The sequence below is a fragment of the Loigolactobacillus binensis genome, assembly GCF_005405165.1.
GTDB lineage: Bacteria > Bacillota > Bacilli > Lactobacillales > Lactobacillaceae > Loigolactobacillus > Loigolactobacillus binensis.
The window spans coordinates 57,672-173,014 of the sequence record NZ_BJDN01000001.1 but is presented as its reverse complement, the minus strand read 5'-3'; the positions used below and the strand labels follow the sequence as shown (position 1 = coordinate 173,014).

The 115,343-nt window shown below is 44.9% G+C and carries 109 protein-coding genes, 1 tRNA gene and 2 other annotated features (2 of these 112 cut by a window edge); of the genes, 42 read left to right on the top strand and 68 right to left on the bottom strand.

The genetic code is table 11. The annotated features are described in order from the left end of the window. Together ilvB and FFM78_RS00830 are read right to left on the bottom strand one after the other, a co-directional pair. Positions 1-1,289 carry the 5' portion of a biosynthetic-type acetolactate synthase large subunit gene (gene ilvB / locus FFM78_RS00835; protein WP_137636542.1) on the bottom strand. Its footprint begins 412 nt before the window's first position, so only the first 1,289 of its 1,701 coding nucleotides appear in the window; the start codon lies at positions 1,287-1,289; the stop codon falls past the left edge of the window. A gap of 233 nt (positions 1,290-1,522) precedes the next feature. After that, positions 1,523-1,767 (bottom strand) — a binding site (T-box leader). A gap of 69 nt (positions 1,768-1,836) precedes the next feature. Beyond that, positions 1,837-2,049 (bottom strand): hypothetical protein, encoded by a 213-nt coding sequence (locus tag FFM78_RS00830; protein WP_137636541.1) that lies wholly within the window; start codon positions 2,047-2,049, stop codon positions 1,837-1,839. 831 nt (positions 2,050-2,880) lie between these two features. Between FFM78_RS00830 and ilvD the strand changes: the two genes are divergently transcribed. The 5 genes from ilvD to FFM78_RS00805 all read left to right on the top strand — a co-directional run bounded on the left by ilvD (position 2,881) and on the right by FFM78_RS00805 (position 8,573). Next, positions 2,881-4,626 (top strand): dihydroxy-acid dehydratase, encoded by a 1,746-nt coding sequence (ilvD, locus tag FFM78_RS00825; protein WP_137636540.1) that lies wholly within the window; start codon positions 2,881-2,883, stop codon positions 4,624-4,626. Between the two features lie 95 nt (positions 4,627-4,721). Continuing rightward, a complete protein-coding gene (locus FFM78_RS00820) occupies positions 4,722-5,039 on the top strand; it encodes a metal-sulfur cluster assembly factor (RefSeq protein ID WP_137636539.1) in 318 nt (105 codons plus the stop codon). Positions 5,040-5,125: 86 nt separating this feature from the next. Continuing rightward, positions 5,126-6,100 (top strand): bile acid:sodium symporter family protein, encoded by a 975-nt coding sequence (locus FFM78_RS00815; RefSeq protein WP_137636538.1) that lies wholly within the window; start codon positions 5,126-5,128, stop codon positions 6,098-6,100. A 147-nt stretch (positions 6,101-6,247) separates the two neighbouring features. Then, positions 6,248-7,462, top strand: a complete 1,215-nt coding sequence (locus FFM78_RS00810; RefSeq protein ID WP_137636537.1) for an MFS transporter — start codon at positions 6,248-6,250, stop codon at positions 7,460-7,462. 175 nt (positions 7,463-7,637) lie between these two features. Then, complete coding sequence (locus FFM78_RS00805; RefSeq protein ID WP_137636536.1) at positions 7,638-8,573, top strand: L-lactate dehydrogenase; 936 nt, start codon at positions 7,638-7,640, stop codon at positions 8,571-8,573. On the opposite strand, the gene sfsA is transcribed toward FFM78_RS00805, so the two are convergent. From sfsA to FFM78_RS00790, 3 genes are all read right to left on the bottom strand, one after another. Further along, a complete protein-coding gene (sfsA, locus tag FFM78_RS00800; protein WP_137636535.1) occupies positions 8,557-9,279 on the bottom strand; it encodes a DNA/RNA nuclease SfsA in 723 nt (240 codons plus the stop codon). The genes FFM78_RS00805 and sfsA overlap by 17 nt on opposite strands. Before the next feature lie 68 nt (positions 9,280-9,347). Then, on the bottom strand, positions 9,348-9,842 hold the full coding sequence (locus tag FFM78_RS00795; protein WP_137636534.1) for a universal stress protein: 495 nt from the start codon (positions 9,840-9,842) through the stop codon (positions 9,348-9,350). A 98-nt stretch (positions 9,843-9,940) separates the two neighbouring features. Further along, positions 9,941-10,363, bottom strand: a complete 423-nt coding sequence (locus tag FFM78_RS00790; RefSeq protein WP_137636533.1) for a MerR family transcriptional regulator — start codon at positions 10,361-10,363, stop codon at positions 9,941-9,943. Positions 10,364-10,492: 129 nt separating this feature from the next. On the opposite strand from FFM78_RS00790, the gene FFM78_RS00785 reads away from it, so the two are divergent. Further along, a complete protein-coding gene (locus tag FFM78_RS00785) occupies positions 10,493-11,251 on the top strand; it encodes an SDR family NAD(P)-dependent oxidoreductase (RefSeq protein WP_137636532.1) in 759 nt (252 codons plus the stop codon). Positions 11,252-11,461: 210 nt separating this feature from the next. Here FFM78_RS00785 and FFM78_RS00780 read toward each other — a convergent pair whose 3' ends face one another. From FFM78_RS00780 to FFM78_RS00750, 7 genes are all read right to left on the bottom strand, one after another. Next, the gene (locus FFM78_RS00780; RefSeq protein WP_137636531.1) at positions 11,462-11,680 is read right to left on the bottom strand and encodes a hypothetical protein; all 219 of its coding nucleotides are present in this window, start codon (positions 11,678-11,680) and stop codon (positions 11,462-11,464) included. Between the two features lie 119 nt (positions 11,681-11,799). Further along, positions 11,800-12,243 carry a threonine/serine exporter family protein gene (locus FFM78_RS00775; RefSeq protein WP_137636530.1) on the bottom strand — a complete coding sequence of 148 codons (444 nt, stop codon included), beginning with the start codon at positions 12,241-12,243 and terminating at the stop codon, positions 11,800-11,802. Positions 12,244-12,270: 27 nt separating this feature from the next. After that, complete coding sequence (locus FFM78_RS00770; protein ID WP_223876972.1) at positions 12,271-13,038, bottom strand: threonine/serine exporter family protein; 768 nt, start codon at positions 13,036-13,038, stop codon at positions 12,271-12,273. A gap of 320 nt (positions 13,039-13,358) precedes the next feature. After that, positions 13,359-14,006 carry a C39 family peptidase gene (locus FFM78_RS00765; RefSeq protein WP_137636528.1) on the bottom strand — a complete coding sequence of 216 codons (648 nt, stop codon included), beginning with the start codon at positions 14,004-14,006 and terminating at the stop codon, positions 13,359-13,361. 182 nt (positions 14,007-14,188) lie between these two features. Continuing rightward, positions 14,189-15,337: a MalY/PatB family protein gene (locus FFM78_RS00760; protein ID WP_137636527.1), complete on the bottom strand. Its 1,149-nt coding sequence runs from the start codon at positions 15,335-15,337 to the stop codon at positions 14,189-14,191. 17 nt (positions 15,338-15,354) lie between these two features. Next, complete coding sequence (locus tag FFM78_RS00755; protein WP_137636526.1) at positions 15,355-16,293, bottom strand: alpha/beta hydrolase; 939 nt, start codon at positions 16,291-16,293, stop codon at positions 15,355-15,357. 80 nt (positions 16,294-16,373) lie between these two features. After that, a complete protein-coding gene (locus FFM78_RS00750; RefSeq protein ID WP_137636525.1) occupies positions 16,374-17,288 on the bottom strand; it encodes an oxidoreductase in 915 nt (304 codons plus the stop codon). 386 nt (positions 17,289-17,674) lie between these two features. On the opposite strand from FFM78_RS00750, the gene FFM78_RS00745 reads away from it, so the two are divergent. Both FFM78_RS00745 and FFM78_RS00740 read left to right on the top strand, forming a co-directional pair. Beyond that, entirely contained in the window at positions 17,675-17,920 is a 246-nt protein-coding gene (locus FFM78_RS00745; protein ID WP_137636524.1) for a hypothetical protein, read from the top strand. Between the two features lie 392 nt (positions 17,921-18,312). Beyond that, positions 18,313-20,295 (top strand): ABC transporter ATP-binding protein/permease, encoded by a 1,983-nt coding sequence (locus FFM78_RS00740; protein WP_137636523.1) that lies wholly within the window; start codon positions 18,313-18,315, stop codon positions 20,293-20,295. Positions 20,296-20,407: 112 nt separating this feature from the next. Here the strand turns inward: FFM78_RS00740 and FFM78_RS00735 are convergent, their stop codons facing one another. Both FFM78_RS00735 and FFM78_RS00730 read right to left on the bottom strand, forming a co-directional pair. Beyond that, on the bottom strand, positions 20,408-21,331 hold the full coding sequence (locus FFM78_RS00735) for a Gfo/Idh/MocA family protein (RefSeq protein ID WP_137636522.1): 924 nt from the start codon (positions 21,329-21,331) through the stop codon (positions 20,408-20,410). A 53-nt stretch (positions 21,332-21,384) separates the two neighbouring features. Then, complete coding sequence (locus tag FFM78_RS00730; RefSeq protein WP_137636521.1) at positions 21,385-22,107, bottom strand: TatD family hydrolase; 723 nt, start codon at positions 22,105-22,107, stop codon at positions 21,385-21,387. A 105-nt stretch (positions 22,108-22,212) separates the two neighbouring features. Here FFM78_RS00730 and FFM78_RS00725 point away from each other — a divergent pair, with 105 nt between their 5' ends. From FFM78_RS00725 to FFM78_RS00715, 3 genes are read left to right on the top strand one after another with little or no spacing between them, the layout of a single operon-like run. Further along, positions 22,213-22,584, top strand: a complete 372-nt coding sequence (locus tag FFM78_RS00725) for a DUF4430 domain-containing protein (protein WP_137636520.1) — start codon at positions 22,213-22,215, stop codon at positions 22,582-22,584. Further along, positions 22,571-23,107: a hypothetical protein gene (locus FFM78_RS00720; protein ID WP_137636519.1), complete on the top strand. Its 537-nt coding sequence runs from the start codon at positions 22,571-22,573 to the stop codon at positions 23,105-23,107. The genes FFM78_RS00725 and FFM78_RS00720 overlap by 14 nt, the downstream gene beginning before the upstream one ends. 28 nt (positions 23,108-23,135) lie before the next feature. Continuing rightward, positions 23,136-23,477, top strand: a complete 342-nt coding sequence (locus FFM78_RS00715; RefSeq protein WP_137636518.1) for an iron chaperone — start codon at positions 23,136-23,138, stop codon at positions 23,475-23,477. Positions 23,478-23,607: 130 nt separating this feature from the next. Here FFM78_RS00715 and FFM78_RS00710 read toward each other — a convergent pair whose 3' ends face one another. The 9 genes from FFM78_RS00710 to FFM78_RS00665 form a co-directional block, all read right to left on the bottom strand. After that, a complete protein-coding gene (locus FFM78_RS00710; RefSeq protein ID WP_137636517.1) occupies positions 23,608-24,234 on the bottom strand; it encodes a stage II sporulation protein M in 627 nt (208 codons plus the stop codon). A 7-nt stretch (positions 24,235-24,241) separates the two neighbouring features. After that, the gene (locus tag FFM78_RS00705; RefSeq protein ID WP_137636516.1) at positions 24,242-24,721 is read right to left on the bottom strand and encodes a universal stress protein; all 480 of its coding nucleotides are present in this window, start codon (positions 24,719-24,721) and stop codon (positions 24,242-24,244) included. 227 nt (positions 24,722-24,948) lie between these two features. Beyond that, entirely contained in the window at positions 24,949-26,334 is a 1,386-nt protein-coding gene (locus FFM78_RS00700) for an Nramp family divalent metal transporter (RefSeq protein ID WP_137636515.1), read from the bottom strand. Positions 26,335-27,098: 764 nt separating this feature from the next. Then, on the bottom strand, positions 27,099-28,439 hold the full coding sequence (locus tag FFM78_RS00690; RefSeq protein WP_137636513.1) for a helix-turn-helix domain-containing protein: 1,341 nt from the start codon (positions 28,437-28,439) through the stop codon (positions 27,099-27,101). A 329-nt stretch (positions 28,440-28,768) separates the two neighbouring features. Then, complete coding sequence (locus FFM78_RS00685) at positions 28,769-29,503, bottom strand: TerC family protein (RefSeq protein WP_137636512.1); 735 nt, start codon at positions 29,501-29,503, stop codon at positions 28,769-28,771. Between the two features lie 76 nt (positions 29,504-29,579). After that, a complete protein-coding gene (locus tag FFM78_RS00680) occupies positions 29,580-30,413 on the bottom strand; it encodes a YbhB/YbcL family Raf kinase inhibitor-like protein (protein WP_137636511.1) in 834 nt (277 codons plus the stop codon). A gap of 245 nt (positions 30,414-30,658) precedes the next feature. After that, complete coding sequence (locus FFM78_RS00675) at positions 30,659-32,125, bottom strand: glycoside hydrolase family 1 protein (RefSeq protein WP_137636510.1); 1,467 nt, start codon at positions 32,123-32,125, stop codon at positions 30,659-30,661. Between the two features lie 25 nt (positions 32,126-32,150). Then, the gene (locus FFM78_RS00670) at positions 32,151-34,106 is read right to left on the bottom strand and encodes a beta-glucoside-specific PTS transporter subunit IIABC (RefSeq protein WP_137636509.1); all 1,956 of its coding nucleotides are present in this window, start codon (positions 34,104-34,106) and stop codon (positions 32,151-32,153) included. Between the two features lie 143 nt (positions 34,107-34,249). Then, on the bottom strand, positions 34,250-34,480 hold the full coding sequence (locus FFM78_RS00665) for a CAT RNA binding domain-containing protein (protein WP_137636508.1): 231 nt from the start codon (positions 34,478-34,480) through the stop codon (positions 34,250-34,252). A 174-nt stretch (positions 34,481-34,654) separates the two neighbouring features. Between FFM78_RS00665 and FFM78_RS00660 the strand changes: the two genes are divergently transcribed. Beyond that, on the top strand, positions 34,655-34,906 hold the full coding sequence (locus FFM78_RS00660) for a hypothetical protein (protein ID WP_137636507.1): 252 nt from the start codon (positions 34,655-34,657) through the stop codon (positions 34,904-34,906). On the opposite strand, the gene FFM78_RS00655 is transcribed toward FFM78_RS00660, so the two are convergent. Continuing rightward, positions 34,903-35,925: a YeiH family protein gene (locus FFM78_RS00655; RefSeq protein WP_137636506.1), complete on the bottom strand. Its 1,023-nt coding sequence runs from the start codon at positions 35,923-35,925 to the stop codon at positions 34,903-34,905. The genes FFM78_RS00660 and FFM78_RS00655 overlap by 4 nt on opposite strands. Before the next feature lie 132 nt (positions 35,926-36,057). On the opposite strand from FFM78_RS00655, the gene FFM78_RS00650 reads away from it, so the two are divergent. Continuing rightward, positions 36,058-36,924 carry a LysR family transcriptional regulator gene (locus FFM78_RS00650; protein ID WP_137636505.1) on the top strand — a complete coding sequence of 289 codons (867 nt, stop codon included), beginning with the start codon at positions 36,058-36,060 and terminating at the stop codon, positions 36,922-36,924. Positions 36,925-37,031: 107 nt separating this feature from the next. On the opposite strand, the gene add is transcribed toward FFM78_RS00650, so the two are convergent. Further along, positions 37,032-38,048: an adenosine deaminase gene (gene add / locus FFM78_RS00645; RefSeq protein ID WP_137636504.1), complete on the bottom strand. Its 1,017-nt coding sequence runs from the start codon at positions 38,046-38,048 to the stop codon at positions 37,032-37,034. 166 nt (positions 38,049-38,214) lie between these two features. Between add and FFM78_RS00640 the strand changes: the two genes are divergently transcribed. Both FFM78_RS00640 and FFM78_RS00635 read left to right on the top strand, forming a co-directional pair. Beyond that, positions 38,215-39,558, top strand: a complete 1,344-nt coding sequence (locus tag FFM78_RS00640; RefSeq protein WP_137636503.1) for an NCS2 family permease — start codon at positions 38,215-38,217, stop codon at positions 39,556-39,558. A 66-nt stretch (positions 39,559-39,624) separates the two neighbouring features. Beyond that, positions 39,625-41,403 (top strand): adenine deaminase C-terminal domain-containing protein, encoded by a 1,779-nt coding sequence (locus FFM78_RS00635; RefSeq protein WP_137636502.1) that lies wholly within the window; start codon positions 39,625-39,627, stop codon positions 41,401-41,403. A gap of 106 nt (positions 41,404-41,509) precedes the next feature. Here the strand turns inward: FFM78_RS00635 and FFM78_RS00630 are convergent, their stop codons facing one another. The 14 genes from FFM78_RS00630 to asnB all read right to left on the bottom strand — a co-directional run bounded on the left by FFM78_RS00630 (position 41,510) and on the right by asnB (position 58,319). Beyond that, complete coding sequence (locus FFM78_RS00630) at positions 41,510-44,563, bottom strand: hypothetical protein (RefSeq protein ID WP_137636501.1); 3,054 nt, start codon at positions 44,561-44,563, stop codon at positions 41,510-41,512. After that, positions 44,550-45,608, bottom strand: coding sequence for a WxLIP family cell surface protein (locus tag FFM78_RS00625; protein ID WP_171001800.1), 1,059 nt, complete (start codon positions 45,606-45,608; stop codon positions 44,550-44,552). Before FFM78_RS00625 ends, FFM78_RS00630 begins: the two co-directional genes overlap by 14 nt. An 86-nt stretch (positions 45,609-45,694) precedes the next feature. Beyond that, complete coding sequence (locus FFM78_RS00620) at positions 45,695-46,645, bottom strand: WxL protein peptidoglycan domain-containing protein (RefSeq protein WP_171001799.1); 951 nt, start codon at positions 46,643-46,645, stop codon at positions 45,695-45,697. Continuing rightward, entirely contained in the window at positions 46,632-47,675 is a 1,044-nt protein-coding gene (locus FFM78_RS00615) for a WxLIP family cell surface protein (RefSeq protein ID WP_137636498.1), read from the bottom strand. Before FFM78_RS00615 ends, FFM78_RS00620 begins: the two co-directional genes overlap by 14 nt. 210 nt (positions 47,676-47,885) lie before the next feature. After that, positions 47,886-48,638, bottom strand: coding sequence for a WxL domain-containing protein (locus FFM78_RS00610; protein ID WP_137636497.1), 753 nt, complete (start codon positions 48,636-48,638; stop codon positions 47,886-47,888). A 73-nt stretch (positions 48,639-48,711) separates the two neighbouring features. Then, on the bottom strand, positions 48,712-49,104 hold the full coding sequence (locus tag FFM78_RS00605) for an LPXTG cell wall anchor domain-containing protein (RefSeq protein WP_171001798.1): 393 nt from the start codon (positions 49,102-49,104) through the stop codon (positions 48,712-48,714). A 706-nt stretch (positions 49,105-49,810) separates the two neighbouring features. Further along, a complete protein-coding gene (locus FFM78_RS00600) occupies positions 49,811-50,464 on the bottom strand; it encodes a TetR/AcrR family transcriptional regulator (RefSeq protein ID WP_137636495.1) in 654 nt (217 codons plus the stop codon). A gap of 51 nt (positions 50,465-50,515) precedes the next feature. Then, on the bottom strand, positions 50,516-52,138 hold the full coding sequence (locus FFM78_RS00595) for an ABC transporter permease (RefSeq protein ID WP_137636494.1): 1,623 nt from the start codon (positions 52,136-52,138) through the stop codon (positions 50,516-50,518). Next, positions 52,125-53,036, bottom strand: a complete 912-nt coding sequence (locus FFM78_RS00590) for an ABC transporter ATP-binding protein (RefSeq protein ID WP_137636493.1) — start codon at positions 53,034-53,036, stop codon at positions 52,125-52,127. The genes FFM78_RS00595 and FFM78_RS00590 overlap by 14 nt, the downstream gene beginning before the upstream one ends. A gap of 176 nt (positions 53,037-53,212) precedes the next feature. Next, entirely contained in the window at positions 53,213-53,815 is a 603-nt protein-coding gene (locus FFM78_RS00585) for a homing endonuclease associated repeat-containing protein (protein ID WP_137636492.1), read from the bottom strand. Positions 53,816-54,066: 251 nt separating this feature from the next. Then, positions 54,067-54,366 (bottom strand): cupin domain-containing protein, encoded by a 300-nt coding sequence (locus FFM78_RS00580; RefSeq protein ID WP_137636491.1) that lies wholly within the window; start codon positions 54,364-54,366, stop codon positions 54,067-54,069. 98 nt (positions 54,367-54,464) lie between these two features. Next, positions 54,465-55,814 (bottom strand): FAD-dependent oxidoreductase, encoded by a 1,350-nt coding sequence (locus FFM78_RS00575; protein ID WP_137636490.1) that lies wholly within the window; start codon positions 55,812-55,814, stop codon positions 54,465-54,467. Positions 55,815-56,020: 206 nt separating this feature from the next. After that, positions 56,021-56,263: a metal-sensing transcriptional repressor gene (locus FFM78_RS00570; RefSeq protein WP_137636489.1), complete on the bottom strand. Its 243-nt coding sequence runs from the start codon at positions 56,261-56,263 to the stop codon at positions 56,021-56,023. 160 nt (positions 56,264-56,423) lie between these two features. Continuing rightward, positions 56,424-58,319: an asparagine synthase (glutamine-hydrolyzing) gene (gene asnB / locus FFM78_RS00565; protein ID WP_137636488.1), complete on the bottom strand. Its 1,896-nt coding sequence runs from the start codon at positions 58,317-58,319 to the stop codon at positions 56,424-56,426. Positions 58,320-58,782: 463 nt separating this feature from the next. Here asnB and FFM78_RS00560 point away from each other — a divergent pair, with 463 nt between their 5' ends. Together FFM78_RS00560 and FFM78_RS00555 are read left to right on the top strand one after the other, a co-directional pair. Beyond that, complete coding sequence (locus FFM78_RS00560) at positions 58,783-61,296, top strand: LysM peptidoglycan-binding domain-containing protein (RefSeq protein ID WP_137636487.1); 2,514 nt, start codon at positions 58,783-58,785, stop codon at positions 61,294-61,296. A 131-nt stretch (positions 61,297-61,427) separates the two neighbouring features. Beyond that, positions 61,428-61,500 (top strand) — tRNA-Ala (locus FFM78_RS00555). A 693-nt stretch (positions 61,501-62,193) separates the two neighbouring features. Here FFM78_RS00555 and tyrS read toward each other — a convergent pair. From tyrS to FFM78_RS00540, 3 genes are all read right to left on the bottom strand, one after another. Beyond that, positions 62,194-63,447, bottom strand: coding sequence for a tyrosine--tRNA ligase (tyrS, locus tag FFM78_RS00550; RefSeq protein WP_137636486.1), 1,254 nt, complete (start codon positions 63,445-63,447; stop codon positions 62,194-62,196). Positions 63,448-63,721: 274 nt separating this feature from the next. Then, a complete protein-coding gene (locus tag FFM78_RS00545; RefSeq protein WP_137636485.1) occupies positions 63,722-64,360 on the bottom strand; it encodes a histidine phosphatase family protein in 639 nt (212 codons plus the stop codon). Positions 64,361-64,614: 254 nt separating this feature from the next. Continuing rightward, positions 64,615-64,947, bottom strand: a complete 333-nt coding sequence (locus FFM78_RS00540) for a thioredoxin family protein (protein ID WP_137636572.1) — start codon at positions 64,945-64,947, stop codon at positions 64,615-64,617. Positions 64,948-65,317: 370 nt separating this feature from the next. On the opposite strand from FFM78_RS00540, the gene FFM78_RS00535 reads away from it, so the two are divergent. Further along, positions 65,318-66,514, top strand: a complete 1,197-nt coding sequence (locus tag FFM78_RS00535) for an acetate/propionate family kinase (protein WP_137636484.1) — start codon at positions 65,318-65,320, stop codon at positions 66,512-66,514. A 177-nt stretch (positions 66,515-66,691) separates the two neighbouring features. On the opposite strand, the gene FFM78_RS00530 is transcribed toward FFM78_RS00535, so the two are convergent. Continuing rightward, positions 66,692-67,393, bottom strand: a complete 702-nt coding sequence (locus FFM78_RS00530) for a zinc ribbon domain-containing protein (RefSeq protein WP_137636483.1) — start codon at positions 67,391-67,393, stop codon at positions 66,692-66,694. Positions 67,394-67,557: 164 nt separating this feature from the next. Continuing rightward, positions 67,558-67,789: a binding site (T-box leader), on the top strand. A gap of 63 nt (positions 67,790-67,852) precedes the next feature. On the opposite strand from FFM78_RS00530, the gene msrA reads away from it, so the two are divergent. The 5 genes from msrA (at position 67,853) to serS (ending at position 72,734) form a co-directional block, all read left to right on the top strand. Further along, a complete protein-coding gene (gene msrA, locus FFM78_RS00525; RefSeq protein WP_137636482.1) occupies positions 67,853-68,392 on the top strand; it encodes a peptide-methionine (S)-S-oxide reductase MsrA in 540 nt (179 codons plus the stop codon). 184 nt (positions 68,393-68,576) lie between these two features. Continuing rightward, the gene (locus FFM78_RS00520) at positions 68,577-68,906 is read left to right on the top strand and encodes a hypothetical protein (RefSeq protein WP_223876971.1); all 330 of its coding nucleotides are present in this window, start codon (positions 68,577-68,579) and stop codon (positions 68,904-68,906) included. A gap of 26 nt (positions 68,907-68,932) precedes the next feature. Further along, complete coding sequence (locus FFM78_RS00515) at positions 68,933-69,763, top strand: DNA/RNA non-specific endonuclease (protein WP_137636481.1); 831 nt, start codon at positions 68,933-68,935, stop codon at positions 69,761-69,763. 163 nt (positions 69,764-69,926) lie between these two features. Then, positions 69,927-71,066 carry a LysM peptidoglycan-binding domain-containing protein gene (locus FFM78_RS00510; protein WP_137636480.1) on the top strand — a complete coding sequence of 380 codons (1,140 nt, stop codon included), beginning with the start codon at positions 69,927-69,929 and terminating at the stop codon, positions 71,064-71,066. A gap of 390 nt (positions 71,067-71,456) precedes the next feature. Beyond that, positions 71,457-72,734 carry a serine--tRNA ligase gene (serS, locus tag FFM78_RS00505; protein WP_137636479.1) on the top strand — a complete coding sequence of 426 codons (1,278 nt, stop codon included), beginning with the start codon at positions 71,457-71,459 and terminating at the stop codon, positions 72,732-72,734. A gap of 213 nt (positions 72,735-72,947) precedes the next feature. Here the strand turns inward: serS and FFM78_RS00500 are convergent, their stop codons facing one another. The 3 genes from FFM78_RS00500 to FFM78_RS00490 form a co-directional block, all read right to left on the bottom strand. Further along, a complete protein-coding gene (locus tag FFM78_RS00500) occupies positions 72,948-74,339 on the bottom strand; it encodes an MFS transporter (RefSeq protein WP_137636478.1) in 1,392 nt (463 codons plus the stop codon). Positions 74,340-74,418: 79 nt separating this feature from the next. Next, the gene (locus FFM78_RS00495) at positions 74,419-75,120 is read right to left on the bottom strand and encodes a VIT1/CCC1 transporter family protein (protein WP_171001804.1); all 702 of its coding nucleotides are present in this window, start codon (positions 75,118-75,120) and stop codon (positions 74,419-74,421) included. A 37-nt stretch (positions 75,121-75,157) separates the two neighbouring features. Beyond that, positions 75,158-75,847 (bottom strand): VIT1/CCC1 transporter family protein, encoded by a 690-nt coding sequence (locus FFM78_RS00490; protein WP_137636476.1) that lies wholly within the window; start codon positions 75,845-75,847, stop codon positions 75,158-75,160. A 278-nt stretch (positions 75,848-76,125) separates the two neighbouring features. Here FFM78_RS00490 and FFM78_RS00485 point away from each other — a divergent pair, with 278 nt between their 5' ends. Beyond that, positions 76,126-76,593 (top strand): Fur family transcriptional regulator, encoded by a 468-nt coding sequence (locus FFM78_RS00485; protein ID WP_137636475.1) that lies wholly within the window; start codon positions 76,126-76,128, stop codon positions 76,591-76,593. 786 nt (positions 76,594-77,379) lie between these two features. Here the strand turns inward: FFM78_RS00485 and FFM78_RS00480 are convergent. After that, a complete protein-coding gene (locus FFM78_RS00480) occupies positions 77,380-77,760 on the bottom strand; it encodes a PaaI family thioesterase (RefSeq protein ID WP_137636474.1) in 381 nt (126 codons plus the stop codon). A gap of 32 nt (positions 77,761-77,792) precedes the next feature. Here FFM78_RS00480 and menB point away from each other — a divergent pair, with 32 nt between their 5' ends. Further along, entirely contained in the window at positions 77,793-78,614 is an 822-nt protein-coding gene (gene menB, locus FFM78_RS00475) for a 1,4-dihydroxy-2-naphthoyl-CoA synthase (protein WP_137636473.1), read from the top strand. 3 nt (positions 78,615-78,617) lie between these two features. Continuing rightward, positions 78,618-80,033 carry an o-succinylbenzoate--CoA ligase gene (locus FFM78_RS00470; RefSeq protein WP_137636472.1) on the top strand — a complete coding sequence of 472 codons (1,416 nt, stop codon included), beginning with the start codon at positions 78,618-78,620 and terminating at the stop codon, positions 80,031-80,033. A gap of 94 nt (positions 80,034-80,127) precedes the next feature. Here FFM78_RS00470 and FFM78_RS00465 read toward each other — a convergent pair whose 3' ends face one another. The 4 genes from FFM78_RS00465 to trhA form a co-directional block, all read right to left on the bottom strand. Beyond that, a complete protein-coding gene (locus tag FFM78_RS00465) occupies positions 80,128-80,475 on the bottom strand; it encodes a hypothetical protein (RefSeq protein WP_137636471.1) in 348 nt (115 codons plus the stop codon). 51 nt (positions 80,476-80,526) lie between these two features. Further along, on the bottom strand, positions 80,527-81,141 hold the full coding sequence (locus FFM78_RS00460; protein WP_137636470.1) for a histidine phosphatase family protein: 615 nt from the start codon (positions 81,139-81,141) through the stop codon (positions 80,527-80,529). A 372-nt stretch (positions 81,142-81,513) separates the two neighbouring features. Further along, positions 81,514-82,962, bottom strand: a complete 1,449-nt coding sequence (locus FFM78_RS00455; protein WP_137636469.1) for a glucosaminidase domain-containing protein — start codon at positions 82,960-82,962, stop codon at positions 81,514-81,516. 163 nt (positions 82,963-83,125) lie between these two features. Continuing rightward, positions 83,126-83,761 (bottom strand): PAQR family membrane homeostasis protein TrhA, encoded by a 636-nt coding sequence (gene trhA / locus FFM78_RS00450; RefSeq protein ID WP_137636468.1) that lies wholly within the window; start codon positions 83,759-83,761, stop codon positions 83,126-83,128. 169 nt (positions 83,762-83,930) lie between these two features. On the opposite strand from trhA, the gene FFM78_RS00445 reads away from it, so the two are divergent. Continuing rightward, a complete protein-coding gene (locus tag FFM78_RS00445) occupies positions 83,931-84,452 on the top strand; it encodes a DUF1836 domain-containing protein (protein WP_137636467.1) in 522 nt (173 codons plus the stop codon). Positions 84,453-84,561: 109 nt separating this feature from the next. After that, complete coding sequence (locus tag FFM78_RS00440; protein ID WP_137636466.1) at positions 84,562-85,134, top strand: DUF2179 domain-containing protein; 573 nt, start codon at positions 84,562-84,564, stop codon at positions 85,132-85,134. A gap of 145 nt (positions 85,135-85,279) precedes the next feature. Here FFM78_RS00440 and FFM78_RS00435 read toward each other — a convergent pair whose 3' ends face one another. Next, positions 85,280-86,449: a GGDEF domain-containing protein gene (locus FFM78_RS00435; protein WP_137636465.1), complete on the bottom strand. Its 1,170-nt coding sequence runs from the start codon at positions 86,447-86,449 to the stop codon at positions 85,280-85,282. A gap of 32 nt (positions 86,450-86,481) precedes the next feature. Further along, a complete protein-coding gene (locus FFM78_RS00430) occupies positions 86,482-87,855 on the bottom strand; it encodes an FAD-dependent oxidoreductase (RefSeq protein WP_137636464.1) in 1,374 nt (457 codons plus the stop codon). Between the two features lie 247 nt (positions 87,856-88,102). Between FFM78_RS00430 and FFM78_RS00425 the strand changes: the two genes are divergently transcribed. Further along, a complete protein-coding gene (locus tag FFM78_RS00425; RefSeq protein ID WP_137636463.1) occupies positions 88,103-88,783 on the top strand; it encodes an EAL domain-containing protein in 681 nt (226 codons plus the stop codon). Positions 88,784-88,928: 145 nt separating this feature from the next. On the opposite strand, the gene FFM78_RS00420 is transcribed toward FFM78_RS00425, so the two are convergent. Beyond that, complete coding sequence (locus FFM78_RS00420; protein ID WP_137636462.1) at positions 88,929-89,612, bottom strand: GntR family transcriptional regulator; 684 nt, start codon at positions 89,610-89,612, stop codon at positions 88,929-88,931. Positions 89,613-90,434: 822 nt separating this feature from the next. On the opposite strand from FFM78_RS00420, the gene FFM78_RS00415 reads away from it, so the two are divergent. The 4 genes from FFM78_RS00415 to FFM78_RS00400 are packed head-to-tail and all read left to right on the top strand — an operon-like array spanning position 90,435 to position 93,395. Continuing rightward, a complete protein-coding gene (locus FFM78_RS00415) occupies positions 90,435-91,094 on the top strand; it encodes an amino acid ABC transporter permease (protein ID WP_137636461.1) in 660 nt (219 codons plus the stop codon). Further along, positions 91,075-91,758 (top strand): amino acid ABC transporter permease, encoded by a 684-nt coding sequence (locus FFM78_RS00410; RefSeq protein ID WP_137636460.1) that lies wholly within the window; start codon positions 91,075-91,077, stop codon positions 91,756-91,758. Before FFM78_RS00415 ends, FFM78_RS00410 begins: the two co-directional genes overlap by 20 nt. Before the next feature lie 20 nt (positions 91,759-91,778). After that, positions 91,779-92,516, top strand: a complete 738-nt coding sequence (locus tag FFM78_RS00405; RefSeq protein ID WP_137636459.1) for an amino acid ABC transporter ATP-binding protein — start codon at positions 91,779-91,781, stop codon at positions 92,514-92,516. Between the two features lie 45 nt (positions 92,517-92,561). Continuing rightward, positions 92,562-93,395: a transporter substrate-binding domain-containing protein gene (locus FFM78_RS00400; RefSeq protein ID WP_137636458.1), complete on the top strand. Its 834-nt coding sequence runs from the start codon at positions 92,562-92,564 to the stop codon at positions 93,393-93,395. A gap of 172 nt (positions 93,396-93,567) precedes the next feature. Here FFM78_RS00400 and FFM78_RS00395 read toward each other — a convergent pair whose 3' ends face one another. After that, complete coding sequence (locus FFM78_RS00395) at positions 93,568-93,948, bottom strand: VOC family protein (protein ID WP_137636457.1); 381 nt, start codon at positions 93,946-93,948, stop codon at positions 93,568-93,570. Between the two features lie 292 nt (positions 93,949-94,240). On the opposite strand from FFM78_RS00395, the gene FFM78_RS00390 reads away from it, so the two are divergent. The 3 genes from FFM78_RS00390 (at position 94,241) to FFM78_RS00380 (ending at position 97,932) form a co-directional block, all read left to right on the top strand. Then, positions 94,241-95,611, top strand: a complete 1,371-nt coding sequence (locus tag FFM78_RS00390) for an NAD-dependent succinate-semialdehyde dehydrogenase (protein ID WP_137636456.1) — start codon at positions 94,241-94,243, stop codon at positions 95,609-95,611. A 342-nt stretch (positions 95,612-95,953) separates the two neighbouring features. After that, positions 95,954-97,327, top strand: coding sequence for an NAD-dependent succinate-semialdehyde dehydrogenase (locus FFM78_RS00385; RefSeq protein ID WP_137636455.1), 1,374 nt, complete (start codon positions 95,954-95,956; stop codon positions 97,325-97,327). A gap of 74 nt (positions 97,328-97,401) precedes the next feature. Further along, positions 97,402-97,932: a dihydrofolate reductase family protein gene (locus tag FFM78_RS00380; RefSeq protein WP_137636454.1), complete on the top strand. Its 531-nt coding sequence runs from the start codon at positions 97,402-97,404 to the stop codon at positions 97,930-97,932. Here the strand turns inward: FFM78_RS00380 and FFM78_RS00375 are convergent. Further along, positions 97,929-99,431, bottom strand: coding sequence for a PucR family transcriptional regulator (locus FFM78_RS00375; RefSeq protein ID WP_137636453.1), 1,503 nt, complete (start codon positions 99,429-99,431; stop codon positions 97,929-97,931). The genes FFM78_RS00380 and FFM78_RS00375 overlap by 4 nt on opposite strands. A gap of 172 nt (positions 99,432-99,603) precedes the next feature. Between FFM78_RS00375 and FFM78_RS00370 the strand changes: the two genes are divergently transcribed. The 4 genes from FFM78_RS00370 (at position 99,604) to FFM78_RS00355 (ending at position 103,840) form a co-directional block, all read left to right on the top strand. Next, the gene (locus tag FFM78_RS00370) at positions 99,604-101,553 is read left to right on the top strand and encodes an NAD(P)/FAD-dependent oxidoreductase (RefSeq protein WP_137636452.1); all 1,950 of its coding nucleotides are present in this window, start codon (positions 99,604-99,606) and stop codon (positions 101,551-101,553) included. A gap of 51 nt (positions 101,554-101,604) precedes the next feature. After that, entirely contained in the window at positions 101,605-102,465 is an 861-nt protein-coding gene (locus FFM78_RS00365; protein ID WP_137636451.1) for an SDR family NAD(P)-dependent oxidoreductase, read from the top strand. Positions 102,466-102,490: 25 nt separating this feature from the next. Continuing rightward, positions 102,491-103,336 (top strand): acetoacetate decarboxylase family protein, encoded by an 846-nt coding sequence (locus FFM78_RS00360; protein WP_137636450.1) that lies wholly within the window; start codon positions 102,491-102,493, stop codon positions 103,334-103,336. Positions 103,337-103,459: 123 nt separating this feature from the next. Then, positions 103,460-103,840, top strand: coding sequence for an iron-sulfur cluster biosynthesis family protein (locus FFM78_RS00355; RefSeq protein ID WP_137636449.1), 381 nt, complete (start codon positions 103,460-103,462; stop codon positions 103,838-103,840). 55 nt (positions 103,841-103,895) lie between these two features. Here FFM78_RS00355 and FFM78_RS00350 read toward each other — a convergent pair whose 3' ends face one another. From FFM78_RS00350 to FFM78_RS00340, 3 genes are all read right to left on the bottom strand, one after another. Continuing rightward, entirely contained in the window at positions 103,896-104,573 is a 678-nt protein-coding gene (locus tag FFM78_RS00350; RefSeq protein ID WP_137636448.1) for a Crp/Fnr family transcriptional regulator, read from the bottom strand. Positions 104,574-104,660: 87 nt separating this feature from the next. Beyond that, complete coding sequence (locus FFM78_RS00345) at positions 104,661-105,488, bottom strand: CPBP family intramembrane glutamic endopeptidase (protein WP_137636447.1); 828 nt, start codon at positions 105,486-105,488, stop codon at positions 104,661-104,663. Between the two features lie 146 nt (positions 105,489-105,634). Next, positions 105,635-106,708 carry an LCP family glycopolymer transferase gene (locus FFM78_RS00340; RefSeq protein ID WP_137636446.1) on the bottom strand — a complete coding sequence of 358 codons (1,074 nt, stop codon included), beginning with the start codon at positions 106,706-106,708 and terminating at the stop codon, positions 105,635-105,637. 179 nt (positions 106,709-106,887) lie between these two features. Between FFM78_RS00340 and FFM78_RS00335 the strand changes: the two genes are divergently transcribed. Together FFM78_RS00335 and FFM78_RS00330 are read left to right on the top strand one after the other, a co-directional pair. Continuing rightward, the gene (locus tag FFM78_RS00335) at positions 106,888-107,427 is read left to right on the top strand and encodes a biotin transporter BioY (protein ID WP_137636445.1); all 540 of its coding nucleotides are present in this window, start codon (positions 106,888-106,890) and stop codon (positions 107,425-107,427) included. Further along, positions 107,424-107,741 (top strand): CHY zinc finger protein, encoded by a 318-nt coding sequence (locus tag FFM78_RS00330; RefSeq protein WP_137636444.1) that lies wholly within the window; start codon positions 107,424-107,426, stop codon positions 107,739-107,741. The genes FFM78_RS00335 and FFM78_RS00330 overlap by 4 nt, the downstream gene beginning before the upstream one ends. On the opposite strand, the gene FFM78_RS00325 is transcribed toward FFM78_RS00330, so the two are convergent. The 9 genes from FFM78_RS00325 to FFM78_RS00285 form a co-directional block, all read right to left on the bottom strand. Then, the gene (locus FFM78_RS00325) at positions 107,725-108,675 is read right to left on the bottom strand and encodes a zinc-binding dehydrogenase (RefSeq protein ID WP_137636443.1); all 951 of its coding nucleotides are present in this window, start codon (positions 108,673-108,675) and stop codon (positions 107,725-107,727) included. The genes FFM78_RS00330 and FFM78_RS00325 overlap by 17 nt on opposite strands. A gap of 995 nt (positions 108,676-109,670) precedes the next feature. Then, entirely contained in the window at positions 109,671-110,156 is a 486-nt protein-coding gene (locus tag FFM78_RS00320) for a pyridoxamine 5'-phosphate oxidase family protein (RefSeq protein WP_137636442.1), read from the bottom strand. A 78-nt stretch (positions 110,157-110,234) separates the two neighbouring features. Next, positions 110,235-110,423: a hypothetical protein gene (locus FFM78_RS00315; protein ID WP_137636441.1), complete on the bottom strand. Its 189-nt coding sequence runs from the start codon at positions 110,421-110,423 to the stop codon at positions 110,235-110,237. After that, positions 110,420-110,788, bottom strand: a complete 369-nt coding sequence (locus FFM78_RS00310; protein WP_137636440.1) for a DUF6483 family protein — start codon at positions 110,786-110,788, stop codon at positions 110,420-110,422. Before FFM78_RS00310 ends, FFM78_RS00315 begins: the two co-directional genes overlap by 4 nt. A 45-nt stretch (positions 110,789-110,833) precedes the next feature. Then, positions 110,834-111,367, bottom strand: coding sequence for a hypothetical protein (locus FFM78_RS00305; RefSeq protein ID WP_137636439.1), 534 nt, complete (start codon positions 111,365-111,367; stop codon positions 110,834-110,836). Positions 111,368-111,402: 35 nt separating this feature from the next. Continuing rightward, positions 111,403-112,617 (bottom strand): ABC transporter permease, encoded by a 1,215-nt coding sequence (locus tag FFM78_RS00300; RefSeq protein WP_137636438.1) that lies wholly within the window; start codon positions 112,615-112,617, stop codon positions 111,403-111,405. Then, positions 112,604-113,308 (bottom strand): ABC transporter ATP-binding protein, encoded by a 705-nt coding sequence (locus FFM78_RS00295; protein ID WP_137636437.1) that lies wholly within the window; start codon positions 113,306-113,308, stop codon positions 112,604-112,606. The genes FFM78_RS00300 and FFM78_RS00295 overlap by 14 nt, the downstream gene beginning before the upstream one ends. Continuing rightward, the gene (locus FFM78_RS00290) at positions 113,298-114,431 is read right to left on the bottom strand and encodes an efflux RND transporter periplasmic adaptor subunit (protein ID WP_137636436.1); all 1,134 of its coding nucleotides are present in this window, start codon (positions 114,429-114,431) and stop codon (positions 113,298-113,300) included. Before FFM78_RS00290 ends, FFM78_RS00295 begins: the two co-directional genes overlap by 11 nt. A 219-nt stretch (positions 114,432-114,650) precedes the next feature. Beyond that, positions 114,651-115,343: the 3' portion of an alpha/beta hydrolase gene (locus tag FFM78_RS00285; RefSeq protein ID WP_137636435.1), read on the bottom strand. Its footprint extends 33 nt past the window's final position; 693 of the gene's 726 nt are visible here — the last part of the coding sequence; its start codon lies beyond the right edge, outside the window; its stop codon occupies positions 114,651-114,653.

Genomic DNA, 115,343 nt, shown 5'->3' with positions numbered 1-115,343 from the left:
ATTGCTGCCGGAATACCAAAGCCCATCGTGCCTAAACCACCACTGGTGATCAATTGGTGCTGATGTTTAAACGGATAATACTGTGCCGCCCACATTTGATGTTGCCCGACATCGGTGACCACGTAGGCATCGCCGTGAGTTAGCTCTCCCACTAATTCAACAACTTGCTGGGGTTTGATCTCCGCTGTGCCTTTTTCGTAACTTAACGGATGTGCCGCTTGCCATTGTTGTAACTGTTGCTGCCAAGCACTGACTTCCGGTTTAGTTGCTGAACTACGTAACATCAATTGTAAAACGGCTTTGGCATCACCTTCGATTGGGTAGGTGGCTGGGATGATCTTCCCAAGTTCAGCCGCATCAATATCAATGTGCGCGATCGTCGCGTAAGGTGCAAATTTTTGTGGAGCGGTTGCTAAACGATCATCAAACCGCGAACCTACATTAATTAACAGATCACATTCGGATAACGCTATGTTAGCCGTATAAACACCGTGCATACCACCCATACCGAGAAATAACGGTGACGCATTGGGCATGACCCCAAGTCCTAATAATGTCGAAACAACTGGGACTTGGTAACGCTGCGCAAATCGTTGCACTTCGGTTTGCGCTGCGGCGGCGTGAACGCCATTGCCGACTAAGAGTAGCGGTTTATGAGCCTGACTCAAGGCAGCCATCAACGCCGCTACCTGCCGCTTATCAATTTCTGGTGTTGGCCGATATTGTGGTAAGTTGACCGCAGCCGGTAAGGGTGCATTAGTTGTGGCGTTAACAATATCCTTAGGCAGGTCGATCAAGACGGGCCCCTTACGACCAGTAGTCGCAACATAAAAGGCCTCGTTGATGATCCGTGGTAAATCGCGAACATCATGCACTTGATAATTATTTTTCGTGATCGAAGCGGTCATGCTGAGCACATCAGCTTCTTGAAAGGCATCACTGCCGATCGCGCCAGTCCCAACTTGGCCAGTAAAAACGACGATCGGGGCGGAATCCATCATAGCATCGGCAATCCCGGTGATCGCGTTAGTGGCACCAGGTCCACTAGTAACGAAGACAACCCCCGGTTTACCAGTTGCCTTGGCATAACCTTCAGCAGCATGTGCAGCCCCTTGCTCATGACGAACAAGTATGTGGCGGAATTGTTGCCGATAAACGGCATCATAGAGCGGGAGGACTGCGCCACCCGGATAGCCGAAAATCATTTCGACATTTTGTGCAGTTAATGTATCAAGCAATAATTCAGCGCCATTACGTTCTGGCATGGCCTGTTCTTCTGGTGCTTGCATCTGCTCACCTCCGTTTGATTAAAATACGATTAGAATTGATGTAACTTAATTTACTCTTATTTTTGAAATTGTCAACTGCTTTTTGAAACTTTTTTTAAAATTGTTTTAACAGCGGCTCTAAAAGGCGGTGACATGCACTTTTCTGGAAACTAATGATCAAACTAATTTGAGAACAATGCTTCAGTAAATCGTTATTGCCAATAAAAAAACGCCCCTCGAGATAAAATTATATCTTGAAGGACGTTATATTAACGTGGTACCACCTTTATTCGTAGCTACATTGCCGTAGCCACCTCTTCACGTGCAGGCATAAAATGCCGATACGCTAGCCAGATAATGGTGGCAGCCAGTGAATTCTACTAAGTTTCGATTCATTGCTCAGAGCCGATTTTCTTTAACCTAATTGGTACCGCCTCTCACCAAACGCGGTTCGCTTAATCAAATCAGGAAAAATACTTTTGCTCATCAACACAGTATTAATTTAAATGTAATTGAATTTCTATATTGCTCATAATACGCTTGGTATTATCTCATTGTCAACACTTTTTTAGAAATAACGATCAAAATCTTTTTCAAACCCACAAACGCTACAATACTTTGCATTCGGTGTTTGGGCGCCGCAATTGACGCAGAAGCTGGTACTAAATACGTTATGCCCTTGTTCTTCAAAGAGGTGTTGTCCGCAGCAAGTACAGAAGTTGCCGCTAGGTACGGTATGGTTGCAGTTCGCGCAGACGATCATTTCATAAGTTGTTTCCATAATGGTATTCCCCTTTCAAAATCAACAATAACGGTGAGTCACTAGCCAAGGACACTAGTCATCTTTACTCAGATACAGTTGGATCCAGATGCCGCCTTCAAGATGTAGTTGTCAAAGAACAATCTAGTCTAAAGGCTGTGGAATCGCGCTTGTTGGCGCGAACGTGCTTCAAAAGGCAACTTCTTCCGTATAACTACGCTTAGCGAACGAGCCACTGCGTGTCTCTTTATCACTAAGCTAGGTTATACTCCAGAAGCTGAGCGCCTTTTGTCGCACTCCACAAAAAAAAGCGCCCAAAGTGATCTATGATTAGATCACTAAGGACGCTGTTCGCGTGTTACCACCTTTAATTTACATCTACGTCACCGTAAATGCCTCTGCCGCGCACAAACTTCTAAAAAACAGAATGCTACGTCTGCTTGGAGCCTGTAGATAAAACACAAACGTAGAAACGAGCTAGCTCATCCCTTTTAGAGTTGATGCGTTGGTGCGATAATGGGCACTCCCAATCCCGCCTACTTTATTCAGCCGGACAGCTCAAAGGTTACTTTCATCAATAACAGTACTGCCTCTCTCAGCTTACAAGGCTCTCTGTTCAGGTACTGCTACCGACTACTCTTCCTCGTCGAAGCCATTAGATTAGATAAAAATTAAATTTTATTTCGATTGAGGCTAATTTTACACGGCCATATATGCTATGTCAACAGGCTTTTAGAAAAAAGTTTATTATTTTTTGCAGTTGACGATTAAAAATAATGGTGCTAACATTTGCACCATTACATGTTTTCCTAATCGAATTCACATTTTTTAATCATAAAAGGAGCTGATCAAATGAGTGACACCTTGAATTTTTCGATCTCAGGTAAAGATATGCAGAAGCGTAGTGACGAAATTAAGGTCGGCACGGATCGCGCACCGGGACGTAGTCTGTTATACGCCACTGGTAAAGTTAAAAATACCGACGATATGAAGAAACCGTTTATCGCAATTTGTAATTCCTATATTGAAATCGTCCCTGGCCACGTTCATTTACGTGAGCTTGCCGACATCGCTAAGCAAGCGATCCGTGAAGCTGGCGGTATTCCGTTTGAGTTTAACACGATCGGTGTTGATGATGGGATCGCCATGGGCCACATTGGGATGCGCTATTCCTTACCAAGTCGAGAAATTATCGCCGATGCTGCTGAAACCGTGGTCAACGCGCACTGGTTTGATGGTGTCCTCTACATGCCTAATTGTGATAAGATCTCACCTGGTATGATGATGGCCGCTGCTCGGACCAATGTCCCTTCCGTATTTGTTTCCGGTGGTCCCATGAAGGCCGGCCTGGATCCAAACGGTAAAGCAGTAACGCTATCCAACATGTTCGAGGCCGTCGGCGCCTTTAAGTCCGGCAAGCTAAGTAAAGAAGATTTCCTTGAATTGGAACAAAACGCTTGTCCAAGTTGCGGTTCATGTGCGGGTATGTTTACCGCCAACTCAATGAATTGCTTGATGGAAATGAGTGGTTTAGCGTTACCTTATAACGGCACGGCCTTAGCAGTTTCTGAAGAGCGCCGTGATCTTGTACGCCAAGCCGCTAAACAATTAATGAACGTCGTCAAAAATAATATTCGGCCCCGTGATCTTTTGACTAAAGAAACCTTTGACGACTGTATTGCACTTGACATGGCTATGGGAGGTTCAACTAATACAGTTTTGCACGTGTTAGCGATCGCTCACGAAGCCGGCGTTGATTACAGCGAACGCGATATCAATGCCATTGCCGCCAAAACGCCATTTTTGGCTAAAATCGCTCCATCATCTTCCTGGACGATGCAGGACGTGCATGAAGCAGGTGGCATGCCTGCGATTATTAATGAATTGATCGAAAAAGGAGGCATCATCCATCCCGACCGGCCAACGGTCACTGGTAAAACTTTGCGGGAAAATGTTGCGGGCGCAAAGAGTTTGAACCATGAAGTTATTCGGCCATTGGCTGATCCTTATTCTAACGAAGGTGGCCTATCTGTACTTTATGGTAATATCGCCCCTGATGGTTCCGTTCTTAAAGTTGGCGGGGTTGATCCTGACATTCGGGTCTTCACGGGTAAAGCAGTTTGCTTCGATTCCCATGATGAAGCCGTTGCCGGAATCGATGATGGTACGGTTAAAAAAGGTGACGTGGTTGTTATCCGTTATGAAGGCCCTAAAGGTGGCCCCGGCATGCCCGAAATGTTGAACCCGACTTCTGACCTAGTTGGACGTGGCCTAGGGCGCGATGTTGGTTTGATCACTGATGGGCGCTTCTCCGGTGCGACGCACGGGATCGCCGTTGGCCACATTTCTCCAGAAGCAGCCGCTGGCGGCCCCATCGCCTTGATCAAAGACGGCGATGAGATCACCATCGACATGATCAAACGGACCTTAAATGTTAAAGTTTCCGAAGCAGAATTTGCAGAACGGCGTAAGGAATTGAAACCGTTCCAGCCTAAAGTTCGGCAAGGCTACTTAGCACGCTATACCTATTTAGTAACTTCGGCCAATACTGGCGGCATCATGAAAGGTGCCGATGAATTATTTGGTCCAGAAAAATAATCATTTATCGGGTAGGGATAAAAGACGCCAGCAAGAGTATTGGAACGCCTTTTGTCCCTACTTTATACACAAAAACGGTGGAAGGAGTCGGTAACATGGTAGAAAAGACTGCCCTTGATTTACAAGACCGTATGTTAACAGCGCTTAGTACGGTAATCGATCCGGAACTTGGTTGTGATGTGGTCAATCTCGGCTTAATTTACGGCTTAAGCCTGACTGATCACGTGGTTACCGTCACCATGACTTTAACCACGATGGGCTGTCCCATTTCTGATGTGTTAGAGCAAATGATCGACAATGCGTTAACCGATTTACCAGAAGTGACCGCAGTTAAAATCAATTTGGTTTGGGAGCCGGCCTGGGATATTAACAAAATGAGCCGGTATGCGCGCATCGCATTAGGCGTTCACTAAAGTTTTCATTATTATTTTATTATTTTTAAATTCGTGACTGGTGGCACTGACCACTGAGTCCGTTCACATACATTGGAGGTTTTTATATGCAAAAAGTTGAAGCCGTTGGTAATTGGGTCAGCAAATGGTTTACCCTATTAGTCGTTGTTGTTGCTGCATTTAGTTTCTTCGCTCCTAGTTTTGGTACCGCCATTGCACCCCATACATCACTATTACTAGGCGTCGTTTTGTTCGGTATGGGGTTGACGCTAAGTCGCAAAGACTTCGCCCGGATCTTGCGGCGGCCATGGCCGGTGATTGCCGGTACAGTTGCTCATTACGTGATCATGCCCGGGATCGCCTACTTACTTTGTCTAATTTTTCATTTATCAGGGCCCACTGCCGTTGGGGTTATTTTAGTTGGCTCGTGTCCAAGTGGCACTTCCTCCAATGTTATGGCCTACTTAGCTGGTGGTGATGTTGCTTTAGACGTTTCCATTGGGATGTTATCGACCTTACTAGCACCGATCATGTTGCCTTCATTACTGTTATTATACGCCGGCCAGTGGGTGACCATCCCGGCGGCCTCATTATTCTTAGGGGCGATCCGGATCGTCTTACTACCCGTTTTTCTAGGTGTTTTAGTACATACCATTTTTGGCGATCGGATCGCAGCCGTTAATCATGTTTTACCTTTAGTATCCCAAACCGCGATCCTCTTGATCGTTTGTGCTGTTTTTGCTGCTAATCACGCACATTTATTCACAGGCCAAACAGCTTTAGTGATCCCAGTAGTCATGCTCCATAACTTATCCGGATATGGTCTAGGTTTCCTATTCGCCCACATTATTCGGCTAAATTATCCGCAACGCAAGGCGATCACCTTTGAAGTTGGTATGCAGGATTCAGCCTTAGGGGCAACGCTGGCCATGCAATATTTCCATCCGGCAGCGGCGATTCCATCAACAATCTTCAGTATTTGGCACAACATTTCCGGCTCCGTCTTATCTTCCTATTGGCGCAATAAGGCTAACAAAGACGAACAGCTCGTAGCGGCCAAAACAACGTTACAACACAGCTAAACCGCATAAACACCGTTTAAGTAGTTAATAAAAATAGAGCCGCGCCGGAAAATTAACGGCGGCTCTATTTTTATTCAACAAATTTAAGTTATAATAAATCTAATCAGCGTTTACGGCTATTTTATTTTCTAGAAATCAGGCGAGTTTATGCAAAAAATGACCACTTGGCGGCAAAACCTCGCCGTACTTTGGGCCGGTAACTTTATGACCGGCATGGGCTTCTCCATGACCATGCCGTTTTTGCCACTGTTTATTAAAACTTTAGGTGACTTTAGTAAATCAGAACTGACGCTGCTCAGCGGCACGGCCTTTGCGATCACTTTTTTAGTTAAGGCGATCGTCTCACCATTTTGGGGACGTTTGGCCGATGCACACGGCCGCAAGATCATGTGCCTGCGTGCTGCTTTAGGGATGACTTTTACGATCACTGCTTGTGGTATGGTCCAAGGAATCGTTAGTTTAATTATTTTACGCGCATTACAAGGCGGTTTTTCTGGCTATATCAACAACGCCAATGCCATCGTTGCCGCCGCAGCACCACGTGAACACAGCGGTCAAGCCATGGGAACTTTAGCCACCGGCAACGTGGTCGGCACGCTTTTAGGCCCGTTATTAGGCGGTGTGATCGCTGGTACTTTTGGTTACCGTAGTACCTTTTTTGTCACTGGGGCTTTAATGGCCATTGTGTTTGTGGCAACTCTATTGTTAGTTCACGAACAATTCACACCGATTGCACCGGCTGATCTACTGCCTACGAAACAAATTTTCCAACGGCTACATTACCCTCAATTGATCATCGGTATGTTTATCACCACCTTGATCATTCAGGCGGCCAATATGTCGGTCACGCCGATCATCAGTTTATTCGTTGGGGAATTATTGCATCAGCACGGTCCGATCGCCATGGTTAGTGGCGTGATCGCTGCTTTACCGGGTGTCGTCACCTTGATCAGTGCCCCTAGTCTAGGCGCTTTAAGTGACCGCGTTGGCCCAGAAAAAGTACTGTTAGTTGGCCTATTATTCGCCACCTTAGTTTTTATTCCAATGAGTTTTGTCCAAAACATTTGGCAGCTTGGCTTTTTGCGTTTACTAGTCGGTGTATCTGACGCAGCTTTGTTACCTGCTGTGCAAACGATCATGACCCAACATGTGCCGCAAAGCGTATTTGGTCGTATTTTTAGTTACAATCAATCCTTCCAAGCCATCGGTAGTGTTATCGGTCCGATGTTAGGTGCCGTTATCTCAGGCCAATTTGATTATCGGGGCGTTTTCGTGATGACCGCCATTTTATTATTGATTAATTTGATCGTGATCCACTTTGCCAGTCGGCCACTATTACACCCCACCGAAAATGAAGCCTGAATTTCCCAAAAAATTTTCGCATTAGTTAGTGATTACGTGTATACTAAAAACGTAAAGTAAACGCTTTCACAAGAGTTGTGTCAAAAGCGGTTTGCTCATGAACAAAGTCGGCTGCACCTACTTCTGCAGCAAATCACTTTGTCACACTCCCGCTAATTTTTGAGGAGGTTTTTTTGTGCGTAAAATTGGAATTATTGGTCTTGGTCACGTTGGCGCTACCGTTGCTTATACGCTTGTAACTAAGGGAATTGCCGATGAACTCGTATTGATCGATCAAAACGAAGAGGTGGCACAAGCCGAAAAACTGGACCTGGAAGACACCCAAGCCGGTTTGATCACGCACACACAGATCATGATTCAAGATTTTAGCCAGCTGCGCGATGCCGCAATCGTGATCTTGGCTGCTGGCGACAGCTCAATTTTTAGTAGTGGTGACGTCAATAATCGCCAGGCCGAGCTAGTTGTTACCAGTCGGGTGGTTGAGATGGTTGCGCCTAAAATCATGGCTAGTGGTTTTCATGGTATTTTACTGAACATTGCCAATCCTTGTGATGTTGTCACCACCTATTTGCAACGATTGACAGGCTTGCCTTACCAACAGGTTTTTGGCACCGGTACTTTGTTAGACACTATGCGGATGCGGCGGACTTTAGCAGCGATCCTCCACGTTTTTCTTCAAGATATTCAAGGCTACAATTTAGGGGAACATGGCGAATCACAATTCACTGCTTGGTCAACGATCACAGTGGGCACCCGACCGATCAAAGACTTACTGGCGCAACACGACACAGATATTCCTGGATTAGAAAAAGCCATCCGCAGTCGCGCATGGCAGATCATTAACGGCAAAGGCTTCACTAATTATGGGATCGCGGCGGCGGCCGTTACCGTGATCCAAGCTATTTTTAGCGACGCGCACACCACTTTACCGGTTTCCAGCTGGGACGCCGAACACCAATTGTATATCGGTCAACCGACCTTGATCGGCCGTACCGGCGTTTTGCGCGTCGTCGATGTTGGTTTAACTAAAGTTGAACAACAAGAATTCAATCATTCAGCTGTTTATATTCAAAAACATCTCAATTCATTAGCAGCTAGCTCACTTCGGTGAACACCTGCGTTAAGTCGAGAACTAGCGGATAAGTAACTTGTAGTGTTGCCGGTGTCACCGTACAGCCATAGGCTAGTAGGTGAACACCGGCTTTTTGCGCCTGCAAAATCGCGGCATACAGAGTGGGGTCACGTTGGGCGTAGATCGTCATTTTACTGATGGCACTCATCTGGACAATAAAACATAAATAGGCTTGGTAGCCTGCTTGCTGTGCACGAATCAAGGTCGCCACGTGCTTAGCTGCCCGACTAGTTGGGGCATCAGGAAAAGCCGCCAATGGACCATTGGCTAAGGTCACCCCTTTTAATTCCACAAAAAATGGCTGGGTCGCAGTACTGCCAAAAATATCAAAGCGGGCATCTTCAAAAGTCACCTCACGCTTTAAGGTTAAAATATCGGCAGTCGCAATTCCCGGTAACTGGATCGTACCAGCTTGAATGCTGTCAAACGCCACTTGATTAGGGGCTTGACTATCAATATTGATCCAACGCGAGCCAACCTGCGCCGCCACCAGATCATATTGCGTTTTGCGCTGCGGATTAGCGCTTTTAACCAACGCCACTGGCACCTCTGGCTTCAGAATTTCTTTATTGCGGCCTGTATTCTTAACGTGAACTTTGATCAGCTCATCATTTAAGCGACAAGTGGCCACAAACCGATTAGGTCGCGCCACAAATTGGGCCAAATAACTGTTGGGATATTCCAAACAAATCGCTCCTTAGATTAAAATAAGACGCACAGCGTTAACGCCGGGCGCCTTATTATTTTTTGTCATTAATAGCCGTCATTTGCCCGGACTACGATCACCGAGCACGGGGCATTTTGAGCCATATAACTGGCCTGTGAGCCAATAAATAGCCGTCCTTTTTCCTTGGTCTCTGAACCGACGATCAATAGATCCGGCTGCCATTCTGGGATCACCCGTTCAACGATAACTTTACCTGGTTTGCCTTCACCGATCAGTGATGAAACTTCGATCACCCCGAAGTCCTTGGCCTTGGCAGCATAGTGATTGACCTTAGCCAAAACTTCCTCCCGGCGATTAGCCAAAACATCCGGTGATAAGGAATCATAGATATTTAAGTCACTAGTTTCTAAAATGGTCACCACAGCTAAGGGAATGTGGTATGACTTAGCCAATGTTACCGCATAGTTAAAAGCGCGAATTGACGAGGTCGAATCATCCTCATCCACGGCCACTAAAAGCCGCCGAAATGCCATCGTTTGCACTTCAAAGTCTAATGGATCCTGCGTATTTTTTGCGCTCATCTTCTATCTATACCTCACTTTTCTGGTCTAGCATGAACCTATCCTAATTCCATTATAGCCGGTTCGATTTACCAATAGCAAGTGTCATGTTGTAGAAGTCACTTACCTATCGCTTTCCCATCTACTGCTACCGGTTTTAGATCCTGCATCAGGGCCTGCTTATGTTCCGCCTGGATCCGGGCCGTTTTTTCGGCCAAAAAAGCTTTTTGCGTTTTAAGTTCAGCGCTGCGGCGATCCAGTTCCTGATCTAAATGCGCTAAAATAGCCAAGCCGGCGTCATAAGTTGCAGTTGTGATCTGTTTCGTCTGAAATAATGCCAGTATTTGCCGCGTCTCTGCAACCGAAGCACCTAAATGACGTAAATGAACTAATTTATTCAGCACTGCCAAATCATCATCTGAATATTCGCGGCGACCTTGTCGATCGCGGTGAATCGTTGGCAATAACCCAATTTTTTCATAATAACGTAAGGCATCATAAGTTAAATTAAATTGTGTCGCTACCTCGCGAATTGCGTGCATTAGCTAGGCTCCTTTTTTAAAATTTTATTTGCGCTAGTGTAACACCAGCGTGTTAAATTAGCAATTAAGGATAAAAGATAGCTGATCAACGGCTACCTATTTTTTGCAACAACGAAAGGATGGACAATTATGAATTCAACTAAAACATTAACGCTGGTTACTGGTGCCAATCGCGGTATGGGCCTAGAAATCGTCAAAGAGCTCAGTCAAAAGGGCCAACAAGTCATTTTAGGTGCACGTAACCTTGCCAATGGTCAGGCAGCGATTGCCAAGCTCGCCCAGAACGGTCTTCAGGCTGACTTAGTTCAACTAGATGTCACTGATCCGGAATCAATTGACCAAGCTGCACAAAAAATTACCGCTAAATACGGTTACCTGACCATTCTGATCAACAACGCCGGGGCAGTTTTTGATCACAGGCAAATGCCGTCCAATATTAGCCAAACCAATCTACAGGCCGACTTCGCCTTAAATTTTTTCGGCCTGATCGCAGTCACACAAAAAATGTTGCCACTTCTACAAAAAAGTCCGCAGGCCAAGATTATCAATATTTCTAGTATGATGGGCTCTAAAACTGAGGCGTTGAATCCAACTTCAACGGTTTACAACGCCAGCGCTGTTGGCTATCAGTCGGCCAAAGCAGCGGCTAACATGTATACGGTCCAGTTAGCAAAGGAATTACACAAAAAACAATTGCCGATCACCGTTAACGCAATTGATCCCGGAATGGTTGCCACAGAATTCGGCGGTGTTACCCCAGAATTGGCCAAACAAATGGGGGCTAAACCCTTGACCACCGGCGTTGCCCGCACCGTTGAATTGGCAACCGATCCCACTGATTTGACTACGGCCACCTTTACCAATACCGCCGGCACTGTCGCCTGGTGAAATGATGCTTGCGCGGCAAGTATCACTGTTGCGTCAGCTTAACCGGCGTTGCGCCTAAACAAATTGTTAACCTGAGCCATTAATTAAAATGACCTAACACGCACCGAATTAAAAAAGGGGCTGTGACAATGTCATTTATGTCACAACCCTTTGTTTATACTTCCCAACTAGTCAAAACGTGTTCCATAAGGCACGCTTTGTTAACTTGAATTAATTAATTTTAGCCGCTGTCGGTTTGGTCACGTTGATGGCCACAATATCTGCATAAGAACCGTCATATTGACTTAATTTGTTAGTCAAATAATTCAGCATCTGTTGCTTGGCCTCCCGTTTTGTGGCGTTATGCATGATGCAGTGTTCGGTTTTGCGCATATTCGCCACAGTGTAAATACCAGTTACCCAATAATCCATCGGTTTGTTAAAAAACATGATCACTGCCTACTTTCCCAAAAAGATTTTAAGCCAAAATTCAACTTACGACTGTTATATCATCATTTTCACGAAAATACTATTACAATTAAGTAAAATTTTGATGGCAACGGTAACAGTCAGTCTTTGCGCTTCAATAATTGGCTTGGTGAGCCAACCAATTGGGCCAGCATAAATCCCACCGCAATCGCACCTGCGATCATTAAGACCTGCACGGCAAAACCGATCCCCTGCGTATAATCACCTAATACAAAGGAGCGCACTGCCCGGTAAGCGATCCCACCTGGTACCAGCGGCACCAAACCAGGAATATTAAAAATGATCACCGGAATTTTATTCCGCCGGGCAAAGAATAAACTGACCATAGCGATCACGAAAGCACCCACTAAATTAGGTAACATGTGACCTAATTTAAATTGCACCAGTCCCCAATAAACCAACCAACCGGCAACCCCCGTTAAGCCACAAGCATTTAATGCCCGGTGTGGCACGTTGGTACAAATCCCAAAGGCCACCGTCGCTAAATAGCTAAACACTGCCTGTAACATAATTTGGCCCCACATTTTGCCACCTCCAGTTTACAAGCCTGCTTAAGAGAAGAACCGAAAAATCAGCGCAATACCGATACCAATAGCGCTGACACTGAATAAAGCTTCCATGCCACGGGCAATACCGGATAAAATATGTCCCGCCAGCATATCACGCACAGCATTAGTGATCGCCACCCCCGGCACCAACGGCATAACGGCACCAATAATGATCATATCCAAACTTTGGCCTAAATGCCAATGCACTAATAGCCAGGCTAATAACCCAATCGTGAACGCCGCCATAAATTCACTGAGAAAACTTACCGTTAACCGCTCACGAATAAAGTAAAAAACCGCGTAGCCCACGGCACCGACTAAAGCACTGGGAATAAAATCCGCCCAAACACCCCCATAGATGATCATTAATGTGCAGCTAACTACAGCCGCCGCAATGATCTGTAACCATAACGGAAAAAACGGTACATCTCGATCCAACGATCGTAACCGTGAATGCAACTGAGTTAAGGTCACCTTGTGATCAGCGAATTGCCGCGATAACGCGTTGACCCGGTCCACTTTTTCCAGATTAATCGTCCGTGTAGTCACTGGTTGGATCTGCACAACATCTTGGTCCGGTAACGCCATAAATAAGCCTGTCGGTGTTGAAAAAATGCTGCTGGCGCTGGCACCAGCATTATGAGCGATTCGCTGCATCGTATCTTCCACACGATACATTTCTGAACCACTTTCGATCATGATCCGTCCCGCCATCAAACAAGTATCTAAGATTTCATTCTGCTCAGCCACCTGCGCCACCCCCAGTTGCATCTAGTATATCGGCAAAAGTAACCTCTGACAACGCCAAATTTTTACTTTATTAAATGCAAACGGCATTCAATTTGCTTGCCTCGCTGCAAACTCGCCATGATTCAGTTCATGCGCTTAATAAAGCAGAAAGTATCGCGCAAAAGTCAGTTTTCTGCCTAACGCAAACTAGTCCAATAACCAGAATACGGTTATTGGACTAGTTATAGTTAACGACTTTTAGCATCATGCGCGCAACTAAAGGCAGGTCAGTTTTATCCCCATCCGCTAGCTTAGCCGCGTTATTAAAAACAGCCGGAAAACAACTGGTGATCAGCAGTTTATTAATAAGTCATTGCCCGATAATGTTGCGAGGCCATTCTTTGCCACAATTGCTGGCCACTGATACGGCGATCGCTTTTACCAGTCCAAGGATCATTATAAACAAAGTTATCCTGCGCATAGCCGGTCAATAAAATCGCGTGGGCCGGGAAGCCGTGCATTTTGACCCAAGCTACGATCGGTTTACCCTGCGCTAATTCAGTCCGAAAAGTACTGACTGGCTTTTTAGAAAGGTCAGTAAAACTGCCTAAATGTTTTTCAAAATAACTACGCCACGCTGGTGGATACATCGTATAACCGGTATCCGTAAACGGATTGCCCCAAAACCCAGTTTCCGGATCATCAGTATACGGAATTTCGTTAGCAATCTTAGTTAACGACTGCGGTTTGCCCCGAAAAGCCAGCAGCATGGCCACATCGGTGATCTCACAGCCAGTTGGCAGCACCGGCCGCTGCGCTTTAGCAGCAACCTGTAACTGAAAGGCCACCGGCTGTTGTTTGGTCAGCTTATCCCACCCATTTTCCAAAGCCACAGGCGCCGAAGTGCCACTGGGAACCGTATGCCAGCCCACAAATAATAAACTAGCGATCACCACCGCCAACAACGGCACTAATACCAGCAACCCGCGCCCTATCTTCTTTACTTTCAAAATACGCTACCTCATTTATCAAATATTGCTTGTAAAAGTCGCAATCAGTCCCGCTAAACTTCCACAAAAGTAATCATTTGTATTATAACAAATATTTTTCATCAGGCGGTTACCGTTTTTTTTAACCACCACTAAACCCAACATCAAATCAATTGCTTGCAAGCAATGCTGCCGTACTTTGTTCACCCAAAGGTTGCAATGATCCGTTGAACTGCGGCCACCAACTGCGATTTAGGCGTGGCAAAATTCAAGCGGAACCAGTGGACACCATTGGCACCATATTGCGACCCGCGATTGAGCTGAACTTGAGCGTCATTGATCAGTCGCTGTTCAATCACATCGTCGCTTAAACCAGTTTGGCTGAAATCAAGCCACATCAAATAAGTAGCTTGGGGCAACATTGCCTTGATTGAACTGTCCGCAAATAAACGGTACGCGGTATCCCGATTTTCTTGTAAATAAGCCAACAGTTCTGCCTGCCACCGTTCGCCTTTGGTCAGCGCTGCGGTTGTCGCGTTGATCCCAAATATGTTAATTTCCGCACCAAATTCAGCGGTGATCAATGCATTGATCTGATGAGCTAAGTAGCCATCCTTAACCAACAAATAAGCATTTTTAACCCCAGGCATGTTGAAGGTTTTAGTGGCCGCAGTGATCACTAAACCTACACTAGCAGTTCCCGGGATTTCAAATAGCGATGTGAAGTCAGCTGGTTGATAAACTAAGTCTTGATGAATTTCATCGGCGATAATAAAAGTATTGTATTGCTTGGCTAAAGCCACCAATTTAGTCAGATCGGCTTTGGACCATAAATGGCCACTAGGATTCTGCGGATTGCATAAAATCATGACTGGTACGCGTTGTGTGGCCAATAGATGCTCAACTTGGGCAAAGTCAATACAATATTGATTTTGCTCGTCGATCGTTAATTCATAATTCAGGACTTGGCGGCCAGCGTTACGGATCGCGCTTGCAAATGGGGCGTAAACTGGATCAAAAATCAAAACATGGTCATTTGGCTGGGTCAGTGTGCGTAACGCAAAAGAAACTCCTGGTAAAACGCCAGTCAGGGGAATGATTTGTTCCGGGGTCAACGTTACCTGATGATGTTGCGCCTGCCAGTTAATGATCGCCGTAAAATAACTGGCTGGAGTCGCTGTATAGCCCAGAATTGGTGAGCGGGGCATTAAATTATCGCGAATAAAACTAGGGGTCGCAAAATCCATATCCGCCACAGTCATCGCCGTGACCGCTTTATGGGCCGGCTGATCCGCTAATAACCATTTATAACTGCCAGTGTTAGTCCGATCGATTATTGTATCAAAATCCATTTCATAACTCCCTTACATTACAGTAAATTCAACCGGGTCAAAAATTGCCGAAGTACCGCCTCATAGCGGGCACGATTGACTTGATAGGCCTCAATATGGTCCGCTTGCGGCACAAAATAAGCCATTTTTCGCATCGGTGCGGTTTTGTAAAGTACATGAAAAGCCCGTGGCGGCACATAGCCATCTTCACCACCATGAATAAATAAGGTCGGTGTGTGACTGCGGGCTAACTGCTTCAAAATATTACCCTGATAATACGAATAACCAGCTTGCCCCTTAGCAAATAACGCCATTAGCGGAAAAAATGGGTACTGGGGTATTTTATAATGGGTGCGCAAACGATAACTGACTTCTTTAGCCACCGAACTAAAGCCACTATCTTCGATCACAGCTTTAACGGTTACTGGTAGATCAGCCTCCCCACTGGCGGCCATGACTGTCGCGGCACCCATGCTGATACCAAATAATAGTAGCGTTGCCTGACTACCAAATTCCCGCGTCATCAATTGAGCCCACTGAACATAGTCGCGCCGATCTAGCCACCCAAAACCAATGGTATGCCCCTCACTATCGCCATGGCCCCGTGCATCTGGCACTAAAACATTATAACCAAGATCGAAAAATAACTTAGCGTAAGGCGCCATTTGTTCCAACGAATGGTGGTAACCATGCGCTAAAATCGCAACCTTTGTTGTGGCCTGCGCTTGCCGCAATAAAACTGCCTGTAGCGTTAAACCGTCCGCCGTAATAATTTGGCGGGCTTCACGTTTTTGGGCCTGATACCATTGTTTTTCTAATACCCAGGGATCGCGATCATCAAAGTCAATATCGCGCTGTTTACGGCTGGCCTTATGATAATTCATCGTTGAACCTTGAAAAGTGATATAACCGCCAAGCAAAAAGCCGGCGCTGCCTACTAAAGTAGCGGTTAATAACCGCTGCGTTGATTTTTTCATGTGATCGCCTCCTAATTGAGGATCAACAACTGGTTTAAAGCTAGGCGTCTTAGACTGACGTCCTTCCTCTGCGCTAAAGGTTAGCGATACTTCACTTTGACTTTATCCCCAGAGATCTTTATTTTTTTAATCGTATGCTTTTTTTGCTGATGCCGATAGATTTGGTAACTTAACCCTAAGGTGGCCGTCATGACCTTATCAAATTGCCGATCGGACAACAACTGCCGCCCAATAACTGAGGCACGCCCGCCAAAACCGCCAACGTAGCGCGTTCGTGGCCGTGACGCAGTTGCGGCCTGTTCCATTAAAGCCGCGATCACCGTTGCTTTGGAGCCCATTTTAGCAAATAAGCTAAGTTGTGCTGCCATATCGCGTACCGCCTTGGCATAAGCACCATGCCCGGAGATCTTAGTTAACTTATCCTTAGCAATACCGGCCCACTCACTTTGCGTAGCACCAGGCTCGATCAGAACCACCGCAATCCCAAAAGGCTGGACCTCCATTCGTAGCGAATCGCTCATTCCTTCCAGCGCGTGCTTAGTGCCCATATACCAGGCCGACAACGGTTGATAAATTTTCCCGCCGATGGAACTGGTATTGATGATCCGACCAAAATGTTGCCGCCGCATGATCGGTAACACCAACTGGATCAAACGCATCGCCCCAAACACATTGACCTCAAATTGTTGCCGCCCAGCCGTTAAGGGAACATCTTCCACTGCGCCGTATTCGCCAAAACCAGCATTATTGATCAAAATATCGAGCCGTTGCTCTTGCGCCATAATTTGAGCGACTGCATTTTGCATTGAAGCCTCATCCGTCACATCTAAGGCCAAAGGATGGATCCCTAACCCCGCCAAGTGCTGCATGCGCTCGACGCGCCGGGCAGCAGCATAAACAATAAAACCGCGCTGCCGTAACCGAATCGCCGTTGCTTCGCCAATCCCAGATGAAGCACCTGTCAATAAAACCACTTGCTGTGTAAAAGATCGCATATCCTCACCGATTCCCTTCAATGTCAAAATATTAGCGCTATTATTGGTTAGTCCTTTAGTATTTTAGATCGGCAGCCACACGCCGATCTAAAAGCGTTCTCACTACTTCGAATATAGCGGATTTATCAATGAAGTCAAGCAGTAACTACCATGACCTTAGTTAACTGCCGCAGTGGTCTTGGCCTTTAGCAACGAGCAGTTAGCGTTTTTAGATCACGATGGTTATTTATTTAGTTAATCACACTGCCAGTTTAAATTTATACTTCCTTTCGCTTGCACAAATACAGCCATCTGGTCGGTTAAGCTTACACTACGCCTAGCAAACCTAAAAAGTGTTATAATTGATTTAATGAGAAATAGTGTCAATTAATGAAAGAAGGATTAACGTGGCACAACCTAATAGTACCGTTCCAGTAGAGAACGAACAAAGTAAACGCTTTGTCACCGGCGATCAAGTTAATGTGACTAAGGAACAAGGCATTCCTGATTGCACTGGCGTTATTGCTAAGAAATATGTTAATAGTGCGTTAGTCAAATTGGAAGTTGGTGGCAAGATCACGCAAAAGATCATGGAAGAAATTAATGGTCGCTACGTTGTCAGTTACCGGCATTTAAAAAAAGATAAAGAATAAGTAAAAATGGCGGGCACCGAAATTTGGTGCCCACCATTTTTATTTTACGGGCAGTCCATCCTTTCATTCGTATTAATCACGATAATGCAATCCGCCTAAAGTCGGGTTATTGTCCCCACCTTAGCCGGATACAATTCATTGACAAACAGTTTATATTTTACAAGGATCGAAAATTTGAGCATTGAGTTAGTGAGCTGGCTTGTGACTTGATCCTACATAACGCTACCGCACCGTTTGGATTTTCGTTTGTCTAGCAGCAGTTTTAGATCGGTTGGATAAAAAAGGCAGCGTTTAGCACCAAACGTTACTTCAGTAAAAAGTGCACACGTGATTGACACCATGGTGGCGCTTCTGTATAGTATCCCGGTACATAAAAAAGAGGAGGTGCCAACATGGCATTCTTAGAACTACACAACATCCATAAATCCTATTTTTTAGGCAAAGAAGAGTTTCCCGTTTTAAACGGAATTGATCTGGACTTTGAGCTTGGCGAATTTGTTTCGATCCTAGGCGAATCCGGTGGTGGTAAATCAACGTTAATGAACATTATCGGGGGGCTCGATCGTAACTTTGAAGGTGAGGTTCGCGCTGACGGCCAATTGTTGGACCATAAAAAAGAAAAACAATTAGATGATTATCGTCGTGGTACGATCGGTTACATTTATCAGTCCTACAACCTGATCAGCCATTTAAATATTGTTGACAATGTGTTGGTTTCATTAAATATGACCAATCTAAACAATCGGGAGAAAAAAGACCGCGCAATTGAATTATTGAAACAAGTCGGCTTAGGCGACCAATTGAAAAAACACCCTAACCAGCTTTCTGGTGGGCAGAAACAACGGGTCGCGATCGCCCGTGCTTTAGCCAGTAATCCGCGGGTGATCATTGCCGATGAACCAACCGGTGCGTTGGATTCAAAAAACACCGCCGAAGTTTTAGAAATCTTAGAAAAAATCGCGGCCGAAGGCAAACTAGTCATCACCGTGACCCACTCCCAAGATGTGGCTAACTACGGTACTCGGATCGTGCGTTTAGCGGACGGCAAAATTGAAGACGATACACGTTTGAAACCAGCTTATAAAACCACCGTTGAACAACCTAACGTTAAACCAAAAGTTTTATCGGCTGGGGCCAGCTACAAAAATGCCTTCCAACACTTATCCTATAACTTCTGGCGCAATTCATTGATCATGTTAGGCACAGCGATCGGCCTATTTGCGGTTCTGCTTTTCAGTGGCATCGGTAACGGGGTCAACGCCTTCATCCAGGACCAGATCAACTCGATGATCAACCCAAATTCGATCACCGTCATGAAGAATCCGGCGGGTAAAAAAATGAGTACCGCCAAATTTGAACAATCAATGAGCCAATTTGCCAATGACCCAAGTAAATTATTACTCACCGACAAAGAAGTTAACCATTTACAAAATTTAAAACATGTGGATAAGGTGGAACCTGGTTACCAGTTGAGCACCTACACATTATCTTATAACAGTAAGAATGCCAATGGTTCTGGTTTCCAGACTTGGACCAAGGCCTACGCCAGTGATACGGTAAAAACCGGCCATGCCCCAAAGGCGAACCAAATCGTACTGGATAAAGCCCAGGCAGCCACACTGACCAGCACTAAAAAATATAAACAGCTATTAGGTAAAAAAGTTAAGCTGACCCTTCCTTGGATCGACAAAAACAATCATCCGGTACAAGTTACCGCTGAGTTAACGGTTGTTGGCTTCACTAATGGTGGGCAAACTGGGGCAATCACTGGCACTAATTACAGTACCATGCGGCACTTACTCAGCAACGCCAAAGCCGACACTCAAGCTAACTTTGTCTCCGTCAACGTTAATAATTCGAAAAACGTGAAATCAGTAGCTAAAAAGATCACTAGTATTAAGGATAACGGCAAATACACCTTTGGCGCCATTACTGTAGGCGATATGCTGGACACCGTCAATCAATACGTCAGCATTGCGTCGATCGTACTTGCAGCCATTGCCGGTATTTCACTAGTCGTTTCTGCTCTGATGATCATTGTGACCATGTACATGTCAGTGTCTGAACGAACGAAAGAAATCGGGATTCTGCGGGCCTTAGGCGAACGGAAAAAAGATATTCGGCGGTTATTCACTGCTGAATCGGTTTTGATCGGTTTATTCTCGGCCGCATTAGCCTTAGTTCTAGCTTACGCCGCCAGCCTCGGTCTGAATCACGTGCTGTATAGCATTGTGAAATTCAATATGGTACAGATCACGCCAGGTAATATTATCTTTACTGTTGTCGCGGCGATCGCAATTTCCTTCATTGCCGCTTTACTACCAGCCCGCAAAGCATCCCGGCTGAACCCAATCGATGCGTTGTCTGCTGATTAGTTTCTGATATAAATTTTGATCTTAATAAACAAATAAAAAATCGAGTTTGGATTCATTGGCGTTATGGCCATGAACTCAAACTCGATTTTTTTTAAAGCTTACTGGCAATCCCCTAATCAGTCAGCCCATTTTGCTGCGCATAGGCCAGTAAATTTTGGCAAACTTCGTGGGTCAAAATACTAGATGCTGGACTAACCGGATTGGCCTGCGTGCCATTAACGGCAGCGATAAAATCACGAATGACCGGCGCAAAACCACGCCGCTCAAGATTAGGTGTCCAATCAGGAAACTGTTCTTGGGTGGTGACCCCATTAGCTTGAACGCTGTAAGTCGCTAGATCAGTGACGCGGACGATACCCTGCGGATTTTGCACCTCAGCCGTTTCACTATTCGCGCCAGCCTGCATGTTCAACAAAGCATACGCTGTAGCGGTCGGTGTTGCCATAACCACACTAGCTTGCTGTAAGTTTCCCTGCTGCGCCAAAAGCCGATAATGGTACTGAGTTGGCGTTTGGCCTAGTAAGAAAAGGGCGGTATCGATCACGTGGGGCATTAGGTCAAAAATAACAAAGGGAACCGGCTGTGCCGTGGCGACCCGATTTTTCTGTACTAAAACTAGTTGTGCTGGCTGATGTTGGCGCAGCTTCGCATTAAACGGTGCAAAACGCCGATTAAAACCAGCAGTCAATAATAATCCTTTTTGGGCAGCCAATTGATAAAGTCGCTTGACTTCGGTTGCGTTGGCACTGACCGGTTTGTCGATGTACACATGCACGCCGGCGCGCAAACATTTTTCAATGTAAGCGGCATGGGTCGGTGTGGGTGTGTGAATAAAGATCGCGGCTGGTTTTTGCGCTAACAACGTCTCCAGATCCGCTGCGGTATGCTGAAAACCAAACTGCTGTTGTAAATGCTTTAATTTTGCCACATTACGGGTACATAGCACCCAGTCAACCTGATCTTGCATGCGTGCCATTACTGGTAGGTAGGCTTTTTGGGCAATATTACCTAAGCCAAGAACCCCAATTTTTAACATCTGCTCACCTCATTTAGATTTATTTTAGCGTTTAACTTGGAACACCACAACGATTATGCGCCGGCCCAAAAATGTTGTAGATTCGCGACCAACTGGGTGGCCACGGCCGCCGGTGCAATATGGTGCACTTGTGATAAAGCCTGCACACCGGAGTTCAAGATTTGCGGATAAGCGCTTAGCGGCAGCTCTTGATTCAGCGCCCAAGCAATACTAGCCATGCCATCCGATTCCAGCAATACCTTATCCAACGGCACGGCGCTCAGCAGATAATGAACACTGGCCTCACTGGCAAATGACGGTCCAATGCTGAAATAACAGCCTAGATCCAAATAGTCCTCGATATATTCAGTGCTAGAATACCAGTGCAGCAGATACGTATTAAAATACGTTTTCAAAATTCGCAGTGTTTCTCGCTCCATCCCCTTGGTGTGGATGATCACCGGCTTGTGGACTTGTTCAGCATAGGCCAGCTGCTTAGTGAAAATCTGTTGTTGTAACTGCAGATCATTTTTGGTCCACACATTATCTAACCCTATTTCCCCAATGATCGGCACTTGGGTCAAAATTGGTGCCATGGCGGCCCAAGTCACTTGATCAACTTGCCAGGGATGAATGCCGGCACTAAGGCGCAGGCGCTGACTACGACCGACCCAAGCCTGATTACGGGTAAATTCAGTTGGTGTTGCACAATTGATCGTCGCATAAATCTTTTCGCGTTTCAATAAACGAACGTAACTTTGTTCTTCTGCGTGGGTATGCGCATCAATTAATTGCATAACTCTCCCTCATTTCTTCAATCTAATTCTGTTATGGTGCGTCGCAATTTTTTGACCACCAGCAGTCAATTTCACGGTATACTATTATTATTGGAGGGATCAACTTTGCAAAAATTAGTTAAAATAACCACAATTTTTACGTTAGGCCTAGGTGTACTCGGTGCTGGCGTGCAGCCAGCAGCCGCAAAAACAAAGACTGTCAAGGCGCGGATCACCTTAACCGTCGATCACAAAAAAATCAGTCAAAAAAAGGTGACGACGACCAGCAAGACCACGTTGATGAAGGTACTACAAAAACACTATACGATCAAACAAAATAAAGGTTTCATCACTGCAATCAACGGTCACAAACAAAACGCTAAAACACAAAAATATTGGCTGTATAAAATCAACGGTAAGGATGCAACTAAAGGCGCCAGCAAAACTTACCTAAAAAATAACGACCACGTTAATTTTACCTTAAATGCCGAGAAATAAACCGCGCTACACGACACGCTATATTGCGTTAGTGGCGCTGATCACTGCTTTATGCGTTGTCGGGCGCTATTTATTTCAATTTATTCCTAATGTACAACCGGTCACTGATATTATTATTTTCATGACCTTAACTTACGGTTTCGTGACTGGCAGTTACATTGCCATTTTGTCAATTTTAATTTCCAATGTATTACTTGGTTTTGGGATCTGGACTTTACCGCAGCTTTTTGCCTACTTAATGGTGGTGGGTTGTGCTTGGTTGGTGAGCCATTGGTCCTATTTACGCCACCGACTTTGGTTACAGGCGCTATTTAGTTTATTTGCCGGTTACTTATATGGCTTTTGCGTCAGCATCGGCCAATACCCATTATTTGGTGGCTGGCCCCAATTTGTCGCTTATTATCTTGCCGGTTTATCTTTTGATACCTTACATGCCGGCGGTAACTTAATGCTCTACTTTATTTTGATTCCACCGCTAAATAAGCTTTTACTGCAATTACACTTAGATAAAGGCCTATCCTGAAATAGACCGATCAGAAATGAGGTCGCTCATGCAAACAATTGATGCGTACATCGCCACGTTAGCCCCAATGCAGCAGGAAGTAGCCCAGATCATGCGTGAATTATTACACACCGCGGCGCCACAAGCAACCGAGACCATCGCCTACAATATGCCGGCCTTTAAACAAAACGGGCAAGTGCTGGTTTATTTTGCCCCGGCTAAAAAGCACTTAGGTTTCTACCCAACACCGGCACCGATCACCGCTTTTGCGGCACAGCTCACTGACTATCCCACCAGTAAAGGTGCGATCCAGTTGCCCTACGATCAACCGTTACCGGTGAAACTGATCAAACAGATCGTGGCGTACCGCATTCAACAAGTTACTGGCTGATTTATTAGCGCTGTATTAAGCGTTCCACGGCGTGGCGCGTTATTCGTTTTCCCGCACAATAACAACAACGCGTCAGCTCACCTGCGCTTTTGTATGACGCTAAAAAAGATGGACGTTGATCCATCTTTTTTTAACGCACTAAAGTTAGCAACCACGGCGTTACAAAACCTTCGATCACCGCTGCCAAGATTAAGCCCGGTATGATGATGAGCAAATATTGACGCACCAACGGACCGACAAATGATCGCCACGACAATTGGCCGATCCAATCATAGCGGCGCGCCCGCCAATTTTTGGTACGGCTACGCATATAATAATTAAGCTGACTGGCTAGTGCCAGCGCCAGTGCAAAACAAGAAATTTCAAAGATCCCGTGGGGCAATAATCCGGTGAGAATCAACAACCCAGTATTGGTCTGATGACCGCTAATATACAGCACTAAACCGATACTGGCCGCTGTACCAACAAGGTTCAACCAGTAAAGTAATGGCACCGGAATCAGCGCTAGCAAGAAAACGACCCCAACCGCCCGCTCATTGTGCCAAGCAATCTGCAGAAAGGTTTGCCAAGTGGAATTACTTTTGATGCCACTTAAGGAAGCACGTAACGCCTGTTTTAAGGGTGTGATATCTGGTTTAAACCAAACTAACAGCCCATAAACTAAGGCCGCTACAAGGATTAGGACCACCCAGGCAGCCACGAAGTTGTCCCGTATTTGTCGCCGGCGCCATTGCTTCAGCGCGGTTGTGTTATCCATGGGTCACCTACTTATCAGTTTTAGGGAGTTGATTATTGCGATCAGTTTTGACCACCAACACATCAGTCACGGCACTGCGATTAACGTAAGCAGCTACTGAACCGATCAGCATCCGTTCCACCGCATTTAAACCTGTCGCCCCGATCATGATCAGGTCATTCTTGTGCTCTTGGGGAAAATCACGGGCGATCACGGTTTTCGGATTACCAAAGCGAATATGGATATCCAGATTGTTAAAGCCCGTTTCCTTTGCGATTTGGGCCACTAATTTATTCAGATAAACCTTAACATCTTCCGACATTTTATAGATGACGTCGCCATCAACAAAGCTAGAATAGCTGACTTCAAATTGTTGCGTTGCTAATACGTCTAATACATCCAAATGCGCATCATTACGTTTAGCGACCTCAACGGCTTTAGCCAAGGCCAATTCAGCTTCTGTGGAACCATCCACTGGCACCAAAATATTCCGATATTCTTGTAGCATAACGATCATCCTCCTCAGTTTCTATACTGATGTTTCCACTTCTATTATAGTCCAAAATAATGTTTTATGCCGCTTAACAAATGTAAATCAAGCGCCGCGTGATTTGCCAAGCCACTTCCGCCTTTGATCCTAACTTTAATGGGCCAGCAGAATTGATTTTTAGAACGTTCTGCGGCCAGCATTTACGACCAACCAAAAAAGCATCCCCAATTGGGAATGCTTTTTTACTAGGCCATAACGCCTACGGTTTGTAAGATTAGATAAATGTTCAAAATGATCAAGATGATCGCAATGACCCACGCAATATATTTGACCCAAGTATGGTTCGCATTATCACCCATTAAATCTTTATTACTAGTGAAAATCACCAGCGGAATAATGGCAAAAGGTAAGGCAATACTCAAAAATACCTGCGAGAAAGTCAGTAGGTTTTCAATTCGTGCTTCATTCCCATGATAGTAAATTGCAAATGCCAGCACCGGCAATACGGACAATAACCGTGTCAGCAAACGCTGTGCCCATAACGGCATCTTCAAATGAATAAAGCCTTCCATAATGATCTGTCCGGATAAGGTTCCAGTGATCGTTGAGCTTTGTCCAGAAGATAGCAGTGCGATTGCAAATAAGCTACTTAGTAATGGACTCGCGATCGCGCCAACAATCTTTTTATCATTTAAAGCATTGAACAGGTCGACGAACCGACCCAATTCACTGTTAGTCCCAAAGAATAAAGCGGCGCCTAAGATCAACAGTAAGCTATTGACCACAAAAGCTAATGTTAATTGAATATTAGAATCAGCGACGGTAAAACGAATCGCTTGAGCTAAACTTTTCTTATCATGGCGATCGTACTTCCGTGTTTGTGAAATTGAAGAACCAAGGTATAAATTATGGGGCATCACTGTAGCGCCGACGATCCCTAATGACAAATACAGCATACCTTTATTAGTCATGATCGCACTAGTCGGTACATAACCAGCAAAGATCTGGGGAATATCCGGCCGCGCTAAAATAACTTCATAGGTGAAAACGATCAAAATAATTGCCACTAAACCGGCCACGATAGCCTCGATTTTGCGGAAACCCAACTTCATCAATAATAATAGTAGTAAAACGTCAAAAGCAGTAATAATGATCCCGACGATCAAAGGAAACCCAAACAGTAACTTCAACGCGATCCCAGAACCAATGATCTCGGCCATATCGGTGGCCATGATCGCCAATTCAGTGATGATCCACAAAAAGATTCCCATCCCTTTGCTAGTCCGTTCTCGGGTCAGCTGTGCTAGATCCTTACCGGTAACGATCCCTAACCGGGCAGCCATTGCCTGTAACAGCATGGCGATCAAACTAGAGATCAAAACGACCGTCAGTAACGTGTACTTATACTGCGCACCACCGGCAATTGATGTGATCCAGTTACCAGGATCCATATACCCTACCGCCACCAGTGTCCCTGGTCCAGTAAATGCGAGCAAGGTTCGCCAGTAACCGGCATTTTCCGGTACTTCGACACTACCGTTGACTTCATCCAAACTCTTGTTATCACTATCAGTGGTATACAAGAAATGTTTCTTCTCCCGCGGCGATTTCTTCGTTGGTTGTTGACTCATTTCAAGCCCTCTCTTCCAGTTTAATTTTCAATTGTATACAGTAGTGACGCTTGTGATAAAAGGCGCTGATCTTGTTTAGCGACTAACGTTCTATCACAAACACGCTACTGGATAGCTGAGTTAATTCCGAGTTACAGTGTACCGCTTTACCGGTGGATGTCAAACGGAGATTAAATTTTGATGCCTGATCAGTGGCTCTTTCATGAAAAATAAATGTATTTTTCAGAATTGCTTTTCCTGATCAGCCTGAATGGTTTAGTTACTTAGCCACCTCCAAATTTAGCACATAATTAATTGAATAGATAGTTTTGGCCCTTGACCCACTCTGTATTCTACACTAAAATCAGATAAAGTAAATAAAAAGTTTAGGTATGGTTAACTTTTTAAATATCAACTATAAAAGCAATTAAATAGCTTTCTTTTTCATGGTCTTTCCAGTACGCTAAAGAGTGGCCCCAAGGGTTTTTAATCTTAAACCGCCACTTGTAGCGGTTCATTTATAATAAAGGAGCTTGCCTATGCATAATCTAGCAATTTTTGCCGTTATCCTTGGTTTACTTGGCTTCATTGGCTTCATCTGGCAGGCGTTACGTTTACCTCGTCAGGATCGGTCATTAAGAAACGTTTTTAATATCTATGGATCTTGGCTAGTCAACCCGGTGAGCTGGCTTTTCATTATCTCTTTACTCCTGATCTTCTATATTTATTGGAATCGCTAGTAAAAAAAGAGCTTCAATCCGTTGACGTCAGGATTGAGGCTCTTTTTAACCACCATTAACTTGGACGATACCATAAAATAATTCCAGAAGATCACGCAGGTTCTTGGTGATCGATTTACCGTTTTCCCACTGATAGTTAGGGGTATCATGTAAATCAGTAACTAGTAGCGGTTGACTGGTGATGATCAGATCGGCCGGATAAGTGATACCGTCGATGATCTTCAGCGTATACGGGCTAAATGCCTTTAGACAATTGATCAAACGATTATGGATCGACGGATCAACCGATAACCATAGGCAAATCGTCAGTTCTTGGACCTCAACAAATGGGGCTAAGATCAAAGCCAGATTAGCCGTTAACAATTGCACCTGCCGTTCTGGTAACAACGGTAAACTCAAGCGAATAGCCTGCTTGATTTCCACCGTTTGTTGACTAGTTGGCGGATTCATTAAGGACCAAATCACTACTGGCAGATCAGTTGTAATGACATAGCTAATGCACGCATTTAAATAATTCACGAGCCCATTAAAATAATGAGTCGATGAAGTAAGGTTCAGATCCGCAATCAAACGTTCACTAAGTCCTTCAATTGTATGCCAATTAGCGATCTGCGCCGGCGGCCAAAAATAAGGCGAATGATATAAAATCTCATTAAGCCAAGTCAATTCCCGGCGTAACTCAAGCGTTGATAGTTGCATCGCCACCGCTAACTTATTTAATTCAGCAGAATCACTGATCTCCATTAGTTGAACATAGCCTAATTTACTTACTGTAATTCCCGACAAAATTCGCCCTAATGTTACCTGAATATACCCTAACTGCATCGCCTGCCGCGGCGTTTGTGCCGTCGTCGGCAAGTTGAAATAATGGGTCGCCGCTGGCATCCATTCAGCGATCTTAGGCGCCAAATCGACCATATCTTCGGCAACGTCAGAAAATAGATACCAATAAAAGACGCGGATCTGCCGTTCATCACCACGCAAACGCATATGACTTAAATCTAAACGAATAGCGCGCTGACTTAAAAACGCTTTGAGATTTTTTAGCCGCCGTTGCAGTGTTGACTGACTGATCTTCAACTTCGTCAAGACTTGCGCCAAGGAAGTGATCTCAACTTGATAAGTTGCATAAATAATTTGATACGCCACCGATTGCTTGATCAATAATTGGCGGTACCCACTGGCACTCATCGAGTAGCGCTGATCTGGTAAGGCATCCGCTGTTAGCTCGTCAGGCAACGAGCGAAAAGTGCGATAAAATTCGACATAACTCATGCCATCTTGTTCTGCCAAAGCGGCTAAGTTTAAATCGCCGGCAATGTTAGTGGCACGAAATACCTTCAGTTCACGCTGCTTTTGTGGTGTTAAAAATACGTTATCCAGCATTCGTCAATAATCACTCCTTCACTGTTGACCCCGCTCCTAGCCGCCGCTTTTAACGGTCGTTCAATCTATTAGCAATTAAAAATAAGAATGATAACCATATATCATTAATTATACATTATTTTTGCGGTCTAGTGGTTTAATTCTTGTGCTAACTAAATAATCTACTAAATTCAATAAAAAATTAACCCTTAATATTGCTACATTATTGGCAGCCGTTTTATTTTCTCATAAATCGGCCGCAATGATAAGTAGCTTGCTCTGTTTTATGCAAAATATGTATATAAAAAACCACTAAAGCCGCAGACAAATGCGGTCTCTAGTGGTTTACCCTATTTTTTATCTACTGAAGTTTTTTTTACGCGCCAATAATGAATGATCAAGGTCACCCCGATCGCCGTCAGTAAAATAGCGACAAACCAACTAGCGGGGATCTCAATATTAATTTGCGGAATCGCAATAAATAACTTAACGGCAATAATGGCGATCAAACAATAGGCCATCGGTTCCAGCTCAGGAATTCGCTGCATCACCCGTAAAATAAGCTGGGCCACACCCCGCATGACTAAAATACCGATCAATCCGCCGATCAACACGATGATCGGCTGACTGGAAACTGCCAAGGCCGCTAACACCGAATCAACAGAAAAGATAGCATCCATAAAAACGATCTGGATCACAGCCAGCCATAATTGACTGGCGCCACTACTCTGCTTATTTTGGCCGCCGCGCCGCTGATAAAAGAAGTGAACCGACAAATACATCAGGTAGATGGCACCAACAACTTTGACCCACCAGACTTTGATCAAAAAAGTCCCTAACCCGATCATCAAAAAGCGCATTACGTACGAGCCCCAAAGGCCATAGATCAATGCTTTTTCCTTTTGCCGCAGTGTTGGTAAGCTTTGCGTCTGGGCAGCTAAGACCACCGCATTATCCACTGACAATAAGCACTCGATCAAAATCAAGGAAAAGATCACGGCCCAATCAGCACCTGAACTTACGATGTTCTCCCAAGCGTGCACATCAAAAAACGGCCCGTAAAGCTTAACTACCCAGTCTAACATTTAGTGCCCTCGTTTCTGATTTCTATTCTGAATAATAGTGTAGCATATTTTTTCAGAAAACAAAGTGGAAGTCAGGTTATAGTTTGGCGAAGACTGGATAAACCGCCACATCCAATAAATGCTTATCAAAGGCAGCCCGCGCTTCGTTGGCGGTATTCAACTGACCAGTATAAATTGGCCGTTCCGTATCCAAGGCAAAGATCCGGAATAAATATTCATGATAGCCGGTATTTTGAACCGGTGCGATTCCTTGAAAACGGTGCATGGTCTGTTGTTGCTGGGGCGCGTCACTGGCGATCCGCTTGATCGTCGGTGCCAGTGGCAGCACCGTCCAATAACTGTAACCAGCCGCCAATGGGTGCTCATCAGTGAGAAATAGCGCCATCGACTTGGTTCCCGCTGGCACGCCGGCCCATTCTAGTGTGGGCAGTTGCGCCTGTCCACCAATATCCGCACCCATAAATTGCGGTGGCAAAACATTGAACGGGGCAAACTCCCGCGCAGCGATCTGAAACGTTTCGTTTTCTAGGCCTTCAAACACCAACATCCGATTATCATCAAACCATTCATAAATGTGCTGGGTCACCACGGCAACAAAGAAAGTGGTCACATAAATTTCCTGATTAGTCCCGAATGGCGCGGCGTCCAAGTGATAAGGTAGGCCGTTTAAACGCAACGTTTGTGCCCCAACAGTAAAATCAAATAAATTACCTTTGTAAGTGCCACTACCATTAAAGCCTTGCATCCGCAACGGCTGTTTAATTTCTTTGAACACCGTTTTTAAAGGAACATAAATTTGTGCATTCGACATGATGCCAGTTGCCGAGATTTCTAGATCATCGATCACGATTTTAACTGGTAAATTCCATTGATAGTAGCTCCGCAGGCGGGCTTCAATTGCTTCAGCCATTTTAGTCATCCTATTCTTAATTTAATTCTGGTTAAAAAGATCTGCCTTCATTATAAGCGATAGTATTCGGGCTTGCCTAGCGCTAGTTAGGAATTTAAGCTTTTTGTTGCAAATGTCAGTGCGTTCGGGCGCTAGCAACTAAAAAACTGCTACCACATTGTGCGGCGCAGTTTTCTAGTTGCCGGTTTAGCTTGGTACAAAATAAGGTGGTAGCCGCCTTTAACGTGTGGTCACTAACTTTCCGGTTAGGCCAACACTGTACCATTTGACGCAATCACCTGCTGGTACCAGTAAAATGAATCTTTACGCAAACGCTGCAGTGATCCTCCACCAGCATCATCTTGATCAACGTAAATGAAGCCGTAGCGTTTAGACATTTCTGAAGTACCGGCACTGATCAAATCAATGGGTCCCCACATGGTATAGCCCATTAACTCAACGCCGTCTTTGATTGCTTCCCGCATTTGAATGATATGTTGCCGCATATAATCGATCCGGTATTGATCATGAATTTTGCCGTCAGCAGTGACTTCATCCAATGCGCCTAGGCCATTTTCAACAACGAACAATGGTAGCCGATAACGATCCCAGAAGACATTTAACGCGATTCGCAGACCAAGGGGGTCGATCTGCCAACCCCAAGCGCTGGTTTCCAGATAAGGATTCTTCCCGCCAAAAGTCATATTTCCACTGGTTTTGACCGTCGCGTCTGCGGCAGAAGTGACCGTTGTCATATAGTAACTAAAACTTAAATAATCTACGGTTCCTGCTTTGATCACAGCTTCATCATCCGCGGCCATTTCGAGTGTGACCCCATGCTCAGCAAAGTACCGATTCATATACCCCGGATATTCACCACGCACTTGCACATCAGTAAAGAATAGATTCAGTTCATCTTCTAATTGTGCCGCCCGCACATCGGTTGGATTCGGGGTGTGCGGGTAAGTTTGGATCCGTGCCAACATGCAGCCGATCTTCGCCGCCGGGTCTAGCGCGTGACACTGCTGAACCGCAATCGCACTAGCCACAAATTGATGGTGCACGGCTTGATAATGTAATTGTAATTTAGCCGTTTCGTCCAATTCTTGATCAAGGGCACCGGTACCAACAAAGCCCCAAGTACTGGCATTGATCTCATTAAAGGTCAGCCAATACTTGACGATCCCACGATAACGTTCAAACACGACCTTAGTGTAGCGTGTAAAGGCCGCAATGGTGGCACGGCTCGCCCAACCATTATGCTTTAGGGTCAGCGCCAACGGCATTTCAAAATGAGAAAGGGTGACTACCGGCTCGATACCGTACTTATGGCATTCCGCAAAAACGTCATCGTAAAATTTCAGACCTGCTTCATTGGGCTGCGCGTCATCACCGTTCGGAAAGATTCGTGCCCACGCAATGGACAGCCGGAAAGCCTTAAATCCCATTTCTGCGAATAGCTTGATATCTTCGCGGTAACGATGATAAAAATCAATTCCGCGTCGTTTTGGGTAAAGCGTATCGGTTTTATCGACCATTGCTTTTCTAAGGGTAACTGCAGTCACCGCATTCATCGCCATTGGATCTTGTCGATCAGTTGCCTTTTGAACGACTTCGGCAGTGGTCAGCCCTTTACCATCAATGTTCCAGGCCCCTTCAACCTGATTGGCTGCGGTTGCGCCACCCCATAAAAATCCCTTGGGGAAACCAGTGGGTATATTTTTATGATACATAAGCTTTACCTTCCTTTTCTGATGTTTAATTTAATTCAAGCAATGGTTGGTCCCGCGTGATCTGACCGGCGGCGACGACTTTAACTTCGTGATAGTACTTAGCGTTGGTCACAATGATCGGCGTGATCACCTCGTAGCCAGCCGCCCGGATCGCAGCAATATCAAATTTCACCAGTGGCTGACCGGCCGCAACTTGTTCACCTCGTTTGACTAAGGTTTCAAAATATTGACCATCCAACTGAACTGTATCCATGCCAATGTGGATCAATAATTCAACATCGTCCACTGTATTCAAGCCGATCGCGTGCCCCGTTGGGAAAACTAAGCCGATGGTTCCTGCAGCTGGCGCCACCACTAACCCATCACTGGGATCAACCGCCACACCTTGGCCTAATGCACCAGAGGCAAACGCTTCATCCGTCAATTCTTTCAGTGGCAGGATCGTTCCGCTTAACGGACTGTTTAATTTAGTTGCCGGATGATACGTAACTTCTGGGTCAACGACTGCCGCCGGTGCTTGTGTGGTAACTGCTGCCAGAACAGCTCCGTCATTGACTGGTGCGACGGTAACCGTTTCAGCATTATCCACGCTTTTACGACCAAATAACAACTGCAACCCTAGACCTAGAACCATCGCCACTGCCATGGCTGCTATCAAGCCATAAACCGTTCCATCAACACCATTTTCACCAATAGCGCCAGGAATCGAGAAGATCCCCATACCGGCCATCAACCACAAGCGGGTACCAGCTAAACCGATCAAACCACCACCAATTGCGGCCGCGATACAACTGAGAATGAATGGCCGTTTACGTGGTAAAGTTAGTCCGTAGATCGCTGGCTCGGTAACTCCGAAAATACCGGAAATAAAGGCTGGAATACCAAGGCTACGTGTTTTAGGATCTTTCGTTTGGAAAATCATGGCTAAGACGACCCCAATTTGAGCAAATGACGCCGCCAACGACAGAATAAGGATCGTATCGAACCCTTGCGAGCCAACGTTGGCGATCGCAACGGCAACTAAGCCCCAGTGAAGACCGAACATCACTAATAGTTGCCAAGTCGCACCGACGATCAGGCCGGCAATAACCGGGCTAAAGCTATACAGAGCTACACAAGCCGCTGAAACGGCATCGCTGAGCCAAGTAGCGATCGGGCCGATCACCAAGAAGGTTGCTGGAATCGTGATCAGTAAAATGGTAAACGGGACTAAAAAGGTTTTGACCACATCCGGAATGATCCGTTTAGCCCACGTTTGCACCTTCGCCGCAAACCAAACTGCTAAAATAATCGGAATCACTGACGACGTGTAATTCATCATAATAACCGGAATGCCCAGGAAGGTTACGTGGATTGGAGCTTCAAAGAAGGTACCGCTAAATAACGTGTACAAAACAGAATCACTACTGGTCAAAGCAACGATCTCGGGATAACATAAGGCAGCCCCGATCGCAACACCAATAAAGGTATCCACCTTAAATTTTTTGGCTGCCGCAATACCTAAAATAATCGGTAAAAAGTAGAAAAAGCCATCACCAATTGCGTATAAAATCTTATAAGTACCCGATTCGGCTGTGAGCCAACCAAAAGAAAGGGCCATCGCAACAAAACCTTTGATCATCCCTGCAGCGCATAAAGGCCCTAAGATCGGGGCAAAAATACCTGAGATCAAGTCAATGAAGCGATCCAGCAAACTCATCTCACGCTGGTCCTCAGGAGCTTCAACCTGATTATCCAACCCAGCCATTTTAACTAATGTTGCGTAAACATCGGCAACATGATTACCGATCACGACTTGATATTGCCCACCGGACTTCACCACAGTCAGCACGCCAGCAGTATTTTTCAACACATCATCGCTGGCTTTTTGTTCATTCTTCAGCTTAAAGCGTAGCCGTGTTGTGCAGTTAACAACACTGCTAATATTATCCCTGCCACCAACACCGGCAATAATTGCTTTACTTAATTCTTCATAAGCCATTTTACTTCCTCCCTATTCTTGAATTATGTTGCAACGAACAAATGAGAAAAAGAAAACCCAAATATCACGCTGCTGGCACTTGGCCACACAACTTAGATATTTGGGTTAATGCCTGAATAAGTTCAGTAACACACCTTTAGTTTTTAAACGCTGACTTGACTTGGGACCGGACGGTTAGCACAACGCAAGCACTGAGTTTGGGCACCTGCAACATGTTCCGCCACTGCAATAAAGCGTTGCTCGACTTGGGTCTCATCAATTGGTTCACCATACTTTTTGCCAAAACCGATCCCGTTACCAATAACGACCCAAGCAATATTTAATTGATCCTTGACTAAAGCAACGTTGTTATTGAAGTTTTTAACGAAGTACATGCGCATTCCCCCAAGCAAACAGTTTTTAGCGACTGATATCCTAGTTCCTATATTATAGAGGTTGCCAAGGGCTAGCAATAATAACGCCTGCTATTTTTTAGCGCCGTTACCTTAAGCCTGTTTTAAGTTCATCCCTTTATAGTCAGGTTCATCAACTAAAGGGAGCTGATCATTATGAAAAAACACATGGTCTTAAGTGCAATTATCGGTTTAAGTTTACTTGGCAGTATGCCGCATTCACCGGTTCAAGCAGCCGTCGTCACCACCAGCACTGCTCCAGCGATAACCACAACGACTTTGAACGCCAAACCAAACCCTAGCGTCAATCCTGATAGTGGTCTGACCACCACCAATGAAGCCGTCGTTTACACCACACAAACAACGGCCGCTACCATTGAAGTTAGCGGCCGCACTAAAGTCATTTAGAAGAATGTTTTACTGACCACGATCACGAAAGCAAGTAAGACAAAGGAACTGATCGTCGCGGCACCAAAGGCTTTACCGCCACGTTGGAGAATGACCCGAAAATTAACGCTCATGCCCAACGCGGCCATGGCCATCCCGAGAAATAGGTAAGCTAGCTTGACCAACGCGGCTAAAACCGCCGCACCTAATGGCAAAAAAGTCCCCACAATGCTGGCCAGAATAAAACCACCCATGAACCACGGAATTGGTAATTTATGTTGACCATCAGCACTACCGATATGATTTTTGCGATGATACCAAAGACCGATGATCAAGGCCGCTGGTGCTAGCAGCAAAACCCGGGATAATTTGGTAATGATCGCAGTATCCAGACTCACTGGTCCACCGGCGCTACCTGCAGCGACAGCATGCGCAATTTCATGTAGTGAACCGCCGGTCATTACCCCAAATTGTTGCGGCGTCATATGTAAAAGCGGCTTTAATCCTAAATCGATCAGCGTAAAAACAGTTCCTAAAATAGCTACGATCGCGACTGCCAACACTTCATCCTCACGTTTTTGCTCTTCTTGTTCTGGCGTAACTGGCAATTGTGGCGAGATCCCCATAATCGCGGCGGCACCACAGATTCCGGTCCCGCTAGCGGCTAAAAGCGCTAATTGTTGGTTGACGCCAAATTTACGGGCTAAATTATAGGTCAACAAGATCGTGCCTGTCACCACAAAAATTGCCAATAGGATCGTTTTGACCCCAGCTTGGGCCAAATCAACTAAATTAAGCTTAAAGCCCAATAAGATGATCCCTAAACGAAGAAACTTATTGGAAATAAAGCCGATCCCAACTTTGGCTTGATTCACCACCGGCTGAAAAAGTTGTAACACCATTCCTAACACCAAGGCCAGCACCAAGGCGCCGATAACCTGTAAATACGGAAAACTGGCTAAAAAACTACCCAACAACGAACAGAACAAAGTCAGCGCTACAGCTAAATAAAAGCGACTTGACTTAAACAAAGCTAACATCGTAAAATCCCCTTCCTGATTCATTAAGCTTACCAGTTAAACTTTATAAGAAAAAATTAGTAATTATTGTAAGCCTATAAAATTTATTTATAATAAAGGTAAACCACTAATGAAAATCGAGGTTGGCTAACGATGTTAGACAAGAAAATGCATACTTTTGCTTTACTGGCGCAAACTAAATCTTATACGGTTACTGCACAGCGGCTTTATTTGACCCAACCGGCGGTCACCCAACAGATCAAAAGCCTGGAAAGCGAGTTAGGCCTGCAATTGGTTAGCTATCAACACGCGCATTTAACGATCACCCCGGCAGGCCAACAATTAGCTAGTTACATCAACAAGATCGATCACGAAAGCCAGAAGTTGTTGACCCAACTTAAATTGCCTAACCAGCAAACACCGATCAGGCTAGGTTGCACCCGTTCGCTAAGTTCTTTTCTATTGACCCATGTCTTACAGCAATTACATGCTAAAAGTCAGCAGATCCGCTGTCAGATCGCCAATACCGACACAATTTTAAAAGCATTAACCGCTGGTAATATTGATTTCGGTCTAGTCGAAGGTAATTTTGATAAAACACGCTTTGCCTTTGTCACCTTGCGCCAAGAACCTTTTATTGGTATCACCTATGCGGATAATCCTTTACTTACTGGGCAACCCCTGACTTTGGCCCAATTACTTTCACAAACCTTGCTAGTTCGTGAGCCAGGTTCAGGAACCCGAGAAATTTTTCAGAATTGGTTAACCATGCACAATGCTCAGATCAAAGATTTTCAGCAAGTGATCGAGATCGCGACGCCAACGCCGATCATTCAATTATTGACCACCGGTTGCGGGATCAGTTTTATGTACCGCTCATTAGTCAGCGCCGAATTAGCCAGTGGTCAACTCGTCCAATTACCAGTACGCGGTTTCGAGCTCCAGCATGAGATCAATTTAGTTTATCTGAAAAATAGCTATTTTGCCGCACAATATCAGGCCATCGCGGCGCACGTATGAAAATGAGCATAAAGCCAACACACAATAGCGCCAGTAAAAGTAGTCAAGCAGCTACTTTTACTGGCGCTATTTGTTTGTCTCGTTTAAGTAAATGATCTATTTACGGATCAATGTTGTGCCACGTACTGATCGAGTTCGGCTAAATACAAGGCCTTTTGTTCAGCACTGATCCAGGCAGTGGTAAATGAATTGCGCGCCAACTGCACGACTTGTGCTTTCGTCAACGCAAATTTTTCGGCTAACGCGTAATAATTATCAGCGATATACCCACCAAAATAAGCCGGATCATCGGAGTTGATCGAAACCGGCACGTTTTTTGCCAAAAGGGCCAAAACTTCTTTACCTTTCATTTCGGGACTAACAAAGGCATTAGATAAGGGACAGGAAGTTAAACCGATCTGTTGCTTCGCCACAAAATCGACTAAGTCAGGGTCTTCAACAATATTGGTTCCATGATCCAAACGCTCAACACCAATGATCTCCAGTGCTTGGCGAATATGGTCGATCGATTCCTTTTGGTCCACATCAGCGTGCATTGTAATGTGAAAACCATTAGCGACAGCATCTTCAAATTGGCGGGCGAACTTTAATGGCGGATTATTATGTTCATCAGAATCTAAACCGATACCCAAAATTTTATCCCGGTAGTCTAACGCGGTCAGCAATGTTTGCCGCGCCGATTCTTTCGAAAAATCACGCAAGAAACACATGATCAACGCTGCATCAATATTCAATGCGCGCGCATCAACGACTGCACGATACAGCCCGTTGATCACTGTGGCAAAGGCGACGCCGCGACTTGTGTGGGCCTGGGGATCGAAGAAGATCTCCACGTGACGAACATTGTTGGCAGCAGCGCGTTTAAGGTAGGCAAAGGCGAGATCATAAAAGTCCTGCTCCTGCTGAAGAACAGCCATACCGGGATAATAGACCGCTAAAAAAGAAGCTAGATCCGTATACTGATAAGTGGCCTGTACTTCTTCGATCGTGCTTTGACCAATGTCGATCTGATTGCGTTTGGCCAATGCCAATTTTAATTCTGGTTCTAAAGTACCTTCAATATGAACATGTAATTCGGCTTTTGGTAAACCCTGCGTAAATTCACGTGTAACTGCTGTTGACATTATGAATAGCCTCCATTGTGATTTAACGTTCGTTTTTAATGAATATATCAATATGATATCACGGTAATTAAACTTGTCAATCACAAAAACACGAATTATAGGCTTGATTATTTCCATTTCATGTGCCATAATTTTAGCCATATTAAACGTTGAGGTGACTGACATAATGGATGAAAGTACGAACAATAGTAATGGATCAAATTGGTTAAATCGGATATTCCACCTTTCCGAACAGCAAACAACGGTTAAACGTGAAGCTTTAGCCGGTACGACCACCTTCGTCTCAATGGCCTATATTCTATTCGTTAATCCCAGTATTCTTGGTGCTGCCGGGATGAATAAAGGCGCGGTCTTTACGGCAACTGCCTTATCCGCGATCATTGGCTGCCTTTTAATGGCTTTTCTCGCCAACTACCCGATCGCAATTGCACCAGGTTTAGGTGACAATGCCTTCTTTACATATTCAGTGGTGTTGGCGATGGGAATTTCTTGGCAAAAAGCCATGGCCGGTGTTTTCGTTGCCGCGATCCTTTTTACCTTACTTTCTTTATTTAAAATTCGGGAAATCGTCATTGACGCCATTCCCCATGATCTAAAGCTAGCCATGGCGGCGGGGATCGGGATCTTCATTGCCTTCGTTGGTTTACAAGGTGGCGGCCTAGTTGTCGCAAATAAATCTTCCTTAGTTGGCATTGGCTCCTTAACTGTTCCAACCACTTGGTTAACGATTTTCGGTATTTTCGTGATCGCCATTTTAATGGCTAAAAAAATTCCGGGCTCAATTTTTATCGGTATTATCGCCACTACGATCCTCGGTTTAGTTACCGGCTTGATCAAAATGCCGACCCAGATCATTTCCTTAGCACCTAGCCTGAAACCAACTTTTGGAGTGGGTATTACCCATCTACCATCAATGGCGGATCCACAAATGTGGGCTGTCGTCTTGATCTTCCTGTTAGTTGCTTTCTTCGATACTGCTGGTACCTTGATCGGTTTAGCCCAACAAGCTGGGATCATGAAAAACAATAAAATGCCGCGGATCGGCCGCGCTTTGATGGCTGATTCGCTATCCATGTTAGCGGGCTCTGTCATGGGAACTACACCCACAGCTGCCTACGTTGAATCTTCGGCCGGCATCGCCATCGGTGGCAGAACTGGTCTGACTGCTTTAGTGACTGCGATCTTTTTCGCATTTAGCATGTTATTTTCACCACTTTTAACCGTCGTTACCGATCAGGTCACCGCCCCAGCTCTGATCATCGTCGGTGTTTTAATGGTTTCGGCCTTACGGGATATTCAGTGGGATAAGTTTGAGGTCGCTGCCCCAGCCTTTCTAACGGTGATCGGTATGCCGCTAACTTATAATATTTCCTACGGGATCGCCTTTGGCTTCTTGACTTACCCAATTCTGATGACTGCAGCTGGCCGCCGCAAAGAAGTTAATTACATCATGTGGCTCCTGCTCGTTGTCTTCGTCATTTTGCTCTATGTGTTGAATATTTTGCCCTAATTAGACGTGTGACCTGATCCCTTCACGCTGATTTTGAACTCACCTAAGAAAACGGAGGAATAACTTTTGTTAACTACAGCAGAATTAAGTCGTTACATTGATGCCGGTGCCGCTAAGCAGGCCGCTGATTTGGTGATCGAAAATGGTACCTTAGTCAACGTTAATACCGCCGAATACTACCCTGCCAACATCGCCATTTATAAAAGTAAAATCGTTGCCGTGGATCCAGATGTGACGGCCTATGTTGATGAGCACACCCGGCACATTGACGCCAGTGGTCAATATTTAGTTCCTGGTTTGATCGACGGTCATATTCATGTGGAATGCAGCAAATTAAGTATGACCCGCTTTGCAGAAGCTGTGGTTCCCCACGGCACTACCAGCATCGTCTCTGGCTTAGACGAATATATTTCCGTGATCGGCTTAACCGATCTAACCGAGATCTTTACTGAGATCACTGCCAGCGCGCTTAAAGTATTCTGGGGGCTACCTTATAAAACGCCCTACACAATTCCCAAATCCACGATTGCTTATAACGTGACCCCTGCCGATCACGAGCGCTACCAACAAGCAGAAAATTGTTACGGAGTCTGGGAAACGGTGCGTGAGGCCGTTCAAACTAAGGATCCTGCCACATTAGCCGCCTTGATCACGGCGCAACGTTACCACCAACCTATTTTCGGTTGCGCCCCGATGGCTACTGGCCGAGCCCTAAATCAATTTTTAATGAGCGGCGTACGTGTCGATCATGAAAGCTACAGCCACCAAGAATTTTTGGAAAAGGCACGTAAAGGTGTCCACGTGGTGATCCGCGAATCATCCGTCACCAAATTTCTCAGTGAGAATATCAAAGCATTAACGGAAAATGCACCGGGAATGGCGCGCCACACAAGCTTTTGCACCGATGACGTCACCGCGCGTGATATATTAGCACACGGGCATTTAGATCATATGGTGCGTTTGGCCATTAACGCAGGCGTTGCCCCAATGACCGCGATCCAAATGGCAACGATCAATAGCGCCGAAGCTTACCAGATCGACGATCAAGTGGGCTCGATCGCGCCAGGTAAAGCCGCCGATATTTTATTAGTTGATCAACCTGGTAGCTTCAACATCGAAACGGTCATTAGCAAAGGCCAAGTCATCACGAAGCAGCAAAAAGTAGTCAGCGACTTTATTCCCCCGAAGCGGAGCCCACAACTTCAAGGCCAGCTTAAATTAACCCCTTTAGCCGCTGCTGATTTTGCTTATCAAGTCGATCAAGCACAAGGGCATGCGGAAGTTGCTACCATTAAAAGTATCGGTCCCTTTGTTCGCAAACAACGGAACGTGACCTTAACCATTAAAAATCACGTTGTGCAACCCGATCCTGCTCAAGATGTGGCCAAAATTTCAGTGATCGAACGCTACGGCATCAATGGCAATCACGCCCGCGGGTTTATTTCCGGCTGGTCATTACAGGCTGGCGCCATCGCGACCTCAGCCTCACCGGACGATAATAATTTAGTTGTTGCCGGGGTTAACACTGCCGATATGGCCCTGGCGGCTAACACCCTGATCAAAGTTGGTGGTGGTCAAGTTGTGGTTAAAGACGGCCAGATCTTAGCGCTACTAGAATTGCCGATCGCCGGGATCGTGACGGACCTAACCCCGCCAGCCCTAGCAGCTAAAGAAGTAGAATTAAAACACGCAGCAGAACAATTAGGTAGTCACTTACCAGATCCATTGTTCTACCTATCATTCTTACCGATCACAGCGATCCCTGATCTTGCCATCACTGATGGCGGTAACGTTGATTACACTAAATTACAATATTTTGACCCAATTTTAAGTCAGACCAAGTAGACCTGAAATAGACGGCGGTGACATTGCTAATCATGTCACCACCGCCTATTTTTTAGCGCTTATTTGAACGTCCCTAATATTCATCGCCGCGCCCAGTCCAATTTGATCATTCCACACCATTAGTCCACGAATACGTGATCGTAGCATGGTAATCACCTGGTTGAATCGCATTCCCTGCTAATTGAAGCTGAATATTTTTGAAAGTATAGGCCATACTGGTTTGCTTGTCGGCATAATCGTAACTAAGCAACTTATTGGCACTGCCACCAGCGGTAAAAACAGCACTATTTAATGCTGGTGTGCCAAAATCAATTTTGGCCGTTTCTCCGGTGAGTTGACGACTGCCAGCAGCAAACGCGCTAAGCTGGGCAGTGATCGTCCACGGTCCTGGCGTTACCCGATTATCAGTAACCAGCAGAGTTTTATCCCCATCAATATTCTTGTACACCCCGGGTGTGGCAGCATGAGTGCCAAATTCTAAATTAGTCGGCGGTGTTATTTCCACACTTCCAGTCGTAGCCGCCGGTAATAACGTCACCTTATTAGTGGCGCCAACATAGGCACTTTGGTCCATCAATACGTCAGCCGGGGTCAGTCCCAAAGTTGGTAGCGCCTCAACCGCTTGGACCTGATATTTGACTACCACTTTATCGCCCTTAACAATTGGCCCCGGCCACACAATATTGAAGTACCCAGCCAGCGGCACAACTTGGGCAGTCACCACCTTACCATTGACGGTGACCGTTGGCGTACCAACTTGTTGCAACTGCGCGGCTAGCGGCACGACCACGATCGGGGTGGTAATCGTTTGGCTTCCATTATTTGTAAACACGGCAACCATGGTTAGTGTGTCACCGGTTTGATCGTTGCCAGCGGTCGGTCCATGAACATATTGCTGCGTCAATTGATTACCATTATTCGCAATATATTTCTGTGCCGTGACCTGATAGTCAACTGAGTCATCGACGACATAAACGTTGATGACTGCTTTGGCGCTAGCATTGGCAATAAGCGTTTCCCCATTGGCTAATTTAAGTGCCGGTCGTTGGATCGTTGCGGTGATGGTGTGCAGACCACTCACTGTTCCAGCACTACCTAAATTCAACGTTGCGGCTTTAACACCACTAGTAACCGCCAAACTAAATGTTTTATTATCCGTTGTTTCTACCTTAGCAAAGTCATTCAGTGTATTACCTGATTTGTCATCGCTGGCACTGAGTGTATCAGTATTGGCATAATCGTCGGCCCACGTTCCTTTTAGCGTCACCGTTTTACCGGCCGTTATTTCACTTTTTTTGATGTAATACACATTATCGCTATTCCAATTGATTGTTGGCGCTGCTGGCAGGTTGGTTTGAGTGAAGAACAATGGCGCCCCTAAGATCGGGATCGCCGTACCGGCCGTACTTGTACTAGTTCCTGTGTAATAAAGGTAGTTCTTATTAGCGGTGGTATCAGTTGTCGGTAAGGTCAGGCTGGGATCCGTACTAGGTGCGGCCTGGCCTGCAGTAGCTGCGGTATAGGCCTTAGTTGTTAGCGTCGCCTTAGTATTCAGTATTTTGTCAGTCGCCGCAGTTGTCGCATCACCAGTTGTGGTATCAAAATAATCCACGACCCGGGCAAAGCGATCAGTCCCAACGGCACCTAATATTGGCGCGGTGGTGCCAGAATAATCAGTCCCAGCAACGTCACTTCCCTTACCCTTTGTCACCAGGATACCGTCAGTCAGTGCATTTAAAGTCACCGTTCGATCAGTTAAGGTATCGGCTAACGAAATATTATTTAGTCGTGTTTTAACGCCGCCAACTGATTCCCACGCTGAGGTCGCTGTATTCAATGACTGCTTTGTATCCCAAGGGCTAACGTAAGCATTCCAGGAAGTCATATTAGTGGTGAGGGTACTTGCTAACGGCGTGGCCGCTGGGTCAACCAATGCATATTCCAATGGGGTCTTCCCAGCGGTGGTGCGACTAGCGCTACTAGAAAAGGGATCCTTCAATTGATCGGTGCCGTAAACACCGATCTTCATAGCAAACAAGCCGTCAGCTCGAGGTGATGGCGGTAACTTACCGGCGGTCAATTGCTTATTAGGTGAATGATCAGCGACATTCCCCTGATATTTAGCCACATCAACATAGAAGTTGATATTAGCAGTTCCTTGAATATTACTAAAGCCTAAGGCACTAAAGTTTTTGACCATTGCAAAGCTCCAACCAATATCACCTTGGGCTTGCATCGCACTCCCATAATTAATTAGGCTCGGTGAAAGGCTAGGATTAAAAAGCACGCTGAAGCCATAATCATAGCCACCCGGCACAACTAAGCCCGCCCCATTCGTTTTACTGGTAACACCGGCTGTGGCCAATGCAGTTGGCTTCAACTGATTGCCGGCTGAAGTCATATTATTAGCTAAATCAGTTTGATCTTGGCTGCGCATCATTTTTAAATAGGCCGAAGAGCCACTGGTCACCGCCTGGATCGGAATGCCTTTAACTTTTAAATAGAATATATTTTTATTATCGGGATCTAAATAAACGTGGTGATCAAATTGCATTGGGAAGTTAGGCGTTCCGATCAGCCCACTTAAGGGCGGGCTTAACGTAAGCGAGAAATAAGCTTTATCCCATTTGATCGCATCTTGCAACTGACTAGCATCAACATCAGTTGGCAAAGTTACTTTGACCATCGCCCCATAATTACCTGCTTCGACTTCTTTAATATCCAAACTAGATTTAATATTTGCGGTAAAACCTAGTGTGCCCGCTACCTTAATGTACCCACCTGTATAAGGCGGGTTGCCGTTGGTCATTAAACCATTAGTGATATTAAGTTTAGCACCGGTTCCACTACCCGCTTCCAAATTATTATTGCTATTGTAAGTCGTATCAGCATTATATTGTGTCGTCAAATTAGCACTATTGAAAGCCAAACTAACGCCTGATTCATCACTTAGTGACGTTCCCCCTTGTGTCGCGCTCCCAGTTTTCATGGTCATGCCAGTTGTGCTTGTATAATTGTTATTATCAAAGCTGGCAGTCCCACTACCAGTATTATCATAGACCGTCACTGCTGCTTGAACGTTAACGCCGGCCCATAGCAACACCGCAAAACCAGAAATAATTAGCAGTCCAAATTTCAACCGTGATTTAACTTTTATCATTATCATGGCCTCCTCGTGCCTTTTGCCGGTGGCGCGGTCCGCCAATACGGCCCTGACGATAGCCCCAATAAATTAAAATCATTGCGCTTAATAAGCCTAATGCCGCCATAATCCCATAAAACCACCAATTAATTGCTTGCGCTTTTAAGGCTGGCGCAGTCGAACTAAGTTGTTGGCCGGCAGTCACGTGAAATTGCTTAGTCAATACCTGTGCATATCCATTTCGCCCAGTTAACCGCACTTGTAGCTTATAATGACCTGGCGCTAGTGTTTTAGTGGGCATAAAATAATTAAATTCTGAATGCGGCGCCATTTGTAATTGGTGTTGTTGGTAGTGCGCGCTTGCTTTATCAGCACCACGTTTAGTCACAGTTCCGGTAAAAGTCATTTGACTGACAATGGCCGCCTGCGTATTTTGTAGCTGCACACGGATACCGGATTTTCCTAACTGTACACCTGGTAAAATACGTTTGAGCTGCACTTTAGGCATTACCGGTGTGGCATTATGCCGTAATACCACGCTTAAATTATAGGCCACCTGGCTTTGTACCCCAGCACTGCCGGCACCGACCACCGCCACTGAACGAATACCACCGAGAATCAGCCCGTTAAATGGGGTAGCCGGCATTTTAACTTTAAACGTGACCTTGGTGGCCTTACCAGCCGCAACACTAACGGTTTGCGTGCGCCGACCCTGCACTAACTTGCTGAAACGCAATGCTTGCGGCGAATTTAACGTTTTGACTGCAGCATGATCGTAGCTGATCAAGCCACTATTGGCGGTATAAGCATCATTGGCACTGACGGTCACCTGCTGCGCTTGTGCCGCATGATTGGTCACGATCACGGTCAGTGGCTGCACACTATTTTCCGGCGCCGTTAAATCAAAGTAAGTGACGTTAGCGTTGGTTTGCGTGACCGGTAGCTGTGCCGTCAACGAATAGCTGTTGCGTACCTTAGCAGTGACTGACTGTGCCCCAATACTCAAACTGGCCACCAACCCCAGCAACATTAAACCAACCCTTCGCCAGCTCCACTTATTCACTGCGATCATCCTTTCCAAAAGCAGCCGTCGCTTACACTGTTAACTTTATTTTCTACCAAATTACCAGCAATCAGGCGGCCACCACACTATCTCCGCTTGTATTTGCGGATGATCTTGGCAATAACCAGGACATTCACAACGATCAACAAACCGATCACCAACAGCAGTAGCCAGGTATAATCTTGAACTAAATTAGAGGCTTTAGCGTTGGCCTGTTTGGCAGCAGCTCGCGTTAATACCGTTCGTTGCTTGATAGACCACTGCTTCCCTTGACTGGTGATCGTGCCGGTAATCTGATAGCGGCCGCTTTGAACAGGATTCTTAGCTCGTCCCCAAACCAGCGGCAGTTGCGTGTACGGTGCGAAAGACGGATACGTTTGGACAAAGGAATTAGTTGTACTGCCGATACCCAATAAACCAGCATGTGTGATTTTCAAATCAACGGTAACCTTTTTCAGTAAAGCCTCACTACGGTTCTCCAAATTGATCAGCAAATACGGTTGGCCACCATACGTCCGTGCCGTTATGCCGGCTAAAGCCAGTCGAGGTGGCACACTACGATTCGTTTCAGTAAGCCACACCGGCACATCTACCACCGCAGCGTGATCAGTAGCCGAATAAAAATGTAGCCCCCCAATCAGTAAGCCGCTAAATTTTTGCGGCGGCACCTGCAGCCTGATCGTTACTAACTTTTTAGCGTGTGCGGCTAATTTATACCGTTGCGGCGTGACCATTTGGCGAAAATCCGGTGCCTCATTAAGCTTACCGGCACGAGTAAACCCGATTTTTCCCTGTGCGGAGGTAGTGGCGTTACGCGGGGTCAGTACGATTGTTTGGCTGGTTGCAGCAAAATTAGTGAGCGTCACTTGCAACTTGCGGGTCGTACCCGGCTTAACAATAAGCTGAAACCGTTCTGAATGACTGCCTGTGATCTGCGGCACCACCGCAATATTGTTGCTCGCGGCTATAACCGGTTGACCAGCTAATAGTAGGACCAGAAATGCCAACGCTAATAACCAATAATTAAGCTTTTTCATTGCGATCATCCGCTTGCCGGCCACGCCGACCGAGTAAATAACCACTAAGAACTAACAGGATCAGGATCAAAGCACCGATCACAATGTATAGCCACAGATAATTTGGTTTGTATCCAGCCTGCTTGTTATATTTGGCCGCGGCGGCCGCTGAGATCGTAAAATCACGCGCGAAGTGCCAGCCTAATGTCCCGCCAGTTGCCTTAGCCGTGTAACTCAAATGATAGGTGCCGGCTTCTAAACGTTGCTTGTCCCAATCAATTGCCAAATTATAATTTGAATTGGCCGCCATCGACATACTGCTGGTCACTGTTTTATGCAGAACCTGGCTACTTCCTTTTTTACTGATCTTGGCGGTCATTGTTGCCGCCGGTAATAGCCACGGCGCTGTATTTTGCGTATTCACAAAAACCGTAGTGCGCCCATTTTTGATCCCGGGATAAATATTATTTAATTTTAGCTTGGCGTTACCCACCACATCGCGAACCCGAATCAACACCGGCATCCCAAAGGCATATTTATTTCGCATCAAGGTCTGCTTTTGCGTAGTGGTCACTTCAGCCTTTTCATGCAAAGGCCATACTCGTACCCCACCGGCGATCAATCCAGGAAAGCTTTTGTTAGGCACGTTAACGATAAAGGTCACATTGGTGCTGCCATTCGCGGCGACCTTGACGATCTGCTTCCTTGGCTTTTCGGTTTGTTGGCGTAATGAATAAGTCAGCGTACTATCTTTAGGTATTGCCGCCTTATCGTAAGCAATTTGCCCATTAGCACTGGTGTAGCCGGTGTAAAGTGCGGCAGCGAAAGTACGCTCTTTTTGGGTTAAATTCTTAACGGCCACGGTAATCGTTTGTTGTTGGCCTGGTGTTGCCAACACATTAATATACCCATTCTGGGCCCGTTGATTTTCTGAATACTGCGGCAGCACCGTAAAATTACTGTTCGTTGCTGCCTGCACTTGGCGACCACCAATTAAGCCACCCAAAAATAAGATTAATAATGCTAGTCCCCAAGTTCGTAACCATTTCATTTCATCGACCCCCACTCAATTTACAACTACTGATAATATCATCTTGAACCTAATTGCTGCCTTTGGCTACCCAGCCGAATAATCCTGAATACAATATCTAATGCTTTGATCAGACCGACCGTTTCCCTGATACGCTATAAAAATAAAGGGGTACGCCAGCTCAGCTGCCTTCCCCCTTTAGCAAATGATCCTAACTCATTATGAAGCTAATTAAGCATTGGTTCCTGGGGCAGCACTGACTGTCCAAGTGATCGGTGCATCATATGAACCTTTCGCTACCGTCGCCGGTACATTCAAGGTTGCGGCAGATTTGGCGGCGTAGTCAACAACCGTTGAACCATAACCACTACCAGCAGCAAAATTAATAACTTGTCCAGAGCCACCTTCAGTTAAGGCTGCCGCTACAGATTCACCTGAAGTTGTGGTACTACCCGTTTGCGTTCCTAAGGCTGCCTGATTAAGGTTAAGTTTAAACCCAGCATCAGTTGAAGTCCCGGCTTCTGCAGCGCCACCCGCAACACCGGTGGGGTCAGCTAAGCCGGTAAAAGTCCCTAATTTAGCAGTTACTGTATACCCTAAACCTGTGGCAGTATCATCAGCACCGCTACGATAATCATTGACCTGTAATATCCCGTCACTATTACCATCATCCGTAGCCAACCCGACGTTATCTTTTAAAATTTTGTTATTAGTTCCTGGTTGAACCACGCCAAAGTTAAAATCTGGCACCTGCATTAAAGTCAAATAACCAGTAGTCACAGTAACATGTGCATCAGACTGGCCAGAAGCAGTTCCAGCAGTGTCATTCGGATCGGCAGAAGTAGCTGCCGGCAAAGTAGCGGTCGGCTCATTTGTCCCAGTAATAAATCCAGTGGCGGCACTTACGCCAATGGCGGGCACAAATGCACTGAAACCTAACACCGCTGTCCCCATTAATGTCACTAACTTAGTAGAAAGTTGCATGATGTTTTCCCCTCTCAAGGTCCTTATTTTTTTGACGATTTAACCGTCCAATTGCAATAGGCTACTAATAAAGCTAACTTATAGTGCCGCTCCTTCTTAAATTTAATAATCCTATTGCACTAACTATACCAATCATACCGACTAATGTAATCATTAGTGTCTGTTCATGATCAGCCCCAGTTTGAGGCAATGCAGTTGTGGTTACGATCACCGTTGGTTTAATTGCCGTCACACCAGCAGCCATGGTAGCTTGGGCCTGGTCAGCAGTAACCACGCTTTGTGTGTTATCTGTTTGAATAATAACATGAGCATCAGATTTCATGGTCTGCGTACTCGCTTCAACTAAACTGTTCTCGCCCCACATAGAAGATGAATAATAACAGTAACCACTACCAAAACTAATTAAAATCACTCCAAGTAAAATCAGCTTAACTATATTGCGTGGTTTAATAACCAATTTACGCATTAACGTTAGCCTCCTTTGCAGCAAACGAGCACTTTCCTTACCACAGCAAGAGTATATCATTGTGTTTCAAAAAAAGAAACAATCCTGTTCTTTTAGTGATATGTGTACTTAAAAATTAGTTATAAATTATAATTAATATAATTTATCAAGCCAATAAAAGGCAAATATTGAAAATAATAATGCTCATTTTTGACTTTTTTATTACTAACAAAAAAATTAAAATTATATTTCCACCTGATAAATCAAGCTTTGTAAAATTAAATCCGTTTTCAACCTATACCAATTTCAAAATCAGTTGTTTACTTATTTTTAATCAGTGTATTGATTTCAAAATTTATCATTAAACTCAAATATGATAGAAATTATTGTTTTCTTTGCCATAAACAGATTTTTACCGCTTATTTCTTTAGAAAATCTTCACATAAAATTCATAAAATTTTTTTTACATTTTTCCTAATTCTTCTATAAAACATTGTTAGATCAAGCTTTCACGTCCTCCTAAGCAATGGTCTAAAATTTTTAAAATCTGCACACTGAGCTTAACTGCCTAAAATAGTTGGCAATAAAAAGGTCCAGCACTAGAACGCGCACTAGTGCTGGACCTTAAAACTAAATATTTAATTAATGACAGCGCGCCTAAAATCAATTTCAATTTAGCTTTTTTAGCGGCATGGACCCACAAATCTAAACCATGACTGGGCTACCCTCATGCTTTTGTTTCATTCGCCAAAAATCCATGTTCCACAATATCCATCAAAGCCTGGGCTTGTTCAACGATCCCATCAAAATCGGCTACTTTAAGGTGTGGATTGGCCTGGATCATAACCTTACTTTTTTCACCAATGAAACTAGAAAGTGCTAAAATCATGGCCCGAACGTTATTGGGATCAACTCCAGGGCGCATAGGCAGTCGCTCGAGAATCGGCGTCACTAACAACGGTACCGAGTCCGCTACAACATCCTGCCAAATCTTTTGCACCTGCGGCTGTAACTTTTCTGGTAGCGCACTACTGTCACCATAAGCCTGCATCGCCAGCGCAAACTCATCCGGATACTGTAATTGCATTTGAATTTTATACCGTAAGCCACGCACGATCATCATTTTAAGATCAGTCGAATCTTGCCAAACACTGAGATCGGCCGCCTGGTTGATTTTAGCGAATGTATAGCGAACAGTTGTCAGATAAAGATTCGCCTTTGATTTAAAATAACGAAAAATTAACCCTTTGGAAACAGCAGCGCGCGTGGCAATATTCTCAGTTTTAGTATCCCGATAACCATGTTGCGCAAATTCATGCATGGCGACTTCGATAATTCTTGCCTCTTTTTCCGGATCAATTGGTTGTCTTATTTTTGCCATAAATTGCCCCCTACAACAGTTTGATCGTCGTTAATTAGACCGCTACAAGCTTTAATTGGTAGTTAAATCGCGGTGTGTATACGCCAGATAACCTAGTACGATCAAGCCAAGGCCGAGCACCGTCATCCAGCTAGCCGTTCCCCAAGCAACTGAGTCGATCGGTACGCGATTGACCCAGCCATAAGGTGAAATACGTGTTGCCCATTTAGGGGTGTCCAATAACGGACCGAGATACAACGAGATCAATCCATAAACCGGGATCACCCACGCCACATTCTGGAATTTAGGTAATAAACCCGCTAATAAAGCCGCAATGCCAAAAGTAACGATCAATGCGGGCATATAGCCCCAAAATGCACGCATAAAGCGGCCAACGGTCAGGGCCTCGGTACCCATTGACGCTGCACCTGCTGCATACATACCGAGAATGCCTAATAATAAAGCAACAATCGCGCTGACCAAGCCAAAAGCAGCAATACTGAAGTAAAGTTGTCCGCGAGAAACGGCCTTAGCGTGTAGCTGTTCGAAATAACCATTACGTTCGTCACGGTTAAGCCGGAACAAAGTGATCAATCCGGGAATTGTGGCTAACACAACAAAAATAATCACTAATTTGTTGGCAAAAGCCAGTACGATCGTTCGATTAGCCTGTGTCACCGCTGTTGTGCCGATCAATTTGGCCATTGTCGGGTTAGTTTTCATCAAATCACCAGCGGTTCCAAAAATAGAACCATACGTAGCCCCAAGAATAAATAACGCCACTAACCAAACAATCGTGCTAGTGCGCTCCAAACAAGCGATCAAACTTAAAGGTCCCCGCAGCCAAACCGAAGCCTGCCGCCGCCCTGCGCGCTGCGGCAATAGGCCAGCGCCAACATCACGTGTTGCACCTAGGCGAACTGCCAGACCACCGATCAATACGATCAATATTACCATCAAAGCCACCGGCCACCAAATATTCTGGCCATAAATGTCCAGCTTTTCGATCCAACCGTAAATCGTCCACCAAGTAAGATCAGTATTTTGTACATCGGTTCCCATGCGGGCAACAAACAGAACACCTAAAATCAAATAACTTAGCATGGTCGCCCCACGACTAGAACTAGCAAGCTGCGCGGCTAATAACGAGAAGGCCCCGAACATAAGACCAAAAGCGGCTAAACCAAAACCGAACAACCAGTTACCAGCAGCGTTACTTCCTGACATGCCGGAAACCTGTAAACCTAGCGCTTCGAGCACACCCGCAATTAAATTGATCAATATTAATTCAAAAATTGCGGCGGTCAAACTAGCATTGCGCCCAACCGCACGCGCACGAACTAATTCCGTCACACCTGAGTCTTCATCGGTACGAGTAGCATGGATGGCAAAATAAATATTCATCATTGCAACAAATAATCCCATGAAAACCATCATTTCGGCCGCATACACATTAGCAACCGTATACGGTTTACTGGCGGTGAATGGCCCTAACAACGAAACCATTGCTGGCGTGCGTAAAGTAGTGATGATCGAGTTCATCGCTTTACTTGAACCATAAAGTGTGTCAAATTTACCGGCAGCACCAGCCATCAAGCCAACAACACCGATCAACCAGAAAACAATTTTTAACCAGTCGCGGCGCAGGTAGATCCGCAACAAAAAACCGGTTTTAGCATATTTAGTGTTGCTCATCAGCGGTAGCCTCCTGTTGATTATAGTAGCGCATAAATAAATCTTCCAACGTTGGTGGTGTACTTTGCAGTGTTTTCACCTCTAACGGTGCCAATGCAGCGATCACCGCACCTAACGCCTCTGAATCAACGGCAAAAGTTGCCTTATCCCCGGTCTGTTTGAACCCATGAACCGCTGGATTATCTGCAAGCTGCTTAACAGACTTTACGGCAGTTACCGTTACTTGGGTCCGACTTAACTGCCGCATATCATCTAGGGTGCCAGTTTCAATAATGCGGCCATCACGAATAATCCCGATCCGGTCACACATATGCTCAACTTCACTTAAAATATGGCTGGACAGCAAAACACTTTTTCCGGCGGCCTTCAAGGCGAGTACTTGCTGCTGAAAAATTTCTTCCATCAATGGATCCAAACCGCTAGTTGGCTCATCAAAAATATACAGATCGGCTGCCGTCGAAAATGCCGCGATCAAAGCGACTTTCTGCCGGTTACCCTTAGAATACGTATGACATTTTTTGGAAACATCCAGTTCAAAGGCTTTGATCAGCTCATCGGTGCGGCTAGAATGTTTTTGATCATTAAGTTTCAAAAATAGGTCGATCACTTCACCACCGCTTAAGTTAGGCCACAGATAAACATCCCCAGGAACGTACGCCAAACGTTTATGAATTGCTACTGCATCCCGCCAAACATCTTGACCGAAAATCGTCGCCGTGCCACCACTCTTTTTCAGAATACCTAATAATGTCCGGATCGTAGTCGATTTACCGGCACCATTAGGCCCAATAAAGCCAAAGACCTCGCCTGTATTAACGGTCAACGTAATATCCTTCAGTGCTTGGAATTTACCGAAATGCTTTTGTAACTGTTTGATTTCTACTACTGGCTGTACCATAATACCAGCTCCTTAAACGAATTATTTGATTGTGCACATAGTGTATATCCCGCTGACTAATAAGTCAATGACTAAGCAGTCATTTTTTAAAAAAAGTAATGCACACCTGTAACCACGCGGCTTAAGGCCATCTTTAATAACCAACAAAAAAAGTGCCACGCTCATCGGCGTCACACTTATGCTTGTTCCACTGCCTTGACAAATGCCCGCCATGAACCAAAATAGCGGTAAGCCTGCGCATAATGCCGAAATTCATAGGATTTCGGTGCGTGGCCAATTTCTTGCGTTTGCTGATTGAATTCCGCGATCAGCCTTTCGCCAGTCAACATTGTTGCCCGTGGTTTTTTGATCACGTTTGGGCGTATATTCTGCGCCTTTAAAAAGTTATTCCATGACCCATAATAGCGGATCACTTCTTGATAATGTTTAAATTCGTGGGATTTAAGCGGGGTTGACCCCCCCTCCCCAGGATTTTCAGAAAACTGACTTTCTTTTTGGAACTCTTTGACCAAACGTTGCCGTTGGACCTTAGAATCAATTTCATTGGGTGCTAATTTAGATAGTGTCTTTAAATACTGATATTCTTGTGGTGAATTAATAACCTGATCTAATTCAAGTAACATTTTTAAAGTCATTGCGTTAAATTCCTTATGTTTTTGCCGAAAACTTTTTAACGTGGAGGCGCGCAGGCCGGTGACGCTACTAATTGCTTCGGTCCGAATACTTTCATCCGCCAATAATCGTTCGATTTTAGTAAGATTGATCTTTTTATCTGTCATTATCTTATTCCTACTCTAATTAATTTTAGCAATAATACCTTTATTTTACCCGATTACTACTAGCTTGACCGCTAAATTTACCTTTTTTATTTTAAAGTTAGTGCTTCGCACGTTAAAAATCGGCCTAAGACACTTACGCCAACGATTAAACTGGAAAGCCAAAAAAAACGCGGCTATGATATCAGTGATTGATGTCATAACCGTGTTTTTCGTCTCCGAACAATATAGCGAAAACGTTTTTCAGAAGACAGCTAGTCGAAACGGCTTAAAACCACCATTAATTCGCTATCTTCCAAGCCTTCCATACTGTGCAATTCGCCGCGCTCCATGACCACTGCCCGACCAGGATAAATTTCCTCGCTGCCGTCAGCCGTGCTGAATTTGATCCGTCCACGAATAGGAATCACAACCCCATGCGCTGGTGCCGGATGTAATTGACCATTACCGGTCACTTCACCTTTGGCGATCGTCCGGTGACCAACGACTTGTGACGGTATATTAAAAAGATGCTCGTGCACACCGGCACCAGTTGATCCAGTTAAAAATTCCATAAATGAACAACTCCTTATACGATTAGTAAGCACCTGATGCAATTCTTAACGCATCACGAGTTATCTACCATTAAAAGCGTTCTCATAGTAATTGTCAATTAGGGTTTTGCCGTAGCTTCCTGTTCCAGCGCCGTCAAACCTAATTGATTCAAATAATTAAAGGGCCGATCATAATAAGGTGAAAAAAGCATATCAACAAATGCCAGCTGTTCGATCGTATTCTTATTTTGAATGCACACTGACAGCAGGTTGGCCGACTGCGCCACATCATACGCGCTATAAAGCTGACCACCAAGAATGCGGTGGGTTTTGCGCTCGTAGATCAGCCGCATATCAATAGGTGTTGTCGTCGGCATAAATTCCGGTCGATAATTATCAGTCAGCTTGGCCACCGCTGCATCAAAACCATGTTGTTTCGCCCGTGCTAAGGTCAACCCGGTCGAGGCCAGCGTTTTGCCATAAAGGTGTAGTGCTGAGGTAGCCTGTGTGCCGATATCCGCCAAGGTTGGTTTAAAAATATTCATTCCGACCAGTAAGCCTTGGCGCACTGCATTAGTGGCTAAGGGCGCGTAGGCATCTTCTTGAGTTGGGTTGAAATGCACCGCTACCGCATCCCCAGCCGCATAAACATCCGGATCAGAGGTTCGCATATAACGATCGACATGCAATGAACCATCGGCATTGAGCTGCAACTGCCCGACCGCCAGATCCGTTTGCGGCCGAAAACCGACGCAGACCACTGCTAGATCTGCCTGGTGTTCGGCCCGATCAGTTTGAATATACACATGCTGCGCGTCACTATCAAACTTCAAGGCCGTCTCATTTAGTTTTAGGTTAACCCCATGAGCGGTTAGATCTGCTGCTACAGCCGTTGAAAAATCAGTATCAACATAATGACTTAATAACGGATGCAGCCCGTTGATCATAGTCACCTCATGTTCAGTGTTGCTGTAACTTTCGGCTAATTCCACGCCAATATAGCCACCACCCACAATGGCGATATGCTTTTTAGTCTGGGCAGTCGCCGCGATCTGTGTGGCGTCGGCATAGTCTTTACAAATCAAAACATTAGGCAAACTGACTCCTTGAATCGGCGGAATAACCGCCACTGAGCCTGTTGTCAGTACCAACTTATCATATTGCGTAACAAACTTACGATTATTATTTAGATCTTCGACCCAAATCTGCTTTTGGGCCACATCAATGCGGTAGACATCGTGTTGCGTGTGGATTTGCGCACCTAATTTTTCAAGATCCGCCGGCGTTGCGTAAAACATTTCCGCCAATGATTTAACCGTTCCACCTAAATAAAGCGAAATTCCACAGGACAGAAATGAAATATTGTTGTTGCGTTCATAAATAGCAACCTCAGTGTCCGGATGCGTTTTCAATATTTGTCGCGCCACGCTAGTACCAGCGTGAGTACAGCCAATAATAACCACTTTCAAATTGATCATCCTATCTCTAACTAACCACTAGCCGGTCGATAAACTGTGCCCTGATTTTATCACAACTCTTTAGCCAGGACTAGCAAAAATGTGTCCGTCACCTGAGCGCGGCCAGCCATAAAAAACGCTTTACTCACTACCGTTTTGCTAAACACCTTCACGGCAGCCTTAAAACGGCACCTTAGAATTAAATAACGCCGAAAAAGTTACCGGGTTTTAGCAATCAACGCTAAGGCCGCCTGTAATTCTGGTGTTACTGTTGCCGGTAAATTTGTCTCCACATTCGCCGCTAAAATCAGGCCAATCGTTTTGTCGATCGTCGAGCGAACTGCAGTCAATTGAATCAGCACGTCTTTGGCTGTGCGTTGTTCGGCCAGCATATGCTGAATACCGCGTAATTGCCCTTCAGCGCGTTTTAAGCGGTTGAGTAACTGTTCATTACTTGTCAAGATAACCAATCCTTTCATTTAACCTTGTTTGTACTGAGGCCGGCGGTCAATAATTATTGAAGCCATTTCAAAATTCGCACTAATTTTAACGTAATTTGGTTTTCAGCAAAAAAGCGCTGCTACTACTTAATATAAGTTAGCACAGCGCCTTTCTACTATATTATTGAAATTGATCTAAATTGATAAAGTAATCTTGATACCAGATCAAGAAAGTATAAATGACCCAGACCTGCCGCCGACCATCGCGTTTATCTGTATGTGTATCATCCAATAGGGCTAGGATCTGCGCTTGATCGAAAAATTCCTTAACGAAATCTTGACTAAACAAGGCGCGAACCTGCTGGTAGTATTTATCCTCCAATAACCATTGATGGATCGGTACCGGGAAGCCTAATTTAGGCCGACTGGCAAATTCCTTACCTAAATGCTTTTCGGAAGCGCGGCGGAAAGCGTACTTAGTATCTTTCGTGTTCAACAAATATTTACTAGGAATACTGTTGGCTAATTCCGCAACGTCTTTGTCCAAAAATGGTACCCGCAATTCCAAGCTGTGGGCCATCGAGATTTTATCCGCCTTCTGCAAAATATCATTGGCCATAAAATGGTGCAAGTCAATGTATTGCATCTGCTTCACTTCATCAGCATTCTTTACCTTCTTAAAGTCACGTTGGTAATTACCACTAATATCCAGATCGTTGCGATAAGCGGCAGTCACCAAATGATTGGCCTCGGTAGCACTAAAAATTGAGGGGTGTTCAAATGTGTAAATAACGGATTCCCCGACATAAAATTCACTTGGCTTCGCCAAACGCGTGTACAAATGAACTTTACCATGAAAATTGCGGCCAGCGCGAATGCGTCTAGCTAAGTGATAGCGCGTTCCCTTAGGTAATTTACGTAACCCTTCCGCGAAGACCTTGATCACTTCGTTGTGCGAATGCATGCCGTAATTGACGTAGCCAGCAAACATTTCATCGGCACCTTCACCAGACAGCACAACGGTCACTTCCTTGGCCGCCATTTCTGACAAGAACCACAGCGGGATCAAGCTGGGATTGCCATCTGGTTCGTCCATATGATATTGCATCAACGGGAACTTAGCGAACGCCTCATCCCCATGAACAGTGGTGGTGTGAAATTCTAAACCAAGCTCATCCGCCAAAACTTTGGCCCGTCCGGCTTCGTTATACGTTTCGTCAAAGCCGACACTGAATACCTTTTCCGGCTTCAAAACACTGGTCACATAGCTACTGTCGACCCCTTCAGACAAAAAACTGCCTACTGGTACATCCGCAATATGATGTAATTTAACGGATTCTTCCACCGATTTATTGATGGCTTCAACCGTTTCGTCAAAACTCATATTATTTTCTTGATAGTCAGCATCCCAATACTGTTCAATATCAACGTGGCCGTCACGCCACATGAAATAGTGGCCAGCTGGGAACTTATAAACATCTTTAAAGAATGTTTCATCTAAATCATTGTATTGATTCATCAAATAAGGCTTCAAGGCTTGCTTATTTAATTGCTGCTTAAAGGCTGGATGCTTCATAAATGTTTTTAATTCGCTGGAAAACATAAAGGTGCCATCGTCTAAGTAAGTATAGTACAACGGTTTGATGCCAAAGAAATCGCGGGCACCGAATAATTCCTTTTTCACCGTATCCCAGATGAAGAAAGTGAACATTCCGCGGATCTTCTTAAGGACATCCTTACCCCACGCTTCGTAGCCATGCAACAAAACTTCGGTATCAGTATGTGTTTTAAAGGCGTAACCTAAGTCATTTTCCAGTTCGGCGCGAACACTTTGGTAATTATAAATTTCACCATTAAAAACGATCAATTTAGTGTTGTCAGCGTTATAGATCGGTTGCTTACCGTTGGTTAGATCAATGATCGATAACCGCCGGAAACCTAAAGCAACATCTTCGTCAACGTACTTACCTTTATCATTGGGACCACGATGTTTGATAACTTCAACTTGTTTATCCAAAGTCAAGTTTTTGTCAGCAACCGAAAGGTCACCGCCGGCAAAGCCGATAATTCCGCACATAAAAACTCCTCTTTCGTCTATGAATATTCAGAGCGTTCCAAAAATTCGCTGCTGAAACACGTTTCCGCTAAACACTAAATAATGAGCCCCTACTTAGCAACGGCGTTCATTAACCATAGCCACGCTACCACGCGGCTACAGTGCGTTTGCAATCGTAACTTTCATTATAACATGATGTTCGACACAGAACAGTGGCTGATTCTAAAATTGTTACTAGCAATTTACGCCTAGATTACCGTTGCATAACGTGCTTAAAATAGCCGCACGCCTGTTCGGCTGCGGTAAATGTCACCAAACTGTAATCTGCTCAGCGTTGACAGTGTTTTGGTGAGATGCTAATTTATACTTATGTGGTAGTAGATATTTAATAATAATTTAAACAATTTTAAAAATTCTGAAATAATTGATCACGTAATTTACCGTTAGACGTAGGTTGGCAAATATTTGGGAGGATCTTAAAGTAATGCAAAATGAGACAAACGAACAAAAGGTACATTATAAAATGTACAAAGCTGGGAAAACCTGGGTCTTCACTGGTATCTCAGTTTTAACATTAGGTTTAGGCCTTTTCGGCGCACAAAGTGTCGCAAACGCCGCTACCAATACTAAAACAACAACTGATCAAGCAACAACTGATGATGACGCAACGACCGACAATACGACAACTTTAAAGACGAGTACGGCGGCAACCAGCGCAGCCGCAGCTTCTGCTGCCGCTAGTACTGCACCAACGGCGGCCGCTAGCACGGCTAAATCGGCTGCAGCCAGTGCTGCCGCGGCTTCTACCGCCGCCAGCGAGGCTGCACAATCAACTGCTGATAGCGTCGCCGCTAAGTCAGCGGCCGCTAGTGCAACAGCTAAATCGGCTGCGGCTAGTGCTGCCGCAGCTTCTACCGCTGCCAGTCAGGCGGCCGCATCTGCAGCCGTTAAATCAACAGCTGCTAAAGACACCGTTCTTAGCGGCCAAACAACTTTGACAACAGCTTTACAGAACACTAACAGTATGGCAGCTAGTCAAGCGACTAGCGCAGCCACCAATCAAGTTAGTGCCACAACCAAAACGGCCAGTGTAGCGGCTACTAGCCAAGCTAGCAGCGCAACAACTAGTACCGTAGCAACTGCCACAGCAGACAGCACAGCCACTAGTAATACCACCGAAACCACAAGTACTCCCGCTGCAAACGATACTACTAGTACCGCAAGCACCGCAGCTAAAACGGATACAGCAAGTACGGCAACAACTGTAGCAACTGCTAGTGCGGCGGACACAACCACCAATACAGTTAGCGCAACTAACCCGACTAGCCAGGCGGCAACTAGTGCTGCAGCGACTAACACCGCGCAAACAACAACTTCTGCCAGTGCCAATTCTGCTGCCAGCACAACTGCAACTAGTGCCGCTAGTCAAGCTAGCGGAGCCGTTTATGCTTTAGGTGACGCTGACGATGCGGCAGTTGAGGCAGCTAAAGCCGCTGCTTTGGCCGCTTACCAAGCTACTGGCCAAGCACAAACACTTACTCGTGTGGCTGCTAGTTACAGCATTTCCGCAACTAACCAAGCATTTCTTGACAGTATTGAAGCTGGGGCTATCGCCGGTTGGAAGAAATACGGTATTTTACCATCATTGACTGCCGCCCAAGCAATTCTGGAAAGTGGCTGGGGTAAATCCAGCTTAGCGGCCAATTACCATAATCTATTTGGTATTAAGGGTTCATACAATGGTAATTCTGTTTCTTTACCAACTTCTGAATATTACGGTTACTGGACCACTATCTACGATAACTTCCGGGTCTACCCAAATAACTCAGCTAGTGTTGAAGATCACGGTTTATTCTTAACTCAGAATTCACGCTACAGTAATTTGATCGGAGTGAAAAACGCGACCACCGCTACGACCTTGATCCGCCAAGATGGCTACGCAACATCACCAACTTATAGCAGTCAGTTATTAAATATTATCAATACTTATGATCTAACCGCCTGGGATCAGATCGCCTTTAGTGGTGGCACAGTTTCAACATCAACTGGTAGTTCAAGTAGCAGCAATACAAGCAGTACCGCAACTGGTTCAACTTACACCGTGCAAAGTGGCGATACTTTATCCGCTATTGCTAGTAAGTACGCAACTACTGCTGCTAGCTTAGCCAGCAAAAATAATATCAGCAATGCTAATTTGATCTACGTAGGTCAAGTATTGAACGTAGCGAAAACCACTAGTACATCCAGCTCAACAAGTTCAAGTACCAGCTCAAGCTCAACTAGCAATGCTAAGTACTACACCGTGCAAAGTGGTGATACCCTTTCAGCAATTGCTAGAACGTATAATACAACTGCCGCTAGTTTAGCTAGTAAAAATAGCTTAAGCAACGCTAATTTGATCTACATTGGGCAAAAATTACTGGTTAGCGGCGGTAGCTCAACGACAACAAGCTCAAGTAGCAGTACTAGCAGCACCAGCTCAACAACAGGTTATTATACCGTTAAAAGCGGCGATACTTTATCTGCTATTGCTAAAAACTACAATACAACGGCAACAGCATTAGCGAGCAAAAATAACCTGAGTAACGCCAACTTGATTTATGTAGGGCAAAAATTAGCAGTTAGCGGAACAACAAGTACGTCAACTACTAGTTCTAGCTCAACCAGCAGCACTGGTTATTATACCGTTAAAAGCGGCGATACTTTATCCGCCATTGCTAGCAAATACGGAACTTCTGCAACTAGCTTGGCCAGCAAAAATAATCTTAGCAATGCTAACTTAATTTACGTGGGTCAAAAGTTGGCTGTAAGTGGCAGCACCGCAACCGCCGCAACGGTTACTAAATTAAGCAGTAGTACTGGCAGTTATACCGTCAAAAGCGGCGATAGCTTATACGCGATCGCGGCAGCACATGGCACTACTGTTCAAAAATTAGCGGCTAAAAACGGTATCAGCGATGCCAGCTTGATCTATGTGGGCCAACAACTAAGCTTCTAGACCACTAGCTAAACCTACAAATATATTTGCATAGTATAACTTAGCACCGCGCAGCCAGCCTGCGTGGTGCTTTTTTAATTTTTCTACGCCATCTTTGCATAAATATGCTATACTATTTAGGTAAGTTATTTGGGTCTATAGCTCAGTTGGGAGAGCGCCTGCTTCGCATGTAGGAGGTCGACGGTTCAAGTCCGTTTAGATCCATTAAATAGTAAACACCACTACAAATTTTGTAGTGGTGTTTTTTGGTTCGCGAATAATAATGGTAGGCGTCCAGCTTCTACTTTAGTAGCATTTTTCTCAGCTTAGTACGTTTGGATCGTCGACGTTGCAACTTGGGGCCGCACTTCGGCCATCGGGTAGCAAACGAATAAATGTTTCTACAGTGCTTTATGGAACACGGCGCTATGCTACTGATCGAAAAAACGAGGATTTATAAGCGCCGGCATTTTTCTAATTTTAGTTATAGCTTTTATCATTGTTAGCGTTCTCTAAAATAGCTATTTTTTAATCAAATTACTGATATAGCTCGTATTTAACTTAAAAATCGCTTTAATTATTTTTTAATCTTTTTATCATAAAAACTTCATAAGGCTTTGTTAAGCTTGGTTTTGTAGTTATAGGAACCCCATCCTGACTATTCTAACAACCCAAATTTTTTCATACTCCTCCAAGTAATGAAAAAAGCCGATCGATCTCCCAAATCGATCGACAACCCTACTCCTTTACCAGCGACTTAATTAAGCCGCTGGTTTTTTTATACAAAATAGCCAAGCGCGGGCCAAAAGTCGCTTGCGGGGGTCATGTGCGTCAGGATTGGCGCAGATTCTAACCCAATATTTGGAAATAATAAAAGGCCCGGACAAAAGTCCTGGCCTCAGCTATTGCAGCAAACAATTATTTAACACGCGCTAAGAAGTAGCGCTTTTTCCCACGGCGAACGATGACGAACTGGCCGTCAAAGGCCGCTTGGGGGTCCAATTCAAATTCGACTTCCCGGATACGTTGACCATTGACCGTAATGGCGCCGTTAGTCACATCTTCACGTGCTTGTCGTTTAGAGGGTTCAATTTTCGTATCAACTAACCACTGAACGATGTTGGCTTTAGCGGCAGTGACCTCAACTGAAGGAACATCATGGAAGCCTTGCTCGATCTCTTCAGCAGTCAAGGCCGTCACATCACCTGAGAACAACGCTTTAGAAATATGTTCCGCTTCAACGACCGCCTGCTCACCATGAACAAATTTAGTTACTTCTCGGGCCAACCGCCGTTGTGCTTCCCGTTTTTCTGGTTCTGCAGCTACCTTCTGCGCCAGCGCTTCAATTTCAGTACGGCTTAAGAACGTGAAATACTTCAAGTAACGGACAACATCCCGATCATCTTGATTTAACCAGAACTGATAGAATTCATATGGCGTGGTCCGCTCTGGATCAAGCCAAACCGCGCCACCAGCAGTTTTACCAAACTTGGTACCGTCCGCTTTCAACATCAACGGAATCGTCAAGCCATAGACTTTGGCGTCAGCCCCTTCTTGCCGATGGATCAGATCCGTTCCGGCCGTGATATTACCCCACTGATCCGCACCACCAATTTGCAATTGAACGTCATGGTATTTATATAAATGCAAAAAATCGATCGATTGCAAAATTTGGTAAGTAAATTCAGTGAAGGAAATACCGACTTCCAACCGACTGGCCACGATTTCTTTATTCAACATAGTATTAACATTGAATAATTTACCGTAATCGCGCAAAAATTCCAACAAGGAAAGTTTGGATAACCAGTCATAATTATCAACGATCGTGAAATTATCCGTACCAAATAACTTAACCATCTGCGCCGTTAAGTGTTCCTTATTGGCCTGAATTTGATCCATAGTTTGCAAAACACGTTCGGATTTTTTCCCAGAGGGATCACCAATGGCGCCAGTCCCGCCACCAATCAGGATCACCGGGTGATGCCCCGCCAATTGAAATCTTTTCAAAACCATAAAAGGAATCAAATGGCCAATGTGTAAGCTAGCACCGGTGGGATCGACCCCACAGTACAGGCTGATTGATTTTTCTTGTGTTAATTTTTTGAGTCCGTCTTCATCGATCACTTGGTTGATTGCTTCACGCCAAGTCAGGTCCGCCATAATGTCTGTCATCTTTATTTCCTCCTGTGTTATCTAAGCCCGTTAAAACAATAAAAAAAGTCCCCGATCAATTGATCAGGGACGAAATATTCCGCGTTACCACCCAAGTTATGGCCGTAACCATCACTTATACATGTAAACGACATGCACGTCACACGGTTTTTTAAAGTTGTAATTCATCACCTTAGCTGCTATCAGTTTTCAGCCCCACTGACTTTCTGCAATGCCACTAAATGACTACTAATCTTTACGTGCTCACTATTAAATTAGTTTCAATATAGCCTAGCTAAGCTAACCTGTCAATAGCCGGCGTCAAAAAACTGGTATCGTTCCACCGTGCCAAAGTAAAATCAGTACCGTTATCGCTTTGGAGTACACTGATACTAGTATTATCTAATTGTGCTTGGGTCATGATCTCGCCAATGCTAGCACCTAAGGCAGAACGCACAGTTACCGTCAACATTGTTCCGTGACCAACTACTAAAACACGTTGGTGCGGATACGTTGTGACCACATGCTGTAGAAAAGCTTGGCCCCGTGCAACCACGGCCGCAAAGGTCTCACCGTGATAACTGCTAGGATCATAGTGTTCAGGGTCGGTGAAAAAGCGCCGCAAAGCAGGATCTTTTTTACCGTCTGCGATCAAGCGCCCTTCCCAGTCGCCAAATGCCATTTCATGTAATTGCTCAACCACCTGAATATCCGCTACCGGATTATTGGCCAACACCAACTGCGCGGTTGCTTGCGCACGCTTTTGGGGGCTGACAAAAACATGATCAAAATGGCAAGTTGCCAGTTCGCGCCCAGCCGCCTGCGCACCACTGATACCTGCTGCCGTTAATGGTGTATCAACTGTTGCGCCATTGACTTTGCCTTCTTGATTAATGATCGTTTGTCCGTGGCGAATAAAATAAAGTTCCGTCATTGCTGCCGCTCCTTTAATTAAAATATTAACGCTATTTATAGAATACGCTTTCTCAACCCTGACTTGCAACTAAAAATAGACCAAAAGCAGTCCGCTTCTGGTCTGACTCAAATTATAAGTGGAAAATAGATAACTACGGAGTATTAGTGTTATTAGGCCAATTGTTAGTCATTATGCCTAACACCCGTTCAAACAACAATAGCCGACTGCTCAACTCAAAGAACAACCCGCAATCCGATCACAGCAACTGATTCTTATTCAGCTGCAACTGGTAACGCATTGATAAATTGCTCAACCTGCTGTTTGGTTTTACGATCCTTGTTAACAAAACGGCCCAGCTCTTCACCGTCTTGATAAGCAATAAAACTTGGAATCCCAAAAACGTTCAGTTCAATGGCCAAATCAATATTTTCATCCCGATCAACACTTAAGAATGTGAAGTCTTTATATTCAGCCTCAATTTCAGGCATTGCTGGTTTGATAAATGTGCAATCTGGGCACCAACCAGCGGAGAAGAAAAGCATGTATTTACCGTTTTTAATTTTATCAAGTAGTTCTGCTTTTGTTACTTTAGGTAAGGCTTCCATGGCGATTACTCCCTTTTCTAAATAAAATGGTGACACACGATCGGCTACCCGATCACTAAACTAACTAGTGCTTATTTTACTCATTTTACATCAAAAAGCAATTTACTGACTTTTAATAAGTTAATCGGCTAACGGCTAAGCACTATTTGAACATTGGCCAAACGAAAATAACTATACCCACCAACTTGATACGGCTAAATGAACCTACCCAATATAATTTTCTAAAGACAGCCTGACTGATAATTATTTGGTTAGTCGTGGCAAATAACCCAAACCAACTGTTATTAATTCATTTTTCCATTAAAATAGTTTATGATAACAATAAGAAAATATCAGATCCGTTAATTCGGCCCTAGCCTAGGAGGTTACTATGCAAAAAATTCTAACCATCAACGCCGGTAGTTCGTCGCTTAAATGGAAACTATTCGCACAACCAATGGAAACCGTACTCGCTTACGGTTTGGTTGAGCGGCTGGATCAACCAGTAGCTAACTTCAAATTAACGACCACTGAGCAAGCCTTCAGCCAGCAGGTCAAGCAGCTAACCCCGTCACAAGCCGTGGCCTTAGTTTTAGATAAATTAAGCGAGCTTGCCATTATTGGCTCCCGCCGTGAAATTACGGCAGTTAGCCACCGCGTAGTCGCTGGTGGTGATATTTTTCGGCGAGCCACCTTGATCACACCCGCTATTTTAGCCCAAATATCCAGTCTCAGTGAACAGGCCCCACTGCATAATCCAGCAGCAGTTCAGTATATTGAATTACTGACTGCTGCATTACCACAGGCCCAAGCCGTGGCGGTTTTCGACAGTCAATTTTTTACTAAAATGCCTGAAGTCAACGCCATTTACAGCATTCCTTACGACTATACTCAGCGTTATCATATCCATCGTTACGGTGAACATGGTATCAGTCATGAATATTTAGCCAATCGCACCGCCAGCTTGTTAGGCAAACCGTTGGCTAAATTAAAACTGATCACCCTGCACCTAGGCAGCGGCGCTTCGCTTACAGCCATTGAAAATGGGCGACCGCTGGATACGTCGATGGGATTCACGCCATTGGCTGGTATCACCATGGGCACACGTGCCGGTGATATAGATGCTGCCTTAGTCCCCTTTCTGCAGCAAAAATTACAACTTGCTAGCACCACTATCGTTAACGATATTCTAAATCGTCAATCGGGTTTATTAGGGATTTCAGGGATTTCCAATGATATGCGTGACTTAAAAGCAGCTGAAGCAACTGAGCAGCGCGCTAAATTGGCGATCGCCGTTTTCGTCAACCGCATCGTTAAATACATCGGTAGCTATTATACGGAACTAGGCGGCGTCGATGCGCTGGTTTTTTCTGGTGGAATTGGTGAAAATGATCCTGATTTACGGGCGCGGATCATTCGCGGAGTGCGGGTGTTAGGCTTCAATTTAGACGAAAAACGTAATCAAAATACTCATGAAGGTATTATTAGCCGCAAAGACAGCTCCCTTGCAACCCTAGTGATCCCCACCAATGAAGAATTAGCCATTGTTCGGCAGGTCAGTCAAGCGCTCAATATTACACAAAGATGACAATTTCAAAAATCGCTAGTCTTTCAAATTGGGATATGTTAATATGAATTTGGCGATAAGATATCATGAAAGGTCATATTTGACCTAAGTAAACGGCATTATTCATTTTCGACATATCCTTTAATTATCTTACATTTATAAACATAGCGAAACGTCAGTCTACCGACTGGCGTTTTTTTATTTTGGCGGTGGTAGCTGCCGCTGCCGCGGTGCAAAGACGCGCTGCAATAACCGCGTAAGCCAACTACGCCGACGTGGACGCGGCGCAACTGCTGCGCTAGCCGCTGCTGAAGCAGCACTGGTCGCCACGCTGTCAGCTAGCTGCCGCAAAGCTGCCTGATCACTTTGTAATTGGGCGAGCATTTCGTTGACCACTGCTTGATTGCTTTGCACTTGGGCAACCAAAGCCACCAAGCTAGCTGTGTTCGCGGCGGCAGCGCTGGTTGGTTCAGCCGACGCTGGCTGGCTAGCCTGACTATAAGCTTCATCGTTATCAGTTGTACTTGCCGTTGATTCAGTAGCCGCGGCGGCAGGCACAATTTCATCGTCAGACCGAACGGTACCTGCCGCCGCACTTGTTTGGTCGAACTCAGTCACCTCTTCCGGCAATAACTGCCGGGCGGGCTTAGCGGCGGACAGTGTAGCACTACCAAAATCAATCGTACCAAAATTAGCACTGGCGGCTGGCGGTACGGCCGCTGAGCTTAATGGTGGTTGTTTGATGCCATTAGCTTGCCGGTAAGCCACCAAGTCATAGCCACAATTCGGGCAAGTTGCGTTTTGTAAAGTGATCGGCTGACCACAGCTGGGACAAATAAATTCACCGACGCCAAGACTGCCGAAATCTAACGCCCACATTTTCTTTGCAATTTGTTTCACCGCACATCCCACCATTACCAGTTTATTATTGCTTTAACCATAGCACGAAACGGGGCCGGCGACAATCAACCAACCACGTCATTTTAAGATAAAAATAGTGCTTAAAATTAACAGTTTGGTTGCTTGACATATTTGCCTAGCGCGCTAGAATATGAAGTAATCTAAAAAACGCAATGACGAGGAAAGTACAAGATAGCACGTGTCCAGAGAGCATCGTTTGCTGTAAAGATGCCACGTAAAATCGCGGAAAATGACCTTCTAGCGGGCTGTGCAAGATAAGTGCGGCAACAGTTAGCTGCCTGTTAGCGCAGCTCATTTTTACTTAACTGTAAAAGTGACTAAGTGGCAGTTTTTTTAATTGCAATCAAGGTGGTACCGCGCAACAGCGTCCTTTTTCGTGAATAGCGAGAAGGGACGCTGTTTGCTTACCACTAAATTATAAGGAGCGTGTGATAAATCATGAGTCAAACTAAAACAGCAATTTTTGCCGGTGGGTGCTTCTGGTGTATGGTGCAGCCCTTCGATGAAACACCGGGGATCGTTAACGTCGTTTCCGGTTATACAGGTGGCCACGTTGCTAATCCCACCTACGCACAAGTTAAAAGTCATACAACGGGCCATACTGAAGCCGTTGCCATCACTTACGATCCAGCAGTTATTTCTTATCAACAATTACTGACTATCTACTGGCAACAAACCGACCCCACTGATGCTATGGGTCAATTTCAGGATCGCGGCGATAATTATCGGCCGGTTATTTTTGTGCAAAATGATACCGAACGGCAGTTGGCGCTGGCATCACGCCAAGCATTAGCAGCCAGCGGGCGTTTTGACCGCCCGATCGTTACTCAAATCGAAGACGTTCAACCATTTTATCCCGCGGAAGCGGCGCATCAAGATTATTACAAGCGCCATCCCGAACAATACGCCACGGAAATTGCCGGCCGCACTGAATTTACCGCCAAATACTGGCAACAACAAAATACCGCACAAAACTAAAGTCAAGTTACTAGAATGTTATTTAACAAGGGCGCAACAAGTATTTAAGTTACGTCTTTTTTGTTTGCTTTTCATAACGATATAGCGAAAATATATTCCCTCAGATCGCTTTCCATGCTAAAATAAGAACAACCGTTCGATTATTTTTTGACGACCTTTTTTAAAGTAGAGCGAGGCAAACATTATGCGTATTACTGATTTCTTGGCCATGATCGCCGATTTAAATCGAAACTTCTGGGTTCTATATGAATTTGGCGCTAATCGTCATGGCAAACGAACCGAGGAAGTTGATCACGTGCAATACATTAAATTAAGTGGCTTGCACACAGCGGACGACCCCCAACTGCAGTTGATCCTTGAAACCGCAGCGCAGCACAAAACTTTACGTTTATGGGAATTGTCTGCACTATTGCGCCAGCATGAACTACGCCGCTATATGTACGTAGAATATCTGGAACAACAACACGCCTTGTTTGGTTATCGGGTCGAAAAGAATTTAATTTTACTCGGTTAAGCACAATAGTATAGGAGTTTTATAAGATGAAGCGACGAAGAAAAAAACGCACCACCTCACTGCTAGTTCTAGCAGTGATCTTGATCGGCGGTTGGCTTGGCTTAAAACCTGGTCAAGCGCAAAATTTATGGCAAACTGCTCAGGCCTTGATACCAACGACCCAAAGCAGCAATACCACCACCAATTCAACAACCAACCAAGCAAGCACTGCCGCCAGTCAGTTGGCGGCACTTAATTATACATCTGGCCAAAGTGCCGTGATCGCGGTGAACAACAATAAAGCCACTTTGACGGCCAATAGTTGGAAAACTAACCATGTCGAATACGCTAATTTAGATCAGTTGAACCGTACCAGCACGGCCAATACCGCTTATCTGGAGCAGCGCAACGTAGCGGATGATTCCTTGCGGGTCAGCCAAACGGTACAACCAACTGGCTGGCATCAAAAGTTCGCTGGACGCCAAGCAATCTTGAACCGCGGCCATTTAGTCGCCTACTCGATCTCCAAAGGGATCAGTACTAGCGGTAATTATGACCCCAGTCTGCAAAGTGGCGATCAAAATAACTTAAAAAATCTATTCACCCAAACTGCTTTTAGTAACCAACGTTTACAAACTGTCTATGAAGCTAAGATCCGTACTGCGTTACGAGCTGGTAAGAAGGTGATCTACCAACCGCATGCTATTTTTCGTGGTAATGAGTTAATGCCGCGGGGTGTCCAATTACAGGCACTTAGTACTGACGGCAGTTTAAATTTCAATGTTTATATTTTTAATGTACAGCCAGGATTTACTTTTAATTATCGTGATGGCCGTAGCCAAACTAGTAATATGCAAGTTCCTGATACCACCCTTTAAAGCCCGTAATTCGCTTACCGGCTTTTTTTGTTATCTTTCTGTAATCTTTATGTCATACAACTACCATATTGTAATCTTGTTGTCACGCTAGTTACACATTTTCGTGCTAAAGTTAGACTATTAATTACCGAAAACGTTCACTTAATTTCAGGAGGAACTTTGCATGCAAAAAAAGAACGCTCTATTACTTAGTGCGACAACTTTACTTAGTGTCATTGGTGTATCAGCCTTAGCAACTAAAGTTGATGCCGCAACCGTTACCGTTAAAGCTAACGATACCGTTTGGGACTTTTCTCAACAATATGGGGTGACCGTTGATCAAATCAAGACGGCCAACAAATTGCAAGGCGAAAATCCGATTATTTTAATCGGCCAAAAATTAACGATTCCCACTGCCGACACAACCACACAAAGTACGAGCACTGCCAGTACGACCCAAGTCGCACAGCCTGACTGGAATAGTCAGTTAGCAGCACAATCCGCAGCCACAGCTTCCGCCAACGCAGCCAGCCAAGCTGCAGCCAATGCGGCAACACAGGCGGCTAATCAGGCAGCAGCACAATCCGCAACACAAGCGGCCAACCAAGCTGCAGCGCAAGCAACAGCTAACGCACAATCCGCGGCCACAGCTTCCGCTAATGCGGCTAGCCAAGCAGCTGCCAGTGCGGCAACACAGGCGGCTAATCAGGCGGCAGCACAATCCGCAGCTACGGCCAGTGCAGCGGCGCAATCCGCGGCCACAGCTTCTGCTAATGCAGCCAGCGCGGCAACACAAGCGGCCAATGAAGCAGCGGCTCAGTCAGCGGCAGCTGCCAGTGCTAATGCACAATCCGCGGCTACGGCTTCCGCTAATGCAGCTAGTCAGGCAGCATTCGTTGCTTCAGCACAAACAGCTAGTGCCAATGCGCAATCCGCAGCAATTGCCTCTAATCAAGCGGCTAGTCAAGCTGCTGCGCAATCCGCGGCAGCAACATCGACCGCAAGCAGCCAAGCAGCAACATCGACGGCAACAAGCAGCAGTTCAGCTAGCAGTACGACCAGCAGCACGACAAGTAGTAGCACTGCCGACAGTAATTACACGTTCACTTACTACAACGCCACTGCTGCTCAAGGTTGGGGCGATGCCAGCACGACTGCTGACGGCACTAGTACCGCAACTGGACGTGACGCTAACGGTTACTTGATCGCCGCAGCAGACAGCAGTATTCCGTTTGGAACACATATCCAAACGCCTTATGGCGAAGCCGTTGTACATGATCGTGGCGGTGCTGTTTCCGGCAACCACATCGACGTTTTACAATAAAATTAAGTAAAAAAAGGGTGTGCCATAGGTTGCTTTATGGAACACGTTTTGCCGATATTGTTCGGCAACATAAATCAGGAGTTGTGCGTAGATCACAATTCCTTTTTTGACATATTCGCTAACAGTGCTATATTGGAGCTATAAATAACAGCGCGATCATAGCAAATAGTAGCCTCGGCAATCGTCCAGAGAATTAGCGGTCAGTGTGAGCTAACCAATTGGCGGTGGTGAATCCCTTGCTTAGCTTGACCTGAGAACAGGCCACGGCGAGACGATATACTCAAAAGTATTGCTGTTAACAGCATAAATACGGGTGGTACCACGTTAATCACGTCCCATAATCTTCGTTTACGAGGATTATGGGCTTTTTTTATTGAAAGGAAGTTCAACATGTTAAATCCAAAATTGATCCGCAAACAGCCTGACTTAGTCAAAGAACGCCTAGCGACCCGCGGCGTAAAACCAGCTGAGATCGACGACTACATCGCCCTTGATCAGCAGAACCGCACCGCCATTACTAAAGCAGAAGGCATGAAGAAAGAAAAGAATCAGCTAACCGCAAAAATTAAGGCCGCAAACCCACGCTCTCCTGAAGGCCAAGCCTTGATCAAGCAAGTTAAACAGCTCAATCAGAACATTCAAACGATTGAGGCTGACCAAGAAAAGGGGGCCGCCCAATTACACCACATCGCGATTCGCTTACCTAATATTCCGGCCGCTGATCTGCCGATCGGTCCCGATGAGGCCAGTGATACTGAAGTTCGCAAATGGGGAACGATCCCTGAGTTCGCCTTTGAACCTAAAGCACATTGGGAAATCGGTGAGCAGTTGGGCATTCTTGATTTCGACCGCGCTGCTAAAGTTTCAGGCGCGCGTTTTGTCTATTATAAAAACGCTGGCGCACAATTAGAACGCGCAGTATACAATTTTATGCTTGACTTACACACCCAGCATCAAGGATATCAAGAAGTGATTCCCCCTTATTTAGTCACCGGTAAAACCATGTTTGGAACCGGCCAATTTCCTAAGTTTAAGGAAGATGTGTATACTGTCGAAGCAACTGGTATGACCTTGATCCCCACTGCAGAGGTCCCGCTGACTAACTATTACGCCAACGAAATTTTAGACGAAGCCGAGCTTCCGATTTATTTCACCGCGCTTACGCCTTGCTTCCGTTCCGAAGCTGGCAGTGCTGGCCGGGATACCCGCGGCTTGATCCGTATGCATCAATTCCATAAGGTTGAAATGGTTAAATTTAGCAAGCCTGAAGATTCTTACGCGGAATTGGAAAAACTGACACAAAATGCCGCCGAAGTTTTAGAAAAATTAGGCTTAGCTTACCACGTTATCACCCTTTCCACTGGTGACATTGGCTTTTCTGCGGCCAAAACTTATGACATCGAGGTTTGGATGCCCCAGCAGCATCTTTACCGCGAGATCAGTTCCTGCTCAAACTGCCTCGATTTCCAAGCGCGGCGGGCAATGATCCGTTATCGGAAAGCCGATGGCAGCGTCGAATACGTTCACACATTAAATGGCTCCGGCCTTGCAGTTGGGCGGACTGTCGCCGCAATTCTAGAAAACTATCAGCAAGCCGACGGTAGCGTGCTGGTACCTGAAGCTTTACAACCTTATTTTCACGGCCAAAAAGTAATCAAAAATAACTAGGCGTATGCTTACTTTGGTGGCTGATCCTTGCCGAAAAAGCGGTTCTAATCACCGTGTAAAACGGCTTTAGCATAACTGCATTACCTCGATCAACCACTGAAAACCACTCGGCGTTTTTTCTGTGATCATACAAAATCAGCGACTAACAAAATAGGGGGCTAGGATAAAAATCCTAGCCTCCTATTTGTTTCAAATATTACCCATGAACATACACTATACGCGCGCCTTTTTGGTATCTTTTAACATGAAAGCTAAGACTAAGCCACATAGCTCAACAATTAAAAAGATAACGAAAACTGCACGGTAACCGCCTAATTGCGCTTGGCTAGCATTAAAACCGCGGTTATGTAATGCGACCGTTACGTTGGCCAAAATCAAAGTGGCCACCGCTACCCCAGTTGAACCGAGAATCTGCCGGACAGTCGTGATCACGGCAGTTCCGTGTGCGATCAACTGATCCGGTAGCGCATTAGCCCCTAAGGTCACCGCTGGCATCATGACGAAGGCATTACCGCCTTCAATTAAAGCGGCTAAGATCATCATCAAGGCTAAGTTCATATGGGCAGCAAACAGCGCCAGAATTAACCAACCGGCACAGATCAGTAGCATCCCGGCTAGCATCACTTTTTTGAATCCAAAACGATCGGCTAATTTACCGGTCAACGGATTTAGAACACTTAAAACCACGGCGCCAGGTACCAGCGCCATGCCGGAAATAAATGGTGAAACACCCAGCACTTTTTGGTAATACAATGGAAAAATAATTGTGACGACGATCAACGCAATATAAGAGATGGCCGTCAACAAAACCGCCAGATCATAATTAAAAGTCTTTAGCACTCGTAATTCCAATAATGGTTGCCTAAGCTGAAACTGCCGCCGAACAAAAATTGCCAAAGCGACTAAACTGACGGCTAGTAGCGCTAAATTAAAGCCCCAGTTACCAGCCTGACCGATTTGATTGACGACGTATAAAACACCAATGATCCCCACCGAGCAAACGATCGAAATGAAGTCAACGCTAGACGGTGCTAACGTCATCACACTTTTGATCGTAAAAAGACTGGCAATGAAAACTAGCGTAATGATGACTAAAAAGACGATGAACAGACCTTGCCAAGTGGTAAAGCGTAAAACGATCCCAGAAATGATCGGGCCGACTGCCAAAGCTGAACCCATGACCAAACCGGCGACCCCCATCGTACTACCCCGTTTGGTCTCCGGCGTGATCGTTAACATAACTGATTGATAGGCCGGGAAAAGGACCCCTACGGCAACAGCTTCTAAGACACGTCCAGTTAACATCATCGCAAAATTAGGTGCTAAAAGGATGATCAAGGTGCCAAGATCAAAAATCAGTAAAACGCCTAAGAATAAGCGTTTAAAGGGGATGTTCTTTAACAACCAGGGACTCACTGGCATCATGACACACATTACCAGCATGAAACCTGTGGTCAGCCACTGGATCGTTGCTGCCGGCAGGTTAAAATATTGCATCAGCGTTGGATAAGCCGTCGATAGTGACGACTGGCTGATCGACATCGTAAAGGTGCCGGCTAATAAGACTGCGATAAACCAAAAACGTTGTGCTTGCTTCGTTTGCACTTGAAAGGCCTCCAAATAATAACTTTACCAACAAAAAAAGCGGTTGCGCGTGGACGCAGCCGCTCGTTGTCCTTCTAATCTACATCCACTGCCCAATATAATAATGAATGAACATGGTGATGATCCCAACTAAAATATTGCGAATAACTGCTGTTTTAACTAAGCCATCGCCTAATTTAGCACTTAGAAAACCGGTTAAGGCAACTGATAACGTTACTGCCACAATGGTACTCGGCCACGCCCACGCCGTTGGTGCTAGGGTCATCGCCACTAACGGAAATAGGCCGCCAGAAGCTGCCGCAACTAACGATGAAAAAGCTGCTTGCCACGGGCTCATATAATGACCTAATTCTAAATCATATTTGATCCGAATCACAGTGCCTAACGCATCTTTTTCCATTAGCGCCGCCGCGATCTCCTGGGCAGTCGCCGCAGTTACACCGCGCGCCTGATAATGTGCGGTCACCGCCGCCAATTCACCAGCAAAATCCGCCTTTAATAACTTAGCTTCCTTGGCAACGACTGCTTTTTCTGTATCTTTTTGCGAACTAACTGAAGCATACTCCCCTGACGCCATGGAAAAGGCGCAAGCCAACAGGTCAGCTAAACCAGCAATAAAAATCGTGAATTCGTTGGTGGTCGCCGCCGCAACACTAAACAGCACACCGACAACGGTCAAAATACCATCGTTGGCACCTAAAACGCCAGCCCGCAAAGTGTTCGAGCGCTCCGCCATCGTCATTTTCCGTTTAGGTGCGGCGGTTGGTTTAATAACTTTCATCAATGTTTTGGTGCCTCCTTCACAAATTGATCAGTAACTAATGGGCAAATAAACTACCAATGGCGTAGGTCACCACCATCGTCAATAAACCTGAAACCACATTCCGCAAAACTGCCCGCCAGCGGTTAGCGTTACCTAATGCGGCGGCAGTGTATCCGGTAATGGTCAATGCCACCATTACGGCGATCACTGTGGCGATTATTTTAATTGCCGCTGGGAAGAACGTGATCGATACCAATGGTAAAATCGAGCCGGTAGGAAAAGCGACCATTGACGCAAAAGCAGCGGCATACGCACTGGTTTTTTCCCGGGGATTGAAACCATAACGTTCGCGAACTGCGGTATATAGTCCATCCTTTTGTAGCATTTCTTGTGTTGCCTTTTTAGCTAACGCCGCCGGGATTCCCGTTTGCATATACTTATGCTGAATAAAATCAAATTCATCCTGATAATGGTCATCTAAAGCCGCTGATTCCTTCTCGATCGCCCGCCGCTCGGAGTCACGTTGTGTGTTGACAGAAACATACTCACCCATTGCCATTGAAACCGTTCCGGCCAGCATTCCTGCGATCCCAGCTAGAAAAATCGCGCCACTGTTACTAGTGGCACCGGCGACCCCAATGACGATCCCAGCGATCGAAAGAATTCCGTCGTTAGCACCCATTACGCTGGCCCGCATCACGTTGATTTTTTCTGCCAACGAACGTTGTTTTTTGGCCCGCTCCATGCTGCCGCCTTCTTTCTAATTATTTTCAGTTTAGAATCATTCTTACTTGCTATCAAATAAATTATAATTTCAATTCTTATAAATGTAAAGCGATTTCCCTTAATTTCTCAAAAAAGCTTATATAACGTTAATTGAAAACTTTTTTCAATTCGGATAGTTTTTTAACTTGGAATCATTCTAAAGACGTGGTTTAATATAGATGTAAAAATTAAAACTACTAAAAGTTTTTTAATTGCCTTTTCAGATCAATCTCAATTATTTAGGAAGGATGACCGCTTGTGGCTACTGACGTTACGGATCAAACGCTGCAGGTATTGAAGGATCACGGTTTACGGGTCACACCGCAACGCCACATCATCCTCTCATACCTAGCCAGCCATCATAACCATCCATCAGTCGAAATGATCCGGGTGGCGCTTAGCAGGAAGTTACCAAATCTTGGTGCAGCAACAATTTATAATACTTTAAATACTTTTGTCGATCTTGGGATCGTCGTTGAACTCCAGAATGGTGATGGCAGCACTCATTATGATTACTTTGGGAGCCCACATTATCATGCGATCTGTACCAACTGCGGTCGGATCACCGACGTCACGTTCCCCGACTTTAGCAAAGTCGAACGAACATTAGAGGCCAAAACCGCGGAACTTACAGGTTACCTTATTTCCGGTAATCATATGGAAGTGTATGGATTATGCCCCGATTGCCAAAAAAAATTACGGGTCAACAAGGAAAATATTAAATAACGCTAAAACGGTTATGACTGAAATAGTCATAACCGTTTTTACATCACTTTATTTAAACAACATTGGTAACACCGTGGATGGCCTTAGCACAGCCACTTAGCGCTACCACTTTGTAGCCGGCAGATACCACCGATCAACGGTAACCTAACAGGCATTACCCCCGCAATTAAAAAAGCCTAAAACATTCGTGGTTATCACTTGCAATCGCTTACAGCAGATGGTATATTATGAGTGTGGAAAGGATAAGACCTGACCAGTAAGAAAAGGCTCCTCGGTCTTCGGCAGACTGCTAAGACGTGAAATAGCAGTCGTTGGTGACAAATAGATTTAAAAGTTTGATAGTTCGATCAAGTCTTCGGCAGACCACCAAGACACGAAATGGCGGTCGTAGGCAACACGTTTAGAATTGTTCCATCTATCTCCAAATCAAAAACCGATCCACGTTGTGAAACGTCGAATCAAAAAGTAACCAAATTTTTCATGGAGGTGTATGTCGCATAGCAGGCATAACCACAGCTCCAACGCTCCTGGTGCTTCGCTGAAACCTAGTTTGCGGGTCATGAATCATATCATTTGATATGAACGACCATACAGATGTAGCTAATTAATAAACAGGTAAGCTAGAAGTCACCGTATGCGTAAAACTTAATATGAAGGTGTCTAGATATTCAAAAATCTCTGTACGACCAAAGTAATTTAGGTCAGGCACTTTCCACCGTTCGTTAGACTTCAAGACTGAGGAGACTTGAAGTCTATTTTTGTGGCCAAAATCAAGAAAGCAGACCACTATTCTTGTGGTCGCGTAGTGATCATTAAAGTGACTGTACTGACGCTGGTGAGGCGCTGGCTACCCTGTTCATAGACCTCAACCTGCCAAGTTTGTAAGCGCCGGCCTGTATGTAAGGGTTTAGCGTTGGCGCGCAACGTTCCTTGTGCTACAGTATAAAGGTGGTGCGTTTCCACGTTGACCCCTACGGCTACTTGAACCGTTGTATCCAAGCCGGCATTGGCGCCTAGACTAGCTGCCGTTTCTGCTAGGATCGTATTGACACCGCCGTGAACGATCCCAAATGGCTGCTTTAACTTAGCGGTAACAGCGACCTCAACAATGGCTTCGGTAGCAGTCGCGCGCAACGTTTTAACCCCCAATAATTCAAGTAAATTCATTTTTTACCTCCATATAGAAAGAAGTTGTGTGTATGACTAGTGTAACTTGGCAAAGTGTCAAAACCTACTCAGAAATCATTTTTGAACGGGCCGATAAAATCGCAAAAATTACCATGAATCGACCTAAAAAATTGAATGCTTTCACGCCAGTGACTATTCAGGAAATGATCGATGCTTTCACGATCTGCCGTGATGACGCTAGCATTGGTGTGATCATCTTAACCGGTGCCGGCGACAAGGCCTTTTCCTCCGGCGGTGATCAAGGCATCCGCGGTAACGGCGGTTATGTTGGGCCTGACAAAATTGCCCGCCTGAACGTGCTTGATCTACAACATTTGATTCGGATCATCCCTAAACCAGTAATTGCCATGGTCAAAGGTTGGTCAGTAGGTGGCGGTAATATTCTCCAACTAGTCTGCGACTTAACGATCGCGGCAGACAATGCACAATTTGGTCAAACCGGCCCGAAAGTTGGTAGCTTTGACGCAGGTTATGGTTCAGGTTATTTAGCCCGGGTGATCGGCCATAAACGGGCTAAGGAAGTTTGGTTCTTAAACCATTTTTACAGCGCTGAAGAAGCTTACCAAATGAATTGGATCAATAAAGTGGCCCCATTGGCCGAAGTTGAATCCGTCACTTTAGATTGGTGCAACGAAATTTTGACGAAGTCCCCTACCGCGCTGCGTTTCATTAAAGCAGCAATGAACGCCGACACTGATGGCCTAGCGGGGTTGCAGCAACTGGCTGGCGATGCTACGATGCTATTTTACACCACTGATGAAGGTAAGGAAGGCCGGGATGCATTCAATCAGAAACGTCAACCTGATTTCGATCAATTCCCGAAATTTCCATAAACGATGGAAAATTGGTTAAGTAAACGCGCACGACTTTCCCCGCAACACTGTGCTGTGCGCGCTGGCACGCACAGCTTGACCTTTGCTCAACTGCAACAGCAGGTCTTGCAACAAGCTGGCCGTATTGCCTATCTACAGCCCCACGGTCGTATCGCTATTTTAACTGATAATACATTACCTGGCTACTTGACGATTCTTGCCTTACATCAACTAGGTTGCGCACCCGTATTATTAAACCAACGGCTAAGTAGCGATGAATTAACGCAGCAATTACAAGCTGCAGCCGTAACTTTGTGTTTGGCCGCTGATAACTTAATACGACCACTGCCAGTCAAAGTGGTCAGCTTTAGTGAATTAGCCCAGCAACCGGTAACGACGATCACCCCAGTTGCTGAATTTGCAGCCACTACCGTTGCTAGTATCATGTTTACGTCAGGAACCTCCGGCCATGCTAAAGGTGTCCTGCAAACTTATAACAATCATTTTTACTCAGCGATCGGTTCGGTTTTAAATTTAGGTTTGACTGCGGCTGATACTTGGCTTTGTTGTGTGCCCCTTTTTCATATTAGCGGCTTATCGATCATGATGCGGAGCCTAATTTATGGGATGACCGTGGTATTAGTCGATCACTTTGATCCTCAGCAGATCAACCAATTGTTATGTACACAACCGATCACCACGATCTCAGTGGTGCCCTATATGCTGCAGAAATTACTGCAGACTTTGCCACTGAACCAGCATTATCATCCTGCTTTTCGTTGTATGCTGCTGGGCGGCGGTCCCATTGATCGGGCTACTTTGACTATTTGTCAGCAACGACATATCCCGGTGATTCAGTCCTACGGGATGACCGAAACGGCTTCACAGATCGTTGCGCTAGATTTTGCTAATGCTGCCCGCAAGTTAGGTTCTGCCGGACAGCCGCTATTTCCAGTACAAGTTAAAATTGCGGCGGATCAACATATCTTGGTTAAAACACCAACTCTAGCGGCTGGTTACTTAAATCAGGCGGCTGCTTTCACTAAAAAAATACGGGCCGGTTGGTTTGACACCGATGATATTGGTTATCTTGATGCGGAGGGTTTTCTCTTCGTTAAAGGCCGGAGCGGCGATATGATCAATTCCGGGGGTGAAAATATTTTCCCCGGTGAAATTGAGGCTGTTTACCAGCAGCATCCCGCGATCAAACAAATTGTAGTTGCCGGCCACGCCGATCCCACTTGGGGCAGTGTGCCGTTAGCTTATATCCAGCTAAATACTAACATCAGCACAGCCGAACTGCGTGCCTACGGTCGTCAACATTTGGCTCATTACAAAGTGCCCCGCGCTTTTTATTGTGTGGCGGATTTTCCGCGCACTGGCAATGGCAAGTTAAAGCGCCAAGCCTTAACGCCACAACCAGAACAACAACTAAAATAAGACCGCGGTCCTAAATAAACAACAAAATGGGCTAAGTGCAAGCAGGTAAAAACAGACAAGAGGTTGCGACATAAATTACTTATGCCGCAACCTCTTATTTTAGCGTCAAGCGTTGCTGAACAGCTTTCAAAGCTTCCTGTTGCAACATCACCTGTTTTAATTTATCATCAGTATCCGGCAAGTTGACCAGTGCATCATCAAGATCAATAAATTCAACTTTAATATAATCCAATGCTTGACGTTCGGCAGTACTCAGCGGTTGCGTGGTTGCGGTCACCTGTTTAGTTTCCGCAACGATCGCATGAACCTCACGAATCGCTTGGCGCTGCGTCATTCGTTGACTAAGGCTACCTGTTTTTCCCCCTAGTTTACGCATATCAGCAGCTAACTTTTCTAGCCTAGTCTTGATCTGCGCCAACGTTGCCTCTGTATCTTTTGCCATCCTAATCATCCCTTAACTTATTATCCTATTCGACTATAGCACAATTTGAGCTCAGTAACGTCGATTATAATAAATCAAATACTGTTCAAAAGTATCCGGGGTACAAATAACTTTAGTCACACTAGTGTTTTCCGGTTCCGGGATACTCATTGGATCGGTTGGCTGCACCGCGTTGGCCGCAAAACTGCGCACCGTAAAACCATGTGATACGATTATGATTTTTTCTTCAGGATAGCGCTGGGTGGTCTCTTCAGTAAACTCGCGTACCCGAGCTTCAACCGCTGTGAATTCCTCCCCTTTAGCGGGAATAGCGTAGTCCGGATATACTTCACCAGTGACCGGATTAAATAATTCAGGATATTGTTTGCGTAGCTCTGCGTTTGTTTGGCCATCCCAGCTACCGTAAGAAATTTCTTTGAGCCGGGGATCGAAGCTTATCGGTAGTTCGTAACCCATGTTTAAAATAGCGGCCGTTTGCTTAGTCCGTTCTAATGGGCTAGCAATGATCCGATCAGCGAATTTTAAGTCAAAGTGGTCATGAAGCGCTTGTGCCTGTGCTTTACCAGTATCATTTAAGTAGGTCTCTGGCGAATTGATCGTCCCTTGCTTGATGTCTTGCGTATTTGCTTGTGTCTGTCCGTGACGGACAATATAGAATTCAGTCATGCAAAAGCCCCCTGATGAGTTTCCTTTAATATACCATATTTAGCCACTAATTTTATGAAAACCTAATGTTTCATATGGAACAAGTCAATCATCTATAACACACAAAAAGGCACGCTTCACTGGCGGCCTTTAATTCATTACGGATTATTATTCAGTTTCAACTTGATTTAGTAAAGCTAAATGGTACCATTAATATGATACCGGTAAAGCTCAGATTACGTCCCCCGTAAACTGTTTTACAACCGGTTCACCCAGGGACCATAACATAAGTAAATTATGTTACGGTTCCTTATTTATTTTTCTGAACTCGGTTATTAAAGTGGCGCGCCTTAAGTGATTTATCAGCGTTATGAGGCTATTTTGTGTCGTCATTTATAGATACCAAATAAACGGTGTTCGCAATAATTGTGGCTTGCTGCTTATTATAGTGGCTTGTCTAAACGCACTAAAATAGCTTGGTGATAATTGCGGTCGGCGCTTTAAGGTTGCCATAAAATTCACGTATTTAGCGGCTGGCTTGCTAGCCTTTTGTGCCTGATCATAATCGGTCAAATGGTAAGTAGCGATGATTTGATTTAACTTTAAATTATACTTAGTATCCGTTGCGTAACGCCCAGTTAACGCCTGCGTTGCTGCCTGATAGGTTGGCGCATTTTGTTTCCACGTGCCGGCATAATAATTAGCGGCTAACCCTGGACCGCCTTTAAGTAGATCAGCATAGTCCGTGAGCGCGTTTTTATAATTATAATAGCGCTTAAAATTCGCTTCAGTCGTGTACAGCTGGCCCAAACCGTTGTCCTCTTGGGTTGCTAACAGCGTACTTTGGTTTTGATAGCCACCTTTAACGCCAAATAAGTTATAGTTAGGCGCTAAGGATAAGGTACTAGTCCCCCAGTCACTTTCCAACGCAGCCTGCGCGATCATAACCGAAGCATACAAGCCCTTCTTTTGCGCAATTTTTTGTGCATCCTTGGCGAACGACCTAATAAATTCGGTATGTGATGCTACTGGCATCCCTGCAGCGAATAACCCGCTATTATCAGCCGACGTTAGCACACCATTAGTATTATTCAGTACCGGCGGTGTGATCATTGGCTGACGGTGAATAGCAGGGTCAGTAAGCACATGCTGATTTTTTACAGTTTTAACGCCGGTAGTATTGGCTGGCTTAATAGTAGATCTGGTCGCCACATTATTTGCCGGCTTAGCAACTGACTTAGCTGTTACAGCTGTTGCTTGTTTAGTGTCATTGCGAGTTGTCGGCTTAACAGCAGCACGACGCTTAGCCGCGGCCTTTTGTTGTGCTTGGGCCTGTGCGTAACCTGCAGTATAGCCGGCCTGATAAACTGCCGCTAATTGGTCGGTGTTCTGTGCTACTACTTGTGCAGTGCCTGCAGCACAGCCCGCAATCAGCCCAGCTCTAAAAGAAGCTAATGCGGGCACAAATTCCGCCGCATAACCCTGATCATAATAAATGGTTCTTGCAGCATGCTTGCTGGTTCCCTGCGTTTTTTGGGTCATTACATCTTGATCGGCATCTACTTGGCCAAAATGTAATTCCGTCTGGCCCAAAGTAAATTCCGCCGTATAATCAGCTTGATAACTGGCATTTCCTGCTGGATCACGACTTGTACCCCTAGGCCGCCCCGCCAACACATCCTGTTGTGCCGCAATTTGAGCGGCATTTTTCGCTGTCGTCTGCGGTGACGCCGACGTCGCCGCAGATACAACGCTTGGAAGTGCCATTAAAAACGGTGTGCCTAAAACAAAGCCGGCCAAAGTTACTGTAGCAACACGTTGTTTTATATTTTTCCGAGTCATTCCAGATTCCCCCACAATATAGATTAAGCAACTAGCCTAGCCTCATTAGCTGGTTGCCTAATCTTAATATACGCAAGTTTATCTAGATACTTTTATTGGACACCCTTATCTAAGTCTATTCGGCGAAAAAGATCAAGTAAACTGGCTCGGCAGCTGAACTTGATCAGATAAACCAATAAATTGAACAAAACATTAAGGTCGTTCCCAGCATGACCAAAAAGTGCCAAATCAAGTGTAAATACGGTACCTTAGGAAAACTGTAGATCACCGCCCCTAACGTAAACGTGATGCCACCAGCAACTAGTAAACTAAAGCCGCCAAGACCTAAGTGATGATACAGCGGTCCCATTGCCATTAAACACAGCCAGCCCATAACAACGTAAATCGTGGTTTCCAATTTTTGTTGTCGCGCCCCACTTAAAATATGCAACCCGATCCCTGCTAAAGCTAAAGCCCAAATTGCCAAACACATCCCCACGCCAAAACCGCCGCGAATCGCTAATAAACAGTATGGCGTATAGGTTCCCGCGATCAGTAAATAAATATTACAATGATCAAAAATTTGAAAAACGCGTTTGGCTCGGGTCAGTGACAAACAATGATAAAGGGTCGACGCCAAATAGAGTAGCATCAACGTGATCCCGTAAACCATTAATGCGAATAAAGCGGGTTCAGGTGCGCTTAGACCGCGCCGAATCAGTAAAATAAACATGACAACACTACCGATGAAGCCAATACCATGAGTGATCGCATTCCAAATTTCCAGCACTAGTATTTGATGTTTCAGATTAGTTGTCATAAAATGACCCCCTTAATTTTAAAAAGCTAATTTTTAGTCATGCACTAAGTTGATGTCGATTTATCTTTAGCTATAGTTTACCACATGTAGATATCATGTCTAGATGTGGTAATTATTTTTTGCTGTGGCATAATAAGATTAACTGATTAAAAGGTTGGAGGAAAAGTAAATGGCAGAAACTGATTTTAATGCCTGGTTGACTCAGCTCGCTGCAGTACGTTTACCAAAATGGCAGGCACTTCCAGAATTTGATTTATATATGGATCAAGTGATCACAGAAACTGATCGCTATTTACGGCCGCTGGGTATTGACCCGTTAACAAAAAGCATGGTCAATAGTTACGTTAAACGTAAAATTATTCACCGACCAGAAAAAAAACACTATACCCGTACTCATTTAGCGGAGATCATTATTGTCAGTCTTTTCAAGGCGGCCTTCCCGCTAGAAACGATCCACACCGGCATTCAACAGGCAGTAGCGACTTCAACACCGGAGCAGGCCTACGATCAATTTATTGACCGCATTAACACTGAACTGGTCAATCTTGAACAACCGACCACAACGCCACTATTCAAGCCAACCGATGCAAGTCATATTTTGACACAAAAGGCAGCGATCCGAACTATTTTGTATCAAATCATCAGTCAGCACACACTGCTGACTGTAGCGAAAAGTGTCAGTGCCAGTTAAGCTACCGCCGCGCAAAAACAGCTTTTTTTATGGTCACTGATCAAAATGAATTGCTTTCCCAAGTGGGGATTGTTTAAAATTAACTATATAGCTAAGGAGGGTCGCTGTTATGCACATTAATTTAGGCTTTATTGGCTTGGTTTTTGGTATCAATGTACTTTATTTAACGATCAACACGTTGCGCCTGATTTTTCAAAACAAAGGTTTGATTTGGGTCGCCCCTTTTTTTGGTATGGTTGAGATTTCCTTATATACTTTGGGTTTGAACTATGTTTTGAATAGCTTAGCCAACCCAATTTATCTCGTCGTGTATGCCTTAGGTTTTGGTGTCGGCATCGCCTTAGGTATGTTGATCGATCGATGGCTGGCGATCGGATACGTTATCGTTCAGATCATCATCCCGCGTGAAGAACAAAATCGTGACAAGCAAACCTTAGTCCATTTACTTCGGGATGCTGGCTTTGGCGTCACTGAATTCGCTGGTGTTGGGCGCGATGGTGCGCGAATGGTATTAGAAGTTCTTGTGCCACGTAAAGATGAAAAAACGATCTACGCCATGGTGCTAGCTTTTAATCCGCGGGCCTTTATGTTATCGCTGGAACCGACTACTTTTAACGGCGGATTTTGGGTCAAACGGCTTAACCGTCGCCGCCAAATCATCGCCGAACATAACCATAAATAAAAATACTTAATTGCTTAATTTCAACTACCGCTAAACGCTTAAACCAATTTACCGTGAGCAGTTCGTAGTATTCTGATCGTTATTGCCGAATAAATTTAAAACTCGCTTGTTTTAGGTTTGCGCCTAAGCCAAGCGAGTTTTAAGTCTATAATGAAGTTTCATCAGTTGTCACTAGATTCCGGCCCCGACCTTTGGAAAGATATAACATCCGATCCGCCCGTTCGAAGAGATGATCCGCATTTTTATCATAATTCCGCAATGTAGCAATACCGACTGAAGCAGTGACCTTGATCACTTCATGATTGTAAGCCACATTTAACTGATCCAGTTCGGTTTGTAGCCGCTGGGCAAATTGTCCGGCTTCAACAACTGATAAACGTGGTAACAAAATACTAAATTCTTCACCGCCGGTCCGATAACAAGCTGCGTGATCAACTTGTTCAGTCAGTCTTTTTAAAACCATCCCGACTTGGATCAACACTTCATTACCTGCCAAATGGCCATAATGATCATTAATATTTTTAAAGCGATCAATATCCATTTCTAGCATTGTTAGCGTTAAATTAGCCTGGCCGGCTTGCTCAAAAATGTGGGTATATTCCTTGTTAAACACGTTGTAATTTTTTAATTTGGTCAGCGAATCAATACTCGCTTGGCGGGTAACAGTTAGTAGCTGCTGATTTTCATGGAAAAGTGTGCTTAAGCTGTAAAATAGCACCATTTCCATGAGCAAAAAACTAATACTATTGAACCAAACACTGGACCAACCAATCGTACCAACACCGCGAATATTAATGAAGTGCACCGTAAACCAAATGATGATCACTAACCCCTCCGCGCCAGGAATGATCCAGGCAGCACTTGATTTATCATGGCGGATCCAAGCGATCATTAGGTAAACCGCCGCAAACATAGTCACAATAAAAACGGCATGATAAAAAGTTTCAATTGAAAATTGATAGAACACTAAGTGCGCCAAAATATCACATGCTGCAATGATCAGACTAGACCGCAAACCCAGAAAAACAATAACGAAAATCAATAGCAATAAACGAAAATTAATAAAAGCTACATAATTTCGTACATTGGCCGCGCTATATTCAAAAAAGATGGCCAAGCATGAAAAGTAAGCAACACTGATCAATTTTAAACGACCGACAGAGAAATCGATCTTATCAATTTTTTGGCGTTGGTGATTATAATGACGTAACGTTGACCGCACGATCAACTGGAAAAACAAAATAATGCCTAACGCAAAAAAGATCCCGGTAAACAATGGCTGGACCAGCCAAAATTGCTGCGTCAAAATTATCATCCCTTAATTCTACTTAATTGATTTCAACTCATTCATTGATCACTTGGTACACTATTTTGTTTGTGAACAAGGCCGTTTTCTTGAGCCACTGCTAGCTGAGCAACTAGATTCAAATAATTGAAGGGTTGATCGTAATTAGGTTGGAATAACATATCTACATATGCTAGATCATCAATCGTATTTTTATTTTGAATGCAAACAGATAGTGTATTAGCCGACTGGGCAACTTCATGTTTACTGAAGAACTGGGCACCAAGGATCCGCCGATTCGACCGATCATAAACCAATACGATCGTCAACATGGCCGTTGAGGGCATATAATCAGGTCGATAATTTTCGCGGAAAGTGACCGCCGCCGCGGCAAAACCAGCTTCTAGCGCTGCATGCAGCGTTAAACCAGTGGACGCCAACGTATGGCCAAAAATTGCCATGGCTGAGGTCGCCTGCGTCCCCATATATTTCTGTGTATGCCCAAAAATATTAGTTCCCGCTAAGATCCCCTGCCGAACCGCGTTTGAAGCTAAAGGAATATAAGCTGGATGATCAGTCGGATTAAAGTGAACGACACAGGCATCACCGGCTGCGTAGATCGCTGGATCGGAGGTCTGCATATAATCATTAATGATGATCGCACCACGGCGATCCATGTCAACTTGACCGCGTAGTAGATCAGTATTAGCAACAAAGCCAGTACAGACGATCGCTAAATCAGCCTGTCGTTCTCCCTTATTCGTTTTGATGATCACCTGCTCATCGCCACTAAAAGCTTGAGCTCGCTCATTTAAATAAACGTGCACCCCATGATCAACTAGCATATTAGTGACCTTATGCGCTAGTGCTGGATCAACATAATTATTCAGCAACTGGTCACGGCCTTGAATCAAGGTCACTTCATGGTCAGTATCAGCATAACTTTCAGCTAACTCAACACCGACATAGCCACCGCCAACGATCGCGACGTGTTTATGATTTTGCGCGGTTCGGTAAATTTCTTGTGCTTGCGCGTAATCTTTGCATAATAAAACACGGGAGTTATCGATTCCGATCAGCGGTGGTACCACCACGTAGGACCCGGTTGCCATGATCAACTTATCGTAAGTATCCTTAAAAATTTCGTTGGTTTTCAGATCCGTGCACGTCAAAGTCTTAGTGGCAGCGTCAATTTTAAGAACATCATGTTGCAAGCGTACTGTAGCCCCTAACTCACTTAGCTCTTCTGGGCTGGAATAAAACATGTCTTCCAAGTGCTTGACTTGGCCATTAAGATAAAGTGAGATCCCGCACGATAAAAAAGAAACGTTATCATGCCGTTCATAAACGGTCACCTCAGTATCCGGATGTTCTTGCAATATTTGCGTCACCGCAACGGTTCCCGCATGTGTACAGCCCACAACAATAACTTTCATTTTAAATTCTCCTTCATAAAACAATTTCTAATTTCACAAGGGTAAATATAAACCACTACCGTCATTTTATATTATAATACGTTATATGGTTGGTAAAACAGAATAGTTTCTAAAACAACCTAAAACTATACCAATAAGTACCCGGTTGTTGGCGGCGGTAGCCAACTCGTTTTAGACCCGCCAGCCAAACTTAGCCCTATATTTCATGTATCATTCTGGATCTACTCAATTGAAAGCGAGCATAAAAATGTATCGTTATTTTATTCAACCACAATTAAATAAAATCAATAAAACACTGATCGGCTATGAACTCTTAATGAAGAAAAGAACAACTGCCGGTTGGCGGCCACCTAAGCACTTTTCCGATATACCAGCTAAGATCATCGCGGATACCTTGATCGCGACCACTGAACAATTAGCGTTAAAGATCGGGTCGGTTTCAGTGAACCTTAACCGAACGCAATTAATGGATCCCCAGATCACCCAGGCGATCATTCGTTCACAGGCCCTGTTGCGCCCAGTCAAGTTAATCGTCGAATTAACCGAAGAACCTGGTGACGAGCACTGGCCAACCACTCAGTTACTGGCCCAAATAGAAAAATTTACGCTGCGGGGAATGGAGATCAGTCTAGATGACGTTGGCACTGGTGAAAATAATTTAACCCAAATTAAAGCATTGTTACCTTATACAACTGAAATTAAATTTGCCTTACAAGATTTTTCAGAATCATTTCAAGATGAGGCATTCCAACAAAACGTCATTTTTTGGCGTGACTTAGCCGCTAAACACAACCTACGCTTTATTTTAGAAGGTATTGAAAATGCGGCTGATGATGCTATTGCGGATCGGTTAGCGATCGACATTCGCCAAGGTTACTACTACGGCAAGCCGCATTTACTAAAGCTAAAAGCGACGGATGCTGAATAACGCCTTTTATTAGCAGGTACCGGCTTTAAATTAAGGAGTTAAATAAAGGACTACGGCATTAGACGAATGTCGTAGTCCGTATTTTTCGATCAATAGCGCTGCAATATATTACTGCCGTCAATTTTGCCGGTTTGAAGCTCGTTTATTATTTCTGTTGGTTAGCCGTAACACAGCCTTGTACCATGTACAGTGAATGTAACCAATTTTGTTCCATTTGCTCACGTGCAGCAATCGTATCATCTGCGGCGATCGCAGCAATGATCTTCTCATGTTCACGCACAGCAACTGGTTGTTCCACATTGAGTTGGTCCAGATAAAAATTCTCAATTCGTTGGGCGTGGGCATTCACTAATTGTGAAAATTCACTAACATACGGATTGGCCGCGATCTGTAAAATCAGATTGTGGAAGGCGTTATCTGCTGTTAAAACTGCTTGCGGCTGATTTTGGATCTGCGCTTGTTCATATTGGTGATTAAGGTCAGTTAATTGTTCAATTTCAGCTGGTGTGATCTTAGCAGCAGCTAATTCCGCGGCCAAACTTTGTAGCGCAGCCAATGGCCGGTAAATCGTACTGATCTGGTCAGTGGCCACTGCAGTGACTCGAGTTGCACTGCGGGGGATCATTTCCACAAATTCTTGCGTGGCTAATAATTGTAACGCTTCCCGGACCGGGGTTCGACTAACGCCAAACAAAACGGCGATCGCTTGATCAGAAATCTTTTCACGTGGCGCTAATGTTCCGGTGATGATCCACTCGCGTAACTGCTGATAAACACGATCCTTCGCGTTAAGCTCAGTAGTGATCGAGATCTTCTTAGGTAATGGCATAACAAAGTCCTTTCTAAACGGTTCTGATATATCAGATTATAGTATTTTTTAATTTAATTCTCAAGTTTATTCACTTAAAATAACGCCGACGCAACTTGCCCCAAAACGTTGGTAGCTGCACTCCTAACTTCTGTAACCTGCCTGAACACAAAGATAATTCTGCCAGTCAAACCTGCAGCCGGCCCCAGTGCTTGCAAAGAAGCCTTGCCCAAAATAGTTGGTCAAATTTGCTTCAACAACTTTAACGCCGAGCAAAATTTTTTAGCAGCGTATATAACCAATAATTGACGCGACTGTCACTAAAATTACTGGTAACGGTCGTAGTGCGCACTGCCGTCTATCATATTTAACATCACTGTTAAAATTTTCACGATAACCTTACTTATATTGCAGGTCACTAACAAGCCCGAATTTTAAGGTTCTACTACTTTGTCTTAATGCAAAACCAATAAAGTATTAAGTAAATTATAATTTAGTCCGCTACGCTAATAACTTATTAATGTGACCGTTGACACGGCTTAAAAATAGTGTAGTATTAAAAATAAGTTAGAACCATTAAGCTATGAAGAGAAGAGTAGTTTGTGAATTTCCCCAGCGAGCTTCTACTTGGTGCAATGAAGCGTTATTTCACAAATGAAGATGAACTTGGAGCTATACTGGACAGTTGCATAGCTATCTCCGGTCGTCGGCAGGCGATATACTGCACAGTCTATGACTGAATGAGGTTCAAATCGCAAGGTTTGAATAAATCTGGGTGGTAACACGTCATTACGTCCCGACATTGCTTTTTGCAGTGTCGGTTTTTTATTTGGAGGTGACTTTATGAGTTGGACTATTATCCAACAAAGTATCCCGGTTTTCGTGCAAGCCTTTTGGCTAACGCTTAAACTTTCATTTTACGGTATTATTGGTGCGATCATTGTTGGTTTGATCGCCAGTTTTCTACGTTACTTCAAAGTCCCTGTATTACGCCAAATCAGTGCGGCCTACACGGAGATTTCCCGTAACACGCCATTATTGATCCAACTATTTTTCATCTACTACGCTTTTCCCGAAATTGGTATCAAAATATCAGCAACAGCAGCTGGTATCAGCGGTCTGATTTTCCTTGGTGGTAGTTACATGGCCGAGGCGATCTACGGTGGATTGCAAGGGGTCGCTAAGATTCAAGTTGAATCTGGCTTAGCAATCGGCTTAAGTCGCGGTCAGCTGGCCCGTTATGTTGTCTTTCCCCAAGGTTTGACTTTGAGTGTCCCTGCCATTGCCGCTAACGTGATCTTCCTGATCAAAGAGACTTCGATCTTCACGGTTATTGCCATTCCAGAACTCACCAACACTGCGTTGGACCAGATCGGTTTGTATTATCATACCGACGAATCGCTGTTCGTCTTAGTCATCGCCTATGCGATCATTTTGATCCCACTATCACTGGCATTGACTTGGTTAGAAAGGAGGGCGCGTCGTGGCTCATTCGGGAATTAACATTTTATTTGCTGGTCAAAATTTCACCCGCTTATTAGGCGGCTTGTGGGTTTCGGCCAAAATTTCGATCGTCTCCTTAGTCATCGGTATTTTATTAGGGCTCTTATTAGGGGCCTTACGAACTTTAAAAAATCCAGTTTTACGAACTATTTTACGTTTATACTTAGAATTTTTCCGGATCGTGCCCACCGTGGTGCTGCTGTTTTTGTTCTACTATATCTTACCTAAGAATTTTAACGTCAACCTGAGCGCTCAAATTGTGGCAATGTTAGTCTTCGCTTTGTGGGTTGCCGCAGAAATGAGTGATATTGTGCGCGGTGCCTTGATCTCAGTACCACGGCATCAAAAAGAAGCCGGCATGGCCATCGGCTTAAACGGACCGCAACTTTACCGCTACGTACTTCTACCACAAGCCGTTGGTCTGATGATCCCGGCAACGATCAATTTGATGACCCGGGTGATCAAAACGACTTCGTTATTACTATTGATCAGCGTTATGGATGTGGTCAATATTGGTCAGCAGATCATTGAAGCAAACCGGCAAGTCTATCCCAACGGCGCCTTTTGGGTTTATGGGTTGATCTTTATTTTGTACTTCTTACTCTGTTATCCCCTATCGGCCTGGGCACGTCACCTTGAACGCCGCCAAAACAACAACGCTTAATTACGAACAGGAGGAACATTATGGCCACGCCATTATTGCAAGTGGAACATCTCGAGAAGTCATACGGTGATGTCCACATTTTACATGATATCAATTTAACGATCGCCACCGGCAGCGTCACTGTCTTATTAGGGCCCTCTGGTTCTGGTAAAAGTACGTTGATTCGCTGTCTCAACGGTCTAGAAGATTTTCAAAGCGGCCAGTTGACCTTTTCGGGACAACCAGTCACACCAAACGCTAAAACTTGGCAGCAACTACGCCAAAAAATTGGCATGGTCTTCCAAAGTTATGATTTATTTCCAAACTTAACCGTTCTCGACAATATTTTGTTGGGGCCGCTAAAGGTGCAACATCGTTCCAAAGCCGAAGCGCAGGAACAAGCAGTTAAATTATTAAAGGAGGTGGGGCTAGCCGATTACCAAGATGCGTATCCACGGCAACTTTCCGGGGGCCAAAAACAACGAATCGCTATCGTCCGGGCATTAGCATTAAATCCTGAATTTATGCTTTTTGACGAGGTGACAGCATCACTTGATCCAGAAATGGTGCGCGGGGTTTTGGAAGTTTTACGCAACTTGGCACAGCAAAAAATGACAATGTTGGTGGTCACGCATGAAATGAATTTTGCCCGTGAAATCGCTGATCAAGTGGTTTTCTTAGAGGAAGGTCATATTCTTGAGCAAACACCGGGACAACAGTTTTTTGCTAATCCGCAAACTGAACGGGCACAAATTTTTCTTAACAGTATGGATTTCTAACACAGCACTTATTTTGTTTACTTAAAATTTGGGGGGGAAATTTTCATGAAGAAACATACACGCTTACTGGCTGCCGTTTTGGCCGTCATTACCTTACTTGGTTTGTTCGCGACAACTTTTTCACAGCCGGCTAAAGCTGCGGAAACGACTAAAATCAGCACGATCAAAAAACGCGGCACGATCAAAATCGCCGTTTTTGGTGACCTGCCACCTTATGGCTGGGTCGATAAAAACGGGAAACGCCAAGGCTATGATATTGCCTTAGCGAAACAAGTCGGTAAAGATCTTGGCGTTAAAGTTAAATACGTTCAAGTCAACGCAGACAGCCGGGTCGACGCCCTTAACTCCGATAAAGTTGATTTAGTCTTAGCTAATTTCACCGTCACACCAGAACGGAAACAAGTTATTTCATTTGCTAAGCCTTACATGAAGGTTTCCATCGGGGTTATTTCACCAAAGAGCAAACCGATCACCAAGGTCAGCCAATTAAGTGGCAAAAATCTGATTGTCAACAAAGGAACTACGGCTGAACAATACTTCACCAAAAATTCTAAAGGGGCAACCTTACAGAAATACGATTCAAAGACACAACAGTTCAACGCTTTGAAGAATGGTCGCGCGGCAGCCTTAGCCGATGACAACTCATACTTGTACGCTTGGGTTAAGAACAATCCTAAATATACCGTTGGGATCAAGCACTTAGGTCCAAATCAGTACATCGCTCCTGGGGTTAAAAAAGGCAACAAGAGCTTGTTGAAGTGGACCAACAAAGAAATCACTAAGTTGAACAACAACGGTTTCTTCGACAAGAATTACAAACAAAACTTGAAACCATACTTTGGCTCTGACGTTACCGCTAAAGATATCGTTATCAAATAATCACCTATAAAAAAGCACTGATGAAAATTCACTTTCATCAGTGCTTTTTGCGTTAAGAACTCGACCTGTTTGCCTAAGGCCGCCTGGCAAGGCGCCGGCAGTGGCCCAAATCTAACGTCTTCTATGAGTCTAGTCTTGAGAAAAAACCACTAATTTTAGTGACCCTGCTTCTTTAGATCGTTAATTCAATTTGGTTGCCTTCTGGATCAAGCACAACACTTTCATAATAACCATCACCAGTAGTCCGCGGACCATTAATGACTTGAAAAGCTGCAGCCGCTAATTTAGCCGTTAGCGCATCCACTGCCGCCGAATCACCTAGACTGAACGCCAAATGTGTATAGCCTTGAACCAAGGTGGTGGGATGTTCACTAACATCCGGTCGCTGCATCAACTCTAAGCGTGTTTTACCGGCAAAGCTCAGAAAATAAGTGGCTAAGCCAGTCTGCGGATTTTCGTAACGCGAATTGGCCTGAGCATTAAAATATGCTTCGTAGAAAGTACGCATTTTTTCTAAATCATTAACGTAGATCGCCACATGTGTAATTTGCATTGGATCACTCCCCCTAATCTAATTTTCCGGTCGGCATAACTTGAAAATCTGCCTATTATTGTAATTGATATCCGTTACAATAACCATCAATTGACCAGCACTGCTGTGCAGCAAACCAACTAATTTATGAAAATAATTACCAAAAAGGCTTGAAATTCCTTTCACAAGCTGCTATGCTTTGGGCGTCGAGAAAGGAAGCGGTTCCACTGGGTTATCAATAATTTGCCAAACGTCACATCCATTTTCTTGAAGCGGTCTACTTTAAAGTATACGAAAGGAAGGATTGCATCTAATGGCCTATCAATCAATTAATCCTTATACTAATGAGTTGTTAAAAACCTATCCCAACGCAACTGATGCCGATCTAGAAGAGGCATTGGCTAATGGCGATAAACTGTATCATCAATGGCGCAATGAGTCCGTTGCATCACGGGCACCTTATCTGAAGAAAATAGCAGAGTTATTACGAGCAGAAAAGGTTGAATTTGCAACCATTATGACCAAAGAAATGGGTAAATTATTGACTGAAGCGGTCGGCGAAGTTGAACTTTGTGCCAATATTGTTGATTGGTACGCCGATAATGCCGCTGAACTTTTAAAACCAACACCTTTGAAGACTGATGCTGGTAAAGCCTACTATGCTAAGCAAGCGACTGGGATCATTTTCTCAGTTGAACCATGGAACTTCCCACTGTATCAAGTCGTTCGGGTGTTTGCGCCTAACTTTATGGTGGGGAACCCAATGATCCTCAAACACGCCTCAAACGTCCCTGGTTCTGCGGATGAATTTGATAAAATCGTCCAAAAATCCGGTGCACCAAAAGGTAGTTTTAAAAACTTATTCGTTACTTACGACCAAGTTGATAAAGCCATTGCCGATCCCCGTGTCGCTGGTGTCGCCTTAACCGGTTCCGAGCGTGGTGGTAGTTCGGTTGCTTCTGTTGCTGGTAAATATTTGAAGAAATCTTCAATGGAACTTGGCGGCAACGATGCCTTCGTGGTTTTAGATGACGCTGATTTCGATCTTGTTAAGCAAGTTGCGACTAACGCCCGGCTTTATAATGCCGGCCAAGTCTGCACGTCGTCCAAACGCTTCATCGTTATGGCTGATCTTTACGATGACTTCCTGAAAGCTTTGAAGGCAGGCTTCGCTGCGGTTAAACCCGGTGATCCGTTGGATAAAAACACCACTTTTGCACCAATGTGCATGAAATCCGCCAAAGAAGACTTGGAACAACAGGTTAAAAAAGGTATTGCCGCTGGTGCCAAGGTCTATTATGAACATCCAGTTGACTTACCTGGCCAATTCTTCCCACCGACGATTTTAACTGACATCGCCAAGGACAATCCATTGTACAATGAGGAAATGTTTGGCCCCGTTGCGGTTGTCTATAAAGCCGAAACGGAAGAAGAAGCCATTGCCATTGCCAGCGATTCCAGCTATGGCTTAGGTGGTTCTGTTTTCTCTAGTAATCCTGAACACGCCAACCAAGTTTCCGAAAAAATTGAAACTGGGATGTCGTTCATTAACTCCGGTTGGATGAGCTTACCGGAATTACCATTTGGTGGGATCAAGAACTCCGGCTACGGTCGTGAATTAAGTCATTTAGGGCTTTTCACTTTCGTTAACGAACATTTAGTTATTAATTCCACAATCAAATAGCCTGCTGCGGAACTTTATTAGCAGGGCTAGACCATTTTCAAGTGTTTTTTCGATTACTTCAGCGCTACCCTATTAAAAATTAACTGAAAAAACGCGGCTTACCCATTTAAGTCGCGTTTTTTTTAGTTAGCATGATTAGCGACTCACAAGACGGTTATTGATGATAAAAAATACCATTCGCAGCAATAGACCAATTTAGCCCAGCTTTTAAAAATAGCTTTAATTAGTTAGCGTTTATATGTGAATTAGAACACTATACCATTAAAAATAAATTGATCAAAATGCTTGAATCCGTTTTCTGTAACCGCTATAATCGAAACTACATGAAAGGGAGGTTACACAATGGCATATCAATCAATTAATCCTTATACCAATGAAGTACTTAAGACATACCCTAACGCAACTGACGCAGAACTCGAACAAGCGCTGGCTGCTGGCGATAAATTATATCATCAATGGCGCAACGATTCGGTAGCGTCGCGGGCACCTTACTTGAAGAAAGTTGCTGACTTGTTACGGGCGGAAAAACAAGAACTATCAACGATCATGACCCAAGAAATGGGCAAATTGCTCAGTGAAGCTGAAGGCGAAGTTGACTTATGTGCCAATATCGTCGACTATTATGCCGATAATGCGGCGGAACTGCTTAAACCAGTTCCCCTAAAAACCGCGGCTGGCAAAGCTTATTATGCTAAACAAGCAACCGGCGTTATTTTCGCGGTTGAACCTTGGAATTTTCCACTTTACCAGATCGTTCGGGTCTTCGCACCTAACTTTATGGTCGGTAATCCTATGATTCTTAAACATGCTTCTAATACACCTGGTTCAGCAGATGCTTTTGATCGCTTAGTTCAAAAAGCAGGCGCACCAGTAGGTAGCTTTAAAAACCTATTTGTCAACTACGCACAAGTAGCGCAGGCCATCGCTGACTCCCGTGTAACGGGGGTTGCCTTAACGGGCTCTGAACGTGGTGGCAGTTCCGTGGCGGAAACTGCTGGTAAATATTTGAAAAAATCATCGATGGAACTTGGCGGCAACGATGCCTTTATTATTTTAGATGACGCTGATTTTGATTTAGTCAAAGAAGTCTCACCACAGGCAAGACTGTATAATGCTGGGCAAGTTTGCACGTCCTCCAAGCGGTTCATTGTACTAGCCGATCGCTACGATGAATTTTTGGAAAACTTGAAGGCCGGCTTTGCGGCAGCTAAACCTGGCGATCCGCTAAAAGCGGATACTACTTTAGCCCCGCTCTCTTCGAAGAGTGCTAAAGAAAAATTAGTTGGTCAAGTCAACAAAGCAGTTGCGGCCGGTGCTAAAGTTTATTACGGCAATCAGCCAGTCGATCTACCCGGCCAATTCTTCCCACCAACGATCTTAACTGATATTTCCAAAGATAACCCGATTTTTAATGAAGAAATGTTCGGCCCAGTAGCGGCGGTTTATAAAGTCGAAACGGAAGAAGAAGCGATCGCTTTGGCCAATGATTCTAGCTACGGATTAGGCGGTTCGGTCTTCTCGAAAGATCCTGAACACGCTGCACAGGTGGCGGAACAAATCGAAACTGGCATGTCCTTCGTTAATTCTAGTTGGTTATCCTTGCCAGAATTACCATTTGGCGGGGTCAAAAATTCCGGCTACGGTCGGGAATTAAGCGACTTAGGTTTGACGACGTTTGTTAACGAACACTTAGTTATCAACGCAACGGAAAAATAAGCAATACGAAGCGATCTACCTCGGTGGCAGATCGCTTTTCATTTTCCAGCACTTTCAACATAAGGGGGAAGCAAATGACTAAAAAAGTGATTCTTCAACTGGCCACCACCATCGACGGCTATATTGCGGATAATAACGGTAGTGTTGATTGGATCGACCAAACCGTCGGCTTTGATCTTGATTGGGGCTTTGAGCAATTCATGGCCGGCATTGATACGATCATCATGGGGGCTACTTCCTACCACACTGCACTGACCATCAGTGCTGAATTCCCTTACGCAGAAAAAGAAATTTATGTGCTAACGCATCAAAAAATGACTCCTGTACCTAAACGCCATTTTATTAGCGGCGATGTTGTTGAGTTAGTCCGCCATTTACGCCAACAAACTGGTCAAGCGATCTGGATCTTTGGTGGAAGTGCCGTGATTCAGCCACTGATCGCCGCCGACTTGATCGACGAATACCAACTGTTTACGGCGCCGGTTATTTTAGGCCAGGGCGTTCCCCTTTTTAGCCAACTTAAGGTGCCATTACTATTGCAACTGAAATCAACCACGGTTTTCGGCCCCGGCGTCATGGTCACTTATGAACGTAAAAAAGCCTAGTGCACTAGGCTTTTTTGCTTGCTTCCGCCACTAAAGCTAGTCAATAGATTCTGCATTTGTAGGCTACATTCTAATTGGAACCACATTTGACTATCCTTAAGGTCTAAGCCGGTTAAATAACCGATTTTGTGTAGTCGATTCAGCAAGGTATTGCGGTGGATAAATAGGCGCTCTGCCGTCATCGTTTGCTTGCCACCACAGCTGATATACTGTGCCAGTGTTGCTACCAACTCGGTTTGATTCGCTAAGTCATATTCTCGCAATTGTTGCACCCCGGGATCGATGAAGGCCGTCAATACATCGCGTTGCTTGATGCGATCCAACATAATAGCAAAATAATAATCACGACAGAAAAGTACTTGTGCGTGGTCCTGCAGCTGTAAACTTAACTTTTCGGCATGCCGCGCAATCACGTATTGTGCCTTCGTTGCAAAAAAATCATTATAACAATTTGAAATGATCATTTGGCACTGTAATTGTTGTTGCAGCTTAGCCCAAGTGATCTTTTTTAATGCCGTCAAAGCGCCGGGCAACAACGCCACTACCCGTTCTTGATAAACCACGACCAATGCCTCCGGAAACGCTGTCCGTACTTTTTGACACAGTTGCGTCAATTCAGTTTTAGCACTGAGCACCACTAAACACATGCTCCGGGGAACCGTATAGCCGATCACTTGTGTATTCACTTTAACGGCATTAACGTTGATCCCTTCCAGTAGATCATTAAGTAATTGTGCCTTTACCGACACCTGATAATCTTTAAACGCTGCGGCATGACCTAACAAGTTACTTAAAACCTGCCCCACTCGTGGTAGTAATTGCCGTTGCGCGGCAGAAAAAGGCTGTTGATCATCAAACATGACGATGAAGCCTACTAGATCATGTTGAAAATACAGCCGCGCCACTAAGCGCTGATACTGCGATGCAGGACAAGGAAACCGATAGCTTGCCTGTGCTGAGGTTGTGGTTTGCGCCAACATTTTTTGAATGCCCCGAATAAAGTCGATCCGTGAATAACCTTGATCAATATTCTGCTGCCATAATGGATCAGGAAATGGAAAAGTGTGGGAATAGGCTAACACACGATAATTATCGTCAATGATCATTAAAGTATTATTAAGCTGTTGCGCCGCATAATCGATCACGTCCTGGTAATCATGGCCCAAACTGCGCTGTAAAATATGTTCAAATTGCACTTCTTGTTGCCGTTCAACCGCCAATAGTTCGTTGGCATAATTAAACAAGGCGATCAGCGCCTGATTACTTAAACTCACTTCCGATTGTGCCGCACAAGGACAACGGACCACTGCTTCATTAGTTTGCTGCGTGATGTAATTTAATAATTTTAACGGCCCGGTAGCTGCTTGTTCAATATATAGTGTATGCGGTTGCTTGCCTATACCAATTTGAATTGCGTTGATATCATCGTCTTGCCGAATTTGAATTGCGGTTAAAATAAATTTTTGCGCTAGTTTGTGTAATAATTCGCTATATTTCATATTTGGATACTCCTTGTCGCCCTAACAGCCTAGGCAGTTTGCACAGTTTCGCTCCTAAAAACTAGACTAACTGTACCTTAAGCATAACAATAAGCTGTGCTATTGTGAAGACGTATTCAGATATTATAACGTAATCAAGTTGATTTTTTCACAAAATAAGGAGGTTTTCTTGATGACTGCATTTCCGAAACTCTTCCAACCTGGACAAATCGGTAAATTACCGTTGAAAAATCACGTGGTAATGCCGGCAATGGGCGTTTCATTAGCACGTACCAATGGTGAAGCCAGTGATGACATCATTCGTTATTACGCTGAGCGTGCCCGAGGCGGTGTTGGTTTGATCATTACTGAAGTCACCCGTATCGACGATAAAACTGGGGTCGCTACATTTAAACAATTAGCCGTCACTGATCCTAAGCAGATCCCCCAACTGCAACGCCTGGCCGATGCCGTTCATAAATACGACACTAAAATTTTTGTTCAGTTACATCATCCCGGTCGCGAAACAACCTCGCAATTACTAAATGGCACGCAGATCGTTGGTCCGTCCGCCATTGCGGATAAAACGGTCAAGGAAGTTCCACGCGCTTTGTCAACGGAAGAAGTACAAGCGTTGGTCAAAGCCTTTATCAAAGGTGCCGTGATCGCCAAAACTGCTGGGATCGATGGCGTCGAAATTCACGCCGCCCATGGTTATTTGATCAATGAGTTTCTGTCGCCTTATTCCAATCAACGGACCGACCGTTACGGTGGCAGCTTCCACAATCGACTACGCTTCCTCCAAGAAATAATTGCTGGGATCAAATACATGTGTGGCGCTGACTTCCCTATTAGTGTTCGGATCAGTGCAGATGAATTTGTGGCCGGTGGCTTGAAAATCGCCGACAGCGTTAAAATTGCGCGTACTTTAGAAAGCTATGGTATCGACGCGATCAACGTTTCCAGTGGGATCTATGAAAGCGCACCAACGATCATTGAACCTGGCTCATACGCCCAGGCGTGGAAAAAAGGGTTGGCAAAAGCAATCAAAGCCAACGTCAGTATTCCGGTGATCGCAGTTAACAATATCAAAACACCAGAAGTCGCTGAACAACTATTAAATGAAGACGTTTGTGATTATATTGGTGTGGCCCGCGCTAACTTATGTGATCCAGATTGGACACGCAAAGCCGCCGCTGGTCAAAGCGATCAGATCACTACTTGTATTGGTTGCCTAATCTGCTTCGAGGCAATGCAAGCCGGCAAACACATTATTTGTGCAGTCAATCCACGGTTAGGTCGGGAACGTGAATTTGCTGCTTTAAATCGTAATGGTCAACAGCGTACTGTTGCGGTTATTGGTGGTGGCCCTGGTGGTATGACCGCCGCTAGAACCCTAGCCGAACGTGATTTTAAAGTCGCTTTATTTGAACAAGATAAGGTTCTTGGGGGCACTTTAAATATCGCCGATAAACCACCATTAAAAGATAAGTTGACCTTGCTCAACCAGCAGTTGACTAATCAAGTAGAAGCTAACAAAAACATTACGATCCACCTCAATGAAAAAGCCACCGTTGAAAAAATTCAAGCCTTACAACCGGCGGGTGTTTTCGTTGCTAGTGGTGCTAAACCGATCATCCCCCAATTACCTGGTATGGGGGGTAAAAATGTGATCACCGCCGAAGCTTATCTCAGTGGTCAAGCTAAAGTCACTGGTAAGGTAGCTATTATCGGTGGTAGCATGACTGGCCTAGAAACCGCCGAAAAATTAGCTGGTGAAGGTCATGACGTCACAATCATTGAAATGTTGGCCAAAGTTGGTACCGGTGTCAATCCAACGATCCTCATTGATTTAATGCAACGTTTAAATAAATATCAGCCAACGATTTTAACGGGCAAACGTTTGATCGGTGCCGGCGAGCATGGAGTTAAAGTACTCGATATGATTAATCATGGCATGGCCGATGTTGCTGCTGATACCGTGATCCTAGCCTTAGGGGTCACTCCTAACACTAGCATTAGCGCACCATTTAGCGCCGCCTTTGCAGCAACTAAGATCATTGGCGATGCGCAGGTTGGTGGACGCATCGCTGAAGCAATGCGCGATGGCTACACCAAAGCTTACGTTTTTGATAATGATTAAGCACTAACCATACTTGTAGAACTTTACCTTAGTATTTAGGAGGTATTACTAATGAAAGACTTTAAAAATCGCGTTGCCTTAATTACAGGTGCCGCACATGGCTTTGGTGCTGAACTAGCACAAGAAGCTGCCCGGCGCGGAATGAAATTAGTTTTAGCCGATATTGATGAACCTGCCTTAAAACGCTCGGTACAGCAAGTGGCGGACCTCGGTGCCCAAGTAGAAAGTATTGTCGCCGATGTTTCTTTGGAAGAAGACGTCGACAAAATGGTCAAGGCTGCTATGGCTCGCTTTGGTCAAATCGACTTACTGATCAACGACGCTGGCATTGCCCTTGCCGGCACGGTATGGCAGATACCTTCCCGTGATTGGGAATGGATCATGCACGTTAATTTGATGAGCCAAGTTTACGCGATGCAACGTGTGATCCCGATCATGCTCAAACAAAAAACACCTTGCCACATTGTTAACGTTGCTTCGATCGCTGGTTTGATCGACACCCCCGGAATGCCCGCCTACCATGCAAGTAAGTTTGCCAGCGTTGGTTTAACTGAAGCTACGGCTTACGACTTACAGCGGGCCGGCGCTAACATTAACTTATCAGTTATGTGTCCTGGCTTTGTTCAAACTGATCTGTATCACACTGAAGATCGACGGCCTGAACGCTACCAAGCCCCAGATGATCCTTATTATCAAAGCCCAACCTTTAAGGCGGGGCAACAAATGGCTAAGTACGTGATCGAGACTGGAATGCCGATCGATTCGATCGCCTTAACCGTTTTCCAAGCAATTGAAGATGATGAATTCTACATTCTGACCCACCCAGTTTTCAATACCTTGATCGGCGATCGGGTCAAACGGATCGTCAACGGTGACAAACCTGATGTTTCAGTTATGGATGGTTTAATGTAGCATTACCAAAAGGAGGGTTACTACAATGAGTAGTTTTCTTATTGATCCTAGTGAAATGAAACAATTCTTAGTTCGGCCGCGCCTAGATGACCAAGAAGGAATCATGTTCGCATACGCTGCCCCGGCCGAAGTTTTAGCCAAATTATTACCGCCACCACTAAAATTAGTAGCACCAATGGTTTGCGGCTACATTGTCCAAATGGGTAAACCAAGCTTCGGCGGCCCCTATTTAGAAGCCGTTCTCTATGTGTTAGCCAATTACCGGGATAAAGTCGTCGGCGCCTATCCATTTAATTTAATGTTACATGGCCCTGGTGCCGAAAGTGGCATTATTTCCGGCCGTGAAGGTGCCGGGATTCCCAAGAAAATGGCCGATCGTATGGAAATTCGCCGCAATGATCAACAGGCCACTGCCTTCGTTGAACGGCATGGCGTGCGTTTACTGGAGGTCACTTGGACTGCAGGTACGCCGAATGATCCGAAAACGGCCCAGCAAGTGTTTAGTCAAATGAAACTAAACAGCCAAGTTGAGCAGGCTAGCCTCTTTTATAAATACCAAATGGATCAAGCCGAAGATGGCACCAACACCTTCCACGATGCTCAACTGGTCAGCACGCAACAATCTGCCATCACCGACCGCTTAGAACCAGGTCGCTTAAGTATCAAAGTTGCCTCTTCTGAAGATGATCCTTACGGTGAATTGAAGGTCGTTCAACCGCTAGGAGCTGCCTGGTATCATGTGGCTTCCTCAGTGATGCACAACACGATCAAATTAGAAGACGCTGACGCTGATAAAGTAATGCCTTACTTAGTCACTGGCCGTTACGATCGCGGTATCGTCAATCCACACGCTACTACTTTTATTATTTAAGCACTAGAAAAGGCTACTGCAGATAACACCCCTGGCAGTAGCCTTTTTGTGGCCAAATAAATTGTCAACTGCGCACAAAGACCATATACTGAACCTGTATCTATTATAAGCGAGGTGCGTCGAATGAAAATTCGTTTTGATGATGCCGCGATTGCTAAGCTCAACCCCCACTTAGCAGCCGACAAAAAATTATTGTTAACTTTTGAAGATGGGGTTGGCCCGTATTCGCAGCACGCAATGATCCACATGCAGGTTCAATTTTCGATCAACATTATTGCGGCAACGATGTCAACTGCTGGTTACGATCAGACGATCACCAGTAATCTAGGTGATTTACTGGTCAAAGGTTATTCCATGGACAGTTTAGACGAAAATATGGTGGTCCACTTAAACCCTAATCTGAATACCTTAAGCCTTTCTGGTGACGGCGGTCTGATCGACAATAATCTTGGTTTGATCGATTTTACTACGGCTGATGGCCTTAAGGATAATCCGGCCAAATAAATAAACAGCGAGTTACTGTATGTGTAAGTGATACAGTAACTCGCTGTTTTTAAGCTTATTCCACCATTGCTAAGCTATCCGCGTCGAGAATACGAAAACGGTTGACCGCTAATTTTTCAATTAAGCCGTTATCCGTAAATTCCCGGAACTTACGGCTAATGGTTTCCGGCGTTGTTCCTAAATAACTGGCGATATCTTTTTTCTTCATCGGTAATTTAAAATCGTCTGTTTTATCACCAGCGGTTTCCAGTAGGTAATTAGCTAACCGTTCTTCGATCGAAGCCGTTGTCGCTTGTGTTGACTGTTCAGCCACACTGGCCAACCGTTGCCCAAACGCATTAAGAATGTTTAAGGCCAATTGCGGTGATGTTTGTAATTGTTTTTGAAAATCTTGGCGGCGGATCATACAGACGTCAGTTGGCGCTAATGCAGTGCCAAAGTTTTGGCGGGTGCTATTTGTAAATAACGCCGCTTCACCATCGAAATCGCCAGGATTCAGCAAGTACAGTAGCTGTTCTTTACCATTAGCCGCGATCTGGGTGATCTTAACTTGACCACCAGCGACGATCATCAGCGAACCAACGGTATCACCTGCGGCAAATAAGCTTTCACCAACCGCAAAGTGGCGCTGCTTCACTAATGGGGCAATCTCAGCTCGTTCGGTATCTGATAAGGTCTGAAAAATTGGAACTAATTTTATGCATTGTGCTGCGTGATCCGCATCATGTACCATGATTTCCGCCTCCATGTAAATTTAACTACATTATAAGACAAAACCACAGTAAAGAAATTGATTTAAATCAAGAATTACTTAGCTTTATTACGGCCGCTGAATTTCCCACCAAACAAGGCCACCGATCGCGATCAGCAAAACCAATAGAATGACAAACCCACCTTCAAAACCAAAGGCCCCACCATTGATCAAATCAAAGCCTAAATGCGAAGTGGTTTTTAATACCAAGGCGTCACTGACACCTCCGGAAACAGGTACCCCAAATAACGGTCCTTCCGCAAAATTCCACGCACTATGAAAGGCACTGACCACCCACAAATTATTGAAACGCAGGCGTAACAGCGCTAATAAAACGCTAAAGGCCATAATGTTGATAAACGCCAATATATTAATGCTACTGTTCAGCAAATGAAGCACGGCAAACAACAGCGAATTGACTAATACCGCCACAAATACGCGTTCGGTTTTTAATAATTTACCTAGCATGTAGCCCCGCGTCAGAATCTCTTCACTGAAACCTTGGATCACGTAGCCGCCAAACAAAATCACCAGCCACAGCCACATACCTGGACGTAAAACGGAATGAACCGCAGCAGCGTTCAGACCTAAAGTCCCTAACCAAACTAACGTGAAGAAAAATAGGCCAGCAAGATAGGCCCAACCATAGTGCCAAAGCCACTTTTTCCGTGGAAACGGCAGCACCGTTTGTGGATCGCGGTGCCGATAATAAAAATATAGTAACAGCACTAAAATGCCTGTGCTGAATAATTGATAAGCCACCGCACCTAAACCATGATTAAGCAATGGAATATGCTGGATTAATAGGTACTGGATCAGCAGAGCCAATAATTCCGCTAGAATAAACCAACCTAGCGTGATCAATGTGATCTGCGTAATCTTTTTAACGTGTTGCATGCTCTTCCCCCATGACCAAAAATAAAAAAATCACCTTTTACAGCTTACGCTAATTATGGGTCATTGTGCAATATTTTTTTAGCAAATCATCAGATTGCCGCCGACAAGGCAATAAAATAAGGGCCTGCTTAAGCCCTTATTGTTATTTAGTAAGTTGTGTTGGTGTAATACTGTGTGACCGCGCCATCCGTGTTATAGCTGGTACTACTATCATCATTGAAGAAAGCGGCATTTAATTTGTTCAGACGCGTGTTCTGATTGCTTAACGTTTGCTTAGATAAGCCTAACTGCGTCCGTAGCTCATCAGAAACTGACTGTAAGGTTTCCGTAGACGGTACCTGATATGAACTACCATTGATCGTCGCTGATTTTTCGGTCAGTTGCTTAGAAGTAACATTATCCAAATTACCCCGATAATCAGTGGCCAATTTAACCGCATCATTCAAAGTAATATCAGTCCGCAAATACGGTTCTAAGGTCTTCATCAACGCACTGTATTTGGTGATCCCGCTTGGTGTAGCTAATTTTTTCAAAACGGCCATCATCACTTGTTGTTGCCGCAATTGCCGGCCATAATCGCCACGAGGATCTTGATACCGCATCCGTGAATAGGCCAATGCCTGTTTGCCATTTAAATGGTGCCTGCCCTTGGTGATCGTCGTTCCATCAAAGGTCACATCGATCGTGGTTGTGATCGTGATGCCATCAACGGCGTTGACCACTTTTTCCAAACCACCCATGTTGATGGCAGCGTAGTAATTGATCGGCACATTTAATAGCTTTTGAACGCTGGCCTTAGCCATTTTAGATTCACCAATATTATAAGCGGCGTTTAGCTTCTGTACATTTAGCGACTTAGTACCAACCATTTCGGCCATGGTATCCCGAGCAATACTGTAAACCAAAGTTTTATGCGTATTCGGATTGATCGTGACCACCATGATCGTATCGGAGTTACCGCGACTAATGCGCCCATCGGCACCAGTATCCGCTCCTAACAGTAAGATTGAAAATGGTTTTTTCTTTTTAATTGAAGTTGCGTGTGTGCCGCCATCGTTGTCATAGATCTTATTAAACGTGGATTGGGTTTGATGCCACATCATGCCAAAAACCGCGCCGATCCCGATAACTAATAGCGCAACGATCGTCAAAGTGATTTTCAAACCTAAATGTTTATGCTGCTTATTCTTCCCAGCATTACGTCGTGATTGCTGATCCATTATTCCCCTAACCTACCTTTATTAAAGTTCATTATCATCATTAGTTTACCTGTTTTTAACGTTGATAGCTGCAATTTTGGGGAAATTTAAGAATTTGCTTGGCAAATTATCGCTAAAGTGGTAATTTATAGCTAACGTTAACCAAATAAAAAACAAGGTTAACCAAAAGGAGCGCTTTTATGAAAACTCGTGATATTACGCAAATTGCTGTTATGGTAGCCATCATTATTATACTCGGTTATATTCCGCCGATCCCCATCGGTTTAATCCCAGTGCCGTTAGTTTTGCAAAATATGGGGATCATCATGGCCAGCCTGTTATTAGGCCGCAAAAATGGCAGCTTAGCAGTTGGCTTATTTGTGCTCATGGCCTTAGTCGGTTTCCCCGTTCTTTCTGGTGGCAACGGTGGTGCCGCAGTTTTCGTTGGCCCCACAGCTGGTTATATTTACGCTTGGTTAGTCACGCCGTATTTATTGGGCAGTTTACTACATAGGCGCCATCAATTAGGGTGGGAAATTGGTGCGACGATTTTAGTCGGCGTCCTTTTTATCAACTTTGCCGGCGTGCTTTGGCTAAGTTTGACCACCCATATCACCTTAACCAAAGCAATTATCGGCGGTTTGCTTTTCCTGCCTGGCGATTTATTAAAATCCGGTGTAGCCATCGCTTTACATCGTCGTTTGCGGCAACTTGAACAATTTGCCGCACTCGAAAAATGAGCGCGCTGATTTGGGGGTTGGATCTAGATGCAGCCGGCCGCTGCCGTCACTACCATGGTCCAACCGATATTGTCGCCAATAAATGCGCACGTTGCCAACAATATTTTGCTTGCTACCAATGTCATGATGCGTTACGCGCTCATCACTTTGTCCCCATGCCGATCACGGCCGCCGCAAAAGTAGTCTGTTGTGGGAACTGCCGCCAACAGTTGACCTATGCCCAATACCAAACCGGCACCTGCCCTTTTTGTCGACACGCATTTAATCCGCAATGCGTCCGTCATCAGGCTATTTATTTTATACCGTCAAAATAATTTTACCGGTATGCGTTTGCAGCAACGCCGTATACGCAGCTTGCCCGGCGCTTAGTGGAAACTCTTGCGCTGGCGCTAGCTTGATCTGCCCCGTTTGTAGGTAGCTAAATAAGCGCTGACTGCGTTTCAAGCGCGCTGATCGATTACTTAAATAATCCCATAGATCCCCAGTCAATAGACTTTTAGACTGATTTAACAATTGCAGCGGATCAATTGGCGCCGGCGAACCGGCGGCCATACCAAAAAAGATCACTTTTCCACGTGGTCGCACAATTTTAAAACTAGTCTTCAAGGTTGTCCCAACGCCATCATACACCGTGGTGATTTTTTCTTGCTGCGCCTGTGCTAACCAATCACTATCCCGTAAGAAAACGCGGCGTGCACCCTGCTCTAATGCCAGTTGCCGCTTAGCTGCATTACCAGTGACTCCGAGCACATGCATCCCATCAGCTACCAACATTTGTGTCAGGATCTGCCCAACACCGCCAGTCAACCCGTGAACAAATACAGTACTACCAGGTTGATCACAGGCTAGATCATGAACCAAAAAATCAGCGGTCAGTCCTTGCAACGCAATACTGGCAGCTAATTTAAAACTAAGTGTAGCTGGTAACGGAATCAGTTGCGCCGGGGTAGCAACCACATACTCTGCTTGTGCTAACGTAACATCCGCAAAAAAGACCCGTTGACCGACATGATAATCGTGCACCTGCGCACCGACTGCAGCCACAACACCAGCCCCTTCGTAACCATTAATGTATGGCGTGTGTGGCTCAATATGATAATTGCCCCGTAATCGGTAAATATCAGCAAAGTTTAACCCACAAGCTTTCATTGCAACTAAGACCTGATCCGCATGAAGTTGCGGTTGGGGCAACTCACCGTATTGTAACTGTTCCACACCACCGAACTGCTTAAAAAATAATGCCCGCATCACCTCGTACCTCCAATATTATTTTATTCATTACGTAAGCTTATTATGAAATGTATTTTGTTGCCATTTCATAGTAAGCTTTTAATTTAAAGTGGGGGCTAAAAAGCCACCGGTTTAGCCCTACTGCTGATAAGCACCTGGAAAATTTAGCCAGCACCTTTTCAAGGCCCAGCTAAAAACCGGCTACCCCAATGGTGAAAGTATACCACGCCACAAAAAAACCAGCGTATGGGCGTACGCTGGAAAAAGGAGTTGGATTTTCATTACTTGGAGGGGTAATGAAAAAATTAAGTTTTGGGGTTAGGGATTAAGGTGGGGTCCTTATCTCTATGTCTATTACTATACTGGCAGAATGTGAATAATACGTGATGAAACTAACCAATAAAATTGAAAAAAAGATTATGAAAAGATTAAGTTAACTGAAACGCTATCAGCCCATAAAAAAACCAGCGTATGGGCGTACGCTGGAAAAAGGAGTTGGGTTTTCATTACTTTGGGAGGAGTAATGAAAAATTAAATTTTGGGGTTAGGGATTAAGGTGGGGTCCTTATCTCTATGTCTATTACTATACTGACAGAGTGTGAATAATGCGTGATGAAACTAACCAATAAAATTGAAAAAAAGATTATGAAAAGATTAAGCTAGCCTTGATCAATAAAAAAATACTTCAATGCTCTATCACCATGATATGTATATCCTTCTAATACAGAATTATTTAGATTGTACATTTCTGCAGATTTTATTGGATCTAACTTAAATGAATGACCCTTTTCTTTTGGTTCGAAGCACATTCTTCCAGATTCTTTTTGACTGGTACTAAAATAAAGTATAACTCCATTATCTTTTATGCTCGGTGGTATCAAATTCCATTCCTGCTTTTTAATTCTCTCCAATACTTCTTTAGTTAAGCGGACCAATTATTTATATTAACAATCGCGATTTATTAACAAAATAGCGTGCCCCGCGAACCAAAATTTGGTTGTCGGAGCACGCTATTATTTAGGATCATAATGGGCTTTAGCACTATATTGATTAACTTTAATTTTGATAATACCCACATACTCAACGTCATGTTCCTTAATGTTCGGCCAAGGGTGCCCAGTTTCATGCACCAGGATCGTCTGTAAAGCGTGTTGCTTAGTTGCAAGGTCAGTCACCAATTCTGCTTCACCAGTCCCAATAATGCTGCGGTAGGCAAATGAATTTTTACTGGGCTCACCATTGGTTGCTGGCATCAGATGACCACCATCATCGATCTCAAAACCAACTTTAGGTTGCTGGGCGATCAGATCGCGTTTGCGACCAGCTGGTGCACCGTGCAAATAAATAATCAACTGCTGCTCAACAAATTCAAAGCCGTAATTCGTGGGTACGACATACGGATAATCAGACGTTTGAATGCCCAGGTGGATCACGTGTGCAGCTTGTAAAATCGCCGCTATTTCGGTTGTACTGGTAACTTCTCTTTCTTTCCGCCGCATTAACTTCATCTTCTTCATCATTTTCCATTTAGTATAACGCTATTTACAGTGGCTGCCAGCACTTTTTAGGGCTTCAATTCATTTACGGTAAATAGCATATACACTGAAATAAGTAGTCATGCCGATGGAAGCAAGACTTAACGGCAGACCGAAATCTTGCCCGGTAATTAATAAAAACCCGGTAAGCACCAATAAGGCACCTAATAGTACCCAAAACGCACTGGCTGCTGCTAATAAACCTGTAGAGTTAGTCTGCCATCGTTTCATTGATCTTTCTCAGCCTGTAGCATCTGCAATTGCTTTAGCCCCGCAATGATCGCACTACGCGAATAATTATTTTGCTGTAGTTCGGTATCACTGCGCTGATTCAATGTATCGTAGAACCACACACTGAGTTTGAAAAAATCCCCTTCTGGCATAGCGTACTGCAGAGCTAGCAACCGTTTAGCTACGGCGGCGTATTGCTTTTTAGCGATCAGTTGCTGCAACTCAAGCTGATGGGGCAGCAGCGGTTCAGCCATGTGAAACACGATTTCAGTATCAGTATTATTTTTGCGTTGGCTCATAATATAACCAAGGCCCTCAGCGAAAGCCTTGATCTGGCGCATGATATAGTCACTTTCGTTTTGCATCACCATGGCTCCTTTTTTTCGTGCGGCCAATAACTAAGCTAATATTTATCTAAACAAGCCAATAATCGTCGGTATTAAATTAACCACAAATAGCGTCAGTGCAACGGCGCGCCCTAATTTAACGTTGTGCAATAAGTGGGTAAAGAATTCATAGATCAGCCAGGCAGTCACAATAGAACTGATTACGGCCAGAACCAGCGTCACGGTCTGGTTAATAACACCATTAGTGGCAATGATCGTTACTAAATGGACTAAACTGATCAACACACCAACAATACAGGTGGTCAAATAAAAGCTGCGTTTCGTGGCCGCCTTTGCCGTTGGCTCTTCATGCAGAACGCTACGCCAGATAAGATAGATTAGATAACCGATATAGGTGGAGAAAAACAGGCCAACGGCTAAGCCGACCGCTCCACTACCAAAGGTCACCCATTTGACCAGTGCAGGTGCATTGGCCAATAATTTCTTAGGCGGATAGACAAAGGCAACAAAGTAAGTCATTACCATACCGACCACTAAATATAAAGCAACCCAAATTTTTGTGTCATTGGCACTAACCTGACTAAACCATTTTTTCATGTTATTTCCCTCCAAATAAGTTGTGTGCCGCCTTTTTAACGAATGATCTCAATTAGATCCTTGCGGCTAGCGGCATTAGCTGGCATCACCCCGAAGACTAAACCAACGGCCGTGGAAACGCCAAACGCTAACGCAAAGCCACCAAAGCTAAAGCTGGCCTTAAACGGCATCACCGGCAGCGCGCTGACCCCTAACGCCAGCAACACACCTAGTCCGTAACCGATCAAGCCCCCTAAAATCGTCAAAGTCGCACTTTCTAATAAAAACTGTAGTCGAATGTCCTGTTGCCGGGCACCCATCGCGCGGCGAATCCCAATTTCAGTGGTCCGTTCAGCCACTGAAATGTACATCATATTCATCACACCGATACCGGCGATAAATAGCGAGATCCCCGCAACGGCCGAAACAAAGTAAGTGATCGCGTTTAGCACTTTGCCGAATGTATCCGCTTGGGCGGTTGGATCATTACTTTGATAGTCGCCTTGACTGCGCATACTGCCTTGGGCTTTCAGAATATGCAGTACCCGTTTATTCACGCGGCTGGCCTTAGCACCTTTAGTTAGCGACAACGTCAGTAGATCACCGGTGCGCTCGCTGCGAGTATAGTACTGGTGCACTTTACGCGGAATCGTGATGTTCGTCGGAATTTTGCCACTCATGGCGTCAGTGAAATTAACGCTGCTGGCTACTGAACTGCGGACACCAACGATTTCATACAATTGCTCGTCGACAGTAATCCCGTGGTGCAGCGCGTTAGTGGTGCCACCGAATAAACTTTTGGCTAAACCAGCATCGATCACTGCAACTTGATTACCAATTTCGTTGTCCATCGCGGTCAACCGCCGGCCAGCAATCACCTTGCTGCTTTTACCTTTGGTGTAATGAACCAGCACACTTTTAGTTTTATTCTTCACTGGTAACGTGAGCTGGGCATAATCCGCATCCGAACTACTCTGCTTCACTTTAGCGATGCCTTTGACTTGGCGCACTAAAGTCAGATCACGCTCGTTAAAGGGTTGTGCGCTGGTATTGGCAGTATCGTTAGGTGTATAGACGATCTGGGTTTCAACCTTGCCGGACTTGTTGCTGGTAATGCTTTTAGTCACCCAATTGGAAAAGCCATCGCCGATCGCTAAAATCGTCACAACGGCGGCGATCCCGATAATGATCCCTAACATGGTCAAAATACTGCGGCGTTTATTTTTTAAGATCGAACGCAGTGCGGTGGTCCAAATTTCAGCGAAGCGCATGCTGCACCCCCACAACTGGCTCATCGGCCGTGATCGCACCATCTAAAATTTTGATCAGCCGGTCACCGTATAACGAAACCTGAGGATCATGGGTCACTAAAACGATCGTGGTCCCCTCGTTGCGATTAAGGTCACGAAAAATCTGCATGATCTCCGCCGAAGTCTTAGTGTCTAGCGCGCCGGTTGGTTCGTCAGCGATAATAAATTTAGGCTGATGTACCAACGCCCGCGCAATGGCGACCCGCTGTTGCTGGCCACCAGAAAGTTCACTAGGGATCTTTTGACTACTGTTAGGTAAACCGACGCGAGTCAGCGCTTGCTCAACGATCGGCTTAGCGGCCCGTTTAGTCATCCCGCCATAAAGCAACGGTAGCTCAACATTTTCTAAAATCGTGTTGTTGCCGATCAACTTGAAATTTTGGAAGACAAAACCGACACTGCGATTACGGATTCGTGCCAACGTATTATCGCTGGCCTTTTGGTAGGACGTCCCGTTAAATAAGTACTCGCCTTCATATTGGCGATCAATAAAACCAATTAAATTGATCAAGGAAGTTTTACCTGCGCCGGACGGCCCCATGATCGACAAAAATTCGCCGCGATCGATGGCCAAATTAATATCGCGCAAGACCTGAAAGTTTTGCGCCCCATTTTGATAGTATTTATTGACGGCTTTTAACTCAATTAGCATTGACCGTCACCTCTTGCCCATTCTTTAAGTGCCGATCTGGGTTGGTAATGATCGTGGTTTTAGGTTGCAGACCGGACATTAAATGCCAGTAGCCAGCAACTTTCTTGACCACTACCTTTTGCCGGTAAGCCTTGTGTTTTTTGACCACATAAACATAACGCACGCCAGCCTTTTTAACTAAGCTAGCCGCTGGTAAACGAATCGTGCTCTGGGGAACGCGAATTTGTACATTAAAGCCATTAGTCAATTTATGGTCGATTTTTACAGTAAATTGATAGGTTGCGGCTTCACTGCCACCAGTTTGGGCCGCACTAGTTGTTTGGGCAGCTGCTTGCGGCGTTTGGTCGATGGTCACAATTTTGCCTTGATAATGATCGGTATTGCTGACGGGCAGGACAGTGACCGCCATGTCTTGTTTAAGCTTGGCGTAATCGTACTCGGTCACTTGACCGTCAATGATCTGGCCGTCACTAATGATCTGCATATCTGGAATACCAGTATTACTATTATTGGTGGTATCCAACGCGATCGTGCCGGCGATTTTAGCCGTTACTTGCGGATCTAGCTTTGCCTGTAAACGTGTCAAACTGTCATTGGTCTGTTGTAACGTCAATTGGTCCGCTGCTAGCGTATTCTGTGCCTGTTGCAACTGATCAGCCGCGCTACCAGAATCGGCAGCAGCACTATCAGTGCCACTGTCAGCGGTCACCGTTGCCGCCTGATTTGATTGCTTTTTCAACGTAGTGAGCGCCTGCTGATCATTTTGAATTGCCAGCTCGGTTTTCGCCACGGTCTGATTAGCGTCATCAATTTGACTTTGCACCTGATCATCGTGAAACGTCATCAAGACGGTGCCGGGATCAACGTGTTCCCCATTTTTAACGTTGATCGCCGTCAAAGTTCCCGTACTGCTAACGCCGGTCTCAACCGCGACTGTATCCTTCGCTGCTACTTTGCCCTTTAGTAACAGCGCGCTATCACGCTTGACCTGATAGGTCTGGTATTGCTGCTTTTGCGCCGCCCGCTGGCTATTCGCTTTCACTAAGCCCACCGCGACGATCACGCCTAAAACAAGTAAAACCCCCACTATGATCCAAAAACGTCCCCGTAATAATTTCTTCATCCAACTCTGACCTTGTTTGCTCAATAATTAACTTTTAGCTACCAGCAAACTTCCTTTCCTGTAGATTAATCTCCGCACAAATTCAATTATACAGATATTTATGATTTACGAAAGGACAAATCAAGTTAGTTCTTTTTTGTGTAAAATTTATCAAATTATTGATAGTGCTTATTGTTTTTATTATTTATTGAGCATAAAAAAATCCCACAAGTGGGATTTTTATTTTTTATCAACGCTACGCAGCCACTGAATTAAATTAGTCGCGACTTGTCGTTGTTGTGCTCGATTGCTGATCGTCGCGGTTTGATCGCCTTTTTGTTTACCGTAACTACCAAAGCCAGCGTGATTACCGCCTTTGATCTGCACGTATTTGGTATTTCTAGGTAAATTATATTTGGCTTTCTTATAAGCCGTCTGATCCAATACGCCATCACGACTAGCCGTGATCGACAAAACCGGTAAAACCGTGGAACGCAAGCTACCTTTACCATCTGGATAACTAGCTAAGAAGAAAACACCCTTTAACCGTTCTTGATGATTCTGAGCGTAGCGACTAGCCATAACGCCGCCTAGTGAATGGCCACCGATCACATAATCACGCTGTGAATTTTTTAAAACACGATCCGCTTTATTTGGCGCTAAAACGGCCAGGTCCATGGGAAAGCGCACGATATAAACGGGATACCCTGCTGCCGCCACTTGTTTGGCCCAACCACTATAGCTTGCAGGATCAACCAATGCCCCCGGATAGAAAATCACCATTGGCGTGGTCGTTAACTTACTTTTAAAAATCAGCTCTGACCCACTGGTAGTGGCTGACTGGGCCGCCGATTCTGCGGACTGACTAGGTTGGTAAATTTGGGTACGCAAATAAGCCCAACCACTCACCAGCAGAACTAACACAGCCACTAC

Excerpts from the sequence above, each read along its gene's own strand:
- FFM78_RS00830 (WP_137636541.1), bottom strand. The coding sequence starts at position 2,049 with ATGGAAACAACTTATGAAATGATCGTCTGCGCGAACTGCAACCATACC.
- ilvD (WP_137636540.1), top strand. The coding sequence starts at position 2,881 with ATGAGTGACACCTTGAATTTTTCGATCTCAGGTAAAGATATGCAGAAG.
- FFM78_RS00820 (WP_137636539.1), top strand. The coding sequence starts at position 4,722 with ATGGTAGAAAAGACTGCCCTTGATTTACAAGACCGTATGTTAACAGCG.
- FFM78_RS00815 (WP_137636538.1), top strand. The coding sequence starts at position 5,126 with ATGCAAAAAGTTGAAGCCGTTGGTAATTGGGTCAGCAAATGGTTTACC.
- FFM78_RS00810 (WP_137636537.1), top strand. The coding sequence starts at position 6,248 with ATGCAAAAAATGACCACTTGGCGGCAAAACCTCGCCGTACTTTGGGCC.
- FFM78_RS00795 (WP_137636534.1), bottom strand. The coding sequence starts at position 9,842 with ATGAGCGCAAAAAATACGCAGGATCCATTAGACTTTGAAGTGCAAACG.
- FFM78_RS00790 (WP_137636533.1), bottom strand. The coding sequence starts at position 10,363 with ATGCACGCAATTCGCGAGGTAGCGACACAATTTAATTTAACTTATGAT.
- FFM78_RS00785 (WP_137636532.1), top strand. The coding sequence starts at position 10,493 with ATGAATTCAACTAAAACATTAACGCTGGTTACTGGTGCCAATCGCGGT.
- FFM78_RS00780 (WP_137636531.1), bottom strand. The coding sequence starts at position 11,680 with ATGTTTTTTAACAAACCGATGGATTATTGGGTAACTGGTATTTACACT.
- FFM78_RS00775 (WP_137636530.1), bottom strand. The coding sequence starts at position 12,243 with ATGTGGGGCCAAATTATGTTACAGGCAGTGTTTAGCTATTTAGCGACG.
- FFM78_RS00770 (WP_223876972.1), bottom strand. The coding sequence starts at position 13,038 with ATGCAACTGGGGGTGGCGCAGGTGGCTGAGCAGAATGAAATCTTAGAT.
- FFM78_RS00760 (WP_137636527.1), bottom strand. The coding sequence starts at position 15,337 with ATGGATTTTGATACAATAATCGATCGGACTAACACTGGCAGTTATAAA.
- FFM78_RS00755 (WP_137636526.1), bottom strand. The coding sequence starts at position 16,293 with ATGAAAAAATCAACGCAGCGGTTATTAACCGCTACTTTAGTAGGCAGC.
- FFM78_RS00750 (WP_137636525.1), bottom strand. The coding sequence starts at position 17,288 with ATGCGATCTTTTACACAGCAAGTGGTTTTATTGACAGGTGCTTCATCT.
- FFM78_RS00740 (WP_137636523.1), top strand. The coding sequence starts at position 18,313 with ATGGCATTCTTAGAACTACACAACATCCATAAATCCTATTTTTTAGGC.
- FFM78_RS00735 (WP_137636522.1), bottom strand. The coding sequence starts at position 21,331 with ATGTTAAAAATTGGGGTTCTTGGCTTAGGTAATATTGCCCAAAAAGCC.
- FFM78_RS00730 (WP_137636521.1), bottom strand. The coding sequence starts at position 22,107 with ATGCAATTAATTGATGCGCATACCCACGCAGAAGAACAAAGTTACGTT.
- FFM78_RS00720 (WP_137636519.1), top strand. The coding sequence starts at position 22,571 with ATGCCGAGAAATAAACCGCGCTACACGACACGCTATATTGCGTTAGTG.
- FFM78_RS00715 (WP_137636518.1), top strand. The coding sequence starts at position 23,136 with ATGCAAACAATTGATGCGTACATCGCCACGTTAGCCCCAATGCAGCAG.
- FFM78_RS00710 (WP_137636517.1), bottom strand. The coding sequence starts at position 24,234 with ATGGATAACACAACCGCGCTGAAGCAATGGCGCCGGCGACAAATACGG.
- FFM78_RS00705 (WP_137636516.1), bottom strand. The coding sequence starts at position 24,721 with ATGCTACAAGAATATCGGAATATTTTGGTGCCAGTGGATGGTTCCACA.
- FFM78_RS00700 (WP_137636515.1), bottom strand. The coding sequence starts at position 26,334 with ATGAGTCAACAACCAACGAAGAAATCGCCGCGGGAGAAGAAACATTTC.
- FFM78_RS00690 (WP_137636513.1), bottom strand. The coding sequence starts at position 28,439 with ATGCTGGATAACGTATTTTTAACACCACAAAAGCAGCGTGAACTGAAG.
- FFM78_RS00685 (WP_137636512.1), bottom strand. The coding sequence starts at position 29,503 with ATGTTAGACTGGGTAGTTAAGCTTTACGGGCCGTTTTTTGATGTGCAC.
- FFM78_RS00680 (WP_137636511.1), bottom strand. The coding sequence starts at position 30,413 with ATGGCTGAAGCAATTGAAGCCCGCCTGCGGAGCTACTATCAATGGAAT.
- FFM78_RS00675 (WP_137636510.1), bottom strand. The coding sequence starts at position 32,125 with ATGTATCATAAAAATATACCCACTGGTTTCCCCAAGGGATTTTTATGG.
- FFM78_RS00670 (WP_137636509.1), bottom strand. The coding sequence starts at position 34,106 with ATGGCTTATGAAGAATTAAGTAAAGCAATTATTGCCGGTGTTGGTGGC.
- FFM78_RS00665 (WP_137636508.1), bottom strand. The coding sequence starts at position 34,480 with ATGTACTTCGTTAAAAACTTCAATAACAACGTTGCTTTAGTCAAGGAT.
- FFM78_RS00660 (WP_137636507.1), top strand. The coding sequence starts at position 34,655 with ATGAAAAAACACATGGTCTTAAGTGCAATTATCGGTTTAAGTTTACTT.
- FFM78_RS00655 (WP_137636506.1), bottom strand. The coding sequence starts at position 35,925 with ATGTTAGCTTTGTTTAAGTCAAGTCGCTTTTATTTAGCTGTAGCGCTG.
- FFM78_RS00650 (WP_137636505.1), top strand. The coding sequence starts at position 36,058 with ATGTTAGACAAGAAAATGCATACTTTTGCTTTACTGGCGCAAACTAAA.
- add (WP_137636504.1), bottom strand. The coding sequence starts at position 38,048 with ATGTCAACAGCAGTTACACGTGAATTTACGCAGGGTTTACCAAAAGCC.
- FFM78_RS00640 (WP_137636503.1), top strand. The coding sequence starts at position 38,215 with ATGGATGAAAGTACGAACAATAGTAATGGATCAAATTGGTTAAATCGG.
- FFM78_RS00630 (WP_137636501.1), bottom strand. The coding sequence starts at position 44,563 with ATGATAAAAGTTAAATCACGGTTGAAATTTGGACTGCTAATTATTTCT.
- FFM78_RS00620 (WP_171001799.1), bottom strand. The coding sequence starts at position 46,645 with ATGAAAAAGCTTAATTATTGGTTATTAGCGTTGGCATTTCTGGTCCTA.
- FFM78_RS00615 (WP_137636498.1), bottom strand. The coding sequence starts at position 47,675 with ATGAAATGGTTACGAACTTGGGGACTAGCATTATTAATCTTATTTTTG.
- FFM78_RS00610 (WP_137636497.1), bottom strand. The coding sequence starts at position 48,638 with ATGCAACTTTCTACTAAGTTAGTGACATTAATGGGGACAGCGGTGTTA.
- FFM78_RS00605 (WP_171001798.1), bottom strand. The coding sequence starts at position 49,104 with ATGCGTAAATTGGTTATTAAACCACGCAATATAGTTAAGCTGATTTTA.
- FFM78_RS00600 (WP_137636495.1), bottom strand. The coding sequence starts at position 50,464 with ATGGCAAAAATAAGACAACCAATTGATCCGGAAAAAGAGGCAAGAATT.
- FFM78_RS00595 (WP_137636494.1), bottom strand. The coding sequence starts at position 52,138 with ATGAGCAACACTAAATATGCTAAAACCGGTTTTTTGTTGCGGATCTAC.
- FFM78_RS00590 (WP_137636493.1), bottom strand. The coding sequence starts at position 53,036 with ATGGTACAGCCAGTAGTAGAAATCAAACAGTTACAAAAGCATTTCGGT.
- FFM78_RS00585 (WP_137636492.1), bottom strand. The coding sequence starts at position 53,815 with ATGACAGATAAAAAGATCAATCTTACTAAAATCGAACGATTATTGGCG.
- FFM78_RS00580 (WP_137636491.1), bottom strand. The coding sequence starts at position 54,366 with ATGGAATTTTTAACTGGATCAACTGGTGCCGGTGTGCACGAGCATCTT.
- asnB (WP_137636488.1), bottom strand. The coding sequence starts at position 58,319 with ATGTGCGGAATTATCGGCTTTGCCGGCGGTGACCTTTCGGTTGCTGAC.
- FFM78_RS00560 (WP_137636487.1), top strand. The coding sequence starts at position 58,783 with ATGCAAAATGAGACAAACGAACAAAAGGTACATTATAAAATGTACAAA.
- tyrS (WP_137636486.1), bottom strand. The coding sequence starts at position 63,447 with ATGACAGACATTATGGCGGACCTGACTTGGCGTGAAGCAATCAACCAA.
- FFM78_RS00545 (WP_137636485.1), bottom strand. The coding sequence starts at position 64,360 with ATGACGGAACTTTATTTTATTCGCCACGGACAAACGATCATTAATCAA.
- FFM78_RS00540 (WP_137636572.1), bottom strand. The coding sequence starts at position 64,947 with ATGGAAGCCTTACCTAAAGTAACAAAAGCAGAACTACTTGATAAAATT.
- FFM78_RS00535 (WP_137636484.1), top strand. The coding sequence starts at position 65,318 with ATGCAAAAAATTCTAACCATCAACGCCGGTAGTTCGTCGCTTAAATGG.
- msrA (WP_137636482.1), top strand. The coding sequence starts at position 67,853 with ATGAGTCAAACTAAAACAGCAATTTTTGCCGGTGGGTGCTTCTGGTGT.
- FFM78_RS00520 (WP_223876971.1), top strand. The coding sequence starts at position 68,577 with ATGCGTATTACTGATTTCTTGGCCATGATCGCCGATTTAAATCGAAAC.
- FFM78_RS00515 (WP_137636481.1), top strand. The coding sequence starts at position 68,933 with ATGAAGCGACGAAGAAAAAAACGCACCACCTCACTGCTAGTTCTAGCA.
- FFM78_RS00510 (WP_137636480.1), top strand. The coding sequence starts at position 69,927 with ATGCAAAAAAAGAACGCTCTATTACTTAGTGCGACAACTTTACTTAGT.
- serS (WP_137636479.1), top strand. The coding sequence starts at position 71,457 with ATGTTAAATCCAAAATTGATCCGCAAACAGCCTGACTTAGTCAAAGAA.
- FFM78_RS00495 (WP_171001804.1), bottom strand. The coding sequence starts at position 75,120 with ATGAAAGTTATTAAACCAACCGCCGCACCTAAACGGAAAATGACGATG.
- FFM78_RS00490 (WP_137636476.1), bottom strand. The coding sequence starts at position 75,847 with ATGGAGCGGGCCAAAAAACAACGTTCGTTGGCAGAAAAAATCAACGTG.
- FFM78_RS00480 (WP_137636474.1), bottom strand. The coding sequence starts at position 77,760 with ATGAATTTACTTGAATTATTGGGGGTTAAAACGTTGCGCGCGACTGCT.
- menB (WP_137636473.1), top strand. The coding sequence starts at position 77,793 with ATGACTAGTGTAACTTGGCAAAGTGTCAAAACCTACTCAGAAATCATT.
- FFM78_RS00470 (WP_137636472.1), top strand. The coding sequence starts at position 78,618 with ATGGAAAATTGGTTAAGTAAACGCGCACGACTTTCCCCGCAACACTGT.
- FFM78_RS00465 (WP_137636471.1), bottom strand. The coding sequence starts at position 80,475 with ATGGCAAAAGATACAGAGGCAACGTTGGCGCAGATCAAGACTAGGCTA.
- FFM78_RS00460 (WP_137636470.1), bottom strand. The coding sequence starts at position 81,141 with ATGACTGAATTCTATATTGTCCGTCACGGACAGACACAAGCAAATACG.
- FFM78_RS00455 (WP_137636469.1), bottom strand. The coding sequence starts at position 82,962 with ATGACTCGGAAAAATATAAAACAACGTGTTGCTACAGTAACTTTGGCC.
- trhA (WP_137636468.1), bottom strand. The coding sequence starts at position 83,761 with ATGACAACTAATCTGAAACATCAAATACTAGTGCTGGAAATTTGGAAT.
- FFM78_RS00445 (WP_137636467.1), top strand. The coding sequence starts at position 83,931 with ATGGCAGAAACTGATTTTAATGCCTGGTTGACTCAGCTCGCTGCAGTA.
- FFM78_RS00440 (WP_137636466.1), top strand. The coding sequence starts at position 84,562 with ATGCACATTAATTTAGGCTTTATTGGCTTGGTTTTTGGTATCAATGTA.
- FFM78_RS00435 (WP_137636465.1), bottom strand. The coding sequence starts at position 86,449 with ATGATAATTTTGACGCAGCAATTTTGGCTGGTCCAGCCATTGTTTACC.
- FFM78_RS00430 (WP_137636464.1), bottom strand. The coding sequence starts at position 87,855 with ATGAAAGTTATTGTTGTGGGCTGTACACATGCGGGAACCGTTGCGGTG.
- FFM78_RS00425 (WP_137636463.1), top strand. The coding sequence starts at position 88,103 with ATGTATCGTTATTTTATTCAACCACAATTAAATAAAATCAATAAAACA.
- FFM78_RS00420 (WP_137636462.1), bottom strand. The coding sequence starts at position 89,612 with ATGCCATTACCTAAGAAGATCTCGATCACTACTGAGCTTAACGCGAAG.
- FFM78_RS00415 (WP_137636461.1), top strand. The coding sequence starts at position 90,435 with ATGAGTTGGACTATTATCCAACAAAGTATCCCGGTTTTCGTGCAAGCC.
- FFM78_RS00405 (WP_137636459.1), top strand. The coding sequence starts at position 91,779 with ATGGCCACGCCATTATTGCAAGTGGAACATCTCGAGAAGTCATACGGT.
- FFM78_RS00400 (WP_137636458.1), top strand. The coding sequence starts at position 92,562 with ATGAAGAAACATACACGCTTACTGGCTGCCGTTTTGGCCGTCATTACC.
- FFM78_RS00395 (WP_137636457.1), bottom strand. The coding sequence starts at position 93,948 with ATGCAAATTACACATGTGGCGATCTACGTTAATGATTTAGAAAAAATG.
- FFM78_RS00390 (WP_137636456.1), top strand. The coding sequence starts at position 94,241 with ATGGCCTATCAATCAATTAATCCTTATACTAATGAGTTGTTAAAAACC.
- FFM78_RS00385 (WP_137636455.1), top strand. The coding sequence starts at position 95,954 with ATGGCATATCAATCAATTAATCCTTATACCAATGAAGTACTTAAGACA.
- FFM78_RS00380 (WP_137636454.1), top strand. The coding sequence starts at position 97,402 with ATGACTAAAAAAGTGATTCTTCAACTGGCCACCACCATCGACGGCTAT.
- FFM78_RS00375 (WP_137636453.1), bottom strand. The coding sequence starts at position 99,431 with ATGAAATATAGCGAATTATTACACAAACTAGCGCAAAAATTTATTTTA.
- FFM78_RS00370 (WP_137636452.1), top strand. The coding sequence starts at position 99,604 with ATGACTGCATTTCCGAAACTCTTCCAACCTGGACAAATCGGTAAATTA.
- FFM78_RS00365 (WP_137636451.1), top strand. The coding sequence starts at position 101,605 with ATGAAAGACTTTAAAAATCGCGTTGCCTTAATTACAGGTGCCGCACAT.
- FFM78_RS00360 (WP_137636450.1), top strand. The coding sequence starts at position 102,491 with ATGAGTAGTTTTCTTATTGATCCTAGTGAAATGAAACAATTCTTAGTT.
- FFM78_RS00355 (WP_137636449.1), top strand. The coding sequence starts at position 103,460 with ATGAAAATTCGTTTTGATGATGCCGCGATTGCTAAGCTCAACCCCCAC.
- FFM78_RS00350 (WP_137636448.1), bottom strand. The coding sequence starts at position 104,573 with ATGGTACATGATGCGGATCACGCAGCACAATGCATAAAATTAGTTCCA.
- FFM78_RS00345 (WP_137636447.1), bottom strand. The coding sequence starts at position 105,488 with ATGCAACACGTTAAAAAGATTACGCAGATCACATTGATCACGCTAGGT.
- FFM78_RS00340 (WP_137636446.1), bottom strand. The coding sequence starts at position 106,708 with ATGGATCAGCAATCACGACGTAATGCTGGGAAGAATAAGCAGCATAAA.
- FFM78_RS00335 (WP_137636445.1), top strand. The coding sequence starts at position 106,888 with ATGAAAACTCGTGATATTACGCAAATTGCTGTTATGGTAGCCATCATT.
- FFM78_RS00330 (WP_137636444.1), top strand. The coding sequence starts at position 107,424 with ATGAGCGCGCTGATTTGGGGGTTGGATCTAGATGCAGCCGGCCGCTGC.
- FFM78_RS00325 (WP_137636443.1), bottom strand. The coding sequence starts at position 108,675 with ATGCGGGCATTATTTTTTAAGCAGTTCGGTGGTGTGGAACAGTTACAA.
- FFM78_RS00320 (WP_137636442.1), bottom strand. The coding sequence starts at position 110,156 with ATGCGGCGGAAAGAAAGAGAAGTTACCAGTACAACCGAAATAGCGGCG.
- FFM78_RS00315 (WP_137636441.1), bottom strand. The coding sequence starts at position 110,423 with ATGAAACGATGGCAGACTAACTCTACAGGTTTATTAGCAGCAGCCAGT.
- FFM78_RS00310 (WP_137636440.1), bottom strand. The coding sequence starts at position 110,788 with ATGCAAAACGAAAGTGACTATATCATGCGCCAGATCAAGGCTTTCGCT.
- FFM78_RS00305 (WP_137636439.1), bottom strand. The coding sequence starts at position 111,367 with ATGAAAAAATGGTTTAGTCAGGTTAGTGCCAATGACACAAAAATTTGG.
- FFM78_RS00300 (WP_137636438.1), bottom strand. The coding sequence starts at position 112,617 with ATGCGCTTCGCTGAAATTTGGACCACCGCACTGCGTTCGATCTTAAAA.
- FFM78_RS00295 (WP_137636437.1), bottom strand. The coding sequence starts at position 113,308 with ATGCTAATTGAGTTAAAAGCCGTCAATAAATACTATCAAAATGGGGCG.
- FFM78_RS00290 (WP_137636436.1), bottom strand. The coding sequence starts at position 114,431 with ATGAAGAAATTATTACGGGGACGTTTTTGGATCATAGTGGGGGTTTTA.